The organism is Janthinobacterium sp. LPB2021202312-11-4 (genome assembly GCF_037049705.1).
Classification (GTDB): domain Bacteria; phylum Pseudomonadota; class Gammaproteobacteria; order Pseudomonadales; family Pseudomonadaceae; genus Aquipseudomonas.
The window spans coordinates 111,536-226,878 of sequence record NZ_JBAGKV010000003.1; the positions used below are offsets into that span (position 1 = coordinate 111,536).

96 protein-coding genes and 1 pseudogene (2 of these 97 running past the window's edge) are annotated in these 115,343 nt (G+C 60.6%); 48 read left to right on the forward strand and 49 right to left on the reverse strand.

Annotation, left to right across the window (positions count from 1 at the left end; translation table 11 throughout):
• Nucleotides 1-677, forward strand: the 3' portion of a protein-coding gene (locus V5E99_RS04525) for an aldose 1-epimerase family protein (protein ID WP_499801270.1). The gene continues 382 nt to the left of window position 1, outside the view; the window shows 677 of its 1,059 coding nt (coding positions 383-1,059); its start codon lies beyond the left edge, outside the window; the stop codon is at nucleotides 675-677.
• Here V5E99_RS04525 and deoR read toward each other — a convergent pair.
• Nucleotides 670-1,434 carry a DNA-binding transcriptional repressor DeoR gene (deoR, locus tag V5E99_RS04530; protein WP_499801272.1) on the reverse strand — a complete coding sequence of 255 codons (765 nt, stop codon included), beginning with the start codon at nucleotides 1,432-1,434 and terminating at the stop codon, nucleotides 670-672. The genes V5E99_RS04525 and deoR overlap by 8 nt on opposite strands.
• Nucleotides 1,435-1,561: 127 nt before the next feature.
• Here deoR and deoC point away from each other — a divergent pair, with 127 nt between their 5' ends.
• The gene (deoC, locus tag V5E99_RS04535) at nucleotides 1,562-2,245 is read left to right on the forward strand and encodes a deoxyribose-phosphate aldolase (RefSeq protein WP_499801274.1); all 684 of its coding nucleotides are present in this window, start codon (nucleotides 1,562-1,564) and stop codon (nucleotides 2,243-2,245) included.
• Here the strand turns inward: deoC and V5E99_RS04540 are convergent.
• The 3 genes from V5E99_RS04540 to V5E99_RS04550 form a co-directional block, all read right to left on the reverse strand.
• Nucleotides 2,239-4,095 (reverse strand): sensor domain-containing diguanylate cyclase, encoded by a 1,857-nt coding sequence (locus tag V5E99_RS04540; protein ID WP_499801275.1) that lies wholly within the window; start codon nucleotides 4,093-4,095, stop codon nucleotides 2,239-2,241. The genes deoC and V5E99_RS04540 overlap by 7 nt on opposite strands.
• A 292-nt stretch (nucleotides 4,096-4,387) precedes the next feature.
• Nucleotides 4,388-5,368 (reverse strand): NAD(P)H-quinone oxidoreductase, encoded by a 981-nt coding sequence (locus V5E99_RS04545; protein WP_499801503.1) that lies wholly within the window; start codon nucleotides 5,366-5,368, stop codon nucleotides 4,388-4,390.
• 111 nt (nucleotides 5,369-5,479) lie between these two features.
• Complete coding sequence (locus tag V5E99_RS04550) at nucleotides 5,480-6,724, reverse strand: YbfB/YjiJ family MFS transporter (RefSeq protein ID WP_499801276.1); 1,245 nt, start codon at nucleotides 6,722-6,724, stop codon at nucleotides 5,480-5,482.
• Between the two features lie 113 nt (nucleotides 6,725-6,837).
• Here V5E99_RS04550 and V5E99_RS04555 point away from each other — a divergent pair, with 113 nt between their 5' ends.
• A complete protein-coding gene (locus tag V5E99_RS04555) occupies nucleotides 6,838-7,713 on the forward strand; it encodes a LysR family transcriptional regulator (RefSeq protein ID WP_499801277.1) in 876 nt (291 codons plus the stop codon).
• Between the two features lie 141 nt (nucleotides 7,714-7,854).
• Here the strand turns inward: V5E99_RS04555 and V5E99_RS04560 are convergent, their stop codons facing one another.
• Complete coding sequence (locus tag V5E99_RS04560; RefSeq protein ID WP_499801278.1) at nucleotides 7,855-8,577, reverse strand: pirin family protein; 723 nt, start codon at nucleotides 8,575-8,577, stop codon at nucleotides 7,855-7,857.
• Nucleotides 8,578-8,902: 325 nt separating this feature from the next.
• On the opposite strand from V5E99_RS04560, the gene V5E99_RS04565 reads away from it, so the two are divergent.
• Nucleotides 8,903-9,853, forward strand: coding sequence for a GlxA family transcriptional regulator (locus tag V5E99_RS04565; protein ID WP_499801279.1), 951 nt, complete (start codon nucleotides 8,903-8,905; stop codon nucleotides 9,851-9,853).
• 186 nt (nucleotides 9,854-10,039) lie between these two features.
• Nucleotides 10,040-11,518 (forward strand): ATP-binding protein, encoded by a 1,479-nt coding sequence (locus V5E99_RS04570; RefSeq protein WP_499801280.1) that lies wholly within the window; start codon nucleotides 10,040-10,042, stop codon nucleotides 11,516-11,518.
• On the opposite strand, the gene V5E99_RS04575 is transcribed toward V5E99_RS04570, so the two are convergent.
• Complete coding sequence (locus V5E99_RS04575; RefSeq protein WP_499801282.1) at nucleotides 11,483-14,278, reverse strand: ATP-binding protein; 2,796 nt, start codon at nucleotides 14,276-14,278, stop codon at nucleotides 11,483-11,485. The two genes, V5E99_RS04570 and V5E99_RS04575, sit on opposite strands and share 36 nt — an antisense overlap.
• Before the next feature lie 319 nt (nucleotides 14,279-14,597).
• On the opposite strand from V5E99_RS04575, the gene V5E99_RS04580 reads away from it, so the two are divergent.
• Complete coding sequence (locus V5E99_RS04580) at nucleotides 14,598-15,173, forward strand: flavodoxin family protein (RefSeq protein WP_499801284.1); 576 nt, start codon at nucleotides 14,598-14,600, stop codon at nucleotides 15,171-15,173.
• Nucleotides 15,061-16,026: an alpha/beta fold hydrolase gene (locus V5E99_RS04585; protein WP_499801285.1), complete on the forward strand. Its 966-nt coding sequence runs from the start codon at nucleotides 15,061-15,063 to the stop codon at nucleotides 16,024-16,026. The genes V5E99_RS04580 and V5E99_RS04585 overlap by 113 nt, the downstream gene beginning before the upstream one ends.
• Nucleotides 16,027-16,059: 33 nt before the next feature.
• On the opposite strand, the gene V5E99_RS04590 is transcribed toward V5E99_RS04585, so the two are convergent.
• Nucleotides 16,060-16,521 (reverse strand): helix-turn-helix domain-containing protein, encoded by a 462-nt coding sequence (locus tag V5E99_RS04590; protein WP_499801287.1) that lies wholly within the window; start codon nucleotides 16,519-16,521, stop codon nucleotides 16,060-16,062.
• Nucleotides 16,522-16,798: 277 nt separating this feature from the next.
• On the opposite strand from V5E99_RS04590, the gene V5E99_RS04595 reads away from it, so the two are divergent.
• From V5E99_RS04595 to ycaC, 6 genes are all read left to right on the forward strand, one after another.
• Nucleotides 16,799-17,782, forward strand: a complete 984-nt coding sequence (locus V5E99_RS04595; protein WP_499801289.1) for an MBL fold metallo-hydrolase — start codon at nucleotides 16,799-16,801, stop codon at nucleotides 17,780-17,782.
• 47 nt (nucleotides 17,783-17,829) lie between these two features.
• Nucleotides 17,830-18,615, forward strand: a complete 786-nt coding sequence (locus V5E99_RS04600) for a LysR family transcriptional regulator (RefSeq protein WP_499801291.1) — start codon at nucleotides 17,830-17,832, stop codon at nucleotides 18,613-18,615.
• A 491-nt stretch (nucleotides 18,616-19,106) separates the two neighbouring features.
• A complete protein-coding gene (locus V5E99_RS04605; protein ID WP_499801293.1) occupies nucleotides 19,107-19,523 on the forward strand; it encodes a DoxX family protein in 417 nt (138 codons plus the stop codon).
• Nucleotides 19,516-20,139, forward strand: coding sequence for an antibiotic biosynthesis monooxygenase (locus V5E99_RS04610; protein WP_499801295.1), 624 nt, complete (start codon nucleotides 19,516-19,518; stop codon nucleotides 20,137-20,139). The genes V5E99_RS04605 and V5E99_RS04610 overlap by 8 nt, the downstream gene beginning before the upstream one ends.
• A complete protein-coding gene (locus tag V5E99_RS04615) occupies nucleotides 20,136-21,974 on the forward strand; it encodes an amidohydrolase (RefSeq protein WP_499801297.1) in 1,839 nt (612 codons plus the stop codon). Before V5E99_RS04610 ends, V5E99_RS04615 begins: the two co-directional genes overlap by 4 nt.
• Before the next feature lie 70 nt (nucleotides 21,975-22,044).
• The gene (gene ycaC / locus V5E99_RS04620; RefSeq protein ID WP_123513827.1) at nucleotides 22,045-22,671 is read left to right on the forward strand and encodes an isochorismate family cysteine hydrolase YcaC; all 627 of its coding nucleotides are present in this window, start codon (nucleotides 22,045-22,047) and stop codon (nucleotides 22,669-22,671) included.
• Between the two features lie 108 nt (nucleotides 22,672-22,779).
• Here the strand turns inward: ycaC and V5E99_RS04625 are convergent, their stop codons facing one another.
• Entirely contained in the window at nucleotides 22,780-24,207 is a 1,428-nt protein-coding gene (locus tag V5E99_RS04625; RefSeq protein ID WP_499801299.1) for a mechanosensitive ion channel domain-containing protein, read from the reverse strand.
• 141 nt (nucleotides 24,208-24,348) lie between these two features.
• On the reverse strand, nucleotides 24,349-25,368 hold the full coding sequence (locus V5E99_RS04630) for an alpha/beta hydrolase (protein WP_499801301.1): 1,020 nt from the start codon (nucleotides 25,366-25,368) through the stop codon (nucleotides 24,349-24,351).
• Between the two features lie 225 nt (nucleotides 25,369-25,593).
• On the opposite strand from V5E99_RS04630, the gene V5E99_RS04635 reads away from it, so the two are divergent.
• A complete protein-coding gene (locus V5E99_RS04635) occupies nucleotides 25,594-26,484 on the forward strand; it encodes a LysR family transcriptional regulator (protein ID WP_499801303.1) in 891 nt (296 codons plus the stop codon).
• 95 nt (nucleotides 26,485-26,579) lie between these two features.
• Here the strand turns inward: V5E99_RS04635 and V5E99_RS04640 are convergent, their stop codons facing one another.
• The 3 genes from V5E99_RS04640 to gspG all read right to left on the reverse strand — a co-directional run bounded on the left by V5E99_RS04640 (nucleotide 26,580) and on the right by gspG (nucleotide 29,063).
• Complete coding sequence (locus V5E99_RS04640) at nucleotides 26,580-27,275, reverse strand: hypothetical protein (RefSeq protein WP_499801304.1); 696 nt, start codon at nucleotides 27,273-27,275, stop codon at nucleotides 26,580-26,582.
• 151 nt (nucleotides 27,276-27,426) lie between these two features.
• Entirely contained in the window at nucleotides 27,427-28,614 is a 1,188-nt protein-coding gene (locus tag V5E99_RS04645; RefSeq protein ID WP_499801306.1) for a type II secretion system F family protein, read from the reverse strand.
• Nucleotides 28,615-28,628: 14 nt separating this feature from the next.
• Nucleotides 28,629-29,063, reverse strand: coding sequence for a type II secretion system major pseudopilin GspG (gene gspG, locus V5E99_RS04650; RefSeq protein ID WP_499801308.1), 435 nt, complete (start codon nucleotides 29,061-29,063; stop codon nucleotides 28,629-28,631).
• 196 nt (nucleotides 29,064-29,259) lie between these two features.
• Between gspG and V5E99_RS04655 the strand changes: the two genes are divergently transcribed.
• The 20 genes from V5E99_RS04655 (at nucleotide 29,260) to V5E99_RS04750 (ending at nucleotide 51,961) form a co-directional block, all read left to right on the forward strand.
• A complete protein-coding gene (locus V5E99_RS04655; protein ID WP_499801309.1) occupies nucleotides 29,260-29,868 on the forward strand; it encodes a lytic transglycosylase domain-containing protein in 609 nt (202 codons plus the stop codon).
• Nucleotides 29,869-30,072: 204 nt separating this feature from the next.
• Nucleotides 30,073-35,886, forward strand: coding sequence for a manganese-oxidizing multicopper oxidase MnxG (mnxG, locus tag V5E99_RS04660; protein ID WP_499801311.1), 5,814 nt, complete (start codon nucleotides 30,073-30,075; stop codon nucleotides 35,884-35,886).
• Nucleotides 35,887-36,411: 525 nt separating this feature from the next.
• Complete coding sequence (locus V5E99_RS04665) at nucleotides 36,412-38,355, forward strand: cytochrome D1 domain-containing protein (RefSeq protein ID WP_499801313.1); 1,944 nt, start codon at nucleotides 36,412-36,414, stop codon at nucleotides 38,353-38,355.
• Nucleotides 38,356-38,368: 13 nt separating this feature from the next.
• The gene (locus tag V5E99_RS04670) at nucleotides 38,369-39,022 is read left to right on the forward strand and encodes an SCO family protein (RefSeq protein ID WP_499801315.1); all 654 of its coding nucleotides are present in this window, start codon (nucleotides 38,369-38,371) and stop codon (nucleotides 39,020-39,022) included.
• The gene (locus V5E99_RS04675; RefSeq protein ID WP_499801317.1) at nucleotides 39,019-39,636 is read left to right on the forward strand and encodes an SCO family protein; all 618 of its coding nucleotides are present in this window, start codon (nucleotides 39,019-39,021) and stop codon (nucleotides 39,634-39,636) included. The genes V5E99_RS04670 and V5E99_RS04675 overlap by 4 nt, the downstream gene beginning before the upstream one ends.
• Before the next feature lie 9 nt (nucleotides 39,637-39,645).
• Nucleotides 39,646-41,193: a cytochrome c/ABC transporter substrate-binding protein gene (locus V5E99_RS04680; protein WP_499801319.1), complete on the forward strand. Its 1,548-nt coding sequence runs from the start codon at nucleotides 39,646-39,648 to the stop codon at nucleotides 41,191-41,193.
• A 15-nt stretch (nucleotides 41,194-41,208) separates the two neighbouring features.
• Nucleotides 41,209-42,156 (forward strand): peptidylprolyl isomerase, encoded by a 948-nt coding sequence (locus tag V5E99_RS04685; protein ID WP_499801321.1) that lies wholly within the window; start codon nucleotides 41,209-41,211, stop codon nucleotides 42,154-42,156.
• Nucleotides 42,157-42,378: 222 nt separating this feature from the next.
• The gene (locus V5E99_RS04690) at nucleotides 42,379-42,909 is read left to right on the forward strand and encodes a response regulator (RefSeq protein WP_499801323.1); all 531 of its coding nucleotides are present in this window, start codon (nucleotides 42,379-42,381) and stop codon (nucleotides 42,907-42,909) included.
• Between the two features lie 84 nt (nucleotides 42,910-42,993).
• Nucleotides 42,994-44,700 (forward strand): GspE/PulE family protein, encoded by a 1,707-nt coding sequence (locus V5E99_RS04695; RefSeq protein WP_499801324.1) that lies wholly within the window; start codon nucleotides 42,994-42,996, stop codon nucleotides 44,698-44,700.
• A complete protein-coding gene (locus tag V5E99_RS04700; protein WP_499801326.1) occupies nucleotides 44,681-45,484 on the forward strand; it encodes a hypothetical protein in 804 nt (267 codons plus the stop codon). The genes V5E99_RS04695 and V5E99_RS04700 overlap by 20 nt, the downstream gene beginning before the upstream one ends.
• Nucleotide 45,485: 1 nt before the next feature.
• Nucleotides 45,486-46,031, forward strand: a complete 546-nt coding sequence (locus V5E99_RS04705; protein WP_499801328.1) for a PilN domain-containing protein — start codon at nucleotides 45,486-45,488, stop codon at nucleotides 46,029-46,031.
• Nucleotides 46,018-46,566, forward strand: a complete 549-nt coding sequence (locus V5E99_RS04710) for a GspMb/PilO family protein (RefSeq protein ID WP_499801329.1) — start codon at nucleotides 46,018-46,020, stop codon at nucleotides 46,564-46,566. Before V5E99_RS04705 ends, V5E99_RS04710 begins: the two co-directional genes overlap by 14 nt.
• Nucleotides 46,566-47,072, forward strand: a complete 507-nt coding sequence (locus V5E99_RS04715) for a hypothetical protein (protein ID WP_499801331.1) — start codon at nucleotides 46,566-46,568, stop codon at nucleotides 47,070-47,072. Before V5E99_RS04710 ends, V5E99_RS04715 begins: the two co-directional genes overlap by 1 nt.
• Nucleotides 47,069-48,901 (forward strand): secretin GspD/PilQ domain-containing protein, encoded by a 1,833-nt coding sequence (locus V5E99_RS04720; RefSeq protein ID WP_499801333.1) that lies wholly within the window; start codon nucleotides 47,069-47,071, stop codon nucleotides 48,899-48,901. The genes V5E99_RS04715 and V5E99_RS04720 overlap by 4 nt, the downstream gene beginning before the upstream one ends.
• A gap of 2 nt (nucleotides 48,902-48,903) precedes the next feature.
• Entirely contained in the window at nucleotides 48,904-49,377 is a 474-nt protein-coding gene (locus tag V5E99_RS04725; RefSeq protein WP_499801335.1) for a type II secretion system protein, read from the forward strand.
• A 4-nt stretch (nucleotides 49,378-49,381) separates the two neighbouring features.
• Entirely contained in the window at nucleotides 49,382-49,756 is a 375-nt protein-coding gene (locus V5E99_RS04730; RefSeq protein WP_499801337.1) for a type II secretion system protein, read from the forward strand.
• A complete protein-coding gene (locus V5E99_RS04735; RefSeq protein WP_499801339.1) occupies nucleotides 49,731-50,270 on the forward strand; it encodes a type II secretion system protein in 540 nt (179 codons plus the stop codon). The genes V5E99_RS04730 and V5E99_RS04735 overlap by 26 nt, the downstream gene beginning before the upstream one ends.
• Nucleotides 50,267-50,656: a curli production assembly/transport protein CsgE gene (gene csgE / locus V5E99_RS04740; protein ID WP_499801340.1), complete on the forward strand. Its 390-nt coding sequence runs from the start codon at nucleotides 50,267-50,269 to the stop codon at nucleotides 50,654-50,656. Before V5E99_RS04735 ends, csgE begins: the two co-directional genes overlap by 4 nt.
• Nucleotides 50,653-51,072, forward strand: a complete 420-nt coding sequence (locus tag V5E99_RS04745; RefSeq protein WP_499801342.1) for a curli assembly protein CsgF — start codon at nucleotides 50,653-50,655, stop codon at nucleotides 51,070-51,072. The genes csgE and V5E99_RS04745 overlap by 4 nt, the downstream gene beginning before the upstream one ends.
• Before the next feature lie 31 nt (nucleotides 51,073-51,103).
• A complete protein-coding gene (locus V5E99_RS04750) occupies nucleotides 51,104-51,961 on the forward strand; it encodes a CsgG/HfaB family protein (RefSeq protein ID WP_499801344.1) in 858 nt (285 codons plus the stop codon).
• Between the two features lie 1,285 nt (nucleotides 51,962-53,246).
• Here V5E99_RS04750 and V5E99_RS04755 read toward each other — a convergent pair.
• From V5E99_RS04755 to V5E99_RS04770, 4 genes are read right to left on the reverse strand one after another with little or no spacing between them, the layout of a single operon-like run.
• The gene (locus V5E99_RS04755; protein ID WP_499801346.1) at nucleotides 53,247-54,695 is read right to left on the reverse strand and encodes a hypothetical protein; all 1,449 of its coding nucleotides are present in this window, start codon (nucleotides 54,693-54,695) and stop codon (nucleotides 53,247-53,249) included.
• Nucleotides 54,696-54,723: 28 nt separating this feature from the next.
• Nucleotides 54,724-55,185, reverse strand: a complete 462-nt coding sequence (locus V5E99_RS04760) for a hypothetical protein (RefSeq protein ID WP_499801348.1) — start codon at nucleotides 55,183-55,185, stop codon at nucleotides 54,724-54,726.
• A gap of 59 nt (nucleotides 55,186-55,244) precedes the next feature.
• Nucleotides 55,245-57,491 carry an Ig-like domain-containing protein gene (locus V5E99_RS04765; RefSeq protein WP_499801350.1) on the reverse strand — a complete coding sequence of 749 codons (2,247 nt, stop codon included), beginning with the start codon at nucleotides 57,489-57,491 and terminating at the stop codon, nucleotides 55,245-55,247.
• A 35-nt stretch (nucleotides 57,492-57,526) separates the two neighbouring features.
• Nucleotides 57,527-58,873 carry a hypothetical protein gene (locus V5E99_RS04770; RefSeq protein ID WP_499801352.1) on the reverse strand — a complete coding sequence of 449 codons (1,347 nt, stop codon included), beginning with the start codon at nucleotides 58,871-58,873 and terminating at the stop codon, nucleotides 57,527-57,529.
• Between the two features lie 543 nt (nucleotides 58,874-59,416).
• Between V5E99_RS04770 and V5E99_RS04775 the strand changes: the two genes are divergently transcribed.
• The 6 genes from V5E99_RS04775 to V5E99_RS04800 all read left to right on the forward strand — a co-directional run bounded on the left by V5E99_RS04775 (nucleotide 59,417) and on the right by V5E99_RS04800 (nucleotide 68,470).
• The gene (locus V5E99_RS04775; RefSeq protein ID WP_499801353.1) at nucleotides 59,417-60,877 is read left to right on the forward strand and encodes a sensor histidine kinase; all 1,461 of its coding nucleotides are present in this window, start codon (nucleotides 59,417-59,419) and stop codon (nucleotides 60,875-60,877) included.
• A 215-nt stretch (nucleotides 60,878-61,092) separates the two neighbouring features.
• On the forward strand, nucleotides 61,093-63,858 hold the full coding sequence (locus tag V5E99_RS04780) for a multicopper oxidase domain-containing protein (RefSeq protein WP_499801355.1): 2,766 nt from the start codon (nucleotides 61,093-61,095) through the stop codon (nucleotides 63,856-63,858).
• Nucleotides 63,855-64,901 carry an SCO family protein gene (locus V5E99_RS04785; protein WP_499801356.1) on the forward strand — a complete coding sequence of 349 codons (1,047 nt, stop codon included), beginning with the start codon at nucleotides 63,855-63,857 and terminating at the stop codon, nucleotides 64,899-64,901. Before V5E99_RS04780 ends, V5E99_RS04785 begins: the two co-directional genes overlap by 4 nt.
• A 100-nt stretch (nucleotides 64,902-65,001) precedes the next feature.
• Entirely contained in the window at nucleotides 65,002-66,495 is a 1,494-nt protein-coding gene (locus tag V5E99_RS04790) for a sensor histidine kinase (protein ID WP_499801358.1), read from the forward strand.
• On the forward strand, nucleotides 66,464-67,888 hold the full coding sequence (locus V5E99_RS04795; RefSeq protein WP_499801359.1) for a sigma-54-dependent transcriptional regulator: 1,425 nt from the start codon (nucleotides 66,464-66,466) through the stop codon (nucleotides 67,886-67,888). Before V5E99_RS04790 ends, V5E99_RS04795 begins: the two co-directional genes overlap by 32 nt.
• Before the next feature lie 39 nt (nucleotides 67,889-67,927).
• On the forward strand, nucleotides 67,928-68,470 hold the full coding sequence (locus tag V5E99_RS04800; protein WP_499801361.1) for a hypothetical protein: 543 nt from the start codon (nucleotides 67,928-67,930) through the stop codon (nucleotides 68,468-68,470).
• A 3-nt stretch (nucleotides 68,471-68,473) separates the two neighbouring features.
• On the opposite strand, the gene V5E99_RS04805 is transcribed toward V5E99_RS04800, so the two are convergent.
• Entirely contained in the window at nucleotides 68,474-68,860 is a 387-nt protein-coding gene (locus V5E99_RS04805) for a hypothetical protein (RefSeq protein ID WP_499801363.1), read from the reverse strand.
• A gap of 177 nt (nucleotides 68,861-69,037) precedes the next feature.
• Here V5E99_RS04805 and V5E99_RS04810 point away from each other — a divergent pair, with 177 nt between their 5' ends.
• The gene (locus V5E99_RS04810) at nucleotides 69,038-69,853 is read left to right on the forward strand and encodes a class I SAM-dependent methyltransferase (protein ID WP_499801365.1); all 816 of its coding nucleotides are present in this window, start codon (nucleotides 69,038-69,040) and stop codon (nucleotides 69,851-69,853) included.
• A gap of 691 nt (nucleotides 69,854-70,544) precedes the next feature.
• On the opposite strand, the gene V5E99_RS04815 is transcribed toward V5E99_RS04810, so the two are convergent.
• From V5E99_RS04815 to V5E99_RS04895, 17 genes are all read right to left on the reverse strand, one after another.
• A complete protein-coding gene (locus tag V5E99_RS04815) occupies nucleotides 70,545-71,243 on the reverse strand; it encodes a hypothetical protein (RefSeq protein ID WP_499801367.1) in 699 nt (232 codons plus the stop codon).
• Nucleotides 71,244-71,358: 115 nt separating this feature from the next.
• The gene (locus V5E99_RS04820; RefSeq protein ID WP_499801369.1) at nucleotides 71,359-72,150 is read right to left on the reverse strand and encodes a ChbG/HpnK family deacetylase; all 792 of its coding nucleotides are present in this window, start codon (nucleotides 72,148-72,150) and stop codon (nucleotides 71,359-71,361) included.
• Entirely contained in the window at nucleotides 72,122-73,327 is a 1,206-nt protein-coding gene (locus tag V5E99_RS04825; protein WP_499801370.1) for a GNAT family N-acetyltransferase, read from the reverse strand. Before V5E99_RS04825 ends, V5E99_RS04820 begins: the two co-directional genes overlap by 29 nt.
• 4 nt (nucleotides 73,328-73,331) lie before the next feature.
• Complete coding sequence (locus V5E99_RS04830; protein ID WP_499801372.1) at nucleotides 73,332-74,021, reverse strand: hypothetical protein; 690 nt, start codon at nucleotides 74,019-74,021, stop codon at nucleotides 73,332-73,334.
• A gap of 105 nt (nucleotides 74,022-74,126) precedes the next feature.
• On the reverse strand, nucleotides 74,127-76,061 hold the full coding sequence (locus V5E99_RS04835; RefSeq protein WP_499801374.1) for a hypothetical protein: 1,935 nt from the start codon (nucleotides 76,059-76,061) through the stop codon (nucleotides 74,127-74,129).
• On the reverse strand, nucleotides 76,058-77,362 hold the full coding sequence (locus tag V5E99_RS04840; RefSeq protein ID WP_499801375.1) for a lipopolysaccharide biosynthesis protein: 1,305 nt from the start codon (nucleotides 77,360-77,362) through the stop codon (nucleotides 76,058-76,060). The genes V5E99_RS04835 and V5E99_RS04840 overlap by 4 nt, the downstream gene beginning before the upstream one ends.
• Nucleotides 77,359-78,360 carry a polysaccharide deacetylase family protein gene (locus V5E99_RS04845; RefSeq protein ID WP_499801377.1) on the reverse strand — a complete coding sequence of 334 codons (1,002 nt, stop codon included), beginning with the start codon at nucleotides 78,358-78,360 and terminating at the stop codon, nucleotides 77,359-77,361. The genes V5E99_RS04840 and V5E99_RS04845 overlap by 4 nt, the downstream gene beginning before the upstream one ends.
• Nucleotides 78,361-78,369: 9 nt before the next feature.
• Nucleotides 78,370-79,506: a glycosyltransferase family 2 protein gene (locus V5E99_RS04850; RefSeq protein WP_499801378.1), complete on the reverse strand. Its 1,137-nt coding sequence runs from the start codon at nucleotides 79,504-79,506 to the stop codon at nucleotides 78,370-78,372.
• Nucleotides 79,499-80,467: a glycosyltransferase family 2 protein gene (locus tag V5E99_RS04855; protein WP_499801380.1), complete on the reverse strand. Its 969-nt coding sequence runs from the start codon at nucleotides 80,465-80,467 to the stop codon at nucleotides 79,499-79,501. The genes V5E99_RS04850 and V5E99_RS04855 overlap by 8 nt, the downstream gene beginning before the upstream one ends.
• Nucleotides 80,464-81,831 carry an O-antigen ligase family protein gene (locus V5E99_RS04860; RefSeq protein ID WP_499801381.1) on the reverse strand — a complete coding sequence of 456 codons (1,368 nt, stop codon included), beginning with the start codon at nucleotides 81,829-81,831 and terminating at the stop codon, nucleotides 80,464-80,466. Before V5E99_RS04860 ends, V5E99_RS04855 begins: the two co-directional genes overlap by 4 nt.
• Nucleotides 81,828-82,922, reverse strand: a complete 1,095-nt coding sequence (locus V5E99_RS04865) for a glycosyltransferase family 4 protein (protein WP_499801382.1) — start codon at nucleotides 82,920-82,922, stop codon at nucleotides 81,828-81,830. Before V5E99_RS04865 ends, V5E99_RS04860 begins: the two co-directional genes overlap by 4 nt.
• Nucleotides 82,919-84,511, reverse strand: coding sequence for a GumC family protein (locus V5E99_RS04870; protein ID WP_499801384.1), 1,593 nt, complete (start codon nucleotides 84,509-84,511; stop codon nucleotides 82,919-82,921). The genes V5E99_RS04865 and V5E99_RS04870 overlap by 4 nt, the downstream gene beginning before the upstream one ends.
• A 17-nt stretch (nucleotides 84,512-84,528) precedes the next feature.
• Nucleotides 84,529-85,557 carry a polysaccharide biosynthesis/export family protein gene (locus tag V5E99_RS04875; RefSeq protein ID WP_499801385.1) on the reverse strand — a complete coding sequence of 343 codons (1,029 nt, stop codon included), beginning with the start codon at nucleotides 85,555-85,557 and terminating at the stop codon, nucleotides 84,529-84,531.
• Nucleotides 85,558-85,578: 21 nt separating this feature from the next.
• Nucleotides 85,579-86,226 carry a CpsD/CapB family tyrosine-protein kinase gene (locus V5E99_RS04880; protein ID WP_499801387.1) on the reverse strand — a complete coding sequence of 216 codons (648 nt, stop codon included), beginning with the start codon at nucleotides 86,224-86,226 and terminating at the stop codon, nucleotides 85,579-85,581.
• On the reverse strand, nucleotides 86,227-86,973 hold the full coding sequence (locus tag V5E99_RS04885; protein WP_499801389.1) for a sugar transferase: 747 nt from the start codon (nucleotides 86,971-86,973) through the stop codon (nucleotides 86,227-86,229). It lies immediately after the preceding gene.
• Between the two features lie 18 nt (nucleotides 86,974-86,991).
• Nucleotides 86,992-88,038, reverse strand: a complete 1,047-nt coding sequence (locus V5E99_RS04890) for an NAD-dependent epimerase (RefSeq protein ID WP_499801390.1) — start codon at nucleotides 88,036-88,038, stop codon at nucleotides 86,992-86,994.
• Nucleotides 88,035-89,387 (reverse strand): UDP-glucose dehydrogenase family protein, encoded by a 1,353-nt coding sequence (locus tag V5E99_RS04895; protein ID WP_499801392.1) that lies wholly within the window; start codon nucleotides 89,385-89,387, stop codon nucleotides 88,035-88,037. The genes V5E99_RS04890 and V5E99_RS04895 overlap by 4 nt, the downstream gene beginning before the upstream one ends.
• Before the next feature lie 389 nt (nucleotides 89,388-89,776).
• Here V5E99_RS04895 and V5E99_RS04900 point away from each other — a divergent pair, with 389 nt between their 5' ends.
• The 6 genes from V5E99_RS04900 to V5E99_RS04925 all read left to right on the forward strand — a co-directional run bounded on the left by V5E99_RS04900 (nucleotide 89,777) and on the right by V5E99_RS04925 (nucleotide 97,769).
• Entirely contained in the window at nucleotides 89,777-91,474 is a 1,698-nt protein-coding gene (locus tag V5E99_RS04900; protein WP_499801394.1) for a sulfatase-like hydrolase/transferase, read from the forward strand.
• Between the two features lie 167 nt (nucleotides 91,475-91,641).
• Nucleotides 91,642-92,310: an ABC transporter ATP-binding protein gene (locus V5E99_RS04905; RefSeq protein WP_499801396.1), complete on the forward strand. Its 669-nt coding sequence runs from the start codon at nucleotides 91,642-91,644 to the stop codon at nucleotides 92,308-92,310.
• Entirely contained in the window at nucleotides 92,279-94,783 is a 2,505-nt protein-coding gene (locus V5E99_RS04910) for an ABC transporter permease (RefSeq protein WP_499801398.1), read from the forward strand. The genes V5E99_RS04905 and V5E99_RS04910 overlap by 32 nt, the downstream gene beginning before the upstream one ends.
• Nucleotides 94,773-95,825: a lipocalin-like domain-containing protein gene (locus V5E99_RS04915; protein ID WP_499801400.1), complete on the forward strand. Its 1,053-nt coding sequence runs from the start codon at nucleotides 94,773-94,775 to the stop codon at nucleotides 95,823-95,825. Before V5E99_RS04910 ends, V5E99_RS04915 begins: the two co-directional genes overlap by 11 nt.
• 200 nt (nucleotides 95,826-96,025) lie before the next feature.
• Nucleotides 96,026-96,610, forward strand: a complete 585-nt coding sequence (locus V5E99_RS04920) for a hypothetical protein (protein WP_499801401.1) — start codon at nucleotides 96,026-96,028, stop codon at nucleotides 96,608-96,610.
• Nucleotides 96,611-96,788: 178 nt separating this feature from the next.
• Complete coding sequence (locus V5E99_RS04925; protein ID WP_499801402.1) at nucleotides 96,789-97,769, forward strand: VanW family protein; 981 nt, start codon at nucleotides 96,789-96,791, stop codon at nucleotides 97,767-97,769.
• A gap of 493 nt (nucleotides 97,770-98,262) precedes the next feature.
• Here the strand turns inward: V5E99_RS04925 and V5E99_RS04930 are convergent, their stop codons facing one another.
• The 14 genes and pseudogenes from V5E99_RS04930 to V5E99_RS04995 all read right to left on the reverse strand — a co-directional run bounded on the left by V5E99_RS04930 (nucleotide 98,263) and on the right by V5E99_RS04995 (nucleotide 113,119).
• Nucleotides 98,263-98,625: a hypothetical protein gene (locus V5E99_RS04930; protein WP_499801404.1), complete on the reverse strand. Its 363-nt coding sequence runs from the start codon at nucleotides 98,623-98,625 to the stop codon at nucleotides 98,263-98,265.
• Nucleotides 98,626-98,877: 252 nt separating this feature from the next.
• On the reverse strand, nucleotides 98,878-99,213 hold the full coding sequence (locus tag V5E99_RS04935) for a DUF7716 domain-containing protein (protein ID WP_499801405.1): 336 nt from the start codon (nucleotides 99,211-99,213) through the stop codon (nucleotides 98,878-98,880).
• Nucleotides 99,214-99,227: 14 nt separating this feature from the next.
• Nucleotides 99,228-99,563 (reverse strand): HNH endonuclease, encoded by a 336-nt coding sequence (locus V5E99_RS04940; protein ID WP_499801407.1) that lies wholly within the window; start codon nucleotides 99,561-99,563, stop codon nucleotides 99,228-99,230.
• Nucleotides 99,564-99,566: 3 nt separating this feature from the next.
• Nucleotides 99,567-99,995 (reverse strand): annotated as a pseudogene (locus tag V5E99_RS04945) (RHS repeat-associated core domain-containing protein); the annotation flags it as partial.
• A gap of 364 nt (nucleotides 99,996-100,359) precedes the next feature.
• On the reverse strand, nucleotides 100,360-100,776 hold the full coding sequence (locus V5E99_RS04950) for a hypothetical protein (RefSeq protein ID WP_499801408.1): 417 nt from the start codon (nucleotides 100,774-100,776) through the stop codon (nucleotides 100,360-100,362).
• Nucleotides 100,773-101,774 carry an RHS repeat domain-containing protein gene (locus tag V5E99_RS04955; RefSeq protein WP_499801409.1) on the reverse strand — a complete coding sequence of 334 codons (1,002 nt, stop codon included), beginning with the start codon at nucleotides 101,772-101,774 and terminating at the stop codon, nucleotides 100,773-100,775. Before V5E99_RS04955 ends, V5E99_RS04950 begins: the two co-directional genes overlap by 4 nt.
• Before the next feature lie 143 nt (nucleotides 101,775-101,917).
• Nucleotides 101,918-102,319: an SMI1/KNR4 family protein gene (locus V5E99_RS04960; protein ID WP_499801504.1), complete on the reverse strand. Its 402-nt coding sequence runs from the start codon at nucleotides 102,317-102,319 to the stop codon at nucleotides 101,918-101,920.
• 221 nt (nucleotides 102,320-102,540) lie between these two features.
• A complete protein-coding gene (locus tag V5E99_RS04965; protein WP_499801410.1) occupies nucleotides 102,541-102,975 on the reverse strand; it encodes a hypothetical protein in 435 nt (144 codons plus the stop codon).
• Nucleotides 102,972-107,858, reverse strand: coding sequence for an RHS repeat-associated core domain-containing protein (locus V5E99_RS04970; protein ID WP_499801411.1), 4,887 nt, complete (start codon nucleotides 107,856-107,858; stop codon nucleotides 102,972-102,974). The genes V5E99_RS04965 and V5E99_RS04970 overlap by 4 nt, the downstream gene beginning before the upstream one ends.
• On the reverse strand, nucleotides 107,855-108,595 hold the full coding sequence (locus tag V5E99_RS04975) for a DUF4123 domain-containing protein (protein WP_499801412.1): 741 nt from the start codon (nucleotides 108,593-108,595) through the stop codon (nucleotides 107,855-107,857). Before V5E99_RS04975 ends, V5E99_RS04970 begins: the two co-directional genes overlap by 4 nt.
• Nucleotides 108,585-110,627, reverse strand: a complete 2,043-nt coding sequence (locus V5E99_RS04980; RefSeq protein WP_499801413.1) for a type VI secretion system Vgr family protein — start codon at nucleotides 110,625-110,627, stop codon at nucleotides 108,585-108,587. The genes V5E99_RS04975 and V5E99_RS04980 overlap by 11 nt, the downstream gene beginning before the upstream one ends.
• A gap of 131 nt (nucleotides 110,628-110,758) precedes the next feature.
• Complete coding sequence (locus V5E99_RS04985; RefSeq protein WP_054051032.1) at nucleotides 110,759-111,274, reverse strand: Hcp family type VI secretion system effector; 516 nt, start codon at nucleotides 111,272-111,274, stop codon at nucleotides 110,759-110,761.
• A 311-nt stretch (nucleotides 111,275-111,585) separates the two neighbouring features.
• A complete protein-coding gene (locus tag V5E99_RS04990) occupies nucleotides 111,586-111,891 on the reverse strand; it encodes an ArsR/SmtB family transcription factor (protein ID WP_499801414.1) in 306 nt (101 codons plus the stop codon).
• A 97-nt stretch (nucleotides 111,892-111,988) separates the two neighbouring features.
• Nucleotides 111,989-113,119, reverse strand: coding sequence for an alkene reductase (locus tag V5E99_RS04995; protein WP_499801415.1), 1,131 nt, complete (start codon nucleotides 113,117-113,119; stop codon nucleotides 111,989-111,991).
• A 241-nt stretch (nucleotides 113,120-113,360) separates the two neighbouring features.
• On the opposite strand from V5E99_RS04995, the gene V5E99_RS05000 reads away from it, so the two are divergent.
• Nucleotides 113,361-114,041, forward strand: coding sequence for a type 1 glutamine amidotransferase domain-containing protein (locus V5E99_RS05000; RefSeq protein ID WP_499801416.1), 681 nt, complete (start codon nucleotides 113,361-113,363; stop codon nucleotides 114,039-114,041).
• A gap of 85 nt (nucleotides 114,042-114,126) precedes the next feature.
• Here V5E99_RS05000 and hglS read toward each other — a convergent pair whose 3' ends face one another.
• On the reverse strand, nucleotides 114,127-115,343 hold the 3' portion of the coding sequence (gene hglS / locus V5E99_RS05005; protein WP_499801417.1) for a 2-oxoadipate dioxygenase/decarboxylase HglS. 163 nt of this gene lie beyond the right edge of the window; only the last 1,217 of its 1,380 coding nucleotides appear in the window; its start codon lies off the right edge, out of view; it ends in the stop codon at nucleotides 114,127-114,129.

The window sequence follows — 115,343 nt, forward strand, 5'->3', positions numbered from 1 at the left end:
AAGACAGCGCCGGACCGTTCCTGCGCCTGGGTGGCGAGTATGAATACGCTCAGGGTTTCGGTGATCGCTATCTGGCGAGCCCAAGCGTGACCCTGCATGCCGACTCCGCGCTGTTCGATATCGCCATGACCGTGACCAACCTGGCAGGCAAACCCATGGACCTGATGTACATGGCCCACATGAACTACGCCTACGTCGAGGGCGCGCGGTTTATCGAACCACTGGGCTTTGAGCGGGTGCGCCTGCGCAGCAGCGTCCCGGCACACGTCAAACCGACGCCGGCCTGGAGCCATTACATGGAGCAATTGGCGCTGGAGCCAGAGCAGTTCCAGTGCCTGGACCGACCCGACCTCTACGACCCGGAGGTCGTGTTTTTCTTCGATGGCGTGCGCGCCGATGCCAACGGCGATGCGCATTTTCTGCTGAGCCATCCGGACGGTGCGGCCTTCTACACCCGCTATCGGCCCGACCAATTCGACCACGCCGCACGCTGGATCCTGCACAACGCCGATCAGCAAGTGGCGGCATTCGTCTTGCCCGCCACTTGCGAGCCGGAAGGCTATCGCGCCGAGTCCGCCAAAGGTCACGTGCGCGTATTGGCGGCGGGGGAGACGGCGGCGTTTACGGTAACCACCGGTTATCTGACTCAAGCCGAGCAACACGCCTTGATCAGATAATCAACTGCGCACCGCTGGCGGTAATGGCGTCGCGGTAGGCCTTGGGGATTTTCTTGTCGCTGATCACGTACTGGAAATCCCCAAGGTCGGCGAAATGCGCGGTGCGCACCGTGTCGAACTTGCTGTGGTCGGCCAGCAGCAACCGTTGCTGAGCCTGGCGCAGGACCTTCTGCTTGACCTCCACTTCATTGAAGTTGAAGCAGGTCACGCCGAAGTCCTGGCTGACCCCGGCGGCGGACACAAAGGCCCAGGTCAGACGCACGTTGTCGAGGATGCCGGTTTCGGTAGTGTTCTCGAACACCTGGTTCTTGCGATGGAACGTACCGCCGCAAACCACAATGTGGCAGTTGGGTTTTTGCGAGAGTTTGAGCAACACGTTGAGTGAGTTGCACACGGCGGTGAATTCGAGTTCGTCGGGAATGAAGTCCACCACGAATGGCGTGGTGGTGCCGCAGTCGAAAAACACCGTGTCGCCAGGCTGGATAAAGCGCGCGGCGAGTTTGCCGATGCGGCGTTTTTCCTCGACGTGCCGGGTGTCCTGTTCGGCCACGCGGTAATCGGCGGGTTCATTGCCGTCGTGGATTCGAGTGATGTAACCGCCGAGCAAGCGCAGGTGGTCGGTGTATTTGCTCAGGTCACGGCGCAGGGTCATTTCCGACACGTCCAGCAACGCGGCCATTTCGCGCAAGTGAATGGCGCTCTGGTCTTGCAGGGCTTGTTGAATCAGCTTGAGACGCTCGGCTTTTTTACTGTCCACAGGCATTCCGGGGTTGATTGTTGGTGTTATTTAAGTAACATTAAATGTGAGTTTTGTAACGTTTTTGCGCAAATGATCCTCGATTGTGGCGCAGGGGCATTTGAATATACAAACAGGAGTTTTTGCGATGGCCCATCTCCCACCCCAGGCACTGGCGCAGTACATCGATCACACCTTGCTGGCGCCGGACGCCAGCCGCGAGCAAATCGCCACCCTGTGCCGCGAAGCGGCGGAACATGGCTTCTATTCGGTGTGCGTGAATTCCGCGCAAGTGCCCCACGCCGCGCAGTGTCTGACCGGGCACAGCGTCAAGGTCTGCGCCGTGGTCGGCTTCCCGTTGGGCGCCGGCCTGAGCGACACCAAGGCCTTTGAAGCCGAGCGGGCGATTGCGGCCGGCGCGGGGGAGATCGATATGGTGTTGAACATCGGTTGGTTGAAGGACGGGTTGTTCGCTGAAGTGCAGGACGACATCGCCCAGGTCAAACAAGCCTGCGGCCGCGTGCCGTTGAAAGTCATCCTGGAAACCTGCCTGCTTAGCGACGCGGAAAAAGTGAAGGCCTGCGAAATCTGCCGCGAGCTGAACGTCGCGTTCGTCAAGACCTCCACCGGTTTCAGCCGCAACGGCGCCACCGTCGAAGACGTGGCCCTGATGCGCCGCACCGTGGGCCCGGTCATTGGGGTCAAGGCGTCGGGCGGCGTGCGCGATTACCCGACCGCCGTGGCGATGATCGAGGCCGGCGCGACCCGATTGGGCAGCAGCTCGGGCATTGCGATTGTCGGCGGCGCCCAAGCGGCGGGTGAGGGTTATTGAGTCAGCGTGCCTCCCGTGACTTCAAATGACGGACGAAGGGCCCCCGGCAGTGGGAGCTCCAAGGATTCGAACGCCGGGCGTTGGGCCGCGGGCAGCAGGAAACGTCCGTCAACGCCTTGTGCCATGAATTGCGCCTGGGTGATGGGGCGGGACAGAAAGTACCCCTGGGCTTCGTGACAACCGTATTGAGTCGTCAGTGCCAGGCATTGATAGTCCTCGATACCTTCCGCAACCGTGCGATAACCCAGGTCCCTGGCCAATTTAAAAATGGAGCTGGCGATGATCTGGTTGCGCGGGCTGCCGGGCAGGTCAGTGACAATCGATCTGTCGAGCTTGATCACGTTGGCCGGGATCTCGTGCAAATAGGCGAAATTGCTGTAGCCACTGCCGAAATCGTCAATCGCCACGTCCATGCCCAGCTCGCGCAACCCCTTGAGTTGCCGGATGACCTGTGGATTGGCGCGGATCCATTCGCCTTCGGTGATTTCGATTTCCAATCGGTGCGGCTCGATCCCGAAACGCAAACAGGCGAGCCTGAGAATTTCACCGATGTCCTGATCTTCAAAATCCTTGGGCGACAGATTGAGCGACACCCGGCACTCGACGTCCTCCCACAACGCCATAGTGCTTAAGGCTTGGTCGATGACCCAATGGGTCACTCGATTAATCAGACCATTGCGTTCCAGCACGGGAATGAACTCCGCCGGGGACACGGCGCCCAGTTCCGGGTGATTCCAGCGCAACAGGGCTTCGGCGCTGATCCGGCGGCCATCGAGCAGGTTGAAACGCGGTTGAAACACCAGATACATCTGGTCGGTGGCGAGCGCCCGGTCCACATCCCTGGCCAACGTAAACGCGCGACGCCAGGCACAGTCTCTGGCGATGTCGTAGAGCGCCCAGTGCGTATTGGCTTGACGGGCCGATTCCACCGCGTGCATGGCCTTGCGCAACAGGTCGGCGTGGGACAGTGGATCGTGATCGAAGATCACCATGCCGGCCCGTGGCGCGGGGCTGGTGAGGGCACTGTCCGATTTCGTCATGCCGCGCATTTGGTCGATCAACTGATGGACAAACAGTTCGTAGTCAGCCATCGAGGCGGGCAGCATGAAGCAGAACTGCCGGTCATTGACGTGGTAGGCGCAACTGATGCCGGCCAGGCTTTTTTTCAGGTGCCGGGCAATGTCGAGGATGATTGATCGCGTTGCCCCGGCACCCACCGCCAGGGTCAGTTCATGGCCGCGCTGTGAGTCGAGTGCATCGATCAGCACCATCACCCGTTGCTCGGTATCTGTTTGCAGACCCAGGTCGGTGAGGTCGGCAAAAAACTGCCGCTGATTGGGCAGGCCGCTCATCGGGTCATGGCAATCGGTGAGTTGCCGCTGTTCAATCTGGGCCATCACCATTTCGGCCAGGTCCTCTAACACCAGGCGTTCGCTGTCGCTCAGTTGCTTGGGTTCTTTATCGATAATGCACAGGCTGCCGATGCAGTGTCCGGCGCGAGTTCGCAGCGGGGCGCCGGCGTAAAAGCGAATTCCACCGGGGGCCGTCACCAGCGGATTGGAGCAGAAACGCGCATCCCTGGACGCGTCCTGAACATGCAGCACGCCGTTCTCGCCGATGGCATACGCGCAGAACGATTGGTCGATGGGGGTTTGCTCCTGGTCAAAACCGATGCGCGACTTGAACCATTGACGGTCTCGTTCCACCAGCGAAATCAGCACCGTGGGAACGTTGAAATAGGCGGCTGCCAGTCGGCAGATCCGGTCGAAGTTCTCCGATTCTGCCGTTTTTAGCCACTCCAGGGCTTGTACCGCGTCCAGGCGATGTTTTTCTAAATGATGTTCGTGCATGACGTGCTCCTGGAACGGACTCGGCGAATCAATTTAGCGCCCGGCGACGCTGACCTGATCTTCAAGGTTGCGCGCCCGGTTATTTCGAATGCATTGCGGTGCTGGCTTAGTGATATTACGGTGACATGTTTTTGGATATTCTTATACGTTTAAAGTTCTATGTATAAGATAATATTTTGTAATAGGCGGGACAGAGCCATATCAGCGCTTTATGGTGCAGATGTTGTACAACTTTTCCAAAAAAAGCCCGGTTCCTGGACGTCAGAAGCCGGGCGATGTGGATCCATGAGTCTCAATCCATCTGCAACACAATCTTGCCAATGTGATCGCCGGCCTCCATCCGCGCATGGGCCTGTGCCGCGTCGGTAAACCGGTAGACCTTGTCGATCATCGGCAAGCAACGCCCGGCCGACAGCACTGGCCAGACATATTCGTACAACCCTTGGGCGATGGCGGCTTTCTCTTCCCGAGTGCGCGAGCGCAGCAGCGAGCCGGTAATGATCGCGCGCTTGGCCATGATCGCCAGCAGATCAACACCGTCGGCATGGGCGCCGCCAAGGAAGCCCAGCATCACCAGTCGACCTTCCATGGCCAGGGCGGCGACGTTGTTGTTGAAGTACGAGCCGCCCATGATGTCGAGGATTACGTTGACGCCTTTGCCAGAGGTTTTTTCGGCGATGACCTGGACGAAATCCTCATCGCGATAATTGATTGCCCTGGCGCCGAGCTTGCGAATCGCGTCGCACTTTTCCTCGCTGCCGGCGGTGGCGAAGGCTTCGACGCCGAACTCGCGGCAGAGCATCAGTGCGGTGGTGCCGATGCCGCTGGTGCCGCCATGAATCAATGCCCGCTGACCTTTGCTGGCGCCGCCCATTTCAAACAGGTTGGCCCAGACTGTGAAGAAGGTTTCGGGAATCGCGGCGGCCTGAATCCAGTCCATGTCATCGGGGATCGGCAATGTCTGGCTGGCCGGGGCCACGCAATATTGCGCATAGCCGCCACCGTTGGTCAGTGCACACACCTTGTCGCCCAATACAAACTCACTGACCCCTTTGCCGACCGCCACCACTTCGCCGGCCACTTCCAGGCCGGGGTTCGGGTTCATGCCGGGTTTCATCGGGTACTTGCCGGCACGCTGCAGCACATCGGGGCGATTGACCCCGGCGGCGTATACGCGGATCAGCACTTCACCGGTGGCCACCTCGGGCATCGGCACTTCCTGTGGTTGCAAGACTTCCGGGCCGCCGGGTTGGGTGATTTCGATCAGGGTCATGGTGTGGGGCAGATTCATTTTTTGGGGTCCTGTGGTGAATGGATTGATAGATGGGATCGTATGTGGTTGCTGAAGATCAAAAGATCGCAGCCTCGTTTCACTTGGCAGCTCCTACTTAGCGCCTACGGGGTGGATGCGGTTCAATGTAGGAGCTGGCGAAGCCTGCGATCTTTTGATCTTGATCAACCGCATCGCCAACTCCAAAACCAATGCCATCACAATGGCCCCAGCCGCGATCACAAACAACAACGCGTGATGCCCGCCGCTGGCATTGAACATCGCCGAATAGGCAAACCCGGTCAGGGCCTGAAACGTGGCAAACGATACCGTGGCGCGGCTCCAGGCGATTTGCTGCTGATGGTGATTGGGCACCAACTCATGCACCCGGGCCAAGGCCAGCGGGACGATGCCCGGCGGGAACGAACCGAGGATGACCGCCAGCAGCGCCAAGGCCAGGAATGAGCTGGATATCGCCAGCAAACCCAAGGTGATCGCCTGCACCACTAACACAATCCGAATGCTCAACCGCGCACCCAGTTTGTCGGCGAGAAAACCATAGCTTACCGGCCCGACAATCGCCCCCAGGCCATACATGACCCAGATCAGCGCGCCGACGTGCGCGCCGGCGCCGAGACCACGGGCGACGAAGTCCACCAGAAACACCATCGCCGGCACCAGCCCTGCGGCCATAAACGCGTACTGGGCGAACAACAGATAAAGGCCCGGCGGGGTTGGCGAGGTTTCGCTGCCAACGTTAACCGGTGCGGCAGGTTGCGGTGTCGAGGACGGCCAGCCAAACCAGCTCGCGACGGTCAGCACCAGCGCCAGCAAGCCGAGGCCGAACCAGGTGTTCTGCAAACCCAGGCTCAGCAGCGGCGGCACAATCGTCCCCGAGCCTGCAATGCCCAGGCCGATGCCGAGGAAAATCGCGCCACTGGCCAAGCCCCGACGGGACACTGGCACATGAGGCAGCACGGTCGCAGCCACCAGCACCATGATCGCGCCACCGGCCACACCCGACAGCAAGCGCCAGCCGAAGAACCAGCTCACTGACAGTGGAAAGCCACAGGCAAAAAACGAGAGTGTCACCGCCAGCATCATCAGGCGCAGGGCGGTGCGGTTGCTCAATCGCCGGGCGAGCGGATGGCCGACCAGTGCACCGATCAGGTAACCGACCAAATTGGCCGCGCCGAGGTACACCACGTCACTGGCGGAAAACCACTGCGCCTGGATCAAGGAGGGAATCAGCGGTGTGTAGGCAAAACGCGCCAGGCCAATGCTGACCAGGCTGGCGCAGAGACCGGCGAAGATCGGCAGCCAAAGGGCGCTACACGAGGGGGTTGAGGTGCTGTGCATGAGAACGTTCCTGTGAGGTTATCTCTGGCGTCCAGCCTATCGAGTATTCTTGATGCAGTAATGCAGCGAATTCGCGCTACAGTGATGCAAATACGCATCGCAAGGTAAGTGTTATGAATTGGGATGATGCGCGGGTGTTTTTGGCGGTCTGCCGCGAATCGACATTGCGCGGCGCGGCGCGGGTACTGGGGGTCGATCAGGCGACGGTCGGGCGGCGGGTCACGGCGCTGGAGAAGTCCTTGAGTGCGACGCTATTTCTGCGCACCTCCGAAGGCTATGCGCTGACGGCAGTGGGCGAAGCGGCGTTGCAAGCGGTGGAGAAAATGGAGGTGTCGGCGCTGGAGCTGGAACGGCAAATCCAGGGCCTCGATGATCGGCTCACTGGCACGGTGCGGGTCAGCACCACCGACTCGCTGGCCATCGACTTCCTGATCCCCGCCATCGCGCGCTTGCACGGCAAACACCCGGATGTGCGGGTGCAACTGGACGCTTCCACGCAAATGATCAGCCTGGCCAAGCGCGAAGCCGATATCGCCGTGCGCAACGCCCGGCCGGACAACCCGGACCTGATCGCCCGGCGCATTGCGCGCTGGCCGGTGGGGTTGTTCGCCTCCCAAGGCTATGTTGACGCCCACGGCGTGCCGGAACCGGGTTCGGCGTTTGAAGGGCATGACCTGGTGGTGTATCAGCCGTATCTGGCGAGCAACAAGGAGATGACCCTGGTGTCGGAACCGCTGGCGCGGGGGCGGATTGTGTCGAGCCTGGGCTCTGGCCTGCTGGTGCGTCGATCCATTGCGGCGGGGATCGGGATTGGCGAGATTCCGGTGTACATGGGGGAGCGGGATGGGCTGGTCAGGCTGTGGCCGGAGCGCACGCGACCGGTGCCGTATGACGTGTGGCTGGTGACCCATGCGGACCTGCGGCACACGGCGCGGGTGAGGGTGGTGATTGATGAGATTGTCGCGGGGTTTTCCGGGACGGGGGAGTGAGGTGGGATAGATCAAAAGATCGCAGCCTCGGTGCCCTCGACAGCTCCTACAGGTTTGGGGTTCGCCGCGATTTAAGGGTGAACACCTTGCCCTGTAGGAGCTGTCGAGTGCAACGAGGCTGCGATCCCTTGATCTGCGCCGTTATGGCATTTCCGGCAATTCCTGCGGCCGCAAATCAAACACCAACACTTCGGCATCCACGCCATTGCTCAAGGTCAGCACCTGTTCTTCACGAACCCGTACGCCGTCACCTTCCTGCAACGGCACGCCGTTCAGTTCAACACTGCCGCGAGCCACATGCACATAGGCATAACGGTTAGCCGCCAGTTCCAGGGTGGCGCTTTCCTTGCCGTCGAACAGCCCGGCATACACCCGCGCATCCTGACGCACCGACAGCGAACCTTTCGCCCCGTCCGGGGAAATGATCAACTGCAAGCGACCGCGTTTTTTCTGGGTGCTGAAATGTTCCTGCTGATAACGCGGTTTGGCGCCGCTGACCTCTGGCACGATCCAGATTTGCAGAAAGTGCACGCCACGAGTGGCCGAGTGGTTGTACTCGCTGTGGGCCACGCCGCTGCCGGCGCTCATCAATTGCACGTCGCCAGGGCGGATCACCGAACCGGTGCCCAGGGTGTCCTTGTGTTCCAGTGCGCCTTCGAGCACGTAGGAGAAAATCTCCATGTCTCGGTGCGGGTGCTGGCCAAAGCCTTTGCCGGCCGCCACGCGGTCATCGTTGATCACCAACAGGTCGGAAAAACCCTGTTCTTTCGGGTTGCGATAGTTGGCGAAGGAAAAGGTGTGGAACGACTTCAACCAACCGTGATTGGCGGCGCCGCGATCCGAGGCTTTGCGAAGGGTCAGCATGATGAAATCTCCTGTCAGGACGTGAATTCGTCCGAGTGAGGAGAAGGTTAATGTTTACCGTTCGATGCAATAAGTAGATGAAAATTGAAATACTGTCCCTTTCAGGTTGACAGTTTTGTGCGCAAGTTCACGTATGCATCTTTGATACAAAGGCCATAATGCACAGCGAACAAAACCCTGTGGGAGCGGGCTTGCTCGCGAAGGCGGTGTGTCAGCGAACTCAATGCCAACTGACACGCCGCTTTCGCGAGCAAGCCCGCTCCCACAGGGTTCGGTGTTTAACAGACGACAATTCTCTTTTTATGATCCCAGTGACGTCCAACCCATGAAAACCGTGGCAATGGTGCTGTTTCCCAACTTTCTCCTGCTCGACATGGCCGGGCCGATGGAAGTGTTTTCCATCGCCAACCGTTATCTGGACCCGGCCGACCACTATGTGTTGTCGACGATCGGCACCGAGCACGGTCCGTTGCTTGCGTCCAATGGCGTCAAGGTCCACGCCGATGTCCATATCGATCAGGCTGGCGACGGTTACGACCTGCTGCTGGTCCCCGGCGGCCCCGGCGCCTATAACGAAAAACGCGAGCCGCTGCTGACCTGGCTGCGGGGGGCGGTTGCCCGTGCCGAACGTTATGGTTCGATCTGCACTGGCGCATTCGTGCTCGGGCATGCCGGGTTGCTCGACGGTTATCGCGTGACCACCCACTGGCATTACACCGAACGGCTGATCAAAGGCTTCCCCAAGGCCACGGTGCAGACCGATCAGATTTTCGTTGAGGACCGCAATCTCATCACCTCCGGCGGCGTCACGGCGGGTATCGACCTGGCACTGGCGGTGGTCGCTCAGGACCACGGCAAAAAAGTCGCCCAGGACGTGGCAAAGGTGCTGCTGGTGGTGATGAAACGCCAGGGCGGCCAGGCGCAATTCAGTCCGTTGATGGCCGCTGTCGCTACTCACGAAACCCCCATCACCCGCGTGCAGAATTACGTACTCGAACACCTCGACGAAGCCTTCAGCGTCGAACGCATGGCGGATATGGCGAACATGAGTGCACGGCATTTCGCCCGACTGTTTGCCCGGGAAGTGAACATGACGCCCATGGAGTTCTTGCAAAGTGCGCGTATCGACCGCGCGCGAAATATGCTGGAAACCTGCGACGCACCGCTTAAGACCGTGGCTTACAAAAGTGGCTTTGGCAGCGTGCGGCACATGCGCTTTTTGTTCAGTGAAAAGCTCGGTTTGATCCCGGCGCAGTACCGCGAACAGTTCAGCTAGAGCCGTTGTGTCCGTTATGCGCACCGCGATGTCCGTAATGATCCCTGTGCGGTCGTTGTGCGGTCATCGATGCCTGCCAAGATAGCCGTGAACTCTTTGCAATGGAGGTGCGGGAGCCTGGATGGACGTGCGCGACGGATCTTGCAGTACCTTGAGCCCTACCAGGTCTTCAGCACGTGAACGTGCATGAACAGCCTCAGAGAATTAACCAGCGAAGCGGTGCTGCGGTTCGGCCCCTACGCGTTCCACCCAAGCCAACGGCTGATCCTGGAAGGTGATCGGCCGCTGCGCATGGGCGGGCGAGCACTCGACATTTTGCAGGTGCTGGTCGAGCACGCCGGGCAAGTGGTCAGCAAAGACGAATTGATCGCTCGGGTCTGGCCGACGTCAGTGGTCGAAGAGATCAACCTGCGCGTGCACATTGCCGCTCTGCGCCGGGCTCTGGGCGACGGCCAGAACGGCGAGCGCTACATCGTCAACATTCCCCTGCGCGGCTACAGCTTCATCGCCCCGGTCGGGCAGGTGCTGGAAGCGCTGCCGATCTTCATCGACAGCGTGCACAAACCCCAGCACAACCTGCCGGCGCGACTCACCTCGATCACCGGTCGCGACTCGATCGTCGGCAGCGTGGTGCGCCAATTGCCGGTGCGACGCTTCATGACCCTGGTCGGCCCGGCCGGCATCGGTAAAACCACCGTGGCGCTGCGCGTGGCGGAGCTGCTGTTGCAGCACTACCGCGATGGCGTCTGGATCGTGGATCTGGCGACAGTCGACGATCCGGCGCAAGTCGTCGATCAACTGATTCAAACCCTGGAACTCGAGGCTGGCGTGACGGCACTGCTGCCACGGCATGCCTTGCTGGTGCTCGACAATTGCGAACACGTGCTCGACCGTTGCCGCACCCTGGTCGAGGAACTGCTGGCCACCGCGCCGCGCCTGTCGATCCTGGCCACCAGCCGCGAACCGCTTCAAGCGCTGGGTGAAACCGTGTTGCGTTTACCATCCTTGGCGGTGCCGCCGTCCTCGGCGTTGTGCAGCGTGGCCGAGGTCATGGGCTATTCGGCGGTGCAGTTGCTGGTCAGTCGCGCCCGCGCCCGGCAACAGGGCTTTGCCCTGCGTGAACAGGATCTCAAAGCCGTGCGCGACATCTGTCGGCGCCTCGATGGCTTGCCTCTGGCCATTGAACTGGCCGCCGCGCAAATCGATGCGCTGGCGCTGGTCGGGTTGCAGGCGCAACTGGGTAATTGCTTTCAACTGCTGACCCAGGGCCGACGCACGGCGGTGCCACGTCACCAGTCCCTCAAGGCAGCGCTGGACTGGAGCTATGAGCGGCTGAGCCCGCTGGAGCAAACGGTGTTGCAGCGTCTGGCGGTGTTCAAAATGGCCTTCACCCTCGACGCCGCCATTGGCGTGATCAGCAGCGCCGACCTGCCGCCCGTGCACCTGTTGGAAACGGTGGAGCAATTGGCGCGCAAATCACTGTTGTCGGTGGAGCAGGGCAGTGGCGTGCCGCGCTATCGTTTCTTCCACACCACGCGCACCTATGCCCTGGAAAAACTCGAACGCAGCGGCCAAATGCGGGCGCTCGAACGGAGTCATGCGCACTACATCAGCCGGGCACGCTGGATCTCAGGCGTGCAATTGCCCGCTGAGCTCATCGAGTAAACGCCGGACTTTCGTCAGGTCCGGCGTGGCAAAACCTTCGGTGAACCGGCCATAGATCGGCGCGAGCAATTCGTAAGCGCGCTGAACCTCGCCTTGGCGCTGCCAAAGCTGCGCCAGTGAGGTGGCGCTGCGCAGTTCCCAAGCCAGCGCCCCCTGACTTTTCGCCACCGTCAACGCCTTGAGCAGCACCGCCTCGGCTTCGCTGGGTCGTGAGTCGGCGAGCAATGCATCGGCCCGTCCCCGAAGAATCTCCGCCGTGCTCCAGCCCGCCGCACCGCTTTGCGCCCGAACCCACAACGCCTCATCAACCAGGCCGCCGTCCAGCGTCACCATGATCTCCTTGACCAGACCGCTGTTCGCTTGCGCCGGTAATGGCGCCTCGGCGCCGTCAATCACCCGCGCGTACTGCCGGGCCCAGTTGTAGAACAGCAGCACCGAATGCTTTTGCGCCTGTTCCAGCAACAGGCGCACAAGATCGCGGGCGGTGGTGCTGTCGCCGTTGTAATGGGCGATCAGGCATCCGGACAGCGCGAGGGTGTAGCAAATGGACGTGCCGTGGTTGATCTGGATCGCGATGTCCAACGCCTGGCGAGCGGTGCGCCAGGCTTGTTCCGGCTGGCCTTGCAGCCAGAGGATTCGGGCCAGAATCGTCAGGGACGCGACACTCTGGTCGTACTGCACGCCAAAACCGTGGGTGAAACGGTTGAGGTGGCCGCTCTGGGCCATGCGCTGGATGACCTGTTCGGCATTCTCCCGGGCCTGTTGCTGATCCCCGGAAAAGTGCAGCGCCAGCACCCGCAAACGCTGTGTGCTCAAGGACAACAGCGCATCGCCCTGCAACCTGAGTCGGTCGAATGTGCGGGTCTGTTCCAGGGCCATTTGATAGTTGCCGCAGCACAGATTGACCGCCATGTGCCCGGACACCGCACGCAACTGACCGGCAACGTCTTCGCAGCGTTCAGCCAGTGCTTTGGCGCTGACGAAGGCGTCGATGGTCTCGGCGCTGCCCCCCTGGGCGTGGTAGCAGGAGCTGCCGAGAGCGAGCTTGAGCGATAGGGTCAGGCGAGGGCAGGGCTCGGCGGCGGCGTCGAGCAGCGCCAAAGCCCGGCGCACGTACACGCCGTGCTCCTTGAGCAACGACAGTTCCTGCCACAGCGGCATTGAACTGGCGGTCAAGCGGATCGCCAGCATCTGCGGCCCGTTCGCGTGCAAACCCCATTCGAGGGCGGCGCGGATGTCCTCCAGGCTACGGGCGTAACGCTCGATCCACAGGTGGGTGGGGGTTTGCTCCCAGTCGGTCTGCGCTTGTTGCATCAAGGCCAGGCAGCGCTCGGCGTGGCGTTGACGGGTCTCAGGCAGTTCGGCGGCCAAGTGAAGTTTTTCCAGGGCGTAGCTGCGGGTGGTGTCCAGCAGGCGATAAAACACCTCCTCATCGCCAACTTCTACGTTCAACAACGACTTGGCCACCAATTGCGTGATCGAGCCAAACACCACATTGGGTTCGATACGCTGGCCAACGATCACGGCCGCCGCCGACTCCAGGGTGAACCCGTCCCGGAACAGCCCCAATCGGCGCAGGCAGGTTTGCTCGCAGGCACTGAGCAATTCGAAGCTCCAGTCCAGTGTCGCGCGCAGGGTCTGATGGCGGCCCAACGCTGTTTGCGAGCCTTGGGTCAGCAGCCGGAAACTGCCTTGCAGTTGCGTCAGCAAACCCTCGATACCGAGGTCGACGACTTGCGCCGCCGCCAGTTCGATGGCCAACGGAATACCGTCCAGCCGCTGGCAAATCTCAATCGCCAGGGGCAGTTCTTCATCGCTCAGTTCAAAGCTGTCATGGCTGGCCATCGCCCGCTCGACGAACAATTGCAGGGCGGAAAAACTCAGGGCCTGGGTACGGTCGAGTACGGCGATGGGCGGCGGGCAGTCCAGCGATTCCAGGCGTTGCACGTATTCGCCTTCGGCCCGCAGGCTCTCGCGGCTGGTGGCCAGAATGTGCACCTGCGGTGCGCTGCGCAGGATGCTTTCGCAAAGCAGCGCAATCGCATCGATCAGGTGTTCGCAGTTATCGATCACCAACAGCATCTGCCGTTCGCGCAGGAAGCTCGCCAAGCCATTCGTCGGCTCAGCGTCGTGCAGGGACAGGTCCAGCAGTGTCGCCAGGTGTGCGGTGATCATTGCCGGGTCATTGAGCGGCGCCAGGTCCAGCAGGCGAATGCCGTCGCGATAGTCGCCGATCAGTTGCTCGGCCACTCGCAGGGCCACGGTGGTTTTGCCGATGCCGCCGGGCCCGACCAGGGTGATGAACCGCTGGCGGGCCAGGTGCGTGACCACGCTGTCCACCAAGTGCTGACGGCCGATCAGGCGCGTGCGGCGCACCGGCAGGTTATGCCGGCGCGGTTCGTAAACCGTGTTGTCGGGTTGTTGCCCGGCGGACTCCAGGGAATAGGGCGCGACAAAACTATAGCCGCGCTGCGCCACGGTGACGATGTAGCGCTGGCCGGCCTGGCCGTCGCCCAAGGCCTTGCGCAGCGCCGCCATGTGCACCCGCAAATTGATGTCTTCGACGATGCTTTTGGGCCAAACCCGGGCGATCAATTGCTGCTTGCTGACCACGTTCCCGGCGTGCTCCAGCAGGATCAACAGAATGTCCATGGCACGCCGCCCCAGGCGCACGGGCTGGTCGCCTTCGAGGATCAGACGTTGTCCGGGATAGATCCGGTAAGGGCCGAAATGCAGGGCCTGTTCGGGTGGAAGGGTCAACGGGTCACTCCTGCTTGCATCCGTCTAGTACGCGGTTTCCGAGCATATTCCTCAGGATTGTTCGTCAGCGCAATGAGGGCTCGAGTGACTGTCAGGTGTTCGCTGCGACTGCCGCGTTCCTCGCCTCGGTCGCCGCTGCGTATTTACGGGCTGCGAGTGTGACAAAAAGGCGATTGGACCGTGAGGCGCGGTTTTGAAAATTAACAACGTTTAACTCGTCGAGCGTCAGGTCTACGCCCAAAACTCTAGGGCTTCAAGTCCAACGAAGATCACTGTCTTCGCGCTGTAAAAGGAATGGACACCTCTGGAGGATGCCGGAATGAGCGATGTGGTGGTGGTCTATCACAGTGGCTACGGGCACACCCGCGTCATGGCCGAAGCCGTGGCGCTGGGCGTGGAGCGGCACGTGGGCAGCACCTGTCGGCTGATTTCGGTGGAGGACGTCGAGACCCAGTGGGAGCACCTGCACCGGGCCGACGCGATCATCTTCGGCGCCCCGACCTACATGGGCAGCGCCTCGGCGTCCTTCAAAGGCTTTATGGAGGCCACGGCGGCGTTTTACCTGGCTCAGCCCTGGCGCGACAAACTCGCGGCCGGCTTCACCAATTCCGGCTGCTTGTGCGGCGACAAACTCAACACCTTGCTGCAGATGGCGGTGTTCGCCGCCCAGCATTCAATGATCTGGGTCGGCCTCGACGTGCTGCCGGCCCGCAGCAGCACCGGCCTGTTCGATGGGCAGCTCAATCGCCTCGGCAGCTCCCTCGGTGCCATGGCCCAGTCGAATGTCGAGCAGTCCCCCGACGACGCGCCACCGCCCGAAGATCGCTGCACCGCCGCGCTCCTGGGCGAGCGGGTCGCACGCCTGGCCGAACGCCTGCATCACTCACCGATTTGATACATCCCCCCAAAAAGGAGCACGCCACATGAGCACATTCACTACCCGCGACGGCACCGAGATTTACTACAAGGACTGGGGCACCGGTCAGCCCATCGTGTTCAGCCACGGCTGGCCGCTGAACGCCGACAGTTGGGAAGCGCAGATGATCTTCCTGGCCTCCAAAGGCTTCCGGGTCATCGCCCACGACCGTCGTGGTCATGGTCGTTCCAGTCAGCCGTGGACCGGTAATGACATGGACACCTACGCCGACGACCTGGCGCAGTTGATCGAATTGCTGGACCTCAAAGATGCCGTGCTGTTTGGCTTCTCTACCGGGGGTGGCGAAGTGGCGCGCTACATCGGTCGCCACGGCACTGGCCGGGTCGCCAAGGCCGGGCTGATTTCCTCGGTGCCGCCGCTGATGCTCAAAACCGAAGCCAACCCGGGTGGCCTGCCGATCGAAGTGTTCGATGGCATTCGCCAGGCCTCCCTGGTCGACCGTTCGCAGCTCTACAAGGACCTCGCCGCCGGCCCGTTCTTTGGCTTCAACAAACCGGACGCCAAGCCTTCCCAGGGCATGATCGACTGGTTCTGGCTGCAAGGCATGACCTCGGGTCACAAGAACGCCTATGACTGCATCAAGGCCTTCTCGGAAACCGATTTCACCGAAGACCTGAAGAAGTTCGACGTGCCGACCCTGGTGGTGCATGGCGATGCGGATCAGGTGGTGCCGATTGAAGCGGCGGGGATTGCTTCGGCCAGACTGGTCAAGGGCTCGACGCTGAAGGTCTATCCAGGCGCGCCCCATGGCCTGACCGATACCCATAAGGACCAGCTCAACGAAGATCTGCTGGCGTTCTTGAAGGGCTAAGCAGGATCAAAAGATCGCAGGCTTCGCCAGCTCCTACATGGGAATGTGAACACCCGTAGGAGCTGCCGAAGGCTGCGATCTTTTGCTGTTGAAGGAAGGGGCGCGCACCACTTGGCAGCGCCAGGCAAACGGGTTGATCCCTTCGCTGCGAGTGAAGATGTGGCAGAAGTGCGCCTGATCGCAAAAGCCGCATTCCAGGCTGATTTGCGTCAGGGTCAGGTCGGTGTCCTGGATCAGTTGCTTGGCTTTGGCGATGCGCTGGCAGCGAATCCAGTCTTGTGGCGAGAGCCCGGTGCTGCACTTGAACGCCCGGGAGAAATGACTGCGCGACAGCGCGCAGGCGCGGGCCAGTTCGGTCACTTCCAGGGGCTCGCTGAGACGGTCGAGGATCAGTTGCTTGACCAGGTTTTCGCGCCAGGGCGCGAGGCCGCCGGTGGTGCTTTTTTGCACTGGGGTGGCGGGCGCCCTGACGGCGTTGAACTGAACGTGAGCCATGACAAATATCCGTGTCGGTGGGAATGCGCGGGCGCACTGCACGGTGGATCAGCACCTTCCCTTTTGAAGAAAACAGGTCTGCGCAGAGGACTTCATTCTTGGGCGCGAGGGGCTCGCCGGCGAGTTAAACGTTGTTAATTCCGCGTCCGGCCCATGGCGAAGAAACGCGCTAACTCAGCACATCGCTGCAAGTGTGCGGGGGCGCGCTCATGCAAGATGGGGCACGTTCGGCGGGCCTTGGCAGACCGCTTTCCTCCGGTACATCAATGGTGAAGGCATGAAACATTCTCTGGTTGGCACACTGGGCCTGGCGATTGCGCTGGCTTCCGGTATTTCCTTGGCGGCGGCACCGGCTCAGGTCGGCACCCAGGCGCCGGGCTACTTCCGATTGGCGGTGGGTGAATACGAAGTCACCGCGCTGTTCGACGGCTACAACGACCTGTCGCCGAAACTGCTCAAGGGCCTGACCCAGAGCCAGATCCGCGCGCTGCTGGCCCGGCGCTCGATTGAAACGCCCGGCGTGCAGACCGCGTTCAACGCGTTTCTGATCAACACCGGCAAGCAACTGATCCTGGTGGACACCGGGGCAGGGCAGTGCATCGGCGCAACCGCCGGCATGCTCTCGGACAACATGAAAGCTGCCGGCTACCAGCCGGATCAGGTCGACACGATCCTGCTGACTCACCTGCACCTGGACCACGTCTGCGGCTTGGTCGATGGCCAGCAGAAACCGGTCTTCGCCAACGCCATGGTCTACGCCGCCAAGGCTGAAGCCGATTACTGGCTTGATCCGCAGGCCATCGCCAAAGCCCCCGAAGGGGCCAAGCCGTACTTCAAAATCGCTCAGGATTCCACAGCGCCTTACGTCGCGGCGGGGCGCTTCAAAACCTTCGATGCCGGCCAGTCGCCGGTGCCGGGTGTCGAGGCTACGCTGGAAGCCGGGCACACGCCGGGCAGCACCACGTACCGCTTCACCTCCCAGGGCCAGAGCATTTTGTTCATGGGCGATCTGGTACATAACCTGGCGGTGCAATTCCTCCACCCCGAGGTTTCAATCGGTTTTGACGTCAACAGTCAGCAAGCGATCAAGAGCCGCAATCAGGTCTTCACCGACGCGGCTGTCAGCAAAACCTGGGTAACCGCCGCGCACTTGCCGTTCCCCGGCATTGGCCACATCGCCGCCGAGGGCAAGCATTTCCAATGGGTGCCTGTGGAGTACGGTCCGTACAAACGAGCGGCTAAAGTGCCGTTGATCGAGTAGAGTTCCGAGAACCCGTGCCTGGCTGACCACCCAAATGGACCGTCCCTATGAATCGTAATGATCTGCGCCGCGTCGACATGAACCTGCTGGTGATTTTCGAAGCCCTGATGTTCGAAAAGAACCTGACCCGGGTCGCCGAAAAGCTCTTTATGGGCCAACCGGCCGTGAGTGCGGCGTTGGGGCGTTTGCGTGATCTGTTCGACGACCCGTTGCTGCTGCGCAACGGTCGCGGCATGGAGCCGACGGCGCGGGCGCTGGCGATCCTCAAGGAACTGCAACCGGCGATGGACGTGATCTCCGGAGCGGTCAGCCGTGCCAAGGAATTCGAGCCGGCCAGCAGCTGCGATGTGTTCCGCATCGGGCTGTCGGACGACGCCGAGTTCGGCTTGTTTCCACCGTTGCTCAGTCAATTGCGCGAAGAAGCGCCGGGCATCATCGTCGTGGTGCGCCGGGCCAACTACCTGCTGATGCCGGCGTTGCTGGCGTCCGGGGAAATCTCCGTGGGTGTCAGCTACACCACCGATTTGCCGGCCAATGCCAAACGCAAAAAACTGCGGGACATCCCCTGCAAAGTGCTGCGCGGCGACAAACGCCCCGGCCCGCTGACCCTGGACGAATACTGCGAACGGCCCCATGCGATGGTGTCGTTCTCTGGCGACCTGAGCGGCAACATTGACCTCGACCTGGCGAAGATCGGTCGCTGCCGCCGCGTGGTGCTGGGCGTGCCGCAATTCAGCGGCTTGCGCGCATTGCTCGCTGGCACCGAGATGATCGCCACCGTGCCTGATTACGCCGCGTGTGCTTTGGTTGAAGGCTGCGCATTGCGCGCCTAAGATCCGCCGTTCCCCATCGAAGCCGCGCAATTGTCGATGGCCTGGAGCGGGGTGCACGACAACGATCCCGCGGAGAAATGGCTGCGCTCACGTATCAGCCAATTCATGTCCGAACCCCTCAACATCCCGGCGCCGTAATGTGGGAGCGGGCTTGCTCGCGAAGGCGGTGTGTCAGCCAACATCATGGCTGACTGATCAACCGCATTCGCGAGCAAGCCCGCTCCCACAGGGGTGTGCTGGGCCGCAAAAAACAACGTAGCGCAACGCGGTCAACGTAGGAGCTGCCGAAGGCTGCGATCTTTTGATCTTCGGCGACACCCGAATCATCGAGAATCAAGATCAAAAGATCGCAGCCTGCGGCAGCTCCTGCCGGGATCTGCGTTTAGGCAAAAAGAGCACGTACATTCAATTTTTCCCCTCCTGAGCCCGGCACTATCAGATCAAGTGCCGGCGAAGCCATGCCGGTGATTTTTCAAGGGAGCGGGCAGGCCATGAACGCAGCGGGATGGGATGAACGGGCTCGGGACCTGGGGTTGTTGTTTCTGCGGGTCAGCGGCGGGTTGTTTCTGCTGTGGGTCCACGGCTTGCCGAAGATGCTGGACTTCAACGCGCAACTGAAACTGATCGAAGACCCGTTCCACCTCGGTGCCCACCTCACGCTGATCCTGGCGATTTTCGCCGAAGTGCTGTGCCCGCTGCTGATCGTCGCCGGGGTGCTGGTGCGTTTGGCGTGCTTGCCTATTCTGTTTGTGCTGTTGGTGGCGCTGTTGATCGTGCATCCGCAATGGAGCCTGTTCGAAGGGCAGTTCGGCTGGCTGCTGTTGATCGTGTTCACCAGCATCCTTATCGCCGGGCCGGGACGGCTGGCGCTCAATGATCGTTTCGCCGGAGTCTTTCGTTATGCCTGATGCCAACCGCGCCGACGCTGCAAAACCGGGTTTCGAGGAAGTCGTGACCTTGATCGTCAAGCACCGGGTCAAGGCCGGTTTCGAGGCCCCGTACGAAGCCTGGCTGCGCAACATCGTGCGCATCGCCGGGCAGCGCGAAGGGCATCTGGGGGTGGACGTGGTACGCGGCAAGAACGCCGGCCTCGACACCTACACCTGCATTTTGCGTTTCTGCTCCACCGAAGCGATGCAACTGTGGCTCGATTCGCCGCAACGCCTGGAACTGGTCAACGAAGCCACGCCGATGCTGGCCGACGGCGACCAGACCGAAGTCGCGCCGGTCAATGAATTCTGGTTCTCGCCACTGGCCGACGCCGCCAAACCACCGCCGCGCTGGAAGCAGGCCGTGATCACGTTGCTGGTGATTCTGCCGCACACCTTGCTGGTGCCGCTGATCTGGGGGCCGTTGCTCAAGCTCAATGCCTTCCTGTCGAACTACGTGGTCGCCACTTTCCTGATCACCGTGACCATCGTGGTTTCGGTGGTGTACCTGTTCATGCCTCGGGCGACGCGCCTGTTCGCGCCGTGGCTGACAGCCGACACGTCTCATTCCACTACGCCTGAGGAACCGCGATGAACGCCGATCTGATTTTATTCAATGGCCAATTCCACACCGTCGACCGCGAAAAGCCGTTGGCCAGCGCGGTGGCCATCAAGGACGGGCGCTTTGTCGCGGTCGGCAATGACGGCGAAGCCATGGCCCTGCGCGGCTCTGGCACCCAGGTCATTGACCTCAAGGGCCGTTGCGTGATTCCCGGCCTCAACGACTCGCACTTGCACCTGATCCGTGGCGGCTTGAACTACAACCTCGAACTGCGTTGGGAAGGCGTGCCGTCGCTGGTCGATGCCTTGCGCATGCTCAAGGACCAGGCCGACCGCACCCCAACCCCGCAATGGGTGCGTGTGGTCGGTGGCTGGAACGAATTCCAGTTCGCCGAAAAACGCATGCCGACCCTGGAAGAACTCAACCAGGCCGCGCCGGACACCCCGGTGTTCGTCCTGCACTTGTACGACCGTGCTCTGCTCAACCGCGCCGCTCTGCGCGTGGCCGGTTACACCCGTGATACACCGAACCCGCCGGGCGGCGAGATTGTCCGGGATGCCAACGGCAACCCGACCGGCATGCTGGTGGCGCGGCCGAACGCGATGATTCTCTACTCGACCCTGGCCAAAGGCCCTAAGTTGCCCCTGGAATATCAGGTCAACTCGACCCGTCAATTCATGCGCGAGCTCAATCGCCTGGGCCTGACCAGTGCCATCGACGCCGGCGGCGGTTTCCAGAATTACCCGGACGATTACCAGGTGATCGAGCAGTTGGCCAAGGACGAGCAACTGACCGTGCGCATCGCCTACAACCTGTTCACCCAGAAGCCGAAAGAAGAACTCAGCGACTTTAAGAACTGGACGTCGAGCGTGACCCTTCACCAGGGCGACGATTACCTGCGACACAACGGCGCCGGCGAGATGCTGGTGTTTTCGGCGGCGGATTTCGAGGACTTCCTCGAACCGCGCCCGGACCTGCCGCAAACCATGGAAGACGAACTGGAACCGGTGGTCCGCCACTTGGTCGAGCAGCGCTGGCCGTTCCGTCTGCACGCCACTTACAACGAATCCATCAGCCGCATGCTCGACGTGTTCGAGAAGGTCAACCGTGACATTCCGTTCAACGGTCTGCCGTGGTTTTTCGACCATGCCGAAACCATCACCCCACAAAACATCGAGCGGGTGAGGGCGCTGGGCGGCGGTATTGCGATTCAGGACCGGATGGCATTCCAGGGCGAATATTTCGTTGAGCGTTACGGTGCCAAAGCCGCCGAAGCCACGCCGCCGATCAAGCGCATGTTGGCCGAAGGCATACCGGTCGGCGCCGGCACCGACGCTACGCGGGTGTCCAGCTACAATCCTTGGACCTCGCTGTACTGGATGGTCAGCGGCCGTACCGTTGGCGGTCTGGAGCTGCACGCCGAAGGCCTGTCGCGGCTGACTGCGCTGGAGCTATTCACCCACGGCAGTGCCTGGTTCTCGTCCGAACAGGGCAAGAAAGGCCAGATCAAGGTCGGGCAACTGGCCGACGTCGCGGCCCTGAGCGCAGATTTTTTCAGCGTGGATGAGGAAGCGATCAAATGGATCGAGTCCGTGTTGACCGTGGTCGGCGGCAAAGTGGTGTACGCCGCCGGTGACTTCGAAAAACTCGGCCCGGCCAGTGTGCCGGTACTGCCGGACTGGTCGCCGGTGGTGAAAGTCCCGGGCCACTGGCGTCCGACTTCGCCGATGCAGGCTCAGGTTCACCATTGCAGCGGGCCGTGCGGCGTGCATTCCCACAGCCATGAAAAGGCCCGTTTGTCGAACGCGCCGGTCAGCGATTTCGCCGGTTTCTGGGGCGCCTTTGGCTGCTCGTGTTTCGCTTTCTAAACGCACATAAAAAAGCGCCGGCCCCACGTGCCGGCGCCCTAAGCACCATCCCACTACCGAGGAGTTTCACATGAGCAACGTTCCGTACAAACGCCTGAACAAAGACGACGCCGTTGTACTGTTGGTTGACCACCAGACCGGCCTGATCTCGCTGGTGCAGGATTTCTCGCCCAACGAATTCAAGAACAACGTGCTGGCCCTCGCGGACCTGGCCAAGTTCTTCAAACTGCCGACCATCCTCACCACCAGCTTCGAAAACGGCCCGAACGGCCCGATGGTCCCTGAGCTCAAAGAACTGTTCCCGGACGCGCCGTACATCCCGCGCCCAGGCCAGATCAATGCCTGGGACAACGAAGATTTCGTCAAAGCCGTGAAAGCCACTGGCCGCAAGCAGTTGATCATTGCCGGTGTGGTGACGGACGTCTGCGTGACCTTCCCAACCTTGTCCGCGCTGGCTGAAGGCTTCGAAGTGTTTGTGGTCACCGATGCGTCGGGCACCTTCAACGAAACCGTGCAACAAGCCGCCTGGGCGCGTATGTCGGCGGCCGGTGCACAACTGGTGAACTGGTTCTCCGTGGCTTGCGAGCTGCAAGGCGACTGGCGCAACGACATGGAAGGCCTGGCCAACCTGCTGTCGCCACGCATTCCAAACTATCGCAACCTGATGAACAGCTATTCGGTACTGACCGCTAAATAAGCAACAGCTCTCCCCGTAGGAGCTGCCGAAGGCTGCGATCTTTTGACCTTGCTTTTAAGAAGATCAAGGTCAAAAGATCGCAGCCTTCGGCAGCTCCTACAGGTTTTTTCAGCGCTTTTGTAGCCAGCCGAGAAACCCTCCTTTCCTGACCGGAACTGGTTTGGCCATCAACGCCAACCGACTGTTCTGCTGCCGAACGGCCTGCAACTTGTCCAACGCCCGTCCCACCTCGCCACGTTGCTGCATGCAATCGCGGGTCAGGGACTTGTCTATCCGGTAGATGATGCACGACGTCAACGCTGTGAAGCTGGCCTGGGACGGTGTGTCGGTGAGGATGCTCTGTTCGCCCATGACCTCGCTCGGCCCCATGCGCCCGGCTTCAGTCTGCCCGGCACCATCGGGCACGGTGGCGCTGACCACGCCGGTGGCGATTACGAACAGACTGTCCGGCACTTCATTCAAATCCAGCACCACCTGACCCGCCGCGTACTGCTGCGGGACCATCGCTTGCGCCAGGCGATCACGTTCATCCTCATCCAGCGAACGGAAGATTTTCACTTCATCGAGCAGGGCCCGCGCTCGGGTGGAAGGCTCGATCACACCATCGAGCTGCCGGGAAATCCCCGCCGCTTCCAGGTGCCGATGGGCCAGGTCGAACAGTTGATTACGCACGTCACCTTTTTTGCCCAGCTCAGCGATAAACCCGCTGGCCACATAGATGGACATGGTTTCGCCGGCCTCTTTGAGCAGCGCTTTCGGCGCCGGGTTGAGCAGCAATGTGCTGCTGCCCTGAAGCGTGCGATCCAGCGCATCCAGCACCCGACGCGGGCGAATGTGGTTGGGCACTTGAATACTGATCGACACACCGTGCATGTTGTTCGGCCGGCTCAGGTTGACGATTTTCGCCTTGGCCGCCACTGAGTTCGGCACCACTGCCAGGGTGCCGGTGCTGGTGAGCAAATGGGTGGCGCGCCAGTCGATGTCCAGCACCTTGCCTTCCACGCCGTCGATCACTACAAAGTCGTCCACTTGGTACGGCTTGGTGGTATTGAGCACGATCCCGGAAAACACATCGCTCAAGGTACTTTGCAGCGCCAGGCCGACCACGATCGCCACCACCCCGGAGGTCGCGAGCAAGCCTTTGACCGGCAGATCCAGCACGTAACCGGCCGCTGCGACGATGGCCACCAGAAACACCAGTGCGCCGATGACGTCCTGCAACAACCGTCCGCTGTGCCCGATGCGCCGCATCAGCGCCAGGCCGATCACTTCGGTCAGCACCCGGGCGGCGTACAGCCACCAGAGAATCCCCAGGGCCGTGGCTCCGAGTTGCGCCACCCGGTCATCGGCAAACAGCGGCGCCTGCAACGGGCTGACGCCCGCGTTGATGATGACCGCGCTGAACATCAGGAACAGCGCCAGGCGCAGGCCGATGCGGGTGACGCGATGGGGGATCGGCGCGAGGTGCCAGAGCAGGGCGTCGATCGCCAGCAGCAGGGCGCTCAGGGACAGGGGATGGCCGTAGAGGAAGGACATGGGAAACTCCGGGAGTTTGGCGTGGCGCAAAAAGATCGCAGCCTCCGGCAGCTCCTACAGGGATTGAGTACACCCGATTATTCGCGGTTGTAGGTGATCCTGTAGGAGCTGCCGAAGGCTGCGATCTTTGCTTTTTCTAACTCAGTTCAGATGCGTCTTGAGTTCCAGTGCCGCCTGCCGCACCGCCGCTTTCACTTCCGGAATCTGACTCAGCGGATTCAACAAGCCAAAGTCGTGAATCATCCCGTTGTAACGCACCGCCGTCACCGGCACACCCGCCGCATCCAGGTGACGGGCATAGGCTTCGCCTTCATCGCGCAACACGTCGAACTCGGCGGTCTGCACCAGGGCTGCGGGCAAGCCTTTGAGCTGTTCGGTACTGGCCTGCAACGGCGAGGCGTGGATCTGCGCACGCTGACCGGCGTCGGTGGTGTAGTTGTCCCAAAACCAATTCATCATGCCCTTGGTCAGGAAATGCCCTTCGGCGAATTGCTGGTACGACCCGGTGTCGAACTGCGCGTTGGTCACCGGCCACATCAGCAACTGGAAGCGCAGCGCCGGGGTGTGTTGTTCCTTGGCCATCAGGGCCACGACCGCCGCCATGTTACCGCCGACGCTATTGCCGGCCACGGCCAGACGCTTGCCATCGACGCCGATCTCTTTGCCATGCTCGGCGACCCAACGAGTCGCGGCATAGGCCTGGTTGATCGCGGTCGGGTACTGCGCTTCTGGCGACGGCGTGTAATCGACATACACCGCGACCGCGCCGGAACCCACCACCAGGTCATGAATCAGGCGTTGGTGAGTCGGGTAGTCGCCCAACACCCAACCGCCACCGTGGAAGAACATGAACACCGGCAATTCACCTTTGACCTTGGCCGGGCGGACGATTTTCAGATTAATGCTTTGCTCGCCAACCTTGATCGCACGGTCGCTGACTTCCACACCCGACAAATCCACTTTCACCGAGTTCTGCGCGCCGGTCAGCACCGCACGGGCATCCTTGGGGCTCAGTTGTTCGAGGGGTTTGCCACCGCCAGCAGCGAGGGCTTCGAGGAAGGCCTGGGTGTTGTGTTCGACGCCTGGGCTGCCAGCAGCGAAAGCGTTGCCAACAGCGAGGGCGAGGAGGGAAGCGGTCAGGGTTTTTTTGACGAGGTTCATGGCGTAAATCCTTTTTAATTAATGTCGTTAGTCCCCGTAGGAGCTGCCGAAGGCTGCGATCTTTTGATCTTGCTTTGGATCGGGGAAGATCAAAAGATCGCAGCCTTCGGCAGCTCCTACAGCGAGTAGGTCTGGGCTTCATCAGCACCGTGGACACAGATTAATAGGGTGCTAGAAAGGGAAAAAGCGGCTATAAAGTGTTTGACTGTCAACCAGGGCGTGACAATGAACCCGTTCGAAGATATGCGTATTTTTTGCCAGGTCATGGACTCCGGCAGTTTCACCTCGGCGGCCGATCAATTGGGCCTGTCCAAGCAATTCGTCAGCCGTCGCTTGATGCAACTGGAAGAGCGCCTGGGCGTGCGTTTGCTCAACCGCTCGACCCGACGCCTGGACGTGACGCCGCTGGGCCAGAGCTATTACGAATCAGCCTTGCGCCTGCTCAGCGAAGTCGAGCAAGTGGAGCAGGGCATCGCCGGCCAGACCACCGAGCCGCGCGGCACCATTCGCCTGAGCGCGCCGCTGTCGTTTGCCCTGGCGCATTTGGGCTGCCTGCTGCCGGTGTTTTTGCAGCGCTATCGCGATGTCACCGTGGAAGTGGACCTGAGCGACCGGCCAGTGGATTTGCTCGGCGAGGGCTACGACCTGGCGTTGCGCATCGGCGTGCTGGAAGACTCGACCCTGATCGCCCGACGCATCGCCTCGATTCAGCGGGTGTACTGCGCCAGCCCGGCGTACCTGGCCGAGCGCGGCACGCCGGACAAACCCGAAGACCTGCTCAACCATGACTGCCTGCCGTATGGGCACGGGCGCCAGGTGCAATGGCGATTCGAAGGGCCGGGCAAACCGCTCACGGTCAACGTCACCGGGCGGATGCGGGTCAATAACGGGGAGTTGTTGAAAGATGCGGCGATTGCCGGGATGGGGATTACCTACCTGCCGACGTTTATCGTTGGCGCGGCGTTGAAGGATGGACGGCTGGTGCCGGTGCTGGAGGATTTTCGGCCGGAACCACTGACCTTGTCGGCGGTGTACCCGCAACATCGACAAGGGTCGCGGCCGGTGCAGGCGTTTATCGAGTTTTTGCGCGAACGTCTGGAACACAACCCCCTGTAGGAGCTGCCGAAGGCTGCGATCTTTTGATCTTGATCTTTTTAAAAGCAAGATCAAAAGATCGCAGCCTTCGGCAGCTCCTACAGGGGGTTGTGTTGTTAGTTGGCCCGTTTGTCGTCGCCGGGTTCGCCGCCGACGTGAACGCCATGGTCGTCGGCCACCTGACCGACCGCCGCGTGGATGCCATGGTCATCGCCTATTTCGCCTGCGCGATGGACACCGTGATCATCGCCCGGTTGGCCTGCCGCGTGGACGCCGTGATCATCGCCGACTTGACCGGCCGCATGGACACCGTGGTCGTCACCCACTTCACCGGCACGATGAACGCCGTGGTCATCGCCTATTTCACCGGCACGATGGACGCCATGGTCATCTCCGGGTTCGGCATGGGTGCCGTTGCGCCCGGAGGACGCGTTATCACCGGAATGTCCCGGGCCATGATCGCTGCCGCTGTGGCTGCTGCTGTTTCCACCGTTGCCGCTGCTGCCGCTGCCACCGTGACTGCCGCCATTTCCGCTGCCACCGCCCGAACCGCTGCCACCAGATCCGCCACCGTTGCCGCCGCCGCCCGAACCGCCAGATCCGCCGCCGCCCGAACCACCACCGCCATGGCCGCCGCCACCACCACCCGAACCACCGCCGCCCCCGCCACCCGAGCCGCCGCCACCACCTCCGCTACCGCCATCCTTGGCCTGTGCGCTCGACATTCCGGACAGGCTGTCCGGGATCAATACGGTAGACGCCGACAAAACTGCGCCAATAGCTACTGCCAGTAAAAGCTTGTTGATGTGCATGTCGTTCTCCGTCTTTTTATTCAGGTTGGAACGTTGATGAACAATGCAACGTGCTGCTTCATTCAGTGAGTAAACACCCCGACGTTCTGATTTATTCGGTTGAAACGTCGATAAACGCTGCAACGTGCCGCTCAACCCTCTTCCAGAGGGGTCAGTGAATGCTTGAGGCCAGCTCGAAAATCGGCATGTACATCAGGATCACGATGACCCCGATCAGCAAGCCGATGAAGGTCATCAGCAGCGGTTCGAACAAGCGCACGAACCACTCGAGCCAGCGGCTGATCTCTTCGTCGTAGAAATCGGCGCTGCGTTCCATCATTTGCCCGAGGTTGCCGGATTGTTCCCCCGCCCGCAGCAGGCGCAGGGACACCGGGGTCACCAGGTGATTGAGTTCCAGCGCGGTGGACAACGACTGACCTTCGCGCACCCGTTCGCAGGCCTGGTCCAGGCGTGTGCGCGAGGCCACGGTGAGCAGGCCGCGAACCATGCCCATGGCGGTGACGAGGGGGATGCCGCCCTGGAGCAGAATCCCCAGGGAGCGGTAGAAGCGCGCCAGTTCGTACATGAAGATCCGTTGATGGACCGCCGGGAGTTTTTCGATCACCCGGTCTACGGCGCGACGAAAGGCCGGTTGGCGCTGGAGGAAGGTGAGGGCGACGATGATTGCCGCCAGGGTGCCGAAGAATTCGACTTGGTGCGCGTGCAGGAACATGCCGCTGCTCATCAGGATCTGCGACATCCAGGGCAGGTTCGAGCCCAGGCCTTCGAACACCAGGCTGAAGCGCGGCACCACGTAGCCCATCAGAAACAGCACCACGCCACCGCCGACAATCAGCAACAGCATCGGGTAGATCGAGGCGCTGACAATCTTCTGCCGCACTTCGTCCATGCGCTGGCGATAGCTGACGTAACGGCCAAGGGCCTCGCCGACCGCGCCGGTCTTTTCGCTGGACTGCACCAGTGCCACGTAGAGCGGCGGGAACACCGCCGACAGCTGACCCAAGGCCTGGGAAAACGATTTGCCTTCATACAGCAGGCGCACCAGTTCGCTCAGGGTTTTGCGGGACTGGGGCGCGGTTTCCTTTTCCGCCAGGCTTTCCAGCGCATCGATCAGCGGCAGGCCGGCGTTGAGCAACGTGGTCAGTTCCTGGCTGAACAACACGAGGTTGAAGGTATCGCGCTGGCGTAGGCGCAAGGCCCGCCAGTGCCGCTCGGCCTGCAGGCTGACCACGCGCAAGCCCTGGTCCTCGACGATGCGCCGGGCCTCGCTGTGGCCGGGCGCCTCGACGGTCATCGAGACCACACCTGCCTTGCCGACGGCTTTGAGATGAAAGCGCATGGGCGTTGCTCCGGTCATTGCCAGTTGGTGACTTCGGCGTTTTCGCCTTCGCCGCCGGGTTGCCCGTCCTTGCCCAGGGACAGCAAGTCGTACTCGCTGTTTTCCCCGGGGTAGCGGTAGGTGTAGGCGCGACCCCAGGGGTCCAGGGGCAATTTTTTCTGCAAGTACGGGCCGGTCCAGCGGGTTTCATCGCTGGGTGCGGTGACCAGCGCTTGCAAACCCTGTTCGGTGGACGGGTAGTGACCGACCTCCAGCCGATACAGATCCAGTGCCTTGCTCAGGCCTTCGATCTGCGCCTTGGCCACCTTCACTTCCGAGCGCCCGAGCTGGGCGAAATACTTCGGCGCGACGATGCCGGCCAACAACCCCAGCACCACCAGCACTACCAACAGTTCGAGCAAGGTGAACCCGCTTTGGGCGCGCGGGGCGGAACACGGACGCTGTTTCATGATGACCTCATCCACTGGGCAGCACAGTTGCTATGAGGGCTTATGCAATTGCCATGCTCACGCTTGGTGATTGCGCTGAACCCCTTGTGATACGGGGCTTGGCGCCGACGGCACAGTGCTTGCGTATGGCTGGTTGACTACCGGCCATTGGGGCATAAGCCCCGTTTTTCGGGGCCGGCCAGGGGAGGCATGACACATGAAAGCACTCACCACAGGATTGCTCGGCGCGCTGCTGCTGACCGGCGTTGCGCAGGCCGATGTCTTCATCTCCGTGGACGCCAAGGGCAGCTATGTACTGTCCAACGTCCACCGCCCCGGACGGCACTATGAGCGGGTGATCCATGAGCCCGAAACCGCCCAACTGAGCATGGATCAGCAACCGCAAATGATCGCCAACCAGCCCTATGCCGAACTGGTCTCGGCGGCGGCCACGGCCAATCAATTGCCGGCGGCGTTGCTGCACGCGGTGATCCAGGCCGAGTCGCGCTACAACAGCAGCGCCACCTCGGCCAAAGGCGCCGGCGGGTTGATGCAATTGATGCCCGACACCGCCCGGGAAATGGGGGTGACGGACGTCTATGACCCCAAGGCCAACATCCAGGGCGGCGCCCGTTACCTCAAGCGGCTGATGACCCTGTTTGACAACGACATCACCCTCGCCGTGGCCGCCTACAACGCCGGGCCGGAAGCCGTGCTCAGCCGTGGCCGCATTGTCCCGCCGTTCGCCGAAACCCAGCGTTACGTCCCCAGTGTCTTGCGCCAATACCGGCGTTTGCAGGGCCTGGCGGTGGATGCGCCGCTGTGACCGCAAAGCCTGGGGCGTTTGCCCCACATGTGGGGCAAGCCGGGGTGGCCCGGAATGTGGGGAATGGGTGGGGAATATCCCCCGACTTATCAAGTCGTCTTCCTAACTATCTGATTAATGACACTATTTTTTGTGGCATGCGGTTTGCTCAAGGTGACTTGTAGAGAATTATTCTTGTGTGCAACCACAGCGAGGCCCGTGATCATGACCGGCATATCCCACGCTCATCACTTGGTTAACCTGCTGCTGTTTTTGGCGCCGTTGTTTGGCATCCAGCTCGCCGACGCCGCCGTGCGCTGTGAGCGCAATCTGGTGGCCAACGTCGTGGCGCTCGATCAGCCGCTGATGTTCAACCGTCTCGGCGCGCAAAATGCCAACGGCATGATGTTCGCCTTGCGCCGGGACGTGGTCGATGACCATGACATGTCCCTCGCCCAGGGTGGCGCGGCGGTGCCGGGCAAAGTTTCGTTGCGGCCCGACAAGCGTCCACGGCCATTGGTGTTGCGCGTCGCCGCCGGTGACTGCCTGACCGTCAATCTGCAAAACCTGCTGGCTTACCAGGCCAATCCCGGCAGCCACGAAGGCGGGGACGAAGGCGAGATCGAGGGTGAAGTCGGCGTCGGCAATGACGACAACTTCAAGGTCGATGATCAGGTCACGGATCGTCATGTCGGTTTCCAGGTCAATGGCCTGCAAGCGGTCAACAGCATTGATGACATCGCTTCCTTTACCGGGCGCAACGCCAACACCCTGATCGCCCCCGGTGCAACGCGCAGCTACACCTTGTACGCCGAGCGCGAAGGCGCGTTTGCCGCCAGCAGCCGTGGCGCGACATTCGGTGGCGAGGGGGCGGCCGGTAACGTCGCCAACGGTCTGTTCGGCGAAGTGGTGGTGCTGCCCAAGGGCGGCCGCAGCTATCGCAACACCCTTACCGAAGAAGAAATGCGCCTGGCCAGCAGCGGCCGCACGCCCGCCGGCCAGCCAATTGTCGACTACCAGGCACGCTACCCGCAGCGCCAACCCTGGGTGCGCGAAGGCAAGGCCGGCACGCCGATCATCAACATGGTCGACGGCAACGAAATCATCTCCAGCGAGAGCGATGCGATTGTCATGGGCAGCAATGCCGACGGCAGCTTCCCGCCAGCCACCTATCCACTGGAAGCCATCGGCAAACGCAACCCGGCGCTGCCCAATCGGCTGGAGCCGTTCCGCGATTTCGCCTCGCAGTTCCAGGATGAAACCGCTGTGACCCAGGCGTTCCCCGGTTACTGGGCCGACCCGGTAATGGCCCACGTGCTGGAGCCGACCCGCGACTCGTTCATGATCAACTACGGCTCCGGCGGCATGGGTGCCGAAGTGGTTGCCAACCGCTTGGGCGTCGGGCCGATGCACGATTGCCTGTCCTGCGCCTATGAAGAATTTTTCCTCAGTTCCCACACCGTGGGCGACGTGGCGATGCTGGTGGACGTGCCGGCCAACGCTGGCCTGGAAAACATTCGCCCCGGCGAAACGCCCCGCGCCGATCAGGTCGGGGTCAAAGCGACGATGGCGCTGTATCCGTCCGAGCCGGCCAACGTCAACCACAGCTACATCGGTGACTTCGTCAAATTCCGCAACACCCACAACGGCCACGAACAGCACATCTTCCATTTGCACGGGCATCAGTGGCTGTTCAACCCCAACGATGACAACTCCGACTACGTGGACGCCCAAGGCATCGGTCCGGGCGCCGGCTACACCTATGAAATCGCCAATGGCGGTTCGGGCAACCGCAACCGCGTGGCCGGCGATGCGATTTATCACTGTCACTTCTACCCGCACTTCGCCCAAGGTATGTGGGCTATGTGGCGGGTGCACGATGTGTTTGAAGAAGGCACCAAACTCGAAGTGTCCCAGCAGGGCGCCGACGGGTATCACAGCGAACCCTACGCCTTGCGCAGCGGCAAACCGGCGGCCGGCGCCCGGGCCTTGCCCGATGGCGAGATCGTTGCCGGGACGCCGATTCCCGCTGTCGTGCCGTTGCCGGGCAAAGCCATGGCGCCGATGCCGGGCAAAGTCGCCGTGGTACCGAAAATCGGCGAAACCCTGGTGGCTCATGATGACGATGAGGATGACGACAACAGTGAACATCAGAGCGGCGGCACGCAAGCCATCGGTTCACTGGCCCTGGTGGATCGCAGCGAAGCCAACCGCAATGCCGACGGCAGCCTGAAAAACCCCGGTTATCCGTTCTGGATCGGCGGCATGGAAAGTTCGGTCGGCCAACGTCCGCCAACGCCACCGCTGGACATGCTTGACGCCGCCAAGGCGCAGGCCTTGAAAAGCAGCGGCAAGGCCTTGTGGGCCAACCTCGATCCGGCGCAGTCCGGGGGCTGGGACGGCGGTCTGGGCCGGCATTCGCTGGACGGTTTCTCCTCCGGTGGTACGGCGCACACCATCACCACCTCGCTGGATTTCTCCAAGGAAGTCACCCGCGCCAAACCGATCTACCTGCCGGAAGAGGGCACCGAAGTCGAACAGGTCGCCATGGCCTTCCACGGGAAAAAAGATCACCCCAGCTTCGCGCTGCTGCCCGGCAATCAAATCGTGGCGAAAGCGTTCCGCACCAACGGCGCGTTGCCGATCGCCGGCGCGCCGTACTACGAACCGTGCATGGACGACCGACAAAAACGCCTGACCGCCAGCGCCGGCAGCGGTGAGTTCAACAGCGGCGAGCGGGTCGATGGCCTGTCTTTCACCGGAGCCTCGACCTTCACCGCCGACCGTCCGCGCATCTACAAAGCCGCGAACATCCAGTTTGACGCGGTGTACAACAAGGTTGGCTACCACTTCCCGCAAGCACGCATTTTGGCGCTGTGGGAAGACGCCTGGCCGGTGATCACCAAGCAGCGCCCGCCAGAGCCGCTGGTTATGCGCATGAACACCTTCGATTGCGTGCAATACCAGCAAACCAACCTAGTGCCGGCCACCTATGAGATGGACGACTACCAAGTGCGCACGCCGACCGACGTGATCGGCCAGCACATCCACCTGCCGAAGTGGGACCTGACCGCCGCCGACGGTTCGGCCAACGGCTGGAACTACGAAGACGGCGTGCTTTCACCTGGCGCCGTGGTGGAACGCATCCACGCGATTCGCGAGTTCAACCAGTGCGAAGGCACCGACCCGCGCGACGGTACGCCGGCCTGCCCGAAAGCCAAGGCACACCCGTATTTCGGTCAGTATGGCCGGGCGGACTGGCTCGGGGCACGGACCGCGATGCAGCGCTGGTTTGTCGATCCGGTGGTCAACACCAAAGGCGTCGACCGTGGCCTGGGAACCATTTTTACCCACGACCACCTCGGCCCATCGACGCACCAGCAGATTGGCTTGTACGCCACCGTACTGGCTGAACCGGCCGGATCGACCTGGTTCCACGCTGAAACCGGCGAGCCGTTGTACAGCGGCGCCCGGCAGGACGGCGGGCCGACCTCATGGCAAGCGGTGGTGTCCACTGGCGACCTGGACGGCGACGGCAAGAACGACAGCTTCCGTGAGTTCTTCCTCGAATACAGCGACTTCCAGCACGCCTATGAAGCCGGTGTGTACGTGGGCGCCGGCCCGGATGGCGTGCCGAATCCGCAAGCGTTCCCGGCGACGGCTGACAGTTTCCGCTACTCGATCAACCCGCCATTGCGCAAACAGGCCGAGACCTTGCTGGAGCAAGTGGTCGAAACCCGTGGCGGCTTGATGCCGGGCTGCCCGAGCCGGCCATGCCCGCAAGCGATTTCGGTCGATGACCCGGGCATGTTCGTGGTCAATTACCGCAACGAACCCCTGGCCCTGCGGGTGTTCGATCCGAACAAGGTCGGCCCGGACGGCAAGCGCGGCATGCAGGCCGACGGCCTCGGTGGCGACCTGGCGTACGCCATGCAGAGCCGCACCGACCGTGCGATCCCGGCGATGAACCTGGCGCCGAACCTGGTCACCGCAGCCACCGGCCCGACCGGCGGCACCACGCTGTTCCCGCCGCACATCAACCGTGGCGGCGCCGAACCGGGTGACCCGTTCACCCCGATGCTGCGCACGTATACCGGCGATAACGTGCGGCTGCGGGTGCATGCTGGCGGTCACGAAGAAGAGCACAACGTGACCCTGCACGGCGTGAAATGGCTGCAAAGCGGTTCCGGTTTCGGCAACAGCTCCAACTCCGGCTGGCGCTCGTCGCAGATGATCGGGATCTCCGAGCAGATGGGCTTTATTGCACCCGTCTCGATGCTCTCCAGTTCGGCGGCCACCACCGGGGATTATCTGTACTCGATGGACGCGTCCCTGGAAGGTTACTGGAGCGGGATCTGGGGCGTGATGCGCAACTACACGGCCCAGCGCAACGACCTGTTCGCCCTGCCGAACAATCCGAAACCGGCGGGCATGCGCAACACCGTGGCGTTCGACGGCACGTGCCCACGGATCGGCGCCAACCCCAATGGCATCGGCACCCGGCCCACCGTGCAACGCAACTATGAAGTGGTCGCGGCGCTGGCCAACGACATCCTCGGCAACCCGCTGAGCCTGTCGATCGGCGATCCGGCAGGGCTCGGCCAGCATGTGGGCGGGCCGTTGAATCCTGCGGGCGGTACGCTGGTCTACAACTCCCGGGCCAAGAGCATTCCCCAGGTCACCGTGACCGATCCTGAAGATGGCGAGACCTTCACCATCGGTGGGCAAAGCGGTCCGTTGCATGACCCGACGGCGATTCTCTACGTGCGCAAATCGGACCTTGATTCGGTCACCGGCAAGCTCAAACCCGGCGTGCCCGTCGAACCGCTGGTGTTGCGCGCGGCGGCGGGGGACTGCATCAACATCACCCTGGAAAACCGTTTGCCCAGCGTGATGCCGGACCTGGCCCAGACCGCTGTGATGCAAGGCGTGGTCAAGCGTGATCGCAACAACGGTGAAGGCTCGACCACGTTCAGCAACAACCTGATGCGACCGTCGAGCCACGTCGGCCTGCACGCACAACTGCTGGCCTACGACATCACCAAATCCGACGGCACCAACGTCGGCGCCAACCCGATCCAGACCGTGCCACCGCGCGTTGGCAACAGCGGCGCGTACCCGACCCGCACGTATCAGTACTACGCCGGGCACCTGGAGCGTGAAGGCAAACCGATCTCGCAACTGGGTCGCAGCGTCGACAACATCAACGCCACGGCGGTGGAGTTCGGCGGGTTGAATTTCACCCCGGCGGATGTGATCAAGCAGCCGCAAAAAGGCCTCGGGGGGGCGATGAGCATCCTGCCGATCGGCGCGACCTGGGTCGACGATGTGCGCAAGGCGTCGGCCACGGTCACGGCGGCGGGGCAGACCACTTACCGCGACTTTGCGCTGGTCTGGCAGAAGGCGTTGAACATGCGTTGGGCCAATGGCCGGCCGGTGGAAGGCATCGCCTCGGAAGGCAACGGCGTGCCGACCGATCCGCAGGACAACTCGAGCATGGCGATCAACTACAAGACCGAACCGCTGTGGTACCGCTTCGGCCTGGCGCCGGACGCGCCGTTCGGGCATGCCGACGGCAACGGTTACGCCGACGTACCCAACGCGCACATGGCCTACAGCAACGCGCTGGTGGGCGGCGATCCGCAGACGCCGGTGCTGTATGTGAAACCGGGGCAACCGTTCCGCACCCACATCCTGATGCCCACCGGTGGCAGCCGTGGCTCGACGTTCCAGCTCGATGGGCACGTGTGGTCGGTCAATCCGTTCCAGTCGGAGAAGAGCGACACCGGAGGCTATCCGATGAGTACGCCGGGGGTGGGCTCGGTGCGGTTCGGTTTGAACCCGATGTCGATGTACATCGGCGCCCACGAAAGCATCCTGCCGGCGGCGCATTTCAGCTTCATGCACCCGAGCGCCGGGGGCAGCAACGGGATACCGGGCGACTACCTGTACCGCGACTACGCCGCCTACGGCAACACCGCCGGGCTTTGGGGATTGTTGCGGGTGACCAACGAACCGGAACCGGCCCCGGCCCCTTAGGACATGGAGCACATCACCCCTGTGGGAGCGGGCTTGCTCGCGAAAGCGGTGGGTCAGGTGACATTGAGGGTGAATGTGATGGCCTCTTCGCGAGCAAGCCCGCTCCCACAGGGGAGGGCGGGGTTGGGCACAGATGCTGCGGCCGCTGGAGATCGAATGTGGGAGCGGGCTTGCTCGCGAAAGCGGTGGGTCAGGCGACATTGATGGTGAAGGTGACGGCCCCTTCGCGGGCAAGCCCGCTCCCACAGGGTGCACCGTTTCTGTAGGAGCGAGGCTTGCCCGCGAAGGGTACGACACGGTGTTGATGATGTGGCGGATGACGCCTTTGCGGGCAAGCCTCGCTCCTACAAGGATCGGGGTTGGGCACAGATGGCGTGGCCGCTGTAGATCGAAGGTGGGAGCGGGCTTGCTCGCGAAAGCGGTGGGTCAGGCGACATTGATGGTGAATGTGGCGGCCCCTTCGCGGGCAAGCCTCGCTCCTACAAGGGTAGGGCGTGGCAACTGATGTGTAAGGGGAGACGCGTTATGAACAGGACTATCAGAATCGCCGGGTGTGCGCTGGTTGCGGGCCTGGCGCTGGTGTGGCTGGGCGTCTGGCGCACCACGCCGCCGGACATGCTCAGCGAGGTCGCGCTGCCGGACACCTGGAGCGGTCAATCACTGGCCCGCGACGGGGTGGCGGTGGACTTCAAGCTGCAGCCGTTGGCCGAGGACGGTGTGCTGCGCGAAGGCGGGTTTGCCGACGTGCAATTTCGGGTTAGCGACAGCAACTCCGGCCAGCCGCTGGCCGGCGTCAACCCCGGCGCCTGGCTCGACCCGGAAACCGTCGCCGCCGACCAGGCCCAGGGCCGTGAGAAGAGCTGCAAGTCCCGGGTCGGGGTGTTCCTCAAATCAAGCATCGGGGCGCGGCCGCTGCTCGACCTGAACAGTTATTTCCTGCTGGTGATGAATCGCGATGCCAGCGTTTCGGTGGTTGATCCGTCGGTGTCGGTCGGCGGGATCACCAGCACCATGGCGCGGATCAACCTCAAGCAATCGCCGATGGACTGGGTCACCACCAAGGACAACAAACGCGTGTTCATCTCGATGCCGGTCGCCGGGGAAGTGGCGGTGCTCGACAGCGAAAAATTCCAGTTGCTCGACTCGGTGGCCGCCGGCAGCAACCCGGTGCGGCTGGCGCTGCAACCGGACGAGCGTCTGCTGTGGGTCGGCAACAATGCGCAGAACCCCGAACAGTCCGGGGTCACGGTGATCGACAGCCGCAGCCTCAAAACCCTCAAACACCTGGCCACTGGCCGTGGGCACCACGAAATCGCCTTCAGCAAGGACAGCCGTCACGCCTTCGTCACCAACCGCGACGACGGCACCCTGAGCATCATCGACATCGCCAGCCTCACCATCAACAAACAACTCAAGACCGGCAGCCACCCGTTGTCGGTGGCGTACTCGCCGCTGTCCCAAGCGGTGTACGTCGCTGATGGCCAGGACGGCAGCGTGACCGTGGTCGACACCAGCAGCCTGGCGGTGCGGCGGGTGATCACGTTGAGCCAAGGCCTGGGGCCGATGAGCTTCAGCGCCGATGGCCGCTTCGGCGTGGTGCTCAACACCCTGGAAAACCGTGCCGAAGTCATCGACGCCGCCACCGATTCGCTGATCCATACAATCGACGTCTCCGCCGAGCCCTATCAAGTGGTGTTCACCAAGGCCTACGCCTACGTGCGCGGCCTCGCCTCGGCCAAGGTCACGATGATTAACCTGGCGTCGCTGGGCGAAGGGCGCACGCCGATCAGCCAGGGTTTCGAAGCGGGGCCCCAGGCGCCACGGCTGGCCGGGGATTTGCCGCTGGCCTCAAGCCTGGCGGTGTCGCGGGATGACAACGCGGTGTTCGTGGTTAACCCGGTGGACAACACCACCTACTTCTACGCCGAAGGCATGAACGCGCCGATGTCCGGCTACCCCAATCGCGGGCAAGTGGCGCGGGCGGCGATGGTCATTGACCGCAGCTTGCGCGAAGTCGAGCCGGGGCTGTACAGCGCGCGGATCAAACTGCCGTCGGCCGGGCGTTTCGACGTGGCGTTCCTGCTCAACCAGCCGAACATTGTTCATTGCTTCACCGCCCTGATCGAACCGGACAAAAACCTCGCGCAACACCCCGGCGTGCCGAAGGTGCAATTCATGCTAGACCGCTCCACGGCCACCCTCGGCAGCCCTTACCTCGTGCGGTTTCGCATCGCCCAGGGCAACCGGCCGGTGCAACGCAAGGATGTGCAACTGCGTTACTTCCGCGCCCCGACCTCCCGGGCCCAAGAGGTGGCAGCCCTCGACGTCGGCGACGGTGTGTACGAAGCGCCGGTGACCCTTGACCAAAGCGGCGCCTGGTACCTGCATGTGCGCGCGGCGTCCTTGGGCGCGAGTTTCGATGACAAGACTTTTGCCAGCGTTCGGGTCCTGCCCGGCGATGCTCACTGAAGAGGAAATCGACATGAACCGATTCACACATCACGGATGGCTGACGTTCTGCCTGTTGGCCGCTGGCATGGGCCAGGCCCTGGCGCATTCGGCGGATGAGCACGCCGGGCACAACACCCCACCGGCCAAGACCCAGGAGAGCGCCCAAGTGAAATTCGCCGACGTCGCGCTGATGGACCAGACCGGTAAAGCGGTGAGCCTGGAAAAAGACCTCATAAGTAACAAAATCGTGGTCATGAGTTTTATCTACACCAGTTGCACCACGGTGTGCCCGGTGGTGTCGTCGATCATGGGCAAGGTGCAGAAACAGCTCGGTGCCCGGGTCGGCAAAGAGGTGCAACTGGTGTCGATCAGCATCGACCCGCAACGCGATGACCCCAAACGCCTGAGCGAGTACGCCCGCAACTTTCAGAACGGTCCCGGCTGGAGCTGGCTCACCGGCACCCCGCAATCGGTGAACGAAACCCTCAAGGGCCTCGGCACCTTCAGCGGCGACTTCAAGAACCACGCGCCGCTGATCATGGTCGGCGACGGCAACAGCCGCCACTGGACCCGCTACTACGGCTTCACCGACCCGACAGTGCTGACTCGGGAAGTGGAAAAACTCAGCGGCCAGCGCAACATCCACGCCAAACACACCGCCATCGCCATGGAGGTTCAGCCATGAGACCGCTCGACTGGATCAGCCTGATGGTGTGCTTTTGCATTTTCAGTTCGGTGGCGTTTGCCCACGAAGGGCATGTCGCGCCGCCAGTGACTGCTACCGCAGCACCGGCCGGCGGCACCCACGATGCGCAAACCTGGTTCACTGACACGCCGTTGCAGGACCAGAACGGCAACACCCTGCGTTTCTACAGTGATGCGCTGCAAAACCGCGTGGTGCTGCTGAACGTGATTTTCACCAGTTGCAATGACGCCTGCCCGTTGATCACCCGCAAGCTCAAGGAAGTGCGCGAAGTCCTGGGCGACAAGGCTGACGGCATTACTTTCATCTCCCTTACCAGTGATCCGCTGCGGGACACCCCGGCGGTGCTCAAGGCTTACACCTTGAAGCAGGGCGTCGATGGGCCCCACTGGCTTTTTCTGACCGGCGACCAGGCGCAAATGGACCTGGTATTGAGCCGCATCGGCCAGATCGTGCCGACCCCCGAGCAGCACTCCACGCAACTGATCGTCGGTGATGTGGCCAACAAACGCTGGAGCAAGATCCGCCCCGATGCACCGGCCGCCGCCATTGCCCAGCGCTTGCAGTTGCTGACAATGCCCGTGGTCGGGCGCTGAGTCCGGGTCATGAACATTGCCCTGTTGATCCTGCTCGCCAGCCTTAGCCTTAGCCTGAGCGCCAGCGCGTTGTCGCTGAACCCCAGCGAAACGGCCGGTAAACGCCTGTACCGCGAGGGGCTGTCGGGCAGCGGCGAGCCGGTCATGGCGCGGGTCGGCGCGGCGGACATTCTGCTGCCCGCCAGCAGCCTGCCGTGCGCCAACTGCCATGGCGCCGACGGTCAGGGGCGCGCGGAAGGCGGGGTGCGGCCGCCGGACCTGAACTGGTCGCGGCTCAGCAGCACCTATGGGCAACAGCAGGTCAATGGTCGCGATTACCCGGCCTACACCGACGGCACGCTGGCGCGGGCGATCCAGGAGGGTCGCGACCCCGGCAACAATCGGCTCGACCCGGCGATGCCACGGTTTGTGCTGTCGATGAAGGATCAACGGGACCTTGGCGCCTACCTCAAGCGCCTGGCCGAGGATCGCGACCCCGGCCTGGCCGCCGACAGTCTACACCTGGGCACCTTGTTGCCGAGCCAGGGACCGTTGAGCGAGGAGGGCGCGACCGTGGCGGCGGTGCTCAAGGGCAGCGTGGCGCGGATCAACGAGAGCGGCGGTATTCATGGCCGCTACCTGCGCCTGACCATCCTCGATCCCGGCCCGGACCGCGCCAGCGCCGAACAGGCCCTCGAACGCCTGATCGATCAGGAGCAAGTGTTCGCCCTGATCGCGCCACTGGTTCCGGCGCTGGAAGGCGAACTGGCCGCGCGCCTGGAGCGTGCCGGGGTGCCGCTGATCGGGCCGCTGTCGTTGCAAGGCTCGGCCCAGGGCAGTCGGCAGATTTTCGAACCGTTGCCCGGTCTGCGCGAGCAAATGATCGCCCTGGCCGACTACGCCACCCACAGTTTGCGGGTGTTGCAGGGGCCGACGCTGATCGCTTACCCGGACGACCCCGGGCAACGCCTGGCGGCGCAAAACCTCAGCCAGTATTTGCAGGACCACGGCTGGCAACAGGTGCGTTTGCAACCCTACGACTCGGCCCAGGATGAGTTGCCGCTGGGTTCGCGTTCGGTGTTTTACCTGGGCAGCAGCACTGGTTTCAGCCGTTTGGCCGAGCGTTTGCAAACGGCGGGGCAGGTGCCTTACCTGTTCGCCGCCTCGAACCAGGTGGCGGGGGATTTGCTGCAGGTGCCCAGTGGGTTTTCCCGGCGGGTGTTCCTCGCTTATCCGTTCGTGCCCAGCGACTGGACCCCCTCCGGGCGCACGGCCCTGACCTTGCTGCGCGAGCATCAAGGCCTCGGCGGCCAGCACGCGGTGCTGCAAGTGGGCGCGTTCAGTTCGATGCTGCTGCTCAGCGAAGGCATGAAGCAGGCCGGTCGCGACGCCAGCCGCGAGAAGTTGATCAGCGCCCTCGAAGGCCTGCACGACTTCGACACCGGGCTGACCCCGCTGATCAGCTTCGGCCCCGGCCGGCGTCTGGGCCTGAGCGGCGCGCACATCGTCACCGTGGACCTGCCCGACCAGCGTTTTTATCTGGTCGCGCCCTATAAACCTATTGCTGCCACACCCTGACCGGAGGCTTCGATCATGAAGACGCTATTGTTGCTGCTGATGCTTTGGGTGCCCGTGGCTTTCAGCAATAACGGCCCGGCTGCGGCGCGGGTCAATGGCGAGGAGATTTCCGCGTTTCGCCTGGAGCGTTACTTCGCCGAGTACCTGGAAGACCAGGGCCGGGCGGTGGCCAGCATTCGCAATCCCAAGGCCTATAAGCAACTGCGTCAGGCGGCCCTTGAGGCGTTGATCGACAAGGAGTTGTTGTGGCAGGAAGCGCTCAAACGCGGGGTGCAGATCAGCGACGCCACGGTGCAACATCAAGTCGAGCAGACGCGCCAGGCCATCGGCGGCGCCGAGGTGTTTGCCCGCAAGCTGCAAGACGCCGGTTTCGACGAGGCCAGTTTCACCGAGTACACCCGGCGTGAACTGGCGGCCCAGCAGGTGTTCGCCGAGCTGACCCAAGTGGCGGAGCCGAGTGAACAACAGGTGAGGGCGTTCTTCGAAGAACACCGCGCCCAGATGAGCCGCCCCGAGGAAGTCCAGGCGCGGCATATCCTGATCAAAGTGCCCCAGGGTGCCGATGCCGTCACGGTTGAGGCCGCACGTCTACGCTTAGAGCAGGTACGTGTGCAAATTGTCCAGGGGGCCGACTTCGCCAGCGTGGCCAAGGCCCATTCCGAAGATGCATCCGCCAGCGAGGGCGGCGACTTGGGCTACTTTCCACGGGGGCGCATGATGCCCGCGTTCGAAGCGGCGGCGTTCGCCCTGAAACCGGGCCAGGTCAGTGAGCCGGTACGTACACCGGTTGGCTGGCACTTGATTTATTTACAGAACCACCAGGAGGCGACCGATGTCTCACAGGAGCAGGGGCTTGAAACAGTCCGGGTGTACCTTGCCCGGCAACAAAAGGTCCAGGCTCGTCGAGACGTTTTGGCGCGACTTCGATCCAGCAATCGAATCGAGCGGATTGACGATGATTGAACGTTCCCCCCCAATAGTGGGGAAAAGCTTCAATGCCAATCCGTGCGCTTCCCCGCCTTTGGGGGGAGGGGGTTCTGGACGACATGGCATTGTCTTCAAATTCAAGGACATGAAGGGATAAAAATACCGGCGCTCAGCCTGGCATGAAGTGTGCGTTAGTCCATTTAAGGCTCGCACTCCGCCAGGCTCGGTACTCGGATCTGCGGTTTCAAGGAGTCGACCTTGTTAAACAAAGTACTGGTTGTCGAAGACGAACAACTGCTTGCCGAAAACCTCAAGGATTACCTTCAGGCGCAAGCGCTGGACGTCCGGATTGCTCACGATGGTGCCAAGGCAATCGGTGAAGCCGAACGTTTTGCACCCGATGTGATGGTGTTCGATTACCGCTTGCCGGATATGGAAGGCTTTGAGGTGCTCGATGCCGTCCGCCAGAACAGGAATTGCCATTTTGTGCTGATTACCGGGCACCCAACCGCTGAAGTTTGTGAGCGGGCCCGGCAACTGGGGGTCAGCCATATCCTGTTCAAACCGTTTCCGTTGGCGGAATTGGCCCGTGCAGTCTGCGACCTTCTGGGGATGGAGCGCGAAGCCAAAGCAGGCGTGAGCACTTCCGAAGGGTTTGTCGAACGACGCCAGAGCAGGACCGAGAGTTTCCCGCTGCAGTTGTACGACGGTAGCTGGGTGCTGGCGGATCGCCGACGAACATCGGCCTCGCTGGCGCCGGACGACGAACAATTGCTCACCGGGGAGTAGTGGCGCGACACGACGTTCCGGCTCCCGCCGCAATGGCCTGCCGCGCCGACAGGGCGCTAAGCCCCGGGCGTTGGAGAGCAAGCCATGGAACGTCTATCCCTAGCCGTAGAACCGGCGCTGTTGGACTGTGTACCTTCACGCTTTTCCAGTGAGCAATTGGCCCATGCACGGTCCCGGGCCGCCAGTTCCGGCGAACGGGTACTGGACGCCCTCGGGGTGTTGTGCGAACTGGCCCCCATGCCGTTTATCCAGTGCCTCGGCGCCACCCTGCATTACCCGGTGCTCGACACCGACACGCTGTTTCAGGCCACCCCGGTGTTCGACCGGGTCACCCTGGCCCAATGCCTCAAACGCGAATTCATCCTGCTGCGCCACGACGATGCGGTCATTGGCGTATTCGCCGACCCGTTCGACACCGCACGCCTGGCCTGGATCGACGATTGCCTGCACGGCGCGCCGCTGTATCTGGTGCATGCCGACGACCTGAAAGCCTACCTGGCGCGCCACGAAGAAAGCTTCCACGCCGTGGAATCGCTCAACGCCCAGGCCGATGCCGGCGTCGAGATCGACAACCTGCAAAGCCTGTCCCTGACCAGCATCAGCGAAGACGCCAGCGTGGTGGTCAAACTGGTCAACTCGACCCTGTACGACGCGCTGAAAATGCACGCCAGCGACATTCATTTGGGCACCACCGGCAGCGGCCTGGTGATCAAGTACCGGATCGACGGCGTGCTGAACAACATCAGCAAAATCCAGGGCAACGAGTTCGCCGAGCAAGTGATTTCCCGGGTCAAGGTCATGGCCGAACTGGACATCGGCGAAAAACGTGTGCCCCAGGACGGGCGCTTCAAAATCGGCATCAGCGGTCGGCAGATCGACTTCCGGGTGTCGATCATGCCGAGCATTTTTGGCGAAGACGCGGTGCTGCGGGTGCTGGACAAACAGGACTTGGCGGACAAAGTCAGCGGCGTGCAATTGCAAGCCCTGGGCTTTGAAGAAGAAACCCTCAAGCAACTGCGGCGCCTGGCCGCCGAACCCTACGGCATGGTGCTGGTGACCGGCCCCACCGGCAGCGGCAAGACCACCACGCTCTACGCGATGATCACCGAGATCAACCACGGCGTGGACAAGATCATCACCATCGAAGACCCGGTGGAATACCAATTGCCGGGCGTCCTGCAAATTCCTGTGAATGAAAAGAAAGGCCTGACCTTTGCCCGGGGCTTGCGCTCGATCCTGCGCCATGACCCGGACAAAATCATGGTCGGTGAAATCCGTGACCCCGACACTGCGCAGATCGCCGTGCAATCGGCGCTCACCGGTCACCTGGTGTTCACCACCATTCACGCCAACAACGTCTTCGACGTGATCGGCCGTTTCACCCAAATGGAAATCGACCCCTACAGCCTGGTCTCGGCGCTCAACGCGGTGCTGGCCCAGCGGCTGATCCGGCTGGTGTGCGCCAGTTGCAGCGCCCCCCATCACCCGAGTGAAGAAGAACTGCAACTGTCCGGCCTCGACCCGCAACAGGTCGGCGGTTACCACTTCGTCCACGGCAAAGGCTGCGGCCATTGCCGGGGCACCGGTTATCGCGGGCGCACGGCGATTGCCGAGTTGCTGCACCTGGACGATGAGCTGCGGCAGATGATTGTCGAGCGCCAACCGATTTCGAAAATCAAGGCCCACGCCTGCAAACGTGGCTTGCGCCTGTTGCGCGAGTCGGCGCTGGAACTGGTGCAAGCAGGGCGGACCACGCTCGAGGAGATCAATCGTGTCACTTTTGTCTCGTGATCGTTATGTCGCCGTGCTCGGCGCCAGTGGTGTCGGCCTCGGTCAGCGCCAGGGCAGCGACACCCTCTGGCTGGGCAGCGTCGGGTTCATCGACGAAGGCTTTCACGCCTGGGCCGTGGCGCTGGAAACCCTCGACCGTCTGCTCGGCGAACATGCCCATGCCGGTGCCGAATTGAACGTGGTGATTTCCGGGCATTTCAGCCGGTTTTGCCTGGTGCCCTGGAGTGAACAGATCAGCAGCCCCGACGAATTGCTCGGCTTCGCTCACCTGTGCTTCGAAGACCTCTACGGCGCGCCGACCCAGCCCTGGAGCCTGGTGCTGTCGGCGGAACCGGCCGGTTATGACCGGATCGCCGCCGCGCTGCCGCAAGACTTGCTGGAACGCCTGCGCAGCCTGGTCGGCGGTCGCGGTTTGCGCCTGCGCTCTGTGCAGCCGTACTTGATGGCGGCGTTCAATCACTTCGATAAAAGCTTCGATGCCGGGGACTTCCTGTTTGTGGTCGCCGAACCGGTACGCAGTGTGTTGCTGCTGGCCCGGGAAGGGCGCTGGACCTCGGTGCGCTCGGTGGGCAGCAGCGACAGCGACGCGGCGCTCACCGCGCTGATCGGTCGCGAAGGCCAGTTGCAAGCCTCCAGCAGCGAACGGCCATTGAATGTCTACCTGCATGCCCCGGCGCGCATCGACTCGCATCCCGATGTCCCTGGCGTGCACTTGAGAACCCTCGAAGAGGACCGGACATCGGTACGGGATTGCCTGTACGTGATGTCCCGGGCGGTGGCCTGACATGCGCGCCCTGACCCTGGACTTTCAACCGCGCCGGCGCTCGGGCCCCTTGGGCTGGAGCCTGCTGGCCGCTGGCGTGGTGCTGACCCTGGCGTGCGTCTTCGCCCAGCAGCACCTCGACGAACAATCCTCGCAACAACAAGGCCACTTGCAGCACGCGCAACGGGAACTCACCGGCGACAGCGGCACCAAGGTTGGCCTGACCCCGGCCGAGACCCGCGAGCAGGCGCAAAACCTCGCTGAAATGCGCAAGGTCTCGCAGCAACTGCGCCGGCCATGGGAGCGCTTGTTCGCCATGCTCGAAGCCATGCCCCGGGACGATATCGCCTTGTTGGCCCTGACCCCGGATGCACGTAAAGGCCAGGTACGAATCAGCGCCGAGGCGCGGGATCTGGAAGCCATGCTTGAGTTTCACCAGCGTCTGGAAGCCAGCGACGAGCTGTCCGACGTGTCCCTGCTGAGCCACGAAATCGTCGCCAACGTGCCGGAACACCCGGTGCAATTCAACCTGTCGGCGACATGGGAGATTGGCGATGCGAATCCCTAGATTGATCGTGCACGAATACCTGCAAGGCCTGGGCATCCCCGGCCTGGCCGGAATCGCGATTGTGGCGCTGGCGCTGATGTATGCCCTGGCCGGGCTGATTCCGGACTGGCAATCGCTGCAAACCCTCAGCCAGCAAACCCGCGAAGCCGGCGAGTACCTGGCCAAGGTCGAGGACGGCAGCATCGCGCCACCGGTGGTGCCGCAACGTCAACTCGACGACTTCCGCAGCAAACTGCCTTCGCAGCCTCAAGCCACCGTGGCCATCGACAAAATCTACGCCTTGGCCAGCCAGGAGCACATCACCCTGGCCCGGGGCGAATACTCCCTGGGCATCGACCCCAAGACCCATCTGGCCCGTTATCAGATTCTGCTGCCGGTGCGTGGCAGCTACCCGCAACTACGGCGCTTCCTGCACGCCTTGCTCGGTCAGTTGCCGGCGGTGGTGGTGGAGGATGTTGAGTTCCAGCGCAAGAAGATTGCCGACACCGACCTGACCGGGCGGATTCGCATGACCCTTTACCTGTCGAGGTCATGATGAATACCAAACGCGTAGTGGGTTGGGTGGCGTTCTTCGGCGTGGCAGCGGCACTGGCCTGGTTGCCCGATTACTTGCGGCAACCGGAGGACGGCGAGGTCAGCGTGGCGGCGGTGGCCACCCCGGCAAAAAGTAAAACCACTGTCGTCGCAGCCAGTGTGAAAGCCGCGCCGATCAAGGATTTGAGCCCGTCCGGCGACCTGTTCGCCAGCCGTAGCTGGAAACCGGCGCCGACCCTGGCCAGCGTCACCGAACAACCCGTCAACCTGAACCCGGTGGTGCAAGCCCCCACTGCACCGGCGATGCCTTTCCAGTTCGTTGGCAAGCTCGCTGACCGTTCCGACCTGCAAGTGTTTTTGCAGAGCGGCGAAAAAATATACGTCGTACGCAAAGGGGATGTGATCGACGACACCTGGCGGATCGAGGGCATTTCCGATGTGGAATTGAGCCTGGTCTACCTGCCTCTGCATTTGGCCCAGACTTTGTCTGTGGGGAGCACGCAATGAACAGATCCCGTTTGCTGATGAGCCTGTGCCTGAGCACAGCCCTGGCCGCGTGCAGTACGGCGCAAGTCGCCAACAAAGAAGCGTCCGACCTGATCGAACAAGGCCAGTACGAGGCCGGGTTGGCGCGTATCCAGGAAGGCCTGCGGGAAAACCCTCGGGACACCCAATTGCACCTGCTGCTGAACACCGGGCGGGCCAAAGCGGTGACCTCGCTGCTGACGGCGGGCGACACCGACCGCGCTCGCCGGGACTTTCCAGCGGCGCGGCTGGCCTACGGTCGGGTGCTGAGCATCGAGCCGAGCAACCGTCGCGCCCAGGATTCCCTGAAGCAACTCGACTACCTGCGCAGCCAGGACGACAAACTCGAACTGGCCCGGGGCGACCTGCGCCGTGGCGACATCTACGGCGCCGACCGCCAGGTCAAACAAATACTCGAACTCGACCCTAAAAACGAAGGTGCCCTGGAGCTGCAAGGCAACATTCGCCTGGTCCAGAGCCGCAACGTGGTGCCGTATCCACAACTGCGCACGCGCCTTGACCGGCCGGTGACCCTGGAATTTCGCGACGCCAACCTGAAAACCATTTTCGAAGTGCTGTCCCAGGTGGCCGGGCTGAATTTCATCTTCGACAAAGACCTGCGCCCGGACATGAAAGCCACGATCTTCGTGCGTGACGTGCGCATCGAAGACGCCGTGGAACTGCTGCTGCAACAAAATCAGTTGCACCAAAAAGTGGTGAACGAAAACACCTTGCTGATCTACCCGGATTCGCCGCAGAAGCTCAAGGATTACCAGGAACTGGTGATGCGCACCTTCTACCTGACCAGCGTCGATGCCAACACCGCGCTGAACATGATCAAGACCATGCTCAAGACTCGCGACGTGTTCGTCGATGAGCGCCTCAACACCCTGACCATGCGCGACACCGAAGACGCGGTGCGCATGGCCGAAAAACTCCTGCAATCCCAGGATCAGTCCGACCCTGAAGTGGTGCTGGAAGTGGAAGTGATGGAAGTCGCCACCCAGCGCATTCTTGACCTGGGCCTGCAATGGCCGAGCACCTTCGGCGTGGTCAACAGCGACGGTTCGGGGGTGACGATTCTGGATCAACTCAAAGGCATCAACTCCAGCCGGATCTCCATCTCGCCGTCGCCCCAAGCCAAGATCAATGCCCAGGACAACGACATCAACACCCTGGCCAGCCCGGTGATCCGCGTCAGCAACCGCGAACAGGCACGCATTCACATTGGTCAGCGGGTGCCGATCATCAGTGCCACCTCGGTGCCTTCGACTCAAGGCCCGGTGATCACTGAAAGCGTCACTTACCTGGATGTCGGTCTGAAGCTGGAAGTGCAGCCGATCGTGCATTTGAACAACGAAGTGGCGATCAAGATTGCCCTGGAAGTGAGTAACGCCACGCCGCTGGAGCCGACCCGCCAGGGCACGATCCCGGTGCAGGTCGATACCCGTAACGCCCAGACCACCCTGCGCCTGCATGATGGTGAAACGCAGATCCTCGCGGGTTTGGTGCGTAACGACCACGGCGCCACTGGCAACAAGATCCCGGGCCTTGGCGACATTCCTGGCCTGGGCCGCTTGTTCGGCAGCAACAAGGACACCGTCGGCAAGTCGGAACTGGTGCTGTCGATCACCCCACGGATCGTGCGCAACCTGCCGTACCAGAGCCCGTCGGACATGGAGTTCCAGACCGGCACCGAAACCAGCATGCACATCCAGGCGCCTGAGCGTGGCGTGGACACGGCGATTCACACCGAAGTCATGACCACCCCCGTCGCTTCGTCCGCCCACGTTGTCGTCGAGAAGCCTTGATCATGAACGCCTCCCAACGCGGTTTTACCTTGATTGAAGTCGTGGTGACGCTGGCCCTGGTCGGCCTGCTGGCCGGCATGGCCGCGCCCCTGACCGAAACCGTGGTGCGCCGGGGCAAGGAGCAGGACATGCGCGCGGCGCTGTACCAGATCCGCGACGCCATCGACGCCTACAAGCGTGCCTTCGATGCCGGTTACATCGAGAAGTCGCTGAACAGCAGCGGCTACCCGCCGAACCTGCAAGTGCTGGTGGATGGCGTGCGTGATGTGCGCAGCGCCAAGGGTGCCAAGTTCTACTTTTTGCGCCGGGTGCCCCATGACCCGTTGATGACGGTCAAGCGTAACGATGAAGGGGGCTGGGGCCTGCGCTCCTACGACAGTACTGCTCAAAACCCACGGGAAGGCGAAGACGTGTTTGACGTCTACTCCAAGGCCCGGGGCAAGGGTCTCAATGGCATTGCCTACCGCGAGTGGTGAACCTATGCGCCGGGAAAAGGGTTTTACCCTGCTGGAACTGATGGTGGTCATGGCCATCATCGCCACCCTGATGACCATCGCCTTGCCACGCTACTTCACCAGCCTGGAGGTGTCGAAGGAGACCACCTTGCGCCAGAGTTTGTCGGCCATGCGCGAGGCGCTTGATCACTACTACGGCGACACCGGGCGCTATCCCGACTCCATCGACCAATTGGTGGAGCAGCGTTACCTGCGTAACCCGCCGATGGACCCGATTGCCGAACGCAAAGACCTCTGGGTGCTGGTCGCGCCGCCGGACGGCGTGCCGGGCGCGGTGGCCGATATCAAAAGCGGTGCCACCGGGAGGGCGCGTGATGGCAGCCTTTATTCCGAGTGGTAGGCCTTCCAGCGAGGGTGGTTTCACCTATCTGGGCGTGCTGTTCCTGATTGTGCTGATGGGCATGGGCCTGGCCAGTGCCGGGGAGTTGTGGTCCACCGCCTCGCGCCGGGATCGCGAACGTCAGTTGCTGTGGGTCGGGACTCAATACGCCCAGGCCCTGCGCAGCTATTACCGCAGTTCGCCGGGGTTGGCGCAGTACCCCAAAGACCTCGAAGACCTGTTGCAGGACGAGCGTTTTCCGACTCCCAGGCATCATCTGCGCCAGCTCTACCCGGACCCGATCGGCGGCGGCGAATGGACGCTGATGCGCGGCTTCGACGGGCGCATCACTGGCCTTTACAGCCCATCCACCGACACCCCGCTCAAACAAACCGATTTCCCCAGCCAATGGTCGGACTTCGTCGGCATGGCCAGCTACAAGGACTGGCAGTTCGTCGCCGAGAAGGCCTTTCTGGATGGCACTTCCGGCCCGCCGAAAGCCCAGTCGGCCACCCCGCAGGCGCTGGCGCCATGAACAGATATGGCCTGGCGTTGCTGCTGATTTTGATGAGCCCTTTGGCCCCGGCCGCCGAAGAGGACGAAATGCTCGGGTTCATCGTCGACGACACGATTTCCCACATTGGCCATGACTTTTATTACTCGTTCAGTGAACGCCTGCGGGCCACCAGTCCGATGGATTTCAACCTGGTGGTACGCGAACGACCTTCGGCGCGCTGGGGCAGCCTGGTGACCGTGGAATATCAGCAACGCCTGGTTTACCGGCGCTTCCTGCCGCCGAATACCGTGGAGCTCAAGGACGAGGCGTACGACGCCGCCGACTGGGTCCGGGTACAGATCGTCCAGCGCAAGCTGGAGACGTTATTGCAGGACACCACCGACCTGGAGAAGGACGAACTATGAACAACAAAACGTTCTCACAGCGCACCGTCGTCTGGCTGCTCGGCCTGGGCAGTTGTGGCCTGGTCCACGCCACCGAACTGGTCTACACGCCGGTCAATCCGTCGTTTGGCGGCAACCCGTTGAACGGCACCTGGCTGCTCAACAACGCCCAGGCGCAAAACGATTTCGACGACCCCGACCTGAAAAGCCGCACCGCAGTGGCCGGGACCTCGGCCCTTGAACGCTTCACCAGTCAGCTGCAATCGCGGCTGCTGGGGCAGTTGCTGGACAACATCTCCACGGGCAACACCGGGAGCCTGTCCACCGACAGTTTTATCGTCAACGTCATCGACGACTCCGGGGCACTGAGCATTGAAGTGACCGACCGAGCGAGCGGTGAAGTTTCGGAAATCAAGGTGAATGGCCTCAACCCTTGACGGGTATTCAGGCCGCTGGGGAGCAAAGGACATGAAAAAAATAATTGTGCTAGGGCTGATGTTGGCGGCATTACAGGGTTGCAGTTTGCGCGACACGATGCCGGCCGAGCAGGACAGCGAGTCACCGACCCTGACACCCAGGGCCTCGACCTATTACGACCTGCTGAACATGCCACGACCCAAGGGCCGGTTGATGGCGGTGGTGTATGGTTTTCGCGACCAGACCGGGCAATACAAACCGACCCCGGCCAGTTCGTTTTCCACCAGCGTGACCCAGGGTGCGGCCAGCATGCTGATGGACGCGTTGCAGGCCAGCGGCTGGTTTGTGGTGCTGGAACGGGAAGGGCTGCAGAACCTGCTGACTGAACGCAAGATCATTCGCGCCTCGCAGAAAAAGCCGAATACGCCGGTGAATATCCAGGGTGAGTTGCCGCCGTTGCAAGCGGCGAATCTGATGCTGGAGGGCGGGATTATTGCGTATGACACGAACGTGCGCAGTGGTGGGGAAGGGGCGCGGTACCTGGGGATTGATATTTCCCGGGAGTATCGGGTGGATCAGGTGTCGGTGAATCTTCGGGCGGTGGATGTGCGCAGTGGGCAGGTGTTGGCGAATGTGATGACCAGTAAGACGATTTATTCGGTGGGGCGTAGTGCCGGGGTGTTCAAGTTTATTGAGTTCAAGAAGTTGCTTGAGGCTGAGGTTGGGTATACGACGAATGAGCCGGCGCAGTTGTGTGTGTTGTCGGCGATTGAGGCGGCGGTGGGGCATCTGTTGGCCCAGGGGATTGAACGGCATTTGTGGCAGGTGGCGGGGGATAATTCGCCTGACAGTAATGCGACGCTGGATCGCTACCTGACTCAGAACAAGGTTGATCCTGAGAGTGAGTGAGCCGAGGCGGCCTTCGGGCCGGCCTGGTTCTGGGTGGTTGGGTACATATCCGTTGCTGCGGTAACGGCGGCTTATGGTTTCGCTCTTACAGCGAGTCCCTTTTGGCAAACGCCCCAAAAGGAACCAAAAGGTCTCGCCCCGAGCGTCCGGCCCCTCGCTTAGGCTCGGCGTTCCTTCGTTCCGGTATTCATCTGGGGGCATCGCCTCCGGTCGGCTTCGCTTCGACCTCCTCTCGATGTGTGCGACTTCGTCGCACGGCGCTGCGCGCCTGCCCCCCAGATGAACACCTCCACTCAGCCTCCCGAAGGGGCGGGTAGAGCAAGATCAAGAACTGCAGGCGAGCTAACGCTCGGCCTGATGAGTGGTGAGAAGCGGGTGGCGTACACCCAACCCTGTAGGAGCAAGGCTTGCCCGCGAAGGCGGCCTGACAGCCGACCATTCTCTCCCGGCTACACGGTATCCCCCGTAGGAGCTGCCGAAGGCTGCGATCTTTTGATCTTTCTTCGGCGCGCCCTAAAGATCAAAAGATCGCAGCCTTCGGCAGCTCCTACAGAAAGCGTTTATGGCGCTGCCATTTTCAGTGGTTTTCCGACAGGGTTTGGATCTCCGCCGCAGTTGGTATTCGGCAGGTGGACCGCGTTATCGTTCTTCGCGAGCAAGCTTGCCCGCGAGGGCGGCCTGACAGCCGACCATTCTCTCCCGGCTACACGGTATCCCCCGTAGGAGCTGCCGAAGGCTGCGATCTTTTGATCTTTCTTCGGCGCGCCCTAAAGATCAAAAGATCGCAGCCTTCGGCAGCTCCTACAGAAAGCGTTTATGGCGCTGCCATTTTCAATGGTTTCCGACAGGGTTTGGGCCTCCGCCACAGTTGTTATTCGGCAGGTGGACTTCGCGAGCAAGCTTGCCCGCGAGGGCGACCCGACAGCCGACCATTCTCTCCCGGCTACACGGTATCCCCCCGTAGGAGCTGCCGAAGGCTGCGATCTTTTGATCTTTCTTCGGCGCGCCCTAAAGATCAAAAGATCGCAGCCTTCGGCAGCTCCTACAGAAAACGTTTATGACTCTGCCATTTTCAATGGTTTCCGACAGGGTTTGGACCTCCGCGACAGTTGTTATTCGGCAGGTGGACCGCGTTATCGTTCTTCGCGAGCAAGCCCGCTCACATTGCTATAAATCCATTGTGGGAGCGGGCTTGCTCGCGAAGGCGTCCGAACAGCCAACCCATCGCTTAACCCATAAAAAAACCGCGACCCCTCCACGGGCCGCGGTTTTTTATGCTGGCCAATTACTGTTGCAGCACGGTCGCCTGGTTAGCCGAGCCAAACTGCTGCACCGTCGCCATTTGCGTCATCCCGCTCTGATCCACATTGGCAATGTTCCCGGTCCCGCCTTGGGTGACATAGGCCACGTTCATGCTGTCCGCCTGTTTGACGGTGATCTGGTTATCACTGCCATACAGCTGCGCGGTGTACGCCTGGTTGCCGGTGCCGGACTGGTCGAACTCGGTGCTGTTGCCCGAGCCGTTGGAGGAGCCCTGGGCAAGGTTGGTGGTGCCGCGCTGGTCGGCGATGAGGATGTTGTCGCTGCCGTTCTGGTCGAAGTACAGCTCGTTGTAGGAATCGGCTTGGCTGACGGTGGTTTTGTTGCCGGTGCCGGTCTGGTTGGTGGTCATGATGTGGCCGACGCCGTCCTGGGTGAAGTTGGCTACGTTGTTGGTGCCGTTCTGGGTGACGGTCGCGCGTTGGTTGCTGCCGAACTGGCCGCCCAGTTGCGGGCCTTTCCAGTTGCTGGCGTAGACCTTGTTGCCGTTACCCAGGGAGGTGGCGTTGAGCACGTGGCTGTCGCCGCTCTGGTAGGTGAAGTGCACGTTGCCGCTGCCTTGTTGGTACAGGGCGAGGGTCGAGCCGATGGACTCGAACTGGTCGGCGTAGATCGCGTTGAGGTCGCCGACTTGCAGTACCTGCGCCACGTTGTTTTCGCCGAAGCTTTGGTCGACCACGGTTTCGTTGGTCTGGCCATATTGGTTGACAGTGGCCTGGGCACCAGTCTGGCCGTCTTGCCAGACTTCACTGGCGTTGAAGTCGCCGAACTGGTTGATGTTCAGGTTGCCGCCGATGCCGTTGCGCTGGTCGCCGTAGGCATAGTTGTCGCCGCCGGCCTGGTTGATGCCGATCTGCCCGCCCATGTGGCTGACCTGTTCGGCGGTCGCGTAGTTGGTGGTGCCGTACTGGATGATCACCGCGTTGTTGGCGATGCCGAGTTGAATCTGTTCGATGTTGGCTTCGTTGTTGTCGCCGAACTGGTAGGTCTTGCCGGAGGTGCCTTCCTGGGAATCCTGGTAGACGAACGAGAAGTTGCCGCTGCCTTGTTGCTGTTGCAGCACCTGGTTTTCGCCGCTGCCGATCGACTGGCTGGCATGGCTGGTGTTGAAGCTGCCGGCCTGTTGCTGGGTGATGGTGCTGTTGTCCTCAAACAACTGCTCGGCGTAGCCGGCGTTGTAATCGCCGACCTGGTTCTGGTCGATGATGCTAGTGGCCGTGTCTTGCACGGCCGCTGCGTCGTTGCCTTGGCCAAGTTGTTGTTGGGTGGCGGTGCTGAACGGCGCCGCGGTCTGTTTCACATCGGCGATGTTGGCGGTACCGAACTGGTTCTGCGTGGACACGCTGTCGTCGGCCAACGCCTGGGCACTGACAATGACCAGGATGGCGGCGGTGAGGGGCGTCAATTTAAACATGATGAAACCTCCAAGGTTGTTGCAGTGCTTAGCGATATTGTTTGACCGAAACGCTCATGCCGTTCCCGGACTGGGTCACGGCGCTGGAGAGCCCCGTGCCGGCCTGGTCGATGCTGGCGTCGTTGTTATTGCCGTTCTGGGAAATCTGCGCGCGGTTGTGGCTGCCGTTTTGTGTGATCGAAGCGGCGTTGCCGGAACCTTGCTGGGTGATCTGTGCCATCAAGTCGCTGCCCTGTTGCAGGATGTAGGCTTCCTGATTGCTGCCCGACTGGACGATCCGCCCGAGCAACCCCTGACCGTTCTGTTGCAACAGCGCCACGTTGGCCTGGCCGAGCTGGCTGATCAGCGCTTGCTGGCCTATCGGTGCGGGCAACTCGCCAAGGTCGGCGCTGGGGGCCAGGTCGTCGTTGTCCATCAAATCGTCGGCGCGCACGCTCGCACCGCTGCAAAGCAGAAGCAGGCAGAGCAGGGCGGCGGTCGACGTAGGCATGGTGTTGTCCTTGGGCAAAAGGCTGGCCCCGCCGACGCTCAGGTCGGCGGGGCGCAGGCTCAGAGCGTGGTGACCGACACCGTGCGCACGGTGCCTTGGGACGAGGTGATGGTGGCTGTCGGGTTTGCCGATGGCGCCACGGTGGTGCTGTTGTTGATCGTCAACCGCCAGCGACCGGTCACCGGCACCGTGGTGGTGCCCAGGGTCACCAACCCGGTCGGGGTGGTGACCTGGATGGTGATGGTGTTGCCGGTGGTCACCGATGAGGTGCCCGCAAAGTCCCAGTTGAAGCGGTTGTTGGAGCGGGCCTGGACCGTGGCGGTGGTCACGGTGAAGGTTTCCGCCGCAGGCCTTGGCGAGACTTGCACGGTGACCGTCGCCGGTGCCGTCGACACAGCGCCGAAGCTGTCCCTGGCGAAGTAGGTGAAGGTCGTGGTGAACGCTGTGGTGACCGTGGCCGGTGGGGTGTAGGTGATCACGGTGCCGTCAGTGCTGACGGTGCCGCGACCAGCCGCCGGTTGGGTCAGGCTGGCGACGCCGAGCGGCACGTTGCCTTCCGGATCGGTGTCGTTGGCCAGCACGTTGATCGGGATCGCCACGCCCAGGGTCGCGACGCTGTCGTTGACCGCCACCGGTGGCCGGTTAGGCGCCACGGTGATGGTGACGGTGGCCGGGGTAGTCGAGGCTAAACCTTTAATGTCCTGCGCCTTGTAGGTGAAGGTCGTGGTCAGCGGGGTCGTGACGACGGCGGGCGGGGTGTAGACCACCGCCGTGGTGCCGCTCAACGCGACGGTGCCTTGGCCGGATGCCGGTTGGGTCAGTGCGGTGATGCTCAGCGGCACGTTGCCATCCGGGTCGTTGTCGTTGGCCAGCAGGTTGAGGGTGATGGGCACCCCGAAACTGGTGCTGCCGGTGTCCGCCACGGCAATCGGCGCCTGGTTCTCACCGGTGTCCGGTGCGGTACCGACCACAACGACGGGTTCCGTATCACTGCCGCCCGCGGCGGATTTGACCGTGACGCTGGCCGGTGGCTGTGGCAGGTCAGCCACGGTCAGCCGTTGCAGGGTGCCGGATTTCGACAGGCGTCCGTAGCCCTGGGCAACCATGTCCGGCACCGCCACTTCATCGGTGGAAGTGGCTTCGATCAACAGGCTGTGATTGCTCCAGCTGTAGCGTGCGGTCTGGATTTTCACCAGGTCCGAGAGCTTGCTCGACACGGCTGTCGGGCGCGTGGTACCGGCCGGATTGGTGGCGGTGACCACCACCACTTTAGGCAAGGCGCCGGTCACCAGATGCTGGCCGAAGAACAGACCGGTGTTGTCGCCGGTCAGGTTGGTCAGGCATGGCGAAGCCGGTGGGCCGACCACCAGGGCCAGGCTTTCACGGAAGCACAGGGTCGAGCTGTTGCTCGCCGAGGCAAACACTTCCACTCGCGTGCTGGTGCCGGTGCCCGAGGTGGTACGGCGGTAAGTGGCGCGATTGACCTCCACAGCGGTTTGCGCGCGGTTATCGAGCACTTTGCCGGAGACGTTGAACAGGGTGGTCTGGATAGTCCCGGCCGGCCCCTGGATGCGCACGAAGTTGGTATCGAGCGGGCTGCCGGTCACCGCTTCGGTGAGGGTCGGGTCGCCGACGAAGGTTTCGACGGCGCCGTTGTCCGGGTTCACTTCGGTGTAGGGGCCGTTGACGCTGCGCAGGAACGGCCCGATGGCGCCATTGACGGCACCGGTGAAATCACCGGGTGCACCAATGCCGACGTCTTTGGTGATGTTGATGGCGCGACGGCCAGGGGTGGTGACGTTGACCGTTTCCACGCCATACGGGTGGGTGATGGTGTAGGTCCCGGCGACGGGAATGTTCACCCGCATCCGAATTCGCGCGAAGCTCTGCTGATCGCCATCGGCAGGAACGCCCGAGGCGAAGGCCGCCTCGATCCCGGCGACGTAGGCGTCCATGCCATAGCCGGCGGCGTTGTTGGCGATCCGGGTTTCGGCCAGGAACCAGAAGGATTCATCGGGCCAGTTATCCGGAAATACCATCGGCAGGGTGTCGTCGAAAATGCCCGGCGTCGGCAGCAAGGTGCACATGTAGGCCGGTGGCACGGTGGCCGGCACCCGCGAGCTGACGGCCCGGGACTGGCACAGTTCCATCGACAGCAGATTGTTGTCCTGGTACCACATCGGGAATTTCCCGGTGGCGAAGGTGTAGGGGCCGGGATCGACTGCCGCCAGTTGGGCGAAAGCGCTGCCGGACAGCGATAGAGTCAGTCCCAGGGCGTTGAGCGCCAGGCGTGGCCACTTGTTCATGATGCCTCCTGATACGGATCTGGGCATGAGAGCGTTCATTGCACGATGACCACTTCTTCGGTATCGCTGCCGCCATTGGATGACGTCACCCGAACCTTGGCCGGTGGAATCGGCGAGATGCCGGTGGCCAGGGTTTTCACCGCGCCGTCGCCACTCAGGGCGCCGATGGCGACACCGCCGCCGGTGGTGGCGGTGAGCACGGGCGGCGAGGTTTCGTCACTGGTTGAAGCCACGAGGGTCAGTTGCCCGGTGCTCAGGCTGTATTCGGCGCGGGAAATCACCACCAGGTCGGTCAACGGCATGGACAGGGTGGTCGGCGTACTGGTGGCGATGGCCAAGTGGTTGTCGGCGGTCACCTGCAAGGTGCCGGGCAAGCTCGGATTGACCGGCGACTGGGCGTACCAGTTACCGGTGGTGTCGGCCTCGGTCAGCTTCAGTACCGGATTGTTGCTGTCCAGCGTCACGGTGGCCGGTGGCGGCGGGGCCATGACGAACACATCCTGCTGGGCCACCGGCGCACTGGCGCCGGGTTTGCGCGAGTAGGTGCCGCGCTGAGTGATCAGCGGCGTCGGCCGGACCACCGTCGACAATTTGCCGGACACCGCGAACACCGTGGTGCGCAGGTCGATACCGTTAGGGCCTTCGATGCGCAGGAAGTTGGTGTTGAACGGGCTGCCGGTCACGGCTTCGGACAGGTTCGGGTCGCCGATGAATTTTTCGGCCTGGCCGGTCAACGGATTGGTTTCGGTGTAGGGCCCGTTGACGCTGCGCAGGAACGGCCCGATGTCGCCCTTGAGCGCGCCGTCGTAGGTTTTCGGGGTGCCGATGCCGATGTCCCGGGTCATGTTGATCGCCTTGGTGCCCGGGGTGTCCACGGTGAAGGCTTCGACGCCGTAGGGGTGGGTGATGATGTACGTGCCGGCGGTGGGCACATCGACGCGGATGCGGATGCGGGCGAAGCTGATCTGGTCGCCGTCCACCGGGTCGCCGCCGCTGAAGGCCGCTTCGAGGCCGCTGACGTATTTCAGGTTGATACCCCTGGCTGCATCGACAATCGTCCCGTCGGCGGTAAACCAGAAAGCTTCGTCGGGGAAATTGGTCGGGAAGACCAGTGGTTTGGTGTCGTCGAAGATGCCGGGCGCCGGGATCAGCGAGCACATGTAGGTCGGGGCGCCGGGCGCACTGGCCACCCGCGAACTGACAGCTTTGGACAGGCACAGGTCGAGGGTCCGGCCGTGGGTGTCCTGATACCAGCCGGCGAAGTCACCGTTGGCGGGCAGATAAGGGCCTGGATCGACCGCGAACAAAGCCGCCTGGGCAACGCCTTGGGCCAGAGCGGTAACGACCAGCGCGGCCGCGGTTTTGGACAGTAAAGGGTGCATGAGTATTCCCTCTATCGAGTGCCTGTCCCTTGGAGACGGGCCAGTTGAGGGGGGCTAGCGCAAATTGCATACCAATTGGCGGGAATGGGCGGGAGAGGGCCGGGGTAAAGGCGTTGAGGGTGGCGAGAGCGGTTGATGGCTGGAAATTGGAGCGGGCGAGTGTCCCCAGGTTTGGGGACAGGTGGGGGGAATGGGGATCGGGTAACCCCTGATGACCGTCGCACTGAATCTGTGGCGAGGCGGTAAGCCCCCTCGCCACAGATGAAGGCGGCGGATACTGGATAACCCTAAGCCGGGGTAGCCGCCCGGCATTTCCTCTGTAGGAGCAAAGCTTGCTCGCGAAGGCGTCAGGTCTGACACACCGGGTCATCGTTCATCGCGAGCAAGCTTTGCTCCTACGGTTAATGGGTCGTGCCTGGTGCATTGTGTCATTCGTGTGCAAGTGTCGAGGCCGTTTCCCGGCGCATTTCCTTAGCTTGCTTGCATTGGGGCAAACCCCAAACAGTGGGCTATAACCAATAGGGAACCGTCGGGATTACCTCCATGAACATGCACGCAAAAACGCTGCTGCTAGAGGACGGCGATATTCGTCTGAGCTCTCGCAAACAACCGTTCAACCTGCTGCGCTGGTTTTCATTGATCAGCATGGCGGTGATCGGCACCGTGGCCGTGGCGCTGGGGGCGGTGTCCACCCAGTTCGTGATTACCGAAAGTGTGCAGCGCGATGCCCTGTTGACCGCGCAATTCATTCAGGCGATTGCCTCGGCCGAGGTGCGCCATGTGTCGATTCCCAATGTGCGGACCATGGGCGAATTGGTCGATCCGCGCCAGGACAAGGATTTTCCCGACGTCGATCCCGCCGCACGGGCCAATGCCCGGGACGAATTCCTCGACCATATCGCCAACCTGCCGGACGTGATCCTGGCCAACGTCTATGCCCCCGATCGCATGGTGATCTGGTCAACCAACCCGGAACTGATTGGCACCAAGATCCACGCCGACGAGGATCTGGATCACGCCTTCGATTTCAAGATCCCGGTCTCGGCCAGTTATCACAACGTGGATCAGGCCCGGATGGAGCAAAAATTCGTCGTACCGCCGGACTTCATCTTTATTGAAAACTACATTCCGCTGTTCGATGCCGACGGCAAGAATGTCACGGCAATGGTCGAGATCTACAAGGAACCCAAGGACCTGATCACCCGCATCGAGCGCGGTCTGGCGCTGATCTGGCTGGCCACGGCCCTGGGCGGCGGGCTGATTTACCTGGGTTTGTACTGGATCGTGCGCCGGGCCGCGATCCTCTTGGCCGAGCAACAAAAACAACTGATCACCAATGAAACCTTTGTCGCCCTGGGCGAGATGTCGTCGGCGGTCGCCCACAGCCTGCGCAATCCGTTGGCGACCATCCGTTCCAGCGCCGAACTGGCCCTGGAGTTCGACAGCGGTGCGGCCCATAAGAACATCAACGACATCATCGGTCAGGTCGATCGCATGTCGAAGTGGGTACGCGAGCTGCTGCAATCCTTGCGTCCGCTCAACGACGACGCCGAACCGGTGAACCTGGTGGCGGCCATCCACGACAGCCTCATGGCTTTCGAACAGCAAATTGCCCGGGCCGGGGTTCAGGTGGTGTTCAATCCGTTGCAGACGCCGATGGTCCTGAGCCAGCAAGTGCAATTGACGCAGATCCTTAACAGCCTGATGGCCAATGCGCTGGAAGCCATGGACAAGGGCGGCACGTTGACCGTCGCCTTAGAGCCGAGTGAAGCCCGGGGCGTGTCTGTGGTGGTGAGCGACACCGGCAAAGGCATGAACGAAGAACAGCGCAACATGGCATTCCGTCCATTCTTCACCACCAAGTCCGGCGGGCTGGGGGTCGGGCTGGTGCTGGTCAAGCGCATCATGGAGCGTTTCGGCGGCGCCGTGAGCCTCGGCAGCCGGGAAGGACAGGGCACTTGTGTCCGTCTGTCGTTCAAATTGATCCCCTTAAAACGGGGATGAACTTTCCCCGTTAGCGGGTGTCATTCCCCAGTCGTTTTGGCCGAGGTGGCCAGATGATGTTGATAAGCCATTGTTTCATTGGGCATTAATACTTTGGTGTAGGGCCGTTTGAAGTCTGGCGAGGTAATTGCAAAACCCCATTACCCCCTTCACGATTTCGAGGCGGCTGGTAATGGACAGAAAAGCGCGGCACCACTTGCAAGTGGTTCGGCTTGTTGACCCCACTGAGTATCCTTCTGACGATGACGCTGGGCACGACAACCCTGCGCGCCAGCCCGATCGACGATGAGCGCCAGCCCGAGCCTTCCGACCCTTCGGCTTACTACGACGAACCGACAGATGAACCGGCGGCGTTGAACGCCATTTTGACCATGCCGGAGGCCAACGAGGATTCCTTCGATTTGCCTGATGGCGTCAAAGGCAGTCGTACCATCACACGGCAGGAAAACGTCCTGCCGCCGACGGCCCAGACCAGTTTCAACTACCCCACCAATGGCAAGCCGAGCCCGTTGTTCAACGCCCAGCCGTTCACTCAGCAATTGGTGCTGTTTGAAGAGTTCGGTCCGGAAAAACTCGACCCCACCACCCCGGCGGCGCCACTGGCTTTCCCTCCGGCCGCTGTAGGCCCGTTGCCCCAGCAGGACCCGACCAACGCGGCGCGCAGTGCGCCACCGAGCGCGGCACTCGACGCGTTCATGCGCCAACCCGGGTTGACGCCATTCCCCAGCCAGTACTCCAACGTGGTGGACCGCAACCCCTGGCAGTCGCAGATTGAGGTGTTCCTCAATCGGCACATCGGTTCGTCGGCGGAAGGTCGTCCACCAGGAAAAGGCTGGTCGCATCAGCGCTGGAACGAGTTCTACCCGCAAGTGGCCTACAAAACCGTGCAAACCGGGGCGCGGCTCAACAGCGGTTGGCGCGACAGCCATCAGATGCACGGTTATGCCGTGGGCGAATTCGGCCCCGGTGGCCTGTATCACAACGTCGCCGGTGTACCGGCAACGGATGGCACCTCCAAAGGCGTCGATGCGCGCTTCCACCCGAGCATGCCGGTGCAGAACCACAACTCGGTCTGGACCTTCGACGGCACCTTGCCGCCCAAACTGCTGATGGTGCGTTACGGTCAGCCAGTGCTGATGCGCCATTACAACGGCTTGCCGATCGACCCGTCGGCCAACATGGGGTTTGGTTTGCACACCATCACCACCCACGAGCACAACGGTCACGCACCGGCGGAAAGCGACGGCTATGCCAACGCGTTTTTCTTCCCCGGGCAGTATTACGACTATCGCTGGCCGATCCAGTTGGCCGGTTACGACAGCATCAACACCGACGCCCATGATCCGCGCGCCGCATTCCCTTGCTCGCCGGGCGAAACCCTGTGGACCAACGACGTGAGCCCCAGCCGCAAGACCTGCGACCACGGCACCATCAAGATTCGCGGCGACTGGCGTGAAACCATGAGCACCCACTGGTTCCACGACCACATGCTCGATTTCACCGCGCAGAACGTCTACAAGGGCAACGCGGCGATGATGAACTACTACAGCGCCCTCGACCGTGGCAACGAGTCGGTCAACGACGGCGTCAACCTGCGTTTCCCCAGCGGCAGCGCCTTGCCATGGGGTAACCGCGACTACGACGTGAACCTGGTGTTCGCCGACAAGGCCTGGGATCAGAACGGTCAGCTGTGGTTCAACCCGTTCAACACCGACGGCTTCCTCGGGGATCAGGTGCTGGTCAACTGGCAGTGGAAACCGACCCTGGATGTGCGCGCCCGCAGCTATCGCTTCCGCATCCTCAATGGCTCGGTGTCGCGCTACTTCAAGTTCGCGGTGGTGCGTGAAATCAAAGGCACCAGCGGCGAGTTCCAGGGGCCGAAAAACTCCGGTGTGTCCTATGCCCGCGTGCCGTTCCACATGATTGCCAACGACGGCAACATCATGGAACACAGCGTACCGTTCGACGGCAGCATGGACTTGGACGCCGACGGCGATAAACAGAACCACAACGCGATCCTGCCGACCCAAGGCATCGCCGAGCGCTTCGACATCATCGTCAACTTCGCGAAAAACGGCATCAAACCCGGGGACAAACTGTTCGTGGTCAACCTGATGGCCCACGACGACGGCAAAGGCCCGAAAGAGCCGATTGCCCTGGGCGATGTGCTGTCGGAGAAATACCTGGCGGTGATCAAGCAAGGCAGTAAAGGCCCGCAGTGGGACAAGGGCGATCCAGGCGTGGGCAAAGTCCTGCAACTGAACGTCAAGGCCTATACCGGTCAGGACCTGGCCATGGACCCGGCGGCGTACGAACCGGCCAAACCGGGTAAAGCCGAAGGCATGGTGATGATCCCGCTGAAGATCCATCGCGACAACCCGGCCGACCAGGCGCTGCTGGCCAACGCCCGTCACCGCAGCTTCACCTTCGGCCGTTCCGACGGCACCGATGAAGCCCCGTGGACGGTCAAGACCGATGGCGGCTTCGGCTTCCACATGGACCCACGGCGCTTGAACACCGCCACCAAACTGGCCAGCGGTCCCACCGATGCAGGGGCCAGCGGCTTCGGCACCCTTGAGGTGTGGAACATCAAGCTCGGCGGCAAGGGCTGGAGCCACCCGGTGCATGTGCACTTCGAAGAGGGGATCATCCTCAGTCGCGGCGGCAAGGCGCCACCGGAATGGGAAAAATGGGCGCGCAAAGACGTGTACCGCATCGGTTCAGAAGCCGATGGCCTGGACAACGTCGAAATGGCGATCAACTTCCGCGAGTTCGCCGGGACCTACATGGAGCACTGTCACAACACTCAGCATGAGGACAACTCGATGCTGCTGCGCTGGGACATTGAGAAACCCGGGCAATTCCAGTTGATGCCGACACCGCTGCCAAGCTGGGATGGTGTGCGCTACGTCAACTCTGCCGCGCTGCCAACCTTCCGTACCGGCGACGGCTTCGGCCCGAAAGTGGCGGTGAAAAAATGAACCGCCGGGGAGCCGACACGCCACTGCATACGCCGCGCTCCCGGGCCCTGGGCATGCACCTGATTTTGGTCCTGGTTACCTGTCTGCTGGCCAGTCAGGTGCTGCTGGCCCATGAAGGTGCACTGTCGCCGACCGAGTCGGCGACACCCTGGGGTGGCGACTATTTCCCCAATACCCTGCTGACCGACCAGGACGGTCAGCAGCTGCATTTTTTCGATGACCTGATCAAAGGCAAAGTGGTGGTGATCAATTTCATCTTCACTTCATGCAGTGATTCCTGTCCGCTGGAAACCGCGCGCCTGCGTCAGGTGCAAAAGTTGCTGGGGGACCGGGTCGGTCAGGACATCTTCTTCTATTCCATCAGCATCGACCCGCTGAGCGACACGCCCGAGGTGCTGAAGGCCTATGCGCAACGCTTCAAGGTCGGGCCGGGCTGGAAGTTCCTGACCGGCGAGTTTGCCGACGTGACCGATCTGCGCAAAAAACTCGGGCTGTTTATCGAAGGCGTCGACAACGGCCGCAGCAAGGACCACAACCTGAGCCTGATCGTCGGCAACCAGGCCAGCGGTCGCTGGATGAAGGCTTCTCCCTTCGAAAATCCGTGGATTCTGGCCGATCAACTGGCCAATACCTTGCAGAACTGGAAACAGCCCAGCGTGGAGGAAAGCTACGCCAATGCGCCGGAAATTCGCCCGCCGAGCAACGGTGAAGAGCTGTTTCGCACCCGTTGCGCGTCGTGCCACAGCCTCGGGCCGCAAGACGGGCAGGGTATCGGCATGCGCGCCATTGGTCCGGACCTGATCGGCGTGACCCGTTTGCGCGAACCGGCCTGGCTCAACCGCTGGATTCGCGAACCGGACCGCATGCTCGCGGAAAAAGACCCGGTGGCCGTGGAGCTTTACCAGCGTTTCGACAAGATTCCGATGCCCAACCTGCGCCTGGACGACAACGCCGCGCAGGCCATCATCGGCTTCTTGCAGGAAGAAACCGACCGGCAGCAGCCGTTGGCGCAGCAGGTGCCAGAGGTGACGCAAATGAACTAGCGGCTAAATAACATCATTGACCCGTCGAGCACGAACAATGCGACCTACACTGTCCGTGACACGGCGAAAAAGGCTTCAGGCAAGCACCCAGGACATTCCCATGCTGATACCAGAACAACAAAAAGTACCTGCGCCGGCCGGGCCGGCAGCAGAGCGCAAGGGCTGGGGCGGGCAGTTCAATCTGCTGCGCTGGTTTTCCCTGGCCAGTTTTTTAATCATCGCGGCCGTGGCGCTGGGCCTGGGGTATGTGTCCACGCGCTTTGTGGTCACCGAAAGCATCGAGCGCGATGCCCTGCTGACCGCGCAGTTTATTCAGTCCATCGGCGACGCCGAAATTCGCCACGCCTCGATCAACCCCAACCGAACCATGGGCGAAATGCTCGATCCGCGTCATGACAACGCCTACCCCGACGTCGACCCGGGGGCGCGTGCCGCCGCGCGTCTGGAGTTCCTCGACCATGTGGAACATCTGCCGGATATCCTGCTGGCCACCGTTTTTGCCCTTGACCGCACGGTGATCTGGTCGACCAACCCGGCCATGATCGGAATGCGCTTCGATGAAGACGAGGAGCTGGATGAATCCTTCGAAATGAAGGTCCCGGTGTCCTCCAGCTATCACAAGATCGACGAGGAACGTCCTGAGCAAATGCTGCTGCGCGAGCCGCAATTGCTGTTCATCGAGAACTACATCCCGATGTTCAACGCCGACAAAAGCAAAGTCATCGCCATGGTCGAGATCTACAAGGAGCCGGCGGACCTGGTGGAGCGCATCCAGCGCGGCTTCAAGTCGATCTGGATTGCGACCCTGGTCGGTGGCGCGGCGATTTACCTGGCGCTGTTCTGGATCGTGCGGCGCGCCGCGACGTTGCTGCAAAGCCAGCAGAAACAACTGATCACCAACGAAACCTTTGTGGCCCTGGGGGAAATGTCCTCGGCGGTCGCCCACAGCTTGCGCAACCCGTTGGCGACCATCCGCTCCAGCGCCGAACTGGCCCAGGAAGTCGCCAGCCAGAGCGCCCAGAAAAACATCGGCGACATTATCAATCAGGTCGACCGCATGTCCCGCTGGGTGCGCGAGTTGCTGGTGTCGTTGCGGCCAATGAACGACGACGGCGAATCCGTGGACCTGGTGCTGTCCATCGACGACACCCTGAGTGCCTTCGAACCGTTGATCAAACGCTCGAACGTGCAAGTGCGATTTACCCCGCAGAGCTTTCCGCCGGTGGTCAGTCAGCCGGTGCTGCTCACGCAAATTCTCAACAGCCTGTTCGCCAATGCCCTGGAGGCCATGCCCAAGGGCGGCGTACTGAGCGTCGATATCGAGTCCCGTGCATCGGGGCTCTTGACCATGACCCTCAGCGACACCGGCAAGGGCATGACCAAACAGCAGCAGCAGATGGTCTTCAAGCCGTTTTTTACCACCAAGCAAGGCGGATTGGGCGTTGGCCTGGCCTTGGTCAAACGAATAATGGAACGCTTCCAGGGCTCGGTCGAACTGACCAGTCAGGAGCAGGAAGGAACCCGCGTTTGTCTCAACTTTAAAGTGGCAACGGGAGGGGAATATGGAGCACAGCATTCTGCTGGTCGAGGATGACGAAATCCTCGCGGAAAATATCCAGACCTACCTGGAGCGCAAGGATTTCGAGGTGACGGTCTGCCATTCGGCCGAGGACGCACTGGAGCAACTGGGCAGCTTCGTCCCGGACGTGGTGCTGACTGACAATTCGCTGCCGGGCATGAGCGGTCACGACTTGATCCAGAAGCTGCGCATCAGCGCGCCGGATCTCAAAGTGATCATGATGACCGGCTACGGCAACGTCGAAGACGCCGTGGTGGCGATGAAAGAGGGCGCGTTCCACTACGTCACCAAACCGGTGGCCCTGCCGGAGCTCAAGCTGCTGCTGGACAAGGCCCTGGCCACCGACCGCATGGAGCGCACGCTGTCGTTCTATCAGGAGCGCGAGGCGCAGAAATCCGGGGTGCAGGCACTGATCGGCGAATCAGCGCCGATGCATTACCTGAAAAACACGATTGGCCAATTGCTCGACGCCGAGCGCCGCATGGCCAACACCGATTTGCCGCCCGTGTTGGTGGAAGGAGAAACCGGCACGGGCAAGGAGCTGGTGGCCCGGGCGTTGCACTTCGACGGGCCGCGCGCCAAGGGACCGTTCATTGAATTCAACTGCGCGTCGATTCCATCCAACCTGGTGGAATCGGAACTGTTCGGCCACGAGAAGGGCGCATTCACCGACGCCAAGGACCGTCGGGTCGGGCTGGTGGAAGCGGCTGATGGCGGCACGCTGTTTCTCGATGAAGTCGGCGAAATGGACCTGTTGCTGCAAGCCAAACTGCTGAAGCTGCTGGAAGACCGGACCATTCGCCGGGTCGGATCGGTCAAGGAGCGTAAAGTCGATTTGCGCGTGATCAGCGCCACCAATTGCAACCTCGAACAAATGGTCCAGCAGGGCAAGTTTCGTCGCGACCTGTTCTTTCGCCTGCGCATCATCTCGATCAAAGTGCCGCGCCTGCACGCCCGGGGCGCCGACGTGCTGCTGCTGGCCCGGCATTTTCTGGCGATCCACGGCAAGCGTTATGGCAAACCGAACCTGTATTTCAGCGACCAGGCCGAGGAGTTGCTACTGAGTTACACCTGGCCCGGCAACGTGCGCGAATTGCGCAACATGCTTGAGCAAACCGTGTTGCTGGCCCAGAGCGACACGGTTGCCGCCCATCAGTTGAACGTCTGCCTGAGCCTGGTGGACGAGCCGATGGCGCAACAGGAACCGCAATACTTCGAACCCCGGACGGTCAATAGCGTCGAATCGATGAATCTGCCGGAGGTGGAGCGCGACATGGTGCGCAAGATGCTCGACAAGACCGACTGGAACGTCACCAAATCCGCACGCTTGTTGGGCCTGAGCCGCGACATGCTGCGTTACCGGATCGAGAAGCTCGGTCTGGAGCGCCCGGACAAGCGTCAGTGGTAGTGACGAGAAACTGATTTTTCCTTTAAGGAGTCTCGGGCTATGCGGCGAAGAGGCACGCAGTACTGGCTCTGGAGCAACACCCAATTACAGGTTCGCAGCCATGAAGAAGTGCTGCCCGACGGTACGCAAGTCGATGTCCAGGCGCGAATCAGTCGGGAACAGGTGATTCAGGTTTTCGTCGGCGTGTATGACCGCGATGGCGCGCCGCTGGTGGAAGAGTTCCATGATCGCGACGAGCGTTCATCTTTGGCGAACGCACTGGCGTGGGGCTGCGCACGTGCCCAGGGACTCTTGAGCCATGTAACGGCGTTTCGCGCTCCCCATCGCATTCAACTGATCCTGGGCGTTGTGCTGGATGATCCTTGTACGCTGGCGTTGCGCCGAATGGACATGTCCGAGGACGAGGCGCTGCGACTCAAGCGTCAGGACGCCTGGAACGAATACCTCAACGCCAAGCACGCGGTGCAGACCTTGATGCGCTCGACCAGAGTCGACAGCGAGGTCTGGGAGCACCAGAAACGTCGCCTGCGCGATGCCATCGATCGCCGGGCATGGTTGCGCCATACCTGGCCCTCGGACTGACACTCAAGGCATGGCCTGGACCTGCGGGGTGAGGCAGGCCATCAGGCACGTGGGGTCGAGCACTTCGTCATTGACGTAGATCCCGCGCTCCGGATCGTAGGAGCGGATGAACACGCGCACGGTGGCATCGGCCACGGTGGGCAATTGGGAATCGTAGAACACATGCTCGCTCGCGATCGGCGTGAAATCCTGGGGCGTGGTCGAGGTGTACGGGCGCGGCGGCAGCGCATTCAGTGTCGGCGGCGCCGGGTGAGCGAAGGGTTGGTTTGGCCCGTAGTAAATCATGTCGCTGCTGGAGCTGTCGGTTTGCATCGGGCTGTCATCGGCCAGTGCAGCGCTGGCCATTGTCAGAAAAGCGATAAAGCACAACGTCAGATCGGTTTGTTTCATGGCGACACCTGTGAAATCGGTTTTTTCCGCGTTTCCCCAAGGCCATTAACTATAGCTGCCGTACAGCGACGCGTTCGGATCGCCGGATTACAAGATCCCAACAAAGCCGCGATGTGGTTTTTTCATGGGCTGATCTAGACTCGTGCCGGTCAATAAAAACGAGATCTGGAGTACGCAATGGACATGCCGACCCAAGCACAGGCCATCGCCAGCAACCGCGATGCCTGGAATGATTCTGCCCGGCATCACAAAGACAGCCCCGAATGGCAGGCGCTGTTGAGCGCCGTCCGCCAGGCTGATTTTTGCTGCATAGATGACACCTTGCGCGGGGTGCTGGAACAGGTGGGCGTCGACGGCAGGGACGTGGTGCAACTGGGCTGCAACAACGGCCGTGAAAGCCTCTCGCTGTTTGCCCTCGGCGCCCGCAACGTGGTGGGGATCGACCAGTCCGCCGCGTTTCTGGGCCAGGCCCGGGAACTGAATGTACGTTCACCCCATGACGCAGAATTCATCGAAGCCGACATTCATCATCTGCCGCCCGAGCTTCACGCTCGTTTCGACGTGGCGCTGATCACCATCGGCGTCTTGAACTGGATGCCGGACATCGGTGCGTTCATGCGCCACGTCGCGCAGACCCTCAAGCCTGGCGGTACGTTGGTGATCTACGAAACCCACCCGTTTCTGGAGATGCTCGACCCCGAAGCCGCCGACCCTTATCGCCTGGACAGCTCGTACTTTCGCAGCGAGCCGTTCGTGCAACATCAACCGATCGTCTACGAAGGCAAAGTCGAGCAACCGGCGGCTGCGTCCTACTGGTTCGTCCACACCCTCGGCGCGATCTTCACCGGCGCCATCGAGGCCGGGTTGCAGATCAGCCACTTCAAGGAATACCCGCATTCCAACCGCGAAGCGCTGTATGACCGGTATGAAAACCAGGTGGCGCAGTTGCCGTTGTGCTTTACGTGGGTGGCGGTGAAAAACGCCGAGTCTTAAGCATAAATTTGCGTTGCTTTGACTGACGCCTTCGCGAGCAAGCCCGCTCCCACAGGGGAGAAGTGTTGGACATTGATCTTGGGCACAACACAAAACCTCTGTGGGAGCGGGCTTGCTCGCGAAAGCGATCTGACCGCCAACCCGACCGCGCAGGTATACCGAGTCCCCCTGTAGGAGCTGCCGCAGGCTGCGATCTTTTGGCGTCGTCGAGTCAATCGCAAAATCAAGATCAAGATCAAAAGATCGCAGCCTGCGGCAGCTCCTACGGTTTGTGCGCCTTCGGTGCGATCTCCACCAGCGCCATCAAGGAATATCCGCAAGTTGTATAAGCGGTATGAAAAACAGGTAGCGCAGTTGCCGTTGTGCTTTACGTGGGTGGCGGTGAAAAACGCCGAGTCTTAAGCATAAATCTGCGTTGCTTTGACTGACCCCTTCGCGAGCAAGCCCGCTCCCACAGGGGAGATGTGTTGGACATTGATCTGGGGCACAACACAAAACCTCTGTGGGAGCGGGCTTGCTCGCGAAAGCGATCTGACCGCCAACCCGATTGCCCAGGTACACCGAGTCCCCCTGTAGGAGCTGCCGAAGGCTGCGATCTTTTGGCGTCGTCGAGTCGATCGCAAAATCAAGATCAAGATCAAAAGATCGCAGCCTGCGGCAGCTCCTACGGTGTTTGGTGCATCCGGGGTGTTCAGGCCTCCGCCGTCGCTGCGGCCGTGACTGGCCGGGTCGGTTTGCGCAAGGGGTCCAGGCGTGAGCCTTGGTAGCGGGTTTCGCGGTAGAAGCGCCAGCGGCCGCCGAGCAGACCGTAGACGTGGGTCACGCGGCCTTGTTCGTGGTAGCCCATGCGGATGTGCAGCTTCAGGGCCGGGATGTTGTGGGTTTCGCAGACATCCACCACTTTATTGCAGCCCTGGGCGGCCATGGCTTCCCAGAGGGCGACTTGCACATCAACCGACAGACTGGTGCCGAAATAGGCGCGGGTCATTTCACCGCCGAACTCGAAGAACTCACCCGGTTTGACCGGGAACCAGCAGCCGTAATAGTGACGGTCGTGGTAATCCCGGGTGCTGCCCCAGATGAACCCCACCGCGTGGCCTTCATCGTCCAGGTACATGTGCCCGGTGTGGCCCTCGGTGGCGAGCTCGGCCATGGTTTCGACACGATCGCCGAAGTGCTTGGCAAAGGCCTTGGCGTTGTCCGCGGTGATGGTCACCTGGCGCAAGCCGCAATAGGGCCGCAACTTGTGCGGCGGTACCGGGCTGACCAGGTCGCGCTCCATCCACAGCAGCTCCCAATGGAAGAACACATAGCGCTTCCAGAAAGCCCGGAACGTGTTGCCCAAGCCTTTTTGTCGGATGCGTTCGCGCAGCTTTTCGATAACGCTCATGAAGCCCTCCATGGCGAAAGCCAGGGTGTGGTGGGTGACGCTTTTGATGGGTATAGATCAAGGTTGCAAGTTCATGTCAAAGCGCCAGCTTTGAATGTGTTGCAATGTGTGTAACTCATTCGAGTGCCGCTGCACCGGTCTGCAAATCCCTGCTCAGTACCGCGTAAGACACCCGCTCCACACCGGCAAGGCGCTGCTCTAGCACCTGCGTCAGTGACTCGCCGGGGTTCAGATAGGCGTCGCCGAAATCCGCGCCGAGCTGGTTGGGATGGGCGACGATTTCCAGCAAACCGTCGGTCGGCGCGGGGGCGTTTCGCAGGTCCACGGGTGTGCACACATAGTCCGCCGTCGCCCCGGCCAGCGTTTGCAAACGCCGATTGAGCAAACCCTTGAACACGCGTTTGGGCAGGCTCAGGTTTTGCCCCAGGTTGCGCGCCAGGCGCACGGCCACCCCTTGACGGGCGGCGAACCGCGCGACGATCTCGCCGATGGGCCAGATGTTGTGTACGTGCTGGTGCGAGTCGATATGGCTGGGCCGCATGCCGTTGTTCAGGCAGCGTTGCCATTGGGCTTCGAGCTCATCCATCACCGCTTCGCGATCCAGACGATTGAGCCAGAAGCTATGGCGGGGCAGGTTGAGGTCGAATTCGCCCTGGGGGTCGCAGAACGTCGGGCGCCCGAGAATGCCCTGGCTCAACGGCCGACCGTAGGTGAGGTTGAAATGCAGGCCGATCCGGCCCTTGAGCAACGGGTGCTGGGCCATCACACACGCCGCATCAAACGCCGGCATGTTGGCCATGGCGGTGGCGGAGCTGATGAGCCCGGCCTGGAACGCCCCGAGGATCACCGCGTTTTCGCAGGGGCTGAGGCCGAAGTCGTCAGCGTTGACTATGACTTGGTGAGGCATGTTCGCCCTCCATGGTTGTTTCGATGGCCGCAGGTGCCGTGACCGCAGGCGTGGTGACGGTGACCACCGCCGCCGCACGCTTTGCCCGCCGCTGTTGCAACACTAGTTTGAGCCGCTGCCAGACGCGCAATGCCAAGCCCAACACCAGGCCACTGGGACGCCAGGAATAGAAACTCCAGCGCCAGTGCTCCAGTTGCCCGGTCATGCGTTCGTGCAGTTGATGGCTGGAGTTTTCCAGGCTGACCCGCGAGGCATCGATCCAGCGCCAGTTGTCGTCCAGGCCCCAGCGAATCCACTCTTCGAGCAACACCCGGCCGCTGCCCAGGTCGGCGTATTGCGGCAGGAACGCCAGGTTGTAGTCATACAGCCGACCCTGTTCCAGCAAGCCGAGGCGATAGCTGATGCAGCGCCCGTCCAGTTCCAGCACCACCACGCGCACCAGGCCACGGGCGGCGAGGGCGGTGAAGGCGCGGTCCATCCATTGTCGATGACGTTCGTCGGAGAAGATGCCGACGCCTTCGTCGCCTTTCCAGCTCACCGCTTCGACTTCGCTGATGGCCTGCAACAACGGGCCCATGGTTGTGGCGTCCGGGGTGATGCGGCGAACCTCGGCGCCACACGCGGCGATGCGTTTGCGCGCGCGGCGCAGTTTATAGCGCGGATCGCCCGAGACTTCCTGGCGATCCGCATCGCTGATCAGGTGTACCGGCACCTTGCAACTCAGGCGCCGTTCACCGGTGGAGCTGTGAGCCATCCACACCGTCAGGGCACTTTCTTCACCGGTGGGTTCGGACAGCTCGTTGAGTTGCAGCAACGCGTGGGGCAAGCGACGACGGATCACAATCAGCGCCTTGCGAATGCTCTCGGCATCCAGGCAGGCGAGCAGCGCCAGGCGATCGCTCAGTGGATAGCCGAGGTGGTGCAACACCCGGAACGGCAACCCGCCGAAGCGTTCGCGCGACGTCACCAGCGGCAGGCACAGCTTCAGCTCATCAGCCTGCCAGCCGAGCAGCACGTGCAGGCGTTCCCCGTCCTTGAGCGCCTGTTCCGCCGCGCACAACCAGGCCAGGGCATTGAACGGCGTGTGGTCCGTCACTCGCAGGCGCAGAGCTTCATAAGCCGCTGCCGGAAAGTCCGGGGCGCACAGTGACGTGCGCCATTCGAATCGCGTCGCCATAACGTCAGGTCACCGAAGCGGCAACAGGGGCCGACGTCGGTTTGCGCAAGGCTTCCAGGCGTGAGCCGCTGTAACGGGTTTCACGGTAGATGCGCCAGCGGCCAAACAGGTGATAGACGTTCATGATCCGTCCTTGCTCCTTGTAGCCCATGCGAATGTGCAACTTGAGCGCCGCGATATTGTGGAACTCGCAGACATCCACCACTTTGTTGCAGCCCTGATCCGCCATGGCTTTCCACAGGTTCAGTTGAAAGTCCACCGACAGCGTGGTGCCCCAGTAGGCGCGGATCTGTTCACCGCCGAACTCGAAAAACTCGCCGGGTTTCACCGGGAACCAGCAGCCGTAATAGTGCCGGTCGTGGTAGTCACGTTTGCTGCCCCAGATAAACGCCACGGCCTCGCCGTTTTCATTCAGGTACATGTGTCCGGTGTGCCCTTCGTTCGCCAGTTCGGCCATGGTGCCCACGCGATCACCGAAGTGTTTGCTGAAGGCCACGGCGTTCTGTGCGGTGATGGTTTCCAGGCGCAGTGGCTCATAGGGCCGCAGTTTGTGCGGTGGCACCGGGCTGACCAGGTCGCGCTCCATCCATATCAGTTCTTCGTGGGCATACACGTAGTGCTTCCACACTTTGCCGAGGGTGGCGCGCAAGCCTTTTTGTTTGATGTGATCGCGCAGTTTCTGCAAAACACTCATGTTCTTGACTCCTGAACTTCAGTTTGGTGAACACAACCTGTGGCAAGTCCCCTCACCACAGATTTGGTGTTCGCCGCACCTTCTCTTGACTGATCGGAATAGGGTTCATGACGCGATCCAGCTCAGGGCGAACAGGGTTTCCCCTGGCAGATCGAAGCTGACGCGACCGTCCTTGCAGTTGAACGGCGCGTCACGGCTGCGGTTGTCGGCCCCGAAGTAGCGCAATGCACCCTTGGCCAGCGGACAACTCGCCCCGGCCAGGTCTATCCGTTGCAAACGCCTGCCTTTGTTGACCCCCAGCAGGCTGCGTTGCGAGTCGGTGGCCATGGCCAGCACGTCGACTTCGAAGGCGTCGTTCTCCAGGCGCATCACATCGTGCAGCCAATGCTGCTGGATGAACTGCTGGGCCATGCCCACCGGTTTCAACTCGAAATGATCGTCATCCAGGACCTTGAACATGCCCTTGGGGTAGTTCGGTTTTTCGTCGTCGGCCTGGAACCAGTTGAGCATCTCCAGTAAACCGTCCTGGGCCGAGTTGATCGCCACCGAGGCCCACCACAGCGAGGCGAAATGGGTTTCCTGATCGTAGGGGCTCAGGCTTGAGCCGCTGGACATATTGGTTTGGTCCAGCAACAACGCCTTGCGTGGCCGGCCGTTGGCGTCCAGCCCGACGAGGTCGGCGGCGCGGCGCACGCTGTCGCGGTAGACCCGGGTGGCCAGCAGGTCGCGGATCATCCACTCGTGCCACGCCAACGCGTCGATCTGATCGCCGGATTCCGCCAGCAGACGACGGGCCCAATCGATGCCACGCTTGTCCGCCGCGTTGTCGGCGAACGGGCCGTTGACCAGCCGCGAACTGGCCGGCATGGCGATGCGCACGCCAGCCTTGGCATTGGCCGGGTTGCTGCGCACTTGCCGGGCCATGCTGTTGAAGAGGCTTTGGTAATGGGCGTAGTCGGGGTAGTTGAGGTTCGGCTCGTCGGCGAAACCGATGTAGTGGATGCCCTTGCCGCCGAGGGCGCGGGTGCCGGCGAGCCAGGCCTCGAGGCCACTGTTGCTCATGGTGTCGGCGCGCAGATCATGGATGCGTTGGCTGCCGGCCAGCAAGGTGATGTCCTGGGTGATGCCGAAACGGTCTTGATACAGCTGACGGAAAGCGTCTTCGTAGTGCGGTCTTTTCGCTGTGATGTCGACGAAGCTGTAGTAACTGGCGGCGCGCGGCCCGAGCGCGTCGAGCACCGCAAAACTTGACGGCGGCGGCAGCACATAGGGCAGGGCGACGCCCAGGTTCGGGGTCGGGCCCAGCACTTCGTTGTGCAGGGTCAGGCGGGTCTGGCCGTCATCCTCGCGCAGTGGCTTGAGTTGCTGCGGCGTCTGCGCAAACAGGTTGGCGGTGCCGTCGAGCCAGAACGCGACTTTGCCGCCGCCGCGCAGGCGCAGGCGCCAGACTTGTTCGTTGTTGCTGACCGGCAGTTCGACCTGATCGAACTGCCAATAGGCCGGATACGGTTTAAGCGCCAGCACCCGTTGCTGGCTGTCGGCCAGGCGCGTGGCTTGCAGGGCCCCGACGCCGCCGTGGAACTTGCCGGCCAGCACCGCGTGTTCCCCCGGTGCCACTTTGAAATACAACTCGTCGCCATCCCGGGTTTCGGCGCTGAAATGCACCTTGGCCGGGGCGAACAGGGCCACGGTGTTTTCGTCGTGCTCGACCTTGTAGCGGCGGAAGCTGTAGCCCGGAATCTCCAGTCGATAACTGGCGGCGCCCGGCGTCAAGGGCCAGCTCTGGGCGCCACTGGTTTCACTGGGGGCAATCAGGCGTTCGCCCGACAGCTTGCCTTGGCCATCGACGAGGTAAAGGTGTTCTTCATTGGCATCCGCTTGCCACGCCGGCACCCAGCGCACCGTCACGGTGTCGGGACGATCCGCTTGCAGATACAGACTGCCGTCGCGAATGTCGGCCCAACGCATGGACGCCGCTTGAACGTCGAGCGCCAGGCCCAACCCCAGGCCGATCCCAAAAAGCGGCGCCAGGCGTTTCATGCCGACTTCCGTTGCAACATCAGCAGCATCGGCGCGATGTCGCTGGGCAGGATGATCAATGTTTGCCAGACCGGCACGCCGCTCAACCGGCAATACACCACCAGCAGCGCAACGGTCACCGCCAGGTAGGCGATGGACGACGCTGCCGCCGCGCCGACGATGCCGTAAGTCGGGATCAGCAATACGTTCAGCGCCAGATTGAGCACGGCACTCATCCCCATCAGCAGCGAGATGGTGCCGGGGCGATTTTTACCCAGCAGATCCAGGCGAAGGATGCTGGCGTAGCACAGACCGAACAGTCCCGGCAGCAGCGCCAACAAGGCGGGGTAGGCCGGTTGATAGGCGGCGCCGAACAGCGTGACGATCAGCCATTCGCCAATCACCGCCATGGTCAGGCACGCGCCGAGCATCACTGTGGCGGTCAGGCGCAGGGCCAGCGGGGTGACTTTGTCGATGCCTTCTTCCTGTTGCAGCAGACGTTTCATCAGCGGGGTGGTGACGGCTTCCGGGACGATCAGCAGCAATTCGGCAGCAGCGCTGGCCATGGCGTAATGCCCCAGGGCGGCGCTGCCCAGCAGGGCGCCGATAAACAGGTAATCGGAACGCAGGATCACTTGCTGGAACAGCAAGTCGGGATGGCTGCGGGCGCTGTAGCGCAGCAGTTCATTTTGGCTGGCGCGATCCCATTGCAGGGTCAGCGGCTGATTGCGCTTGAGCCAGACCCAACCCGCCAACACCACCAGGCTGATGCCCGCCAGCCAACTGATCAGCGCCGCTTCGAGGGCGGCGGTTTTCCACATCCAGAACAGCGCCAGGAACAACAGCAGCGGCGCCAGGGATTCCACCAGCCGCAAGGCATTAAACGCGACGATGCCGCCGGAGGCGTTGTGCAAGGTCAGCAAACCGCTTTTGAGCACCGTCAGCGGCACCGCCAGCAGCAACAGCCAGGCCAGCAAACCGAGTTGGGTGGTGATGTCCAGTTCGCTGCCCAATTCCCGGGTCAACGCCACCACCACCAAGGTCAGCAGCAGCGCGAGCAAACAGCCGAACACCAAGACCTGACTCAGCAACAAGCCCATCGGCCGTTGCTTGGCCGCCTGATAACCCACCGCCGAATTCAATCCGCCGCTGGTGGCGGCGCTGATCAGGTCGGGCAGGGTGCTCAGCAGCGCAAACAAACCGCGCTCACTCGGGCCGAGAATCCGTGCCAGCAACACGTTGCGCAGCAAACGCAAACCGATCATCGCCAGTTTGGTGCCCATGCTCAGGGCCAGGTGCTTGAGGTAATGGTTGCGGCTCATGGCCGGGCCCCGCGATAGATGCGCCAGGACAGCAACTCCGGATTGCGCGCGGTGCGTTGGCTGACCCCGAAACGGGGCAGGGCCAGGGGCTCGCCGGCGCCGCGATAGATCCCGGTGCCGGTACCGAGGGCGAACGGGAAGTCGTGCTCGGCCACGTGTTGCCGTACCCGAGCATCGTTATCGCCGTTGGGGTAGCAGTAGACCGGCAGCGGTCGGTTGCAGCCGTTCAACAGTGCATCGCGGCTGCGGCTGAGTTCTTCGTGTAGACGTTGATCGTCGAGGCCGGTCAGAATCGCGTGACTGGCGCCATGGGGGCCGAACCGGATCAGGCCGGACGCTTCCAGGGCGCGCACTTGCTGCCAGTCCAGGGCTTGGGGCAGTGACTCTTCGGGGCATTCGTCGGTGAGTCGGCTCAGGTCTTGCGGTGTCAGGGTTTTCAGGCTTTGCAGGTAGTGCAGCAAGCTCAGGCTGCGGCGCTCCACGTCCACGTCATCCATCAGCACCGGCAGCGGTCGGCCAACCTGGTGCAGGCATTCAATCAGGTGCATGCGCGGCTGTTCGCCATGGCTGCCCCACAGGGTTTCGCCCAGGCTTTCCCACCAGAAGCGCTGGCGACTGCTGATGAAATCCGTGGAGAGAAAAATGCTCGCCGGCACCTGATATTTTTTTAGCAACGGGTAGGCATTTATCGCGTTGTCGCGCCAGCCATCATCAAAGGTCAGGGTCACTTTGGGCCGTTCCGAACGTTGGCTGCCGGGGTGCAGGATGTCCATCAGCGGCACGCAGTCGAAATGTTTTTTCAGCCAGACCAGCAAGTGCTCGAAGGCTTTGGGCCCGACGCACAGTTCATTGCGATGGGGCAGGTCGGCAGCGCGATCGTTGGCCAGCACCCGGTGCAACATCAGGATTACCCCGCCGCCACGCAACTGGCGGCGCCCCAGTGGGGAGTGCAGGTACAACCAGCCGCTGGCACGTTTGATACTGGTCTTGATCGGCATGTCAGGCACTCATCGAGTCTGATCGGGGTTCCATTGGTTGTAGCTGTGCCCGCGCAAGAACTGCCACAGGCCGACGCTCATGCCGGCCAGGGTCACCAGCACGAATGCGGCGAGGCGAAACGGCTTGGGCAAACGGTGATGCACATCCAGCAGGCCGGCCACGGCGATGGTGTAGCCAAGCAACTGGGCGGCCAGGGTCAGGCGGTAGAAGCCATGCACATCGAGCAGCCAGAGGTTGGCCACGAGCAAGGGCAGCAACAGTACCGGCGCCAGCCGACGGATCAGTTTGTGGCTGATCAACGCGATGGCGTACAGGCCATGGTGTAGCGGGTTGAGCAGCTCACGGCGGGCCGCCAGGCTGATCAGGCCGCCGACGGTGACGCGCTGGCGGCGGCTGAACTGGCGGTCGGCCTCGTCCACGCCTTGATCGAGCACCTTGGCGTCGTCGACATAGACGACGCGCTTGCCCGCGACGGGCGCGCAGGTGTTGATAAAGAAATCGTCGTTGACCAGGGCCGGAATCGGTTGGTACAGCTCGCGGCGCAACGCCTGCAGGGCTCCGTCGGCCGAGACCGTGCAAGCGGCGCGGCTTTCCACCCGGCGTAGCCAGGCTTCGTAGCGGCGGTACAGGCTTTCGCCCAGGCTCAGGCCTGAGCCTGGGACGGGAATGTTCATGTTGCCGACGGTGCCACCGACCTCAGGGTCGGCAAACGGCGCCAGCAGCCGCTGCAAGGTGCCGTCGACCCAGTGAACATCGGCATCGGTAAACACCAGAATATCGCCGGTGCAGTGGCTGACAGCGGCGTTGAGCACACTGTTCTTGCCTTGGCGCGGCAGGTCGAGCACCTCGATGCGCGGGTCGTCGAAGCTGCGCGCCAGCGCCACGGTCTGATCGGTGGAGCCGTCGCTGGCGACGATGATCTGCAAGTGGGCGGCGTGATAGTCCTGAGCCAGCAGATTGCGCAGTTTGTTCTCGATATTGCGTTGCTCGTTGTGCGCGGCAACCACCACGCTGACCCGTTGCGCAGGCAAGGGCGCCGGCCGGTGTCGAGGAAAAAACGGTCCGGCGATCGTCAGCAGCAGCGGGTAACCCAGGTAGGCGTACACCGGCAGCAACAGGCACAACCAGAACATGAATTCAGCCACGGGCGGGCCTCCTGGCATTCCAATGACAAAGATTGAGAATGAACGCGGCGCCGGCCAGGTGCAGGCGTATCCAATGCAGGCCCCAGAGTTGCAGCGTCAGGCGGATGTCGCGGTTTTTCACGCTTTGGCGCAGGCTCAGGACCAGCCCTGGCACCGCCGTGATCAGCACCATGATCGCCGCGTGGTGCGGGAAGCCGTTGAACAGGGCGGAGATCGCCATGAAGTCCAGTAGCCACACCACCAGCGACAGCAGCGGAAAGCGCAGCAGGCGCAGGCTGAATCCATGAGTGCGGAGCAATTGCAGATGACTGCCTTGGCGCCACATTTCCTTGCCCATCCACTCACGCCAACTGGCCTCGTAACCCCAATGCAGGGCCACGCTTTGATTGACCGCCAGCAAGTGTGCGCCGGCGGCCTTCAGGCGCATGGTCAGGTCTTTGTCTTCGCCGGTGCGCAGGGTTTCGTCGAAGCCGCCGACTTGCTCGAACCAGCTGCGCCGCAGTAGCAGGTTGGCAGTGGGCAGCCATTGCACCGGGTGCAGGGTCTGGCTGGTCGGGCGCAACGTGCGGCGTTGCCAGGCATCGGCGTACCACGGCGCCTGGGCCGGGGTGTGCAGGTCCAGGCCGAACACATCGGCCTGGGCATCGGGCTCCAGCTCAAACAGCAAGGTCAACCAATCCTCGGGCATCTCGATGTCGGCATCGATAAAGGCCAGCCATTCCCCGGTGGCGATGGCCGCGCCGCGATTGCGCAACGCGCCGATCAGCAAGCCGGGAAGCACCAGCACCTGCGCGCCGAATTGCCGGGCAATGTGTGGGCCCTGATCGTCGGAGCCGTTATCGACCACAATCAGCTCACACTCCAGGTCCGCCGCATCCGCGGCTTTTTGCGCGGCCAGTAGCGTGCGGCCGATGTGCCGGGCTTCGTTGAACATCGGGATGACAATGCTGATTCGACTCATGCCTTGGCCTCCCGCATTGGCGCTTCTTCAGCCTTCAGCCGCAGGACGCTGGACAGGGCAAGCATGATCCATACGTACTTCTGGTTCGGTGCGCTGAGGAACATCAAAAACAGCGTCAACGATAGAAAACTGATGCTCAGGTGCGTCAGCAAATCGGCCTGCACGCGGTTGTTTCGCTGCATCCAGGCGCGACGGGCACGCACCATGTTGTACAAGCCGAGGGCGAGCATGTCGACAAACAACAAGCCGGCAGGAATCCCCAACTCGCTGAAGATTTCCAGATACGTGTTGTGGGCACGGCGGAACAGGTCGCCGACCTTGCGGTTGGCCGAAAACACCTTGGCATAACCGGTGGTGGCGTAATGCATCGGGAAGGTCCCGGGACCGGTCCCCAGCAATGGGTTTTCGCGGATCATCTGGCTGCCGACCACGATGTACGACGCACGGCGCCCGAGGGATTCGTCCTGGCTCTTGGCGCCGGCGCTCAAGATACTCAACGTCTGGATGCGCGCGACGTAACCGGGCGGCATCGCGTAAATGCCCAGCGGAATCACGATCGCCATGCCGAGCATGGCAAACCCCAGATGTCGCGGACGGATGCGTTTAAGTTCGACGCGGTAGTGCCAGGCGCCAATCACCAGACTGAGGAACAGCACCACCAGCCCGGAGCGGGATTCGGTCTTGGTCATGCCGCCCAACAGCAACAGACAGCAACCGCCCCAGAACAACCGGTGCAGCAGGTTCGGGCTGCGGATCACCAGCAACAGAGCCATCGGCACGGCGAAGGCAATCAGCATGGCAAAGGCGTTCGGGTCCTCCAGCAGGCCGGCGGCGCGGCCCTGGTCCTGATACTTGCTGGAGAGCATCGCCAATATGCAGGTCATCGTGACACTGAGCGTCACCAGTTTGGCGAACAGTTCCAGATTCAAGTCGCGGCCGATCAGCAGCGTGATCACAAACAGGATCAGGCCGACGCTCATTTCCCGCAGATGCCCCAGCGACATACCCATATCATCGGTATTGAGCAGGCTCAGCAGGTACAACAGCATGAACCAGACCAGGTAGCGCCAGAGGTTACTGCGCAGCCGTTCGGACGGAAGCTGATGAATGGCCAGTTGCAGCATCAGGATCAGTGCCAGTGACAGGCCGAAAAACTTGGAGCCGGACAACGCGCTGTCCTTGAACAGACCTTCAAATGGCATCAGCGCGGCAATGCCGAGCAGACCCCACGTGGGCTTGCGATAGAGCACCGCCACACCCACCAGGCCGAGCACTGCGCCCGGTGCCAGAAACGGATAAGGGCTGGCCAGTAAACCGAGGCAGACCAGGCCGAGCAGACTGATGATCGAGAGCGGAAAGATCACGCGCGTGCCTCCCGTGCAGTACGGATATAGAGCTGCGACCAGCGTTCGGCCAAGGCCTTGAGGTCGTAGCGATCCAGTTGCGTACGTTTTGCGTTGTCACACAGTTCCCGGGCCAGGGCCGGTTCGGTCAGCAAGGTGCCGATCTGCCGGGCCAGGGCGGCGCTGTCGGTCGGCGCGGCGAGCAAACCGTTGTGCCGTTCTTGCAGCACATCGGGAATCCCGCCGACGCTGAACGCCACCACCGGCACCCCGGCCTGCATCGCTTCGAGCAAAATCATCGGCGTGCCTTCGGTACGCGAGCTGATCACCAGCGCATCGAGGCGGCGCCACCACTGGCCCATGTCGGTCTGGTAGCCGGGCAGGGTGATGCGCTCCTGCAAACCGGCGGCGTTGATCCGTGCCAGCAGGGTTTCCCGTTCCGGGCCGTCGCCGAGCATCACGGCGTCCAGTTGCGGGTGTTGCTGACACAGCGGAATCAGCGCATCGAGAAACAGGTCCGGGCCTTTTTCACTGCTCAAGCGTCCGACGTAACCGGCCAGCCAGCGCGGGCCGTCCTCTCGGCGGAGCAACACGCCGTTGGCGGCCGGCAAGCCGTTGGGAATGACTTGCAGTTTCTCTGCCCGGACACTGGCCTGGCGGCACAGTGTGGCAATGCTTTCGGCGACGCAGACCACCCGGTTGACCGACGCGGTGCGGCACAGTTGCAGGCTGAGCCAGGTGTAAAACTTCTGCTTGCGACTGCGCGGCGTGAAGCCGTGTTGGGTAATCACCAGTGGCAAACGCAACAGCGTCGCGCCGATCCAGCCAAACAGCAGGCCCTTGAAGTTGTGCGTGTTGATCAGCGGGTGTTCCGCCCGGCGCAGGCGCAAATGTGCCAGCAAGGCCCCCAGCCCCGCACACCCCTGGCAATCCACCCCCGCCTCGCGAAACCGTTCTATCAGAACTGGCGGGGCATTGAGAAACAGCACCTGGTGCTGCCCCGGCGTCGCCAGGCAATGATCCAGCAGCATCCGCTCAGCCCCATAGAAGCCGCCGCTGCTGAGCAAATGAATGATCGGCAGGGCGCTGGAAGGGTTGAGCGGCGCGTTCAATTGCGCACCCAATGGACAAAACTTGGCACGCTCCAGCTCTTGTGCGGGTTGATCGGTTCGACGTTCTGATCGTTGATCACCAACAGCACCGGCAGGCCCAGTTCGTGGGTGATTTGCGCTGGGTGTTTGAAGCGGTGATCGAAGAACTCACGCACGTAGACCAGGGCAATCGCCAGCAACAGACCGGTGAACAAACCGAACGGAATGATCAGGAGCGGCTTGGGAAACGCCGGGGCGGTCGGCTCATACGGTGGGCTGAGCACTCGGGCGTTGGACAGGTCGTTGTCCAGTGAGCGGGCGGTGCTGCTTTCGGCGAAGCGCTGGGCGTAGGTGCCGAACGCGGCGTGCAAGGCATTGATCTCGGTGTCCATCTGCCGCAGCTTGCTCTGGGTTTCCTGCAACTGGTGGATGCGGTTCTTGAAGTCGGCGATGCGCGCGGTTTTCTGGTCGATCACCTGGCTGACAACAGCCAGGTCGTTGGTGCGCTCCTGAATCCGGTTGCTCACCACTTTGAGGAACTGCTGACGGGTGCGGCCGATTTGCTCGCGGGCCAGCAACATCGGTTCACTGCCGGGCTGGAAGATCGCCAGATCGTTCATGTAGCGGCTGACCTGGGTGGTCAGTTGCTCACCCATCTGCTTGATCTCGCGATCTTCGAAGGCGACGTTGTCCACGGTGGTGGTGAAGGTGAAGGGAAAGGTGTAGTCGTTGAGTTTGGAGTTGCTGGCGGCGGCCAGGCTGGTTTTCAGATAGTCGAGCCAGCGCTGGCTTTGCAGGCGACGGTCCTGGAACAGGTTGAGCGCTTGCTCCTCGGTGTTGATGGCGTTGAGGCGGAAGGTGATTTCTTCCTTGGGATCGGACGAGCCAACGCCTTCGAGCAACGCCAGCCGAGTGCCTTCCAGGCCATCGAGGCGCACCTGGTATTGCTGCTTCTTGGTTTCATAGAAGCTTTGCGGCAAGTCGATGGATTGCAGTTCCTGACGGCTGACCAGGTAGTTTTGCAGCAGCGCGGCGACAAATTGTGTGCCCTGCTTCGGATCGCCAAAACTGTAGATGATGGAGATCACATTGGAGCCCGGCAGGGTTTCGATTTTCAGTTTGTCGATGGCTTCCTGAGTCAGCGCATCCAGGACCGTGTCGCGCACCGGATCGATCTCCAGGCCCAAGGCGGATTTCACCGGGTTGATCACGTATTCGCGCAGCGGATTGGTCACCCAGCGTTTGACCGGCTCCGACACCAGTTTGGTGAACAGGCCGGGAGCAGGTGTGTACTCACCCTTGTCCCGCAGCTCGCTGATGGTCTGGCGAATCAGCGCCGGCGAACGGAGGATATTGCTCTCGGTTTCCATGTCCGCCAGGGACGGCGGAATGAAGGTGGCGTTGTCCACGGTCAGCGAGGTGGTGGCGTCGCCCTGGGAGAGTTTTTTGGACTGGACGATTACTTGCGCGGTGATGTCGAAGCTCTGCTTGAGTACCAGCGGCAAGACCAGGGTGATGACTGCAAAGACCAGGAATACACGCTTCACCAACTGCTTGTTGGCGAAGAAGATCCTGAAGAACTCGTGCAGGTAGTTTTCCTTTGGATTCATGTCAGGTCACCTGAGAGTCAGTTGTTGTTATTGCTGTCTTTGTTGTCGACGCGGTAGCCGAAGCTGAAGCCCACGCCCTGGAACAGCACCACGTCTGCCAGTTGCCGCGCCAGCTCACCGGCGCTGGCCAGTTTGGTCTTGGGCACGTAGAGCATGTCGTCCGGTTGCAGGTAGGCGATCTGCGACGCATCGCCGGCCAGGGCTTTTTCCACGTCGTAGCGCTGGGCCTGAACCTGGTTGCCGTTGCGGCGCATGATCACCACCGAATCGAGCCGCGCCTTGACGTTGGTGCCACGGGCCAGGGTCAGCGCTTCAAGCACCGAGACCGGCCGGCGTATCGGGTAGGAACCCGGCTGGCCGACTTCACCCAGCACGTAGATTTCGTTGCCCGCCGTGGACTTGAGCAGCACGTCGACGGTCATCCGCCCCGGCAATTGCGCGTAGCGTTTGTTGAGGAAGGTTTCCAGTTGATTGACGGTCATGCCTTGCAGCGGCACCGCGCCGATTTCCGGGAAACTCGCATAACCGTCGGTGCCCACGGTGATCTCCCGGCTCATGCCGGTGGCCGGGTGGTTCAGCGCGCTCTTGAGGTTTGATTCGTCGCTCAACGGGCTGATGATTTGCACGGTCATTTGGTTGCGGTTGGGCTGGAACAGTTGTTTGCGCTGATAAACACGCTGGATCTCGGTGCGCGCCTCGTCGGAGGTTAGCCCGGCGATTTTCACCGAGGTATTGGCCCCCGGCAGTTCGATGGTGCCGTCGGGCAGCACCAGTTGATTACCGTTGAGCTGGCTGGCGGCCGTGAAGTTCAGGCCGATCATGTCACCGGACTGCACGCGGTAGGCCCCCGAGCCGCTGGTGCTGATGTGGAAGATCACGTCCAGCACATCCTGGGGCCGCAAGGTCTGTTCGACCTTGGGCATGTCGGTGGCCTGGGCATTGGCCGGCGAGGCCGTGAGGATCTGCACCGGCATACTTTGGGTTTCGGTATTGCTGGAGCAACCTCCAAGCGGCAGCAACAGCAGGACAAGCATTTTGGCGTTCATAGCGTCATCCTTTTCTGGTGCTTACAGGTTTTTGTAGAGCCATTTAGGCATGTAGTACTTGCGGCGATTGAACACGCTGCCGACCAGTTTTGCCCCGGCCTGGGTCAGGCGCTGGACAGCGGCCTGGGCCACTTCCCAACGGGTATCTTCCGCACGCACGACCATGATCACGCCGTCCACCTGCGTACTGAGGACCAGGGTGTCGGCGGCCGAATACACGGCGTCGCCATCGATCACCACAAAGCGGTAGCGGCTGCCCAACTGATCGAGCAGCGGGGTCAGGCGTTCGGCGGTCAGGTGCTCGTTGCCACGCACGTGGCGGCCGTTGGGCAGCACATCGAACGGCAGGCTGGAAACCTGCACCACGCAATCCTGCAGCAGCGGCGGGCTCTCGGCGTTGAACAGCAGGTCACGAAAACCGCGTTCTTTCTGCAAGTTGAGCTGCGCCGTGAGGTTGGTCGCCGACTGACTCGCATCGACCAGCAGCACCGTGCCGCTGCTCATCTGCGCCAGTTGGCTGGCCAGCGCCAGGGCACTGGTGGTTGTACCGGCGCCAGGGTTGGCGGCGGTCAGGAAGAGAATCCGCAGATCTTGATCGAGCACGGTCGAGGTCAGGTTGGACTCGCTCGGGTTGGCGATGGTCAGGCTTTTCGTCGTTGAACCGTCCATTTAACTCGCTCCGTGGCCGCTGAATACTTTGAAGGGGGTTTTCAACAGGATCTTCAGATCAAGCAAAAGGCTTTGCTCGGCGATATAGCTGAGGTCCAACTCAACGCGCTGGTCGAAGTCGATATTGCTGCGCCCGGAGATCTGCCACAGGCCAGTCATGCCGGGGTAGATGCTCAGGCGAGCCAGGTGATTGTCTTTGTAGCGGTAGGCGCTGAACGAGGTTGGCCGCGGACCGACCAAACGCATGTCGCCGGTGAAAACGTTGATCAGATTGGGCAACTCGTCGAGGCTGCTGCGCCGCAGGAAACTGCCGATGCGGGTGATGCGCGGGTCCTTGTCGATCTTGAAATCGATGGCGTCGGCACCGTGTTTGTTGAGGTGGCGCAGGGACTCTTTGAGTTCCTCGGCGTTGGCCACCATGGTGCGGAATTTGTACATGCCGAACGAGCGGCCGCGATAGCCGGTGCGTTTTTGCACGAACATGATCGGGCCCGGGCTGCTGAACTTGATCGCCAGGGCCAGCCCCAGCAGCAGCGGCGAAATCAGTACCAGAATGACCAGGGCGCCAAAGCAGGCCACGACCCGGTTGGTGCGCGACAGCGTCCAGGGCCGGCCACCGTCGCGCCCGGTCAACCAGCCACGGCCCTGCATATGAATCGCCGTGTCGAGGCGCATTCGGTGCTCGGGGTCCAGGCGTTTGTCGCGACGCATGTTTTGCAGTGGCACACCTTTTTCATGTCCAGTCATAGAGTCCTCCGCTGAAGTTCAACCCTGTAGCTCAGCCGCGAGCGGCGCATGGGCGTGCAGTGGGTAGTAATCGCGGAACCAGGCGATGAACCGGCCAAGGCCCTCGTCGAGTTCGATACGCGGGTGGAAACCGGTGTCGTCTTCCAGCTCATGGACATCGGCACAGGTGTTGAGCACATCACCCGGTTGCAGGGGCAACAGCTCGACATTGGCTTTGCGGCCCAGGTGTTTTTCCATCAGGGCCAGATAGTCCTTGAGCTCCACCGGGTGTTCGCCACCGATGTTGTAGATCCGCCACGGCGCCATGCTGCTGGAGGCGTCCGGTTGGTCGCGGTCCCAGTTCGGCGAGATGCCGGGTGGCCGATCCACGAGCCGGGCAATGCTTTCGATGATGTCGTCGATGTAGGTGAAGTCGCGTTGGTGCTGGCCGTAGTTGAACAGCTTCAACGGGCTGCCCTCGACAATCGCGTGGGCAAAGCGAATCGGCGACATGTCTGGCCGGCCCCATGGCCCATAGACCGTGAAGAAGCGCAGCCCGGTACTGGGAATGCCGAACAAGTGGCTGTAGCTGTGGGCCATCAGCTCATTGGCTTTTTTGGTGGCCGCGTACAACGACAACGGATGGTTGACGCCGTCATGGGTCGAGTAGGGCGTGTGCTGGTTGGCGCCGTACACCGAACTCGACGAGGCGTAGATCAAGTGCTTCACCGGGTGGTGCCGGCAGCTTTCGAGAATATTCAGGAAGCCGCTGAGGTTGCTGTCCAGATACGCCTTCGGGTTATCCAGCGAGTAGCGCACGCCGGCCTGGGCGGCGAGGTGAATCACCGCGTCCGGTTGCTCGCGGGTAAACAGGGCTTCGATGGCCGGGGCGTCGGCCAGGTCAATTCTGGCGAGGTGGAAACTGCCGACTTGCTCCTGCACCCAGCGCACGCGATCGTGCTTGAGCTGCGGGTCGTAGTAGTCGTTGAAGTTGTCCAGCCCGCAAACACGGTGCCCGTCGCGCATCAACCGCAACACGCAATGGGCACCAATGAATCCCGCCGCTCCCGTCACCAGAATTTTCATGGGCGCAGCACCTGCGGGACGATGTGCCGAAGGCCGATGCCGCTGTAGTGCAACCCGGCGGCCGCCACGTGTTCCGGGTTGTAGAGGTTGCGGCCGTCCACGATGACTTTGGAGCGCAACTTGCTCGCCAGCAGATCGAAATCCACCACGCGGAAATTTTTCCATTCGGTGCAAATCACCAAGGCGTCAGCGTCTTCCAGGGTGTCGTCGCGGGTGGCGCACAGGTGCAGGTCGCTGCGGTAGCCGTAAATGCGTCGGCATTCGGACATCGCTTCCGGGTCATAGGCCTGCACGCTGGCACCTTCGGCCCACAGCGCATCCATCAGATAACGGCTGGGCGCTTCACGCATGTCATCGGTGTTGGGTTTGAAGGCCAGGCCCCAAATGGCGATGGATTTGCCGGCCAGGCCCTGGGGGAATTGCGCTTTCAGCTTGCTGAACAGAATGTGCCGCTGCGTGTCGTTGACGTCGGTGACGCTACGCAACAGACGCAGCGGCATGCCGTTGTGTTCGGCGGTGTGCAGCAGGGCGCGCAGATCCTTGGGGAAGCACGAACCGCCGAAGCCGCAGCCGGGGTAGATGAAGTGATAACCAATGCGCGGGTCCGAGCCGATGCCCTTGCGCACCGCTTCGATGTCGGCCCCCAGCAGTTCGGTGAGGTTGGCCAATTCGTTCATGAAGCTGATGCGGGTGGCGAGCATCGCGTTGGCCGCGTACTTGGTCAGCTCGGCGCTGCGGTTGTCCATGAACATGAGCTTTTCATGGTTGCGGCAAAACGGCGCGTAGAGTTCGGTCAACTGGGCGCGGGCTTCGTCGTCGTTGGTGCCGACGATGATCCGGTCCGGGCGCATGCAATCGGCCAGGGCACTGCCTTCCTTGAGAAACTCGGGGTTGGACACTACCCGCACCGTCAGATCGCCTTTGCCCCGGCGCTGGAGTTCTTCGTTGGCGGTGGCGGCGACCTTGTCTGCGGTGCCCACGGGTACGGTGGACTTGATGATCAGGGTGCGATCAGCCTCCATGAAACTGGCGATCTGCCGGGCCACGTTCAGCACATGGCTAAGGTCGGCGGAACCGTCCTCATCCGCCGGCGTACCGACCGCGATAAAGATTAAATCGGCATGTTCGACCGCGTCGCTGGCCTGAGTGGTAAACAGCAAACGGCCGGACTTTATGTTCTCTTCCAGCGTACTTGAAAGTCCTGGTTCACTAATTGGTGGAACTGCTTGTTGCAACTGCTTGATCTTGTTCGGATCAATATCGACGCACAAGACGCGATGTCCGACATCGGCCAGTGCCGCTGCTTGTATCAGGCCAACGTAGCCCGTACCAAATACGCTCACGTCCATATTGGCGTGCCTCGTAAGACGGTGGAGAGAACTGAAATGAGACTGTCAAAAGGGGTATAGCCCAGCCGTGGCAAACCATGTCAGCAAAATGACATGTTGCTCTGCTATAATACCCCCATTTTTGGGGGCGATTGGCCATCAAGTGCTTGCTGTAGCTGGATTTGCCCCGGTTTTGACGGGTTTTTCACATTTGCAAGAAAACGATAAACGGTCGGAAGGCTTGAAATACAAGGGCTGTAGCGCCTCGACTGTGTCAGATTTGAGTCAGCGTTTTTTTGACGTTTTGGGGAAAAGTCGGGCATTTCTTGCGATTTGATGGCTCGGTGCTAGTGTCAAAAAACGGCCGACAATCTATTGGCCAGATCCCGTTGACGAGCACCGTAAATACTATGACTCGATACTTCAAAGAACTGCTGTTAGTTCTCTATCTACTCAAGAGTTATGACTATTATCTGGAACGCCTGAATGCCATAGGTATTGGCTTCCCGGTGCTGTTGTTCGGTGCAATGTTTATTGCGCTGACGGCGGCATTATTCATGACTGCGTTTATTCGCCAGACTCTCATTCGACATCTATTCGCTTTAACGCTGTTTATATCGGCAGTGTTCTTTGACGTTTATACGCGGGTGACCGCCGATTACCTGACTTACAGCAGTTTTGTGTCGCTGGTGTATTCCGGCGGTTTTATTCAGGAAGCGGCGTACCAGTATCGCGAACCGCTGATCAGTGGCCTGGTCAGCGGCTTGTTGTTGTTATTCGGGATAGGGCTCAAGCCGCGCCGGCGGTTGCCGTTGCCGGGGGCTTTGCTGGTGGCGGCGCCAGTGCTCGGGGTGTTGCTGCTCAGCGCGGTGTTGTTTGTGCGAGCCGGCGAGGGCGCCCGAGGCCTGCCGATCATGTACACGCCGCTGGCGTATCTGAACCTGTTTGCTTATGAATCGCTGCACAACACCGTCGGCCCGCGAGAACCGGTGAAACTGGCGCGGGTTGATCAGCCGGTGGGCCACGACATCGTGTTGATCATCGACGAGAGCATTTCCGGCAACTACCTGGACATCAACGCGCCGTTCGGGGTGCACAGCAATCTCAAGGAGGCTCGCCCCGGTGTCGAGATCTTCAACTACGGCTACGCCGCCTCCATCGCCAATTGCAGCGCCGACACCAACGTCACCCTGCGCTACGGCGGCACCCGCGCCGACTACATGCGTATCAACACCACGCTGCCGTCGATCTGGCAGTACGCAAAAAAGGCCGGACTGCGTACCGTCTACATCGACGCCCAGCGCACCGGCGGCAACCTGCAAAACCTGATGAGCGAGACCGAGAAAAAGGATATCGACGAGTTCGTGCAATTCGACCAGACCAGCGTGCGCGACCGCGACATGGCGGCGGCGAGCAAACTCATCGAACTGCTCAACGACGACCAGTCCGAACTGGTGGTGATCAACAAGGTTGGCGCGCATTTTCCGGTGCACGACAAATACCCGGACGCCTTCATGGCCTACCGACCGACCTTGCCGCGCGGGCAGTTTGTCGAGGTGGCGGACACCGGCAAGCGTGATGGTTTCAACGGTCAGCCGGACGATTGGGTGCTGTACCGCAACGCCTACAAAAACACGCTGCTGTGGAGCGTCGGGGAGTTTTTTTCACGGGTGTTTGCCCAAGCGGATTTGAGCCGCGCGTTGCTGATCTACACCTCCGACCATGGGCAGGACCTGCATGAACGCGGGAACCCCGGGCTCAATACCCACTGCGGTGGCGACCCGGTGGAGGAGGAAGGGCTGGTGCCGTTGGTGGTGATTCAGGGCAGCGGCCTGAAGACGCTGGACTGGTCGGCGCAACTGGCCGGCAACAAGGATCGCTCCAGTCACTACAACATCTTCCCGACGTTGTTGCAGTTGATGGGGTATGACCTGGCGGGGGTTGAGGCGGTGTATGGCAAGCCGCTGAGTGTGCCGACGGCGGATGATTTCACGTTCAACTATCGGTTTAATGCGCGGCTGGGGGCCAAGCCCGAGTGGAAGCATATTGACTTGAAGACCATTGTGACGCCGGGGCAGGCGGCAACCAGCGTTGCGGTGGGGCAGTGAGATTTTGATGGACTGGGCGGGACGCTTCGCGAGCAAGCCCGCTCCCACAGTGGATTTATGGTGTGCACAAAACCCATGTGGGAGCGGGCTTGCTCGCGAAGAACGATAACGCGGTCCTTCTGCCGTCCGCTATCCTAGGCGCCACTGTCTCCAACGAGCCACCCCTCATGCTCTCTGTCCACGGCGTCTTCAAAAGCTACGCCACCCCCCAAGGTCCATTGCCGGTGCTGCAAGGCATCGACCTCGACTTGAAACCCGGCAGCAGCCTGGCGCTGATGGGCGAGTCGGGCAGTGGTAAAAGCACTTTGCTGCACTTGATCGCCGGGTTGGACAAGGTGGATCGCGGCCGCATCACCAGCGGCGAGCATCGGCTGGACCAGATGAGCGAAGGGCAACTGGCGAACTGGCGGCGAACCGAAATCGGTCTGGTGTTCCAGCAGTTCAACCTGATCGGCAGCTTGCGGGTGGAGGACAACCTGGCATTCCAGGCGCGGCTGGCCGGGCGTCATGATCCGCGTTGGCAGGCACATTTGGTACGGCGCTTGGGCTTGAGCGATTTGCTGCGGCGGTATCCGGAGCAGTTATCCGGCGGCCAACAGCAACGGGTTGCACTGGGTCGTGCTCTGGCTTCGCAGCCCAAACTGCTGCTGGCCGACGAGCCCACCGGCAGCCTCGATGAAGCCACCAGCGACGAGGTGTTGAAGTTGTTGCTGGAACTGCTCGATGACAGTCCCACAACGTTATTGATGGTCACCCACAGCCCACGGGTCGCCGCGCGGCTCGCCGAAAAAGTTGTGCTGCACCATGGCCGTCTGGTTGACGCGGACGTGCGCTGAGGTGCGGGTCTTTCGCGAAACCTTGCGCGCGTTGCTCAGCCATTGGCGGCAACACCCGGTGCAGTTTTTCAGTGTGCTCACCGGGTTGTGGCTGGCCACCAGTCTGCTGACCGGCGTGCAGGCCTTGAACAGTCAGGCGCGGGAAAGCTACGCCCGCGCCAGTCAGTTGATCGGTGGCGAACCCCAGGCCAGCCTGAGTGCGCCCGGGGGCGGGCTGTTTGCCCAGCAATTGTTTGTCGATCTACGTCAAGCGGGCTGGCCGGTGTCGCCGGTGTTGCAAGGCCGGCTAACGCTCAAGGGCCACGACGATCAGCGCTTGCAACTGATGGGCATCGAACCGGTGTCGTTGCCCGCCGGGTCGGCGGTGGCGGGGCAGGCGCTGGCGATGGAGCGGATTGTCGAGTTTTTCAGTCCGCCCGGCAGCACCTGGATCGCGCCGCAGACCTTGCTGGCGTTGGGGCTGCACGAAGGCGACACACCGATCGCCGAAAGCGGACAGACCTTGCCACCGCTGCACGCCCAGCCCGACATGGCCCCCGGCGTGCTGCTGGTGGACATCGGCTTCGCCCAACAGATTCTCGGCCTGCCGAATCAACTCTCGCGCCTGCTGCTGCCCAAGGATTTCACCGCGCCCCTGCCGGAACAATTCAAAGGCCAACTTCAGCTCAAAAGCAGCGGTGAAGAAAACAACCTCGCGCGCCTGACCGAAAGCTTTCACCTGAACCTCGATGCCTTGGGCTTCCTGTCGTTTGTGGTGGGTCTGTTTATCGTCCACGCGGCGATTGGTCTGGCCCTGGAACAACGCCGAGGTTTGCTCAGAACGCTTCGCGCCTGCGGGGTCAGTGCGCGGATGTTGATCGCTTGCCTTGTTGTCGAATTGGGTGGTCTGGCGCTGATCGGTGGCATCGCCGGGGTCGCCAGCGGCTACCTGCTGGCCAGTGTTTTATTGCCGGACGTCGCCGCCAGTCTGCGGGGTTTATACGGTGCCGAAGTGGCGGGGCAGTTGAGCTTGAGTCCGCTGTGGTGGCTCAGCGGGGTTGGCCTGAGCCTGTTCGGCGCGTTGCTGGCCGGAGCTAATAGCCTGTTGCGGGCGGCGCGTTTACCGTTGCTGGCGCTGGCCAATCCGCAGGCCTGGCATCAGGCCCACGCACGCTGGTTGCGGCGTCAGGGATGGGTCGCTGCCATGGCGGCGGTGATCGCGCTGCTGGCGCTGATCTGGGGCGACAGCCTGGCCAGCGGGTTCGTGCTGATGGCCGCGTTGCTGCTCGGCGCGGCGCTGGCGCTGCCGGTGTTGCTCAACGCGCTGCTCAACCTTGTGCTGCATCGCAGTCGCTCGGTGCTCGGCCAATGGTTTCTCGCCGATTGCCGGCAACAATTGCCGGCCCTCAGTCTGGCCCTGATGGCGTTGTTGTTGGCGCTGGCGGCCAACATCGGCGCCGGCAGCATGACCGCCGGGTTCCGCCAGACGTTCAGCGACTGGCTTGAACAACGGCTGACCGCCGAGCTCTACCTCAACCCGCAAAACCCGGCCCAGGCCCGGGAACTGCACACCTGGCTCAAACAACAGCCGCAAGTCACGGCGGTGCTGCCCAACTGGCAAGTCTCGGTTCAACTGCAAGGTTGGCCGGCGGACGTCTACGGCGTAATCGATCACCCGAACTACCGCCAGCACTGGCCGTTGCTGCAAGCCTTGGGCGACAACCCATGGGAACGCCTGGCCAAGGACGACACCGTGATGCTCAGCGAACAACTGGCCCGGCGCTTGAAGATGAAGTTGGGCGATCACCTCGCGATTCCGACGCCCAGCGGCTCATGGTCACCGCGAGTCGTCGGGATTTACGCCGACTATGGCAATCCCAAAGGCCATGTGCTGGTCAACGCCAATCACCTCCTGCGCGGTTGGCCGCAACTGACGCCCAACCGCTTCAACCTGCGCCTCGACCCGGCGGCGATCCCGCCGTTCCTCACCGCGTTGCAAAGCCATTTCGCCCTCGATGACAGCCGCATCGTTGATCAGGTGCGGCTCAAGGGCTGGTCGACCCAAGTGTTCGAACGCACTTTCGCCGCCACCGCCGCACTCAATAGCCTGACCCTGGGCGTGGCCGGAGTGGCGCTGTTTATCAGTCTGTTGACCCAGAGCCAGAGTCGACTCGGGCAACTCGCGCCGTTGTGGGCGCTGGGCGTGACACGCCGGCAATTGATGGTGTTGAACCTTGGGCAAACCTGGTTGCTGGCGGTGCTGACGCTGGTGTTCGCATTGCCGTTGGGAATCGCGCTGGCGTGGTGCCTGGACGCGGTGATCAACGTCCAGGCGTTCGGCTGGCGCCTGCCGTTGCGGATTTTTCCAATGCAATTGTTGCAGTTGATGGGGCTGGCGTTGCTTGCCACGTTGCTGGCGTCGGCGTGGCCGTTGTACTCGTTGTATCGCACCCAACCGGCGGATCTGCTGAGGACGTTTGCTCATGAGGATTAAGGTCGCGGTGTTGATGCTGGCGTTGCTGGGTGGTTGCGATAACTCGGCACCCGTGGAGAAAGGTTTCGCCGGAATGGGTGGGGCGGCTGCCGCGTTCACTCCGGTGGTGCCCGGTCGGGTGTTCAGCTTTCCGGCGGATCATGGCCCTCATGATGGTTTTCGGATTGAGTGGTGGTACGTCACCGCCAATCTCAAGGACGATCAGGGACATGAGTTCGGCGTGCAGTGGACGTTGTTTCGCAGCGCCTTGAAAGCGACTCCCGAAGTGGCCGGCTGGGAGAACCAGACCATTTGGCTGGGCCATGCGGCAGTGACCTCGGCGACGGCGCACCACGCCGCTGAACGTTATGCCCGTGGCGGCGTCGGCCAGGCCGGGGTGAACTTGGCGCCGTTCAATGCATGGATCGATGATTGGCGCTTCAGCGGTTCTCTGGACAATGTGCAGCTCAGTGCCCGGGACAAGCACTTCAGCTATCAACTGCGGCTGGTTTCGTCCCGGCCATTGGTGCTTCAGGGCGACAAGGGTTTCAGTCAAAAGTCTGAACAAGGGCAGGCGTCGTACTACTACAGCCAGCCGTTTTTCCAGGCCAATGGTTCGCTGGAAATCGATGGTAAAACCTACACCGTCAGCGGCCCCGCGTGGCTCGATCGCGAATGGAGCAGCCAACCCCTGAGCGCCAGTCAAACCGGCTGGGACTGGTTTTCCCTGCACCTGGACAGCGGTGAACAGGTGATGCTCTACCGCATGCGACAAAAGGACGGCGCGCCTTACCTGACCGGCACCTGGATCGACGCCCAAGGGCAAACGCAGCCGTTGCATGGCGACGACATCAGCCTCACGCCGCAGGACACCGTCAAGGTTGCGGGCCGAACGATGCCGGTGCGCTGGTCGATCAAAATCCCCGGCAAACACCTCGATATCATCACCACCGCGTTGAACCCGAATGCGTGGATGGATCTGCGCATTCCCTATTGGGAGGGGCCGGTGCGCTTGAGTGGCAGTCAGGGCGGGCAGGGGTATCTGGAAATGACCGGGTATTAATTTCACGTCGGAAATGCTCACAGTTGCGTAGGAGCTGCCGAAGGCTGCGATCTTTTGATCTTGATCCTGCCGCTCATCCAACCCGCCGGACAAGAAACTGCAAGCACTCCCTGATCTGCGTCTATGCTCATTGGCACGCACGGAGCCGCCCCTTGACTCGACGCCGTGCGCTGCCATCAATCACAGGGAATGTAATGCATATGAAGCTCCACGCACTGGCCCAGGCCATTACCCTCGCAACCCTCTTGTCCGCCGCAAGCCTCAGCGCCATCGCTGCCGATATTCCTCTGTCCGCCGCTGTAGAAGCCGCCCAGGTCACGACCAAAGTCCTGGCCGTTGACGCCGCCAAACACCAGGTTGTGCTCCAAGGCGCCGAAGGTCGGCAGGTTCATGTACAACTCAGCGACAAGGCCAAAGACCTTGGCAACCTGAAAGTCGGGGACAAAGTTAACGTCCAAGTCACTCAATCAGTCGCTGCATTCCTCGACACCGATGTCGACAAAGGCCTGCCCGGTTCCACCGAACGCACCGGTGAAATCCGCGCCACCAAAGACAACCCGAATCCCGGCGGCGAAGCCTTCCGCCAGGTGCAAGTGCAGCTGAAAATCACCCACATCGACGTGAAGAAAAACCAGGTCACCTTCGAAAACCCGGCCGGCCAATCGAAAACCGTCGACGTTCTGAAACCTGAAGTTCAGGCGAAGTTGAAGGACTTGAAAGTCGGGCAGAGTGTTGTCGTGACCTACACCGATATCCTGAAAGTGACCAGCCAGCACGAAAGTTGAGTATTGGCTCTATATGTGATGATTGTTCTTGTACAACTCTTTGTATAAGAACAATCGATTTAATGTTCCAGTTGGTGAGTTTGATGTATGTAAGTGTGATATCGATAAATATCTACTAAAGTTGTGCCCATAAATTTTATGTTTATGTATACGGACAACTTCGTCGACTTCTATTAAAATGCTCACCGTTCGCCCAGTGTCAGGGCTCTTTACCGGTGCATGGATTGCCAGGCCATTACACTGGGCGAACACCTTTTTTAAGTGCAATACGTTAAGATGCGCGGCATTTTTCAATTCAAGGAAGAAAACGGCCGCCGCCGTTCTGATACGGATGAAACCACTTTCCCTCTACCACCCGGCACTCTACTGGCTGCGCGTGTGGCAAAAGCGACTGTTCCGCCAACTGGCCTGGCGCTTCTCCCGCAAGCACTACGCGATTTCGCTGAACACCGCTGCCCGCTTGCCTTTCCGCTACCTCAAACACACCTCCAAGCTGATTCGTAAACTCGGCGACTCTGATATTGCGCTGCAACATAACAAAGTCATCAATCTGAAACTGGCGGTGGCGGCGATCGATGGCGTGGTCATCGCGCCGGGCGAATACTTTTCCTTCTGCCGGTTGGTGGGGCGCCCAACTCGTAAGCGTGGGTATGTTGAAGGCATGGAACTGTCCTTCGGCGAAGCACGCACGGGCGTTGGTGGCGGGATCTGCCAGTTGAGCAACCTGATTCACTGGATGGCGATTCACTCGCCGCTGGTGGTGGTTGAACGCTCCAATCACAGCTTTGATCCGTTTCCTGATGAGGGACGGGTACTGCCGTTCGGTTCAGGGGCGGCGATTTTTTATAACTACGTTGATCTGGTTTTGCATAATCCGACGGATCGGTGTTTTCAGTTGAAACTTCGGGTGGGTGAACAGCAACTGGAAGGGGAGTTGTTGTGTGATCGAGCGCGGGAGTTTCGGTATCACGTTTATCAACTTGAGCATCGGTTCTTACGGGGTGGTGGCCGGGTGTTTCGAGAGAATGAGATTTGGCGGGATGTGCGGACGAAGGGGCAGGCTAGTCAGTTAGTTCGAAGTGAACGGCTTTATAAAAATCGGGTAGTGGTCAAGTACGCGGTGGATGATGCGTTACTTGACATGCCGGTTAAGATATAAAAAACGGGCGATCATAAGATCGCCTGTTTTGTTTGTGCTTTAGCTTTAAAGCCTGTTGACGCCTATGTCGAATTGCGCCATGTACTGACGTAAGACTGACCCATCTTAAAATCGGCACAAATCCAGCACAGGTATCGGTTCGCGAAGAATTAGGCTGGGTGAGTGACATCTCGGTATCTGGGGCAATTCGGCGTCAGCGCCAACAGGGGGGCGGCACAAGGGGCGCGGGCCAGGCATTGAATCGCCTCTGATTTCACCACTAACTCGCACGCGTTCAAGCTGGCGCTTGTGGATGTAACTCCGGGAATAGCTGCAGAGCAGTGCCTTTGCACTTCAACTAAACTTGGTCTACCCAACGGCTAGCGCCCACTCGCCAGTGACACTTGAACGGCTTAGCTCAATGAGGCCGTAGTTTTGTTTGAGCGAGTGATTTACTTTCGATTCAAACTAGAACTTTGGCCCAACACATCGCCAATGTAAACTCGGTCCTATTTTATGTCTTCTCTTCTTCTGCTAAGAACAAGCTCTGCAAATCACCAAAGAGTAATTTTTTATCGTCACCATACGTGAGCGAGAATTCATCATTTTCATGATTTATTACGCTAACTCCGTCGATAATCCCTAGAATATTTGAGGTCGTATCTACCATTGTCTGCCTAATCACCTCAAAGAAAACTTCTCGTTGTTCGGCAGGCAATGAGTTGAATAGGGTTAATGCCCGCTTCCAGTACTCGTCGGTGACATCCTTGATAGAGGTGCTAGAAAATAGATCTTTGTAAATAGAAAGATTCTCTTCTACGACTGTCGTTTTGATCTCAGTTACAAAGCCTTTCGGGTTCATTTGGTAATTACTCACTTGGAACGTCGTCTGAATACTCTGAGCCAATCACATCTCGAAGAACAGACGGCTCCAAAACGGTGCTTGTCGTCCTAATAGAAATTTTTTCAAGCTGATTTTTTGTTTTGTCAATATTTTAGTTCTGAAGGGAGGGCCAAAATGGGACAGAATTATTTTGGTTGCGGAGAATCAGAAAATAAACCTGCCTCTTTCGTCATAAGTTGTTCGCGAAAGCTTCTTCAGGGAGTGCACATAATTCATGATATTTTTTCATAGCTTCATGAAACTGTCGCGATCATTATAATATTTAATAGCTTTTAATATTTCCTCATTTGTAGCAGATGCTTTTTGCTTTAGCGTGTTGAATGTAACATCTTCCAAGAGTTCATCGGTAAACCAAAACTCGAGATTGTTTTGAGTGATGTACTTTGGAAAGATTTCTTCGTCGTCATCGGTGATCTCCGAATATTCATCAATCACGCAGTCGGTTTCCAGCGTCGCTTGGTCCGATGATCCTTTCCCATAAACACAATAGGTCAGGTTTTTTTTCTGCGTCTTCAAAAAATTAATTAAATCAGTTATTTTGATGGTTTTGTTGTATTGCACCGTTAATACTCCAATTATTCTACTTTTATTTTCCCTTCTTTCCCCTCTCTCCCTCCACCCCATATATTTCGTCCACCTTTTCCAGTCGGGTGGTATACAGAGTGTTCGCCTGCATAGTCCGCTCTGTGGACTAGCTGCAACAGTCCGGGTTTTTCGTTGTGGTGCCAAGTGTAACCTGCGGGGCTAGAGCCCATGTTTCGCTTTGGATCGTCGGCCCAAGTTTTGAGCTCGGGGTTTCGGCGATACATAATTTTTCGAAACGCTGTGTCGTCATTCAGTTTGTTTATCAAGTCTTTGTTAGCCCTGTTGAACTGTACTTTATCACTCTTCAAGTACAGGTTTTCAGGCACTTTTTAGTCATGGAAAGAATTAAATTGATGAGCTTTCCTACCGGCTTCAGGAACCTCAGGTTTACCCTCGTCGACAGCCGCTTTCGCTGTTGGGTTTTCAACTCCAATTTCTGGCTTGCACCCGTCCGCTCCCGGACAGTTATCCAACCCCAATGGATCCACCCACCCCGTAGGGTTAGGCACGTACTGGTAGTTGTTCAACCCGCCTGCAAGCTTGATCGGATCTGGCGTCAGATACCGCCCAGTGCCAGGATTGTAGTAGCGATGCCGGTTGTAATGTAAGCCCGTTTCCGCATCGAAGTACTGGCCCTGGAAGCGCAGTGGGTTGTCGATTTCGGCAACGTCGAGGGTGGCGAGGTTGCCATACGCACGGTATTTTGCCGACCACATGATCTCGCCGCTGTAGTCGGTGAGTTCTTGTGGGGTACCGAGGTGGTCGAGTTGGTGTCAGCAATACGTGAGCGGCTGACCTCAGTGAGGCCGTAATTTTGTTCGAGCGAGTGATTCACTTTCGATTCAAACTATAACGTTTGCCCAACACATCGCCAATATAAACTCGAGATATTTTATGCCGTCTCTTCTTCTGCTAAGAATAAACTCTGCAAATCACCAGAGAGTGATTTTTTTTCGTCACCATACGTGAGCGAGAATTCATCACTTTCATCATTCAGGAGTTGCTTGAATATTTACGGCGGACGCGAGCCATGCGTCGCTCGCGCCATCACACTCAGAAGAAAGAAAATCACGGTCGCATCACAGACGCGGTACCGACACCCAGACTCATTGACCCGTGTACTCATTTGGTGTTGTATGTTTTTAACATTTCTTCTGAGCCGTCCCAGTTTGGAGGTGTTTTCCAATCCCTATTTTTCTTTTTTCCAATTATTACGCCAGTAAGTGTGTTTTTTTCGTCATAAAAAATACCACCGTCCCAGTTGGGGCCGTCAATGAACCGCATAGATATGATTGCGTCAGGTGCCATGCATGAAAGTGCGCTTATCAGCTCTTCAAGTCCAGGCATTGATGATGACGTACTGTTTGCAATTTCTTTTTGAATGGTGAGTTCTTCTTTGTACGCATTGCTAGATTTTTTTATAATGTAATCGTTTTTGTAAGTGAAATTTTCTTCAGTTGATTTTTTAATCAGCTGGGCAGATTTCATCCCGTTGTCTGTGAGATGGAAATTCTGCTTTAAAAAATCTAATATATTCATGGTTTAAATACCTCGATATCTCCATTGCGAGCACCTTTCATGAGGACTTCTTGCTCTCCCCAACGGTCTTCGGAATACTGCCATGACCACTTATCCCCTTCCTTTGGGGCACCAATTTTTACTCTCAGAATAAGGCCATCCTCTTTCGCAAACTGCCTAGCGATGTCAGGTGATCTTGTCCATGAAGTATAGGGGCTGTCTCCTGAGTGTCCTCCATAATTGTGATCATCTGGATTTACTACGCCATCAATCTTTCCGGGAGTTACCTTTCCGGAAAATGCGTCACTTTCCGCAGGATGCCCCTTATGAACGCCGCGGTACAGATATCCTTCCTCTGGAGTGCTTGGGAGGCGAGGAAGATTCTCGTATTTTGTTTCCCTAGACTGGTTTGATTGTTTCTCGTCGGGACCGTCGCAAGGTTCGCAACTCAGCCCTAGTGGATCAACCCATCCTGTAGGGTTAGGCACGTACTGGTAGTTGTTCAACCCGCCTGCAAGCTTGATCGGATCCGGCGTCAGATACCGTCCAGTGCCAGGATTGTAGTAGCGATGCCGGTTGTAATGTAAGCCCGTTTCCGCATCGAAGTACTGACCCTGGAAGCGCAGCGGGTTGTCGATTTCCGCAACGTCGAGAGTGGCGAGGTTGCCATACGCGCGGTATTTCGCCGACCACATGATTTCGCCGCTGTAATCGGTGAGTTCTTGTGGGGTACCGAGGTGGTCGAGTTGGTAGTAGAACGGCTCGGCTTTGAGCGGGCCTTCGCCATCGAGCATCGCCAAGGGCCGGAAGGAGCCCGGCTCGTAGATGTAGCTGCGATAACGGTTGTTGGCGCTTTCGGCGATGAGGCGTTCGCCTTGCCACATGAACTCTGTGGTTTGACCGTCAACGGTTTTGGCGATACGGCGGCCGAAGGCGTCGTACTTGTAGCTTGCAACACTGCCGCTGGGGAGGCTGACACCGATGAGGCGGTGTTGGCAGTCTGATTGAAAACTGACCAACCGGGGATCAGCTTTTGATCGGCATCAAAAGAATGAGTGTGAGTGATCTCAGCGTTTTGGATCGACTCGCCACTTTCAAAATCGGCGGTGGTCGAAGTCAGCCAGAACACATGACTACTTCAGACCATCCCTAACGCCGCTCTCTAATCACTCCATGAACATACAAACTCATCAACGTTTGAGGCAACAAAGAAGGCTTCACCTGAACTCGGATCAAAAATCTCAACAGCAATGGAGGACGTTTTGAAATTCAGGCAAACCAAGTAGCCACCTGCCTCTCTTGCTACAGGGACCATTTCTTGAGGACGCCCAGGAGGTTTTCCTGCCCCTAAGTACCATGAGATGGTATACGGAGTCACATCAGGCGAGAACGAAAAGAATTCGCTTATACAAGTCCCTTTTTCGCCATATGAAAATGAAGATATTTCCGGTATGGCTTCATCAGAGTATTTGACTAGATCCAAAAATGAATTTGGGAAAGCTACTCCAAGTAGTTTTTGTACTTGGGAAATCGTATGGCAATCAACTGAGGATGCTGGATCAATCTCGAACGAATTTCAGTCGAATTTCATATACGGCTCCCGCTCAGATTAATAAATCTGCTCCCCATTTTCTTGGAGACGGTGGGAGCGTGCAAGTTTATGGGAGCCTATCGTTTCGGCGGGGCAATTTCCGAACCTTGTCTAGATGCATTCCCATTCAGCAAGCAAAAAGAGAACGGGGTTATTTTCGTGAGTGTATATAAAATACACCTGTCCTATTTTCTTTATTCTGCTGGCGAAAGGTACCACCTGATAAACTCAAAAAATCCACTCCATTTTGGAGGAATCAGGCCAGATACGAAGTCTTCTTGCTGAGCTAAGTCGAAGTCCCAAACGCCACCACTATTTTTGTCCAGCAAGTAACCTCCCTCACCTTGCAAGGATGTGAAGCCTATGTAATTTTCTGGTAGCTCCCACATGTCGTGAATGAACTCGGTACCCATCAAGATCTGCTCTGTAGGCTCGGATACGTCACAAATGTACTCATCAGATACAGAGCTCTTAAAATTAGCAGGTAGGTAATTTATATAAATACTACCGAACTCGCTGTCTGGAGAGACTCCTAGTTTTTCAAGGGCGCTTATAGCCAAGTCCTTGTCGGTTCTATGTATGCTGTCTGGCTGCCTTTCTATCAGGCTAACTAAGTCTTGGGGTATCATTTTTTTACCTCGGTTGCACGATCCCTCCAATATTGAGGAACCTCTTTGTCAAATAGCTCTCTGTCTACGGGTGCGTCAGGGTTTTTATTTCTTCCATAAGGGTGAATTGCTTTGCCTCCCTTGTCTTTCTTCGTCTGAAGGTGAGTCTTTCGGCTCAGTTCGAAGAGGGGGCCTTTACCATTTTGTCTAGAGTGGTGAAGTTGCAATTGCTCCGGCACACCGTCTTTCATCACAAACGGAGACCCGCCTTCCTTAGCTCGTTGATAATTTGACTTTCCTCCTACTTCCATGTCCCAGTCAATGTCTTGCTGGAAGACCTTATATTCATTACCAGTTCCTTTGCCTCGGGCTTTCCATGTTGTCTCTTTTTTAAAGAACTTTGGATTCTTACCGCTTTCAGGCTCCGGGGCATCCGGTGCACCTTCATTTACCTTAGCGTCAGTTTCAGGAGACTCAAGTCTTGATGGAGGCTTACACCCATCCGCTCCCGGACAGTTATCCAACCCCAACGGATCCACCCACCCCGTAGGGTTAGGCACGTACTGGTAGTTGTTCAACCCGCCTGCAAGCTTGATCGGATCTGGCGTCAGATACCGTCCAGTGCCCGGATTGTAGTAGCGATGCCGGTTGTAATGTAAGCCCGTTTCCGCATCGAAGTACTGACCCTGGAAGCGCAGCGGGTTGTCGATTTCCGCAACGTCGAGGGTGGCGAGGTTGCCATACGCGCGGTATTTCGCCGACCACATGATTTCGCCGCTGTAATCGGTGAGTTCTTGTGGGGTACCGAGGTGGTCGAGTTGGTAGTAGAACGGCTCGGCTTTGAGCGGGCCTTCGCCATCGAGCATCGCCAAGGGCCGGAAGGAGCCCGGCTCGTAGATGTAGCTGCGATAACGGTTGTTGGCGCTTTCGGCGATGAGGCGTTCGCCTTGCCACATGAACTCTGTGGTTTGACCGTCAACGGTTTTGGCGATACGGCGGCCGAAGGCGTCGTACTTGTAGCTTGCGATGCTGCCGCCAGGAAGGCTAACGCCGACCAATCGATGCTGGCAGTCGTAACGGTATTCGGTGACGAGTTTCTGGCCGGTGCCCCGGCGCTCGCGGCTCAAATTCCCGTAGGCGTCGTAGTCGTAATGGCGATCGCCCTGCATCAACAGACGGTTGCCTTTGACATTGGCCAGGTTCGCAGAGGGTTGGTCACCTTGGCCGAGAAGGTTGCCCGCCGGGTCGTGGGCAAAGGTTTCCGGGGTGGTGCCGCGAACGTTGATCAAACGGTCGAGCGGGTCGTAGTGGTAACTGCGATTGCCTTTGCGGCTGTCATCGATGCCGGCGAGGTTGCCGTTCGCATCGTAAGCGTAGCGACGCTGAAACAGGTTGCGATCCTGCTGGCTCACGCTGTGAGCTTGCAGGCGGCCTTGTTCGTCGTATTGGTATTGACTGAGCAGCAGACCTTGCTGGCGTTGCTGTTCGCGGCCAGCGCTGAACTGGTGCGTGGTCAGACGCGAGCCGTTGAGGTCGATGCTGCTAAGGCGGCCGCCCGTCTGGTGACGATAGTCGAGTTTACTGCCGTCGGGCAGGCGGCAATGGCTCAACTGGCCGAGCGTGTCGTACTCGTAACGCAGAGTGCCCCAACCCTGATGTTCCGTGATCAGACGGTCTTGCAGGTCGTACTCGTAGGCCAGCGGCCAGTTTCCGTCATCGACGTTCACCAAGCGCCCCAGGGCGTCGTAGCTGTAGTGAATTTCCTCGCCGTCAGCCAGGGTTTTCACCAGCAAGCGGCCAGCGGCGTCGCGTTGGTACTCGGTGATTAGCTCACTGCCGTCATCGCCGAATTCGGTTTTCTTGAGCAGTTGACCGTTAAGGTCGTATTCATACGCGGTACGACGACCGTCGAAGCCGGTTTCCTGCTGGATGAGGCCGTTCGGGTAGTAATCGAGGTGGTAGTGCTCGCCACGTTCGTTTTCGATCTCGCTAAGCAGCAGACGTGCATTGTCATAGCGATAGCGCAGTTGGCTGCCATCCGGGTTAATACGGCGGGTGACCAGGTGCAGGTTATCGGCATATTCGTAGCGGGTGACGCGGCCCAATTCATCACGCTCGGCGGTGACGCGGCCGTATGGGTTGTAAGTGAACGCGCGCGTAGCGCCACCGGGCAGGGTGATTTGCGCGAGCCGGTTGGCAGCATCCCATTGGTATTGGGTGATCGCGCCGCTTTCGTCCTGACGGGTGATCTGCCGGCCCAACGCGTCGTAGCGGTACTTGCGCTGGCCCCCATCGGGCAGCTGTTCTTCGAGCAGTTGACCGAGATTGTTCCAGCCCAGTTGATGGCGACTGCCATCCGGATGACGAATTTCTAGAAGACGGCCCTGGCGGTCATAGCTGTAGTGGGTCGAATTACCATCCGGATCGATTTGTTCGGTGATGTCGCCTTGGACGTTGCGCCAATATATCCACTTCGCCGGGCCACGATTCACCACGCGAACGTAGCCGTGGTAATACTCGTAGGAGGTCGGGGTGTCTTCTGGCGGTATGACCGCGATCAGTCGGCCAGCATCGTTGTATTGGTATTCGGTGACGGCGCCGAGTGGGTCTTTCTCGGCGATCAGGCGGCCCTTGTCGTCGTAGGCCTTGAGGTGCTCCGCACCGTCCGGATCAACCTTGGCGACCAGTCGTGCCTTATCGTCGTGGGTGTAGACCTCTTCGCTGCCGTCAGCATTGGTAACCGTGACGCTGCCTTTGTCATCCCAGGCGTAATGCGCGTCCATTTGCGAGAAGCTTGCCCAGTGATGGATGCAGCGCGCCGATTTACCTTCTTTTTCCCATTCCCAGTAGAAACTGGCGCCACCGGCGAGTTGCCGCTCAAGAATGACGTTCTGGTCGTTGTAGGCATAACGCTCGGCTTCGCCGGCGGCATTTTTAGCTTCGATCAAGCGGTGCTGGGTGTCGTAGCTGTAGGTGACGAGTGTCTGGATGGTGCTCCAGGTATCTTCCAGATTGTCGGCCGGGATGAACTGCTGGTAGTCGATGGCGACGATGTGCTTGCGGTCGTAACGTACAAGGAGGGCCCGACCTACGCCGTTATCGACACGTTTGATTCGCCCATGAATGTCACGGGTGATGTGCAGGCGATTGCCGTAGTTGTCGCTGATGGCGATCAGCGTGGCGCCCTTGCTGTTGTAACGAAAGTGGTAGAACTGGGCACGTTCTCCGGCTTGGGTGAGGATCAGTTCTGAGGGATCATCACCCAGGAAAATCGCTGCTTCCGACAGGCTGTTGGTGATCGCCGGACGCTGCACACTCGGTAACGGGAACGTGGTGATACGGTTTTCGTGGTCGCTCCAGACCACCTCTTCATCTTTGATGTCTACCCGCTGGGCAAGTGCATGGCTCCAGCCGTAACCGAGGCCGCAATCAATTTCCGCAGCGCTGGTGCGGTAAAGGCGAGTCCACTCGAAAGGTAGCAGTCCGTCGAGCTGACCATCGGTCAGCGTCAGTAGCTCTTCACCGGTAACCATGGAAACCGGGCAATTGTTGGTGCAGGTTTTCTTGGCGCAGGTTGAGCTTTTTTCGTCGGGCGTTTTTGACTGGGCCGGCGCATCGCTGACCTTTTCCTTTGGTTCCAGGACGAATTGTTTCTCTGCTTTTTTTCGAGCAAATGCCGAGGCGTTTTTTTCCAGCAGCGTTGGGGTGTCGCTGGTGATCGGCAAAGGACCTTTTGCGCTTGCAGCAGTGGCTTGCTCGATTTTCAACGCAGCCTTTTTGGCGGCATTGATCGGTACGCCTTGCGCACTGGCCAACAGCGGTTTCACGGTTTCGCCGTGAGCCTTCAAGGCGTGTCCCTTACTCGCGGCCAAGAGTTTTTCCGCGAGTTCCTCCAGCATTTTTACCGCTGTGCCAGATTGGACCTTGGCCAAGGTTTTTGTGCCAACACGAATCGCCAGCCCGAGACCGCCAGATAGGCAAATCCCGAGCACCACGTTGATCAGAAAGGAAGCACCGATGGCCGTAATTACTTCCACACAGACTTGCGGCGGCAGCATGCCAACCCACGCAATAATGGCTGAGAGGTAGATGAACATCAGCGGTTCGTCGCTGAGAATCAGCAGTCCGGTGGCAATCGCTTCTTTCGATGCTGAATAGAGTTTCTCGATTTCTTCTTCACTCAGGTACTGAAGAAGTTTTTTCACATTTTTAAAGGGGTCGGCTAATAGTTCGAACAGGCTTTTGATGTCATCCCACAGACCCAGAAGCGCTTTCTCAAGACTATCGAGTGCAGACTGCACCAATATGAGCGAGCGACCCGCCCGGTCAGTCGCCGAGTAGCTCGCCCACTGCGGCTGGAACTTACTCGACCATTCGCTTTTCAACCAGCCGTCAAGATTGCCGATGACACCCTGGTATGAGTCGTACAGCGCTTTGACGTTGCTTTCAGAAACATTAGGGAAAAAAGTGATGCGGTACATCTGACCCGGTTTGCAGCCCTTGATAACTTCAATACCGCTTGGGCCGATAGTCGCAGGAATCACCGGACCGACCACGTCGTATCCGCCGAACATCGCTTTTTTGACGGGCTCAAGCTTCACCGGTGTATTGCCGATGGGCACGTACCGAGCGCTCTCAAACATATGGATCAGGGTGAAATCACCCATCAGAGGACAGGTGGCAAAGGTTTCAACCGGCCCTGTCTTGGTCTTGCGCTCAGTGACGCTGACTTCGTTGCCCACCTTGAATTTCTGATCGACATCCATGGCCCAGCCAGTCCAGAAACCGTCGGCCCAGGTCTTGTATTCGGTTAGGCAATTATTGAAGTCCTTGAGAATGACATTCACGTCTGGGGTCTTGGCGTCGAGGACTCGAATAACCAAATTACCGATGGGATCAATCATGACGTGACTTCCTTTGTCAGCTCAGCAGCAAGACGCTCTGCCATATCTTCTGTATTGGATTGTTGGCGCACGAAGCGCTCGACCTTGTGACGCAGGTTTCTTTCGGGGAAGGCGAAGAACAGGTCCGGGCAATCCTCTCCCAACCACTGCATCAAGTTGTCGACGACGGTGGTGTGGTCTTTCTCTGCCAGGGTGTCGACTAACGTCTGGGGCACGTCCCACCACGGCCAAGCCTTGGCCGGTGGCACTCCCCTCGGTCCCACGTCCAGTTTCTGGCCATTGATCAGGTAGCGGTCGAACACTGGTAAAACCTCTCCAACTCCTGCACCTAGCCCTTCAAGAATCGGAAAGATGTGCCGCCCATCCCAGAACCGGAAAAACACCTCGGTCCTGTCGGGCATGAACACCTGAGTCAAGCTGCGAAGGTGTTCAAACACCACGTGCGGGGGACTGGTGGATACCGCCAGCCAACCCCAGTCCTGAGCATCGGTTTCGGCAATCCATTGAAGAAAACCGGTGTTGGGTTTCAGCTCGGCGAGGTAGGGCATGACGGGCTGCCAATCGGCGTAAGGCGTGCCGCTCCAGATTGGAATCAGTTCTGGTGCCATGTCTTGCTGGTAGAAGGCTTTGAGTGGTTCGGCATCACTGGCCGCACTAACGATCAAATACAACCGCTCACCCACCTGCAACGGTCGCTCAGCCAGCCACGCCTGCGGAGTCAAAAGATCAGATCGCACAAGCACCTGCCTTGCATTTCTCACACTCTTCACAGAACGGCGCATTACGTTTCAACGTATTGATCTGCGCCGGTGTCAGCACGGCGCCAGCCTTATCCGCATCCGCCTGTTTCAACACCCCCGGCATCAACGGCGCCGCGCCCGTGCCGTTGCCAGGACTGCCGCCGGAGTTCATGTTGATCACCGGCCCGCTCAGCGTCACGCCGCTGCCGTCGATCTTGATGAAGCTGCCACCACCCTTGAGGGTCAGTTCGCTGCCGGCCTCGAGCACGACTTTCATGCCACTGCTCAGGTGAATTTCCTGGCCGGCTTCGATGAATTGCCCGGTGCCGATTTTGATGTGCTGGTTCACACCCACGGTGAGGTGGTCGTTGGCGCGGGTTTCGACTTTACGATCGGCGTAGATGGTGTGGTGTTCTTCGGCTTTGAATTCGCTGTAGCTGTTTTGCTCGACGGTGTCGTGGCGTTCGTGGCCGACGCGGATCTTCTGGTCGTGCTCGACGTTTTCGTCCCAGTCGCGCTGGGCGTGCAGGAAGATTTGTTCCTGGCCCTTTTTGTCTTCGATGCGCAGTTCGTTGTAACCGCCGCCACCTGGGGAACTCAAAGTCTTGAAGGTGCTGCGGGTCTTGTTCGCCGGCAGGTCGTAGGGGACGACGTTTTCCTTGTGGTACAGGCAGCCGCTGATCAGCGGTTGGTCCGGGTCGCCTTCAAGGAACGTGACCAGCACTTCCATGCCGATCCGTGGGATGGCGATGCCGCCGTAGTGGGCGCCGGCCCAGGCGGAGGAGACGCGTAGCCAGCAACTGGTTTTGTCGTCGGCCTGGCCTTCGCGATCCCAGTGAAATTGCACTTTGACGCGACCGTACTGGTCGCAGTGGATCTCTTCACCTTTGGGGCCGGTGACGACGGCGCTCTGGCTGCCGAGGATTCGCGGTTTGGGGTGATTGAGCGGCGGACGGTTCGGCACGTCCCATGGGGTGGCCTGGAAACGGTTGCGATAGCCTTGGTGAAAGTCGTCTTTCAGCGCGGTGGTGTTGCTGGTGACCGACTCCTCAAGGACTTGCGGCTGCTTGCCTTCGTGGAGGATTTCGGTCAGCAGCCACAGGTCGTTCCACTTGGCTTTCGGGTGCTCGGTCAGGGCCAGGAAGTGGCCGCTGACCAGGATCGGCTGATCGCTGCGGCCTTCGGCGAGCTGGAAGTCGCTGCGGTGACGTTCGAGGGCGCGTTTGGCCAGGTGCTTGCCGCGCTCGCGGTCGATGAAGCGACCGGGGTAGTCGTAGTCTTCGAGATCGGGCAGGGCACCGCCACGGTTTTCCGCTTCGAGGGTCAGGCGCGGTTTTTCGAAGTCGTAGTCGCGGCGGGTGGTGCGGCTGGTGCGGGTTTCCAAACGCAGGTCGAAGCGCTTGATCACCGGGTTGTTGGCGACCATGCCGGAGTCTTGCTGGTAGGCCACTGGCGCGAGTTTCGGGAAGACCGTCTGGTCATCGCCGAACACCAGTTTGTGGGCCGTGGCGCTGTGTTCGAAGTGGTAGTGAATACCTTCTTCCTCGCACAGGCGCTGGATGAACTGCAGGTCCGATTCATCGTACTGAACGCAGTAGATGCGCTCGGGATAAATCGCCCCGACTTTGAATTCGTAGGCATTACTTTGGATGCCGTGCTCTTCGAGGACCATGCCGACGATTTTCGGCACGCTGAGGTTCTGGAAGATGCGTTGGTTGATGCGGTGCGCCAGGTAGGACAGCTGCGGACGCAGGGTCACCGCGTAGCGGGTCAGGCGTTTGCCGGAATCACCCTGGGCGGCACGATAGATCTGGCCATGGATGCCGCTGCCGTCAGGCGAGAGCTGCAAAAAGGCCGGTTTGTGCAGCAGGGTTTCGAGGTCCAGGGACGGCTGTTCACTGACCAGTTCCACCTCAAACACAAAAGGCTGGCTGATGGCTTCCCGACCTTGCAGGGCAAGCACCTGGAGATCGTTATCCAGACCTTCGATAGTCAGGGCAAAGTGAGTCTGATTGGCCGGCGCGAACATCCCTTGTTCCTCGTGCTGTGCAGCAGCGTTCGCCAAGACCTGGATCAGGAATCAGCAGACGCAAAATTCTGAAAGGGCGTAAACAACATCGACCAGCAGAGCTGGCCGATGCGTGAAGCGGTCAGCCGCGATTAAGCGACTGGTTGACGCCAGTCATCGGAACCCGAAGTACCGGATACTTCGTGGGTCCAGGTGATTTTGCGGTAGGTGAACTGCACTTCTTCCAGGTGCGTGAAGTGGGAGTTCGACGGGTCCTGGCAGTTGTGCATTTTGTTGTTGATGGCGACGATGATCGCGTCTTCCAGTTTGGTGGTGTAGTAGTGCTCTTGGGTCCCTTGGGCCGAAGTGCGGTACCACTGGATAACGATTTCGCTCATGCGCTCGCCGGAAGTCAAAGCGGCTTGCAGCAGTGGCGAAGCCTTGTCGTAGACCTTGGTGATCACCACTGGCTTGTGTACGCGCTGGCCGGTCGGTTGGCCGGACTGCGGATCACGCGGGATGATCACGTCGTGGCTGAACGCCTGAACCATGACCTGGTCTTCGTGACCTTCCTGGTAGGTGTTGCCAACCGAGTCGGCGGTGAATGCGCCGGCAGTGATCAGACCTTGTTTTTCGCCAGTGACGGACATGTACGCTGGTGTAGCCATGGATGTGCTCCTTGCTAAAAATTTAGGGTGCCCGGGAGGCGGTATCGCCCGGTGGGTGCCTGACTGTTATCAAGGTCCGTGCCAGAAAAGTTGAGGGCTATATAAACCGGGGCGCTGCGACGGTTTTCGCAATGGCGTGAACGGATCTGAAGCGAAACCACCCGACAAAGTGCGCAACTTCTTGCACACCACTGCGCAACTTCTTGCGCACTTGGCTGGAGGCCCCGGCGGGCCTGGCGCTTAGCGATACAGGAGGAGGGTTCAGTGAGATAAGTGCGCAACTTCTTGCGCATCAAGGCCATGCGCCACTATTAAAGGCTTGCGCCAATCTGCTGGACGAAGTGTGTGATGGTGGTTTCGTTGCGCCGGTAATAGGTCCAAGGCCCGATCCGCTGCGAGGTCACCAGGCTGGCTCGTTGCAATGCGGTGAGGTACAGCGACACGGTGGACTGCGACAGGCCGACCTTTTCCTGAATGATGCTGACGCACACGCCGATTTCTTCCGGGTCGCGTTCCTGGGTCGGGAAATGTACGCGCGGGTCCTTCAGCCACAGCATGATTTGCAGGCGTGTGGGGTTGGAAAGGGCTTTGATGATGTCGTTCAGATCAAGGGTCATGGTCGAGCCTGGGGGCCTGTTTGCTGCGTCGAAATAAGCCGAAACCCTGGGGCCGGCAGATCGGCACCTGAAGTCCAGGGCCGATCTGCCGCGCAGTTTACAGGCTCGGCCGGTAGCGCGGGTAATCGCTGTAACCGGCGGCGGTTCCACCGTACAGGCTGGACGCGTCGAGTTCATTGAGCGGCCATTGATTCAGCAGGCGCGCCGGCAGGTCCGGGTTGGCGATGAACCAGCGGCCGAAACCGATCAAATCACCCCAGTTGGCGTTCAGCACTTTGTCTGCGCGTTCGCCGGAATACTTGCCGGCGTACATCAGTAAGCCGCTGAACGCCTCGCGCACGGCTTCGCGGAAGGTGACCGGCAGTTCCGGGGCGTTGTCCCAGTCGGCTTCGGCCAGGGACACGTAGGCAATGCCGATGCGCTCCATCAATCTGACGGCTTCCAGGTAGGTTTCATGCGGATTCTCTTCCACCAATCCGAGGTAGACCCGCGCTTCATCGGTGCTGGCGAACAGCGGCGCAAACCGCACGCCGACCCGGTCCTTGCCGACCACGGCCGCCACGGCTTCGGTGATCTCCCGCAGAAACCGCAGGCGATTGCTCAGTGAGCCGCCGTATTCGTCAGTGCGCTGGTTGCTGTGTTCGGAGATGAACTGATTGACCAGATAGCCATTGGCGCAATGCAGCTCGACGCCGTCGAATCCCGCCTCCACGGCGTTACGCGCCGCTTGGGCATACAGTTGAACGAGTTCTTTCACCTGTTCGGTGCTTAAGGCCTGTGGCATCGACGGTTCGGCCAGCGCGCCGGTGCCCGGGCCGGTTTCGATAAACACGCTCACGGCGGTGGCCGGGATCGCTGAAGGGGCGACGGGCGCTGCGCCACCGGGCTGCAGCGAGGTGTGGGAGACCCGGCCGACGTGCCACAACTGGGCAAAAATCGGTTTGCCTTCAAGGTGTACAGCCGCCGTTACCTGTTTCCAGCCGTCGATCTGTTGCTGGCTGTGAATCCCCGGCGTCCAGGCGTAACCCTGGCCCCGTGGCTCGATCTGAATGCCCTCGGTGATCAGCAAACCGGCGCTGCTGCGCTGACGGTAATACTCCGCCATCAGGGCGTTGGGAATGTTGCCCGGTTGGGTGCTGCGCGAGCGGGTCAGCGGCGGCAGCACCAGGCGGTTTTGCAGGGTGAACGGGCCGAGGCGAATGGGGGTAAAGAGGGTGGAGCCAGTCATCGGTAAGTCCTGTAAAGCGGAATGAGTGCGTTCGTGCGCCGTCAGCGGGGGGCTGAGCAGGGTGCGCTGTGAACGCCTTTATAGAAGTATCATGATATTGCGATATATCAATATCTAAATTTGAAAGGCTTCCGTATGATCCGGCCACTCAGTGAAACGAACCACGTAACCGGGTGGTCAATGTCTCTGTACCCAAGCGCCGCCGAGCGGCCGACTATTCCTGACATCAAGTGAGAACGACATGAAAGTCCTGATGGTTCTAACGTCCCACGATCAATTGGGAAACACCGGTAAGAAAACCGGCTTCTGGCTGGAAGAATTCGCCGCGCCGTATTACACGTTCAAAGATGCGGGCGCCCAGTTGACCCTGGCTTCGCCCAAGGGCGGCCAGCCACCGCTGGACCCGAAAAGCGACGAGCCGGACGCGCAAACCGCGGCCACCGAACGTTTTCGCAAGGACTCGGCGGCGCAATCGGCGCTGTCTTCCACGGTGCTGCTGAGCAGCGTCAAGGCTGAAGATTTTGATGCCGTGTTCTATCCGGGCGGCCATGGCCCGTTGTGGGATTTGGCTGAAGACCAGCATTCGATCACGTTGATCGAGGCGTTTTACAAGGCCGGCAAACCGGTTGCGACCGTCTGCCACGCGCCGGGTGTGTTGCGTCACGTCAAGGACGCGGACGGCCAGCCGTTGGTCAAAGGCAAGCGTGTGACCGGGTTCAGCAACACGGAAGAAGAAGCGGTGCAACTGACCGATGTGGTGCCGTTTCTGGTCGAGGATATGTTGAAGGCCAATGGCGGGATTTATTCGAAGGGCGCTGATTGGTCGAGCTATGTGACGACTGATGGGTTGTTGCTAAGCGGGCAGAATCCGGCGTCGTCCGAGGCCACGGCCGAAGCATTGTTGGCGGCCTTGAAAAATTAAGATCAAAAGATCGCAGCCTGCGGCAGCTCCTACATGGGGATGCATACTCTGTAGGAGCTGCCGCAGGCTGCGATCTTTTAATGCATCACCGCTTGAGCGATGAAAAACACTCATCAATCGAGCGCTGTTGCGTCTCGGCATACAGTCCCAACTCATCAATGGTTGAACGTCCCAACGCCTGTTCAAACGCCTGCTGATTCGAATGCACGCCATAGTGCGTTTGCGCCGCATCCCCCAGGTTCGACTGGAAAATCCCCGCCGCACTCACCGGCAAAAAGTCTTCGTACACCAGCGGCTCAACCCGCACATAGCCCTCGCTGAGCAAATCCTCAAGCGGCCTCCCGGCCAGTTCATCCGCGGCCAGGCCTTTTTCCGTAACAAAGTAGCGAAAGTACGCCAGTTCCTGTCGGCGCATGCCTTCAAGCGTGTCAGGGAATTCGCCAAAGTGCTGCGTCATCAACTCGTTATAGCGTGACGCGTTGGCTTCGTTGGGGAAGTCCTTCAATTCATCCCGCGCCGCATTCAGCAAACGGTCGTAAAGTGCCCGGCCCTTGGGGGTGAGTGCCGCGCCGCGCTGTTCGATTTCACCGAAACGGGCGCTGTGGCTGCCGCGTGTCTGGTCTTGATCGGTGAAGGCAATCGGCTCATCCAGCGCTTTGAAACTGGTCTGGCGCAGCAGGATGGGGCACTGGCGGCGCGGCGGGCCTTCGATCACGGCTTTGGGGGTGATGCCGTGGGCCGGCATTTGCGCCTGGACGATGTCGATGTCCAGGGTGCGCGGAGTCAGGTGATTGATGTGCGGGCCTTTGAACGCCACCACGTCGGCGATCAGTCGATGCTGGGCGCTGAGTTGCTGGTATTGCGCGGCGGTGACGGTGGCGCTGTGGTGCCAGCGGAAGGTTTCCAGAGCCTGTTCGACAAATTCCCAGGCTTGCTTTTCCGTTAGCCCGCCGTTGGCTTCGGCTTGTTCGATCAGCGCCAGCGCCTCGGGGGTGAAAATCTGGCGTTTATCCAGCACCGATTGAGCGAAGGCGCGCAGTTCCAGGTCTTCGATCAACTCCAGGCGCAGCAGCGAAGTGAACACCCGGAACGGACTGACTTGCAACGCCGCTTCATGCACCGCGCGAAATGCCGTGGAATGCACCGGCACACCGGCCGGAGTCAGGTCGTAGTAGCCCACCGGTTGCATGCCCATCACCGCGAATAACCGGGCGAGGGTGGCCAACTCAGCAGCCGTGCCAACGCGGATTGCGCCGTGGCGTTCCAGGTCCAGGCGCTGGATTTCGCCGGTGCTTTCAAGTT

Excerpts from the sequence above, each read along its gene's own strand:
- deoC (WP_499801274.1), top strand. The coding sequence starts at position 1,562 with ATGGCCCATCTCCCACCCCAGGCACTGGCGCAGTACATCGATCACACC.
- V5E99_RS04540 (WP_499801275.1), bottom strand. The coding sequence starts at position 4,095 with ATGCACGAACATCATTTAGAAAAACATCGCCTGGACGCGGTACAAGCC.
- V5E99_RS04545 (WP_499801503.1), bottom strand. The coding sequence starts at position 5,368 with ATGACCCTGATCGAAATCACCCAACCCGGCGGCCCGGAAGTCTTGCAA.
- V5E99_RS04550 (WP_499801276.1), bottom strand. The coding sequence starts at position 6,724 with ATGCACAGCACCTCAACCCCCTCGTGTAGCGCCCTTTGGCTGCCGATC.
- V5E99_RS04555 (WP_499801277.1), top strand. The coding sequence starts at position 6,838 with ATGAATTGGGATGATGCGCGGGTGTTTTTGGCGGTCTGCCGCGAATCG.
- V5E99_RS04560 (WP_499801278.1), bottom strand. The coding sequence starts at position 8,577 with ATGCTGACCCTTCGCAAAGCCTCGGATCGCGGCGCCGCCAATCACGGT.
- V5E99_RS04565 (WP_499801279.1), top strand. The coding sequence starts at position 8,903 with ATGAAAACCGTGGCAATGGTGCTGTTTCCCAACTTTCTCCTGCTCGAC.
- V5E99_RS04570 (WP_499801280.1), top strand. The coding sequence starts at position 10,040 with ATGAACAGCCTCAGAGAATTAACCAGCGAAGCGGTGCTGCGGTTCGGC.
- V5E99_RS04580 (WP_499801284.1), top strand. The coding sequence starts at position 14,598 with ATGAGCGATGTGGTGGTGGTCTATCACAGTGGCTACGGGCACACCCGC.
- V5E99_RS04585 (WP_499801285.1), top strand. The coding sequence starts at position 15,061 with ATGTCGAGCAGTCCCCCGACGACGCGCCACCGCCCGAAGATCGCTGCA.
- V5E99_RS04590 (WP_499801287.1), bottom strand. The coding sequence starts at position 16,521 with ATGGCTCACGTTCAGTTCAACGCCGTCAGGGCGCCCGCCACCCCAGTG.
- V5E99_RS04595 (WP_499801289.1), top strand. The coding sequence starts at position 16,799 with ATGAAACATTCTCTGGTTGGCACACTGGGCCTGGCGATTGCGCTGGCT.
- V5E99_RS04600 (WP_499801291.1), top strand. The coding sequence starts at position 17,830 with ATGAATCGTAATGATCTGCGCCGCGTCGACATGAACCTGCTGGTGATT.
- V5E99_RS04605 (WP_499801293.1), top strand. The coding sequence starts at position 19,107 with ATGAACGCAGCGGGATGGGATGAACGGGCTCGGGACCTGGGGTTGTTG.
- V5E99_RS04610 (WP_499801295.1), top strand. The coding sequence starts at position 19,516 with ATGCCTGATGCCAACCGCGCCGACGCTGCAAAACCGGGTTTCGAGGAA.
- V5E99_RS04615 (WP_499801297.1), top strand. The coding sequence starts at position 20,136 with ATGAACGCCGATCTGATTTTATTCAATGGCCAATTCCACACCGTCGAC.
- ycaC (WP_123513827.1), top strand. The coding sequence starts at position 22,045 with ATGAGCAACGTTCCGTACAAACGCCTGAACAAAGACGACGCCGTTGTA.
- V5E99_RS04625 (WP_499801299.1), bottom strand. The coding sequence starts at position 24,207 with ATGTCCTTCCTCTACGGCCATCCCCTGTCCCTGAGCGCCCTGCTGCTG.
- V5E99_RS04630 (WP_499801301.1), bottom strand. The coding sequence starts at position 25,368 with ATGAACCTCGTCAAAAAAACCCTGACCGCTTCCCTCCTCGCCCTCGCT.
- V5E99_RS04635 (WP_499801303.1), top strand. The coding sequence starts at position 25,594 with ATGAACCCGTTCGAAGATATGCGTATTTTTTGCCAGGTCATGGACTCC.
- V5E99_RS04640 (WP_499801304.1), bottom strand. The coding sequence starts at position 27,275 with ATGCACATCAACAAGCTTTTACTGGCAGTAGCTATTGGCGCAGTTTTG.
- V5E99_RS04645 (WP_499801306.1), bottom strand. The coding sequence starts at position 28,614 with ATGCGCTTTCATCTCAAAGCCGTCGGCAAGGCAGGTGTGGTCTCGATG.
- gspG (WP_499801308.1), bottom strand. The coding sequence starts at position 29,063 with ATGAAACAGCGTCCGTGTTCCGCCCCGCGCGCCCAAAGCGGGTTCACC.
- V5E99_RS04655 (WP_499801309.1), top strand. The coding sequence starts at position 29,260 with ATGAAAGCACTCACCACAGGATTGCTCGGCGCGCTGCTGCTGACCGGC.
- mnxG (WP_499801311.1), top strand. The coding sequence starts at position 30,073 with ATGACCGGCATATCCCACGCTCATCACTTGGTTAACCTGCTGCTGTTT.
- V5E99_RS04665 (WP_499801313.1), top strand. The coding sequence starts at position 36,412 with ATGAACAGGACTATCAGAATCGCCGGGTGTGCGCTGGTTGCGGGCCTG.
- V5E99_RS04670 (WP_499801315.1), top strand. The coding sequence starts at position 38,369 with ATGAACCGATTCACACATCACGGATGGCTGACGTTCTGCCTGTTGGCC.
- V5E99_RS04675 (WP_499801317.1), top strand. The coding sequence starts at position 39,019 with ATGAGACCGCTCGACTGGATCAGCCTGATGGTGTGCTTTTGCATTTTC.
- V5E99_RS04680 (WP_499801319.1), top strand. The coding sequence starts at position 39,646 with ATGAACATTGCCCTGTTGATCCTGCTCGCCAGCCTTAGCCTTAGCCTG.
- V5E99_RS04685 (WP_499801321.1), top strand. The coding sequence starts at position 41,209 with ATGAAGACGCTATTGTTGCTGCTGATGCTTTGGGTGCCCGTGGCTTTC.
- V5E99_RS04695 (WP_499801324.1), top strand. The coding sequence starts at position 42,994 with ATGGAACGTCTATCCCTAGCCGTAGAACCGGCGCTGTTGGACTGTGTA.
- V5E99_RS04705 (WP_499801328.1), top strand. The coding sequence starts at position 45,486 with ATGCGCGCCCTGACCCTGGACTTTCAACCGCGCCGGCGCTCGGGCCCC.
- V5E99_RS04710 (WP_499801329.1), top strand. The coding sequence starts at position 46,018 with ATGCGAATCCCTAGATTGATCGTGCACGAATACCTGCAAGGCCTGGGC.
- V5E99_RS04715 (WP_499801331.1), top strand. The coding sequence starts at position 46,566 with ATGAATACCAAACGCGTAGTGGGTTGGGTGGCGTTCTTCGGCGTGGCA.
- V5E99_RS04720 (WP_499801333.1), top strand. The coding sequence starts at position 47,069 with ATGAACAGATCCCGTTTGCTGATGAGCCTGTGCCTGAGCACAGCCCTG.
- V5E99_RS04725 (WP_499801335.1), top strand. The coding sequence starts at position 48,904 with ATGAACGCCTCCCAACGCGGTTTTACCTTGATTGAAGTCGTGGTGACG.
- V5E99_RS04730 (WP_499801337.1), top strand. The coding sequence starts at position 49,382 with ATGCGCCGGGAAAAGGGTTTTACCCTGCTGGAACTGATGGTGGTCATG.
- V5E99_RS04735 (WP_499801339.1), top strand. The coding sequence starts at position 49,731 with ATGGCAGCCTTTATTCCGAGTGGTAGGCCTTCCAGCGAGGGTGGTTTC.
- csgE (WP_499801340.1), top strand. The coding sequence starts at position 50,267 with ATGAACAGATATGGCCTGGCGTTGCTGCTGATTTTGATGAGCCCTTTG.
- V5E99_RS04745 (WP_499801342.1), top strand. The coding sequence starts at position 50,653 with ATGAACAACAAAACGTTCTCACAGCGCACCGTCGTCTGGCTGCTCGGC.
- V5E99_RS04750 (WP_499801344.1), top strand. The coding sequence starts at position 51,104 with ATGAAAAAAATAATTGTGCTAGGGCTGATGTTGGCGGCATTACAGGGT.
- V5E99_RS04755 (WP_499801346.1), bottom strand. The coding sequence starts at position 54,695 with ATGTTTAAATTGACGCCCCTCACCGCCGCCATCCTGGTCATTGTCAGT.
- V5E99_RS04760 (WP_499801348.1), bottom strand. The coding sequence starts at position 55,185 with ATGCCTACGTCGACCGCCGCCCTGCTCTGCCTGCTTCTGCTTTGCAGC.
- V5E99_RS04765 (WP_499801350.1), bottom strand. The coding sequence starts at position 57,491 with ATGAACAAGTGGCCACGCCTGGCGCTCAACGCCCTGGGACTGACTCTA.
- V5E99_RS04770 (WP_499801352.1), bottom strand. The coding sequence starts at position 58,873 with ATGCACCCTTTACTGTCCAAAACCGCGGCCGCGCTGGTCGTTACCGCT.
- V5E99_RS04775 (WP_499801353.1), top strand. The coding sequence starts at position 59,417 with ATGAACATGCACGCAAAAACGCTGCTGCTAGAGGACGGCGATATTCGT.
- V5E99_RS04785 (WP_499801356.1), top strand. The coding sequence starts at position 63,855 with ATGAACCGCCGGGGAGCCGACACGCCACTGCATACGCCGCGCTCCCGG.
- V5E99_RS04790 (WP_499801358.1), top strand. The coding sequence starts at position 65,002 with ATGCTGATACCAGAACAACAAAAAGTACCTGCGCCGGCCGGGCCGGCA.
- V5E99_RS04795 (WP_499801359.1), top strand. The coding sequence starts at position 66,464 with ATGGAGCACAGCATTCTGCTGGTCGAGGATGACGAAATCCTCGCGGAA.
- V5E99_RS04800 (WP_499801361.1), top strand. The coding sequence starts at position 67,928 with ATGCGGCGAAGAGGCACGCAGTACTGGCTCTGGAGCAACACCCAATTA.
- V5E99_RS04805 (WP_499801363.1), bottom strand. The coding sequence starts at position 68,860 with ATGAAACAAACCGATCTGACGTTGTGCTTTATCGCTTTTCTGACAATG.
- V5E99_RS04810 (WP_499801365.1), top strand. The coding sequence starts at position 69,038 with ATGGACATGCCGACCCAAGCACAGGCCATCGCCAGCAACCGCGATGCC.
- V5E99_RS04815 (WP_499801367.1), bottom strand. The coding sequence starts at position 71,243 with ATGAGCGTTATCGAAAAGCTGCGCGAACGCATCCGACAAAAAGGCTTG.
- V5E99_RS04820 (WP_499801369.1), bottom strand. The coding sequence starts at position 72,150 with ATGCCTCACCAAGTCATAGTCAACGCTGACGACTTCGGCCTCAGCCCC.
- V5E99_RS04825 (WP_499801370.1), bottom strand. The coding sequence starts at position 73,327 with ATGGCGACGCGATTCGAATGGCGCACGTCACTGTGCGCCCCGGACTTT.
- V5E99_RS04830 (WP_499801372.1), bottom strand. The coding sequence starts at position 74,021 with ATGAGTGTTTTGCAGAAACTGCGCGATCACATCAAACAAAAAGGCTTG.
- V5E99_RS04835 (WP_499801374.1), bottom strand. The coding sequence starts at position 76,061 with ATGAAACGCCTGGCGCCGCTTTTTGGGATCGGCCTGGGGTTGGGCCTG.
- V5E99_RS04840 (WP_499801375.1), bottom strand. The coding sequence starts at position 77,362 with ATGAGCCGCAACCATTACCTCAAGCACCTGGCCCTGAGCATGGGCACC.
- V5E99_RS04845 (WP_499801377.1), bottom strand. The coding sequence starts at position 78,360 with ATGCCGATCAAGACCAGTATCAAACGTGCCAGCGGCTGGTTGTACCTG.
- V5E99_RS04855 (WP_499801380.1), bottom strand. The coding sequence starts at position 80,467 with ATGAGTCGAATCAGCATTGTCATCCCGATGTTCAACGAAGCCCGGCAC.
- V5E99_RS04870 (WP_499801384.1), bottom strand. The coding sequence starts at position 84,511 with ATGAATCCAAAGGAAAACTACCTGCACGAGTTCTTCAGGATCTTCTTC.
- V5E99_RS04875 (WP_499801385.1), bottom strand. The coding sequence starts at position 85,557 with ATGAACGCCAAAATGCTTGTCCTGCTGTTGCTGCCGCTTGGAGGTTGC.
- V5E99_RS04880 (WP_499801387.1), bottom strand. The coding sequence starts at position 86,226 with ATGGACGGTTCAACGACGAAAAGCCTGACCATCGCCAACCCGAGCGAG.
- V5E99_RS04885 (WP_499801389.1), bottom strand. The coding sequence starts at position 86,973 with ATGACTGGACATGAAAAAGGTGTGCCACTGCAAAACATGCGTCGCGAC.
- V5E99_RS04890 (WP_499801390.1), bottom strand. The coding sequence starts at position 88,038 with ATGAAAATTCTGGTGACGGGAGCGGCGGGATTCATTGGTGCCCATTGC.
- V5E99_RS04895 (WP_499801392.1), bottom strand. The coding sequence starts at position 89,387 with ATGGACGTGAGCGTATTTGGTACGGGCTACGTTGGCCTGATACAAGCA.
- V5E99_RS04900 (WP_499801394.1), top strand. The coding sequence starts at position 89,777 with ATGACTCGATACTTCAAAGAACTGCTGTTAGTTCTCTATCTACTCAAG.
- V5E99_RS04905 (WP_499801396.1), top strand. The coding sequence starts at position 91,642 with ATGCTCTCTGTCCACGGCGTCTTCAAAAGCTACGCCACCCCCCAAGGT.
- V5E99_RS04910 (WP_499801398.1), top strand. The coding sequence starts at position 92,279 with ATGGCCGTCTGGTTGACGCGGACGTGCGCTGAGGTGCGGGTCTTTCGC.
- V5E99_RS04915 (WP_499801400.1), top strand. The coding sequence starts at position 94,773 with ATGAGGATTAAGGTCGCGGTGTTGATGCTGGCGTTGCTGGGTGGTTGC.
- V5E99_RS04920 (WP_499801401.1), top strand. The coding sequence starts at position 96,026 with ATGAAGCTCCACGCACTGGCCCAGGCCATTACCCTCGCAACCCTCTTG.
- V5E99_RS04925 (WP_499801402.1), top strand. The coding sequence starts at position 96,789 with ATGCTCACCGTTCGCCCAGTGTCAGGGCTCTTTACCGGTGCATGGATT.
- V5E99_RS04950 (WP_499801408.1), bottom strand. The coding sequence starts at position 100,776 with ATGAATATATTAGATTTTTTAAAGCAGAATTTCCATCTCACAGACAAC.
- V5E99_RS04965 (WP_499801410.1), bottom strand. The coding sequence starts at position 102,975 with ATGATACCCCAAGACTTAGTTAGCCTGATAGAAAGGCAGCCAGACAGC.
- V5E99_RS04970 (WP_499801411.1), bottom strand. The coding sequence starts at position 107,858 with ATGATTGATCCCATCGGTAATTTGGTTATTCGAGTCCTCGACGCCAAG.
- V5E99_RS04980 (WP_499801413.1), bottom strand. The coding sequence starts at position 110,627 with ATGTTCGCGCCGGCCAATCAGACTCACTTTGCCCTGACTATCGAAGGT.
- V5E99_RS04985 (WP_054051032.1), bottom strand. The coding sequence starts at position 111,274 with ATGGCTACACCAGCGTACATGTCCGTCACTGGCGAAAAACAAGGTCTG.
- V5E99_RS04990 (WP_499801414.1), bottom strand. The coding sequence starts at position 111,891 with ATGACCCTTGATCTGAACGACATCATCAAAGCCCTTTCCAACCCCACA.
- V5E99_RS04995 (WP_499801415.1), bottom strand. The coding sequence starts at position 113,119 with ATGACTGGCTCCACCCTCTTTACCCCCATTCGCCTCGGCCCGTTCACC.
- V5E99_RS05000 (WP_499801416.1), top strand. The coding sequence starts at position 113,361 with ATGAAAGTCCTGATGGTTCTAACGTCCCACGATCAATTGGGAAACACC.